Raw genomic sequence first — 115,343 nt, forward strand, 5'->3', positions numbered from 1 at the left:
GATCCATCATACCGGTAACGCCGCCATGTTTTAAAGCTTCAGTAATCACTTCCACGCCGTATTGAACAAGTTTAGATGCATAGGCCGGATCGATTCCTTTCTCTATCATTTTGTCAAAAGACAGGATAGAACCGGTTTGTAACAGACCACAAAGAATGGTTTGTTCGCCCATCAGATCGGACTTTACTTCTGCTACGAACGAGGACCTTAAAACACCTGCACGGTGTCCACCGGTACCTACGCAATAAGCTTTTGCCTGATCGAAGCCTTTTCCTTCAGGATCATTCTCAGGGTGCACCGCGATCAGTGTAGGAACGCCAAAGCCGCGAACATACTCGGCGCGCACCTCGCTACCCGGACATTTGGGCGCCACCATGATCACGGTAATATCTTTACGGATCTGCATACCCTCTTCAACGATGTTAAACCCATGGGAGTAGGAAAGGGTAGAGCCTTGCTTCATCAGTGGCATTACAGCATTCACTACGCTGGTATGTTGTTTATCAGGAGTCAGGTTGATCACCAGGTCTGCTGTCGGGATCAACTCTTCGTAAGTGCCAACGGTGAAGTTGTTATCTGTAGCGTTTTTCCAGCTATCTCTTTTGGCTTCGATGGCTTCCTTGCGCAACGCATAAGAAATATCGAGGCCGCTGTCTCTCAAATTTAAACCCTGGTTCAGGCCCTGTGCGCCGCAACCAACGATTACTATTTTTTTACCTTTCAGAGCATCCACTCCGTCTGCGAACTCATCGTTACTCATAAATTCACAAACGCCTAATTGATTCAGCTTTTCTCTCAACGGTAGTGTGTTAAAATAATTTCCCATTGTTTTTTATTCTTGTTTAAATTGTTTTGTTGTTATGTAAGGGGTTAAAAAATCAGGTGGTTTGGACCAATCTTCTTTGCGCCATGGCGTAGCCATAATGCAAGGCGTCATGAGACTGGACCAACGCGATAGCATCTTCAATATTATTCAGCGTCACATTGAAACTGGTGGTGTAGCTGGTAAATGAGACGTTACTAAAAACGCCATTATTGAAATCGGTCTCAAGTTGATCGATATGGGGCTGAGCGATCTCCTTGAAGAAATCGATCTCAGATTGCGGGATGAACGCTTCAGGCTTGGATCCTTTTTTATACCGGTCGACAATGGGCGCATCGATATTCAGTTCCAGGCCGGACAAACGATAACAAAGCCCTTGTGTAGCCACAATGATATGTCCAAAGTTCCAGGCAATATTATTATTGAAACCTTCAGGTATTTTATTCAGCTGTTCAATGGTTAAGCCATTTACGAGCCCGATAAAATTGCTTCGTGTGATGTGTATTATGTCAAAATATTTTTTCATGCTCATCTGTCATCTTACATGGTGAATATTTTTTCACCTTTTTCTAAAAATTCATTTTCTATCACTTCTTCACCCGGTTCTTTATACTCAAACTCTTTCAGTCTTTTGTGGAAGCCCTCGCTTTCTTTCATGATCGCAACGCGACCACCGCGAACAAATTCTACCAAGCCGTATTCGCCTAACTTCTTAATCAATTCGTCGGTATCTTCTTTATGTCCGGTCGATTCAAAAACCGTAAAATCAGGTCTTACACAAACCACGCGGGCTCCGTACTTCCGGAGTATGCGCTCTACCACCATTTTTTCCGCCACTTCTTTTGTAGGTACTTTAAATAGGGCAAGTTCCTGCCAAACAATTTCCTCGTTGGTGTTGTAGAAAGCTCTTAATACTTCTACTTGTTTTTCGATTTGTTTGCAAAGCTTCTTCACCACCTCTTCCGTTTCGTCGATCAGGATATTGAAACGATGGATACCTTCTACTTCTGATGAGGAAGTGTTGAGGGAATCAATATTGATTTTTCTCCTTGAAAAAATGATGCAGATACGGGAAAGCAGACCGATATGGTCTTCTGCGTAAACGGTGATAGTATATTGCTGTTTCATTTGCCCTAACCCCTAAGGGGATTTTTTAATGATGAATTTTGTTTTGATAATGTTCTACAGTTGGAAATGGCTCATAAAAGTGGTGCAATAATTTTTTCCACTCCTGATATGGCTCACTTTGCTTAAAACCGATAGTATGATCTTCCAGTGATTCCCAGCGCACCAATAAAATATATTTATTCACTTCTTCCATGCACTTCAACAGTTCATGTTGTATATAACCTTTCATCGAACGGATGATGCTTTCAGCAATTGCGAAAGATTTTTCAAAGGCTTCCGACTGATTATTTTTAATATTTAATATGGCTATTTCTGTTATCACTGTGCTTATAACGTTATATCAACGATGTTTCGACCTATTATTTTTGTAAAATTTAATACACGTTCGGGGTGCATTGCAAAGTTGAGCGCTTTACCTGAACCTAAAGAACTTCCTTTTTAACTGCTATGATAATGCCTGTTGACCAGTTCATTTTCGTTAATGTCATATCAGGTCTTTTGTCTAACATACTGACAAAGTCGCTGACTCGCTCTGCGTGACCGTCGGGCCAGTTTGGCTGAGGCAACATATCGTCGATGAAATAGATGCCTCCCGGACGTAGCAATTCCAAAGTTTCCTCGAACAGGTCATATTTACCGGGCATGGCGTCGGCAAATATCAGGTCAAACAAGTCGCCGGAATAATCTTTCAACCATTGATATCCATCTGCTAAAACAAATGCCACCCGCTCGTCGACCAGGTTGTTTTTGGCAATGTTGAGCAGTAGCTGGTTGTTCTCGATGGTGACTAACCGAGACCTGTTGTCCATTCCTGCCAAAATCCATGAGGTGGACAAGCCGCTGCCTGTGCCGAGCTCAAGGATCTTTGCTCCTGGTCTGGACGCAGCAAGCGTACTTAGTAAGCTTCCGGTTTGCAAATCAGAAGCCATATCAAAGGCCAATGCTTTAGTGGCCTCTAATATAGCGTCGTACTGACCTGGAATTTTATGAAATATATTGTCTTGCAAAATGCGATTCAGAAGTGGGAAATTATTTTAACCTGATTTCGCTCACGCTGCAACCCTGCGGTACCATAGGAAATACGTTGTTTTCTTTTCCTACCATTACCTCCAGCAAATAGCTGCCATCATGATCTAGCATGGTTTTTAATGCTGATTTCAGATCTTCTCTTTTGTCGATCTTATTGCCTGCAATGCCGTAAGATTGTGCCAGCATCACGTAGTTTGGACTGGTAATATTTACAAAAGAATAGCGACGGTCATGGAACAGTTGCTGCCACTGACGTACCATTCCTAAAAACTCGTTGTTGAGAATCAGGATTTTTACCGCTGCGCCAAACTGCATGATGGTCCCCAGCTCCTGCAAGGTCATCTGGAAGCCGCCATCACCGATAATGGCTACCACTGTTCTGTCGGGTGCGCCGTATTTCGCACCGATAGCGGCGGGTAGACCAAAGCCCATGGTGCCCAACCCGCCGGAGGTTATGTTGGAACGGGTCTGGTTGAATTTGGCATAACGGCAGGCCACCATCTGGTGTTGTCCTACATCTGTTACAATAACAGCGTCGCCATTTGTTAATTCATTTAATGCCTTCATCACTTCAGCCATGCTCATCACGTCGCCTTCGGGGTTCATTTCTGGCTCAATGCACTGTTTGATCTCTTCTTCAGTATATTGTCTGAATTGATTGAGCCATTTAGTATGGTCCTTTTTTTCCAGCAATGCGGTAAGCATAGGAAGGGTTTCTTTACAATCTCCCCAAACGGCAACCGTTGTTTTCACGTTTTTATCAATCTCTGCGGGGTCAATATCCAGGTGAATTACCTGCGCCTGCTTAGCGTATTTGTCCAAACGACCCGTTACGCGGTCGTCGAAGCGCATGCCCACGGCGATCAATACGTCGCACTCATTGGTCAGAACGTTGGGGCCATAGTTTCCATGCATGCCCAACATGCCTACGCCCAGCGGATGATCGGAAGGTATAGCGCTGTCTCCCATGATGGTCCAGGCCGCGGGGAGATTCCCTTTTTCAATGAAAGCCGCAAATTCTTTTTCTGCTCCGCCGAGTATTACGCCCTGCCCAAAAACAACAAAAGGTTTTTCAGCTTTATTGATCAGTTCTGCTGCCTGATCGATGTATTCCTGGCGCACGATAGGCTTTGGCCGGTAGCTGCGCACATGCGTACATTTTTCATATCCGGGAAATTCAAATTGCTGCAGTTGCGCGTTCTTGGTGATGTCGATCAACACCGGACCGGGACGGCCGCTGCCGGCGATATAAAACGCCTTAGCCAATACGCTGGGTATTTCATTGGCATCCGTAATCTGGTAGTTCCATTTAGTAACCGGCGTTGTGATGTTGATCACGTCTGTTTCCTGGAAAGCGTCAGTTCCCAGGAGATGCGCAAACACTTGTCCGGTTATACACACCAGGGGTGTGGAGTCTATCTGGGCATCTGCCAGGCCCGTTACGAGGTTGGTGGCGCCAGGACCGCTGGTAGCGAATACCACACCGGTTTTACCGCTGGTGCGCGCATACCCTTGTCCGGCGTGGATACCGCCTTGTTCGTGACGAACTAAAATATGTTCTACTTTGTCTTTATAATCGTATAAGGCATCATAAATGGGCATGATCGCGCCGCCGGGGTAACCGAAAATCACTTCTGTGTTTTCAGCAAGCAGGCATTCGATCACTGCCTGGCTGCCCGAAATAGTTGTAGCCTTTGTTATCGGAGGGGGTGTTGTCTCTTTTTCTGCTTCTTTTTGTATTTCAAGAGTGTTCATAACTCGTATTTTTAGTTTGTCCGTGTATTATTTTTTGAAACCGATTCTTTCTCTTTCTTCCCATTTTCGCGCTGCGGCTTTTTCGTCTAACAAATTTTCCAGCGCGTCATAAATCTGATTGAGTTGTACATCATGCCCACTGACTCGTTCTTTCAATTCTTTCAACTGCTCTTTCAGGTCGGTTTGTTGTATCAGGATCCTTCGGGTTTCAACAAAAGCGCGCATGATAGCGATATTCATTTGAATGGCCCTGTCACTGTTGAGCACGCCACTTAGCATGGCTACACCCTGTTCAGTAAATGCGTAAGGGATGGCGGTTAAAGGCCTTTTGGATGTCGTCACCATTTGTGATGACATGCCTGTATTTGATTGATTTTCAGTGTCTTCTATGTATGTCGTCACAGATTGTGACCTCAAATCGGCCCATTCCTGGCGGGTAAGCCGAAACATAAAGTCTTTAGGAAAACGTTTAATGTTTCTTTTTACAGCCTGATTAAAAACCCGTGTTTCGACTTCGTACAAGGCGGCCAGATCAAAGTCCAATATCACGCGTTCTCCTCTGAATTCGTAAATACGATTTTGTATGGATTGAATTACTTGCATTTGAAGTAGGTCTGTTATTGATCTGTCACACAACCTTCGGAAGCGTCTTTAACCAGCTTGGCGTATTTATACAACACCCCGTTTTTTACTTTCAGCTCAGGCTGTGCCCAGCCGGCGCGGCGTTTAGCGATCTCTTCGTCCGATACTTTGAGTGTCAATGTATTGTTTACCGCGTCAATTTCGATGATATCATCATCCTGAACAAAGCCGATCAGCCCGCCTTCATACGCTTCGGGTGTAATGTGTCCCACTACGAAACCGTGCGTCCCTCCGCTGAATCTTCCGTCGGTGATCAGGGCTACACTTTTACCTAAACCCGCACCGATAATGGCGCCGGTAGGTTTCAGCATTTCGGGCATACCGGGCGCCCCTTTGGGCCCTTCGTTTTTAATGACTACGACATCTCCGGCTTTTACCTTGCCCTCGGCCAGACCGGCAATCAATTTTTTCTCTCCGTCAAATACGCGGGCAGTGCCTTCAAAACGTTCCCCTTCCTTTCCACTAATCTTTGCCACGCTGCCTTTCTCGGCCAGGTTCCCGTATAAGATTTGCAGGTGACCGGTCTTCTTAATAGGCTGTTCCAATGGATATACAATGTCCTGCGTTTCGAAATCCAGATCAGGCACTGCTTCCAGGTTTTCCGCGATGGTCTTACCCGTTACCGTCAGGCAACTGCCGTCGATCAGGCCATTCTTCAGCAGGTATTTCATCACCGCAGGGACGCCGCCCTTCTTATGCAGATCTTCCATCAGGTATTTACCGCTTGGTTTAAAATCCGCTAATACCGGTACTTTATTACTGATCGTCTGAAAATCATCCTGGGTTAGCGGAATGCCCGCTGTACGAGCCATTGCAAGCAGGTGCAGTACCGCATTGGTGCTACCCCCCAACACCATAATAACTGTAATAGCATTTTCAAAAGCCTGGCGCGTCATGATATCGCTGGGCTTAATATCTTTTTCCATCAGCAGGCGAATCGCCTGGCCTGCGGCTTTACATTCGTTTATTTTTTCTTCACTGAGCGCCGGATTACTGCTTGAATAGGGGAGGCTCATGCCCATAGCTTCGATAGCTGCGGCCATGGTATTGGCCGTGTACATACCCCCGCACGCACCTGCTCCGGGACAACTGTTTTTTACTACGCCTTTAAAATCAGCCTCGTCTAACTGACCTGCTATTTTTTTTCCTAATGCTTCAAATGCTGAAACGATATTGAGATCTTCACCTTTGTAGTGGCCGGGGGCAATGGTGCCGCCGTATACCATGATGGAAGGGCGGTTCAAACGAGCCATAGCCATAATGGACCCGGGCATATTTTTATCACAACCGGGAACAGTGATCAGTGCATCGTAGTATTGTGCACCGCAAACGGTTTCGATAGAATCAGCGATCACGTCGCGGCTTACCAGTGAATAACGCATACCGTCGGTACCGTTGCTCATCCCGTCGCTAACCCCGATGGTATTGAATATAAAACCGACCAGATCATTTTCCCATACCGAACTTTTTACATGTGCTGCCAATCCATTCAGGTGCATATTGCACGGATTTCCATCGTAACCCATGCTGGCGATGCCGACCTGGGCTTTATCAAGGTCGGCCTCTGTCAGCCCCAATGCATACAATTGTGCCTGGGCAGCGGGCTGTGTTGGATCCTGAGTTAAAGTCTTCGAGTATTTGTTTAATTCGGTCATAAAAAATATAGTTATTCGAGTGGTTATTTACATTCAATTATTCGAGCGTAGCAAATATTATTTTATTATTTTCATTAGTAACAGGCGGGCTTTAAAAAATAATTGTAAAAAATCTTCATTATTCGCCTCTTACCCTCTCATCTATTTCAAGCATACTGTGTATCGTTCGACGGATCCTCATTTGTGACGAAGTCGTTTCCAGATGCTGCAGTCGGCACTCCTGCATCAGGTAGTGCAGGGGACTCAGCCGCAACGAGTTAATCATTTCGCATGTAATTTCCTTGAGAAGCATCAACAACATCTTTAGTCCCTGATGAAAACTCAATGCGTTGATCTCTGGAATTATTGTTGAGCTTAATGAACTTTTTCCGCCATCTCCTTCAGATCGCTGTCCTGCACCTCTTTCTTTGCATCTGCTACATTCAGGAACTGCTGGTATAATACATCCACCTGATTGCGGTCAAACTCATAACCCAGGTTTTTAAAACGGTAAGCCAATGCGCTGCGGCCACTGCGCGCGGTAAGTACGATCCGGGAAGTGTCGGCGCCTACTTCTTCAGGGGCAATGATTTCGTAGGTGGTGGCCTCTTTCAAAAAGCCGTCCTGGTGGATTCCCGAAGAATGAGAAAACGCATTGTCACCGACGACGGCCTTGTTCGGCTGCACCACCATGCGCATCGTATCTGAGACCAGTCGACTGATGGGCAATAATTTACTCGTGTCGATATTAGTAAACAGATTGAGCTCCGGATGCTTTTTAATGATCATCGCTACTTCTTCCAGAGAAGTATTTCCTGCGCGCTCGCCAATACCATTGATGGTGCACTCAATTTGTCTGGCACCACCCATCGCGCCTGCAATAGAATTAGCAGTGGCAAGACCTAAGTCGTTATGGCAATGGCAAGATAGAATCGCCTTGTCTATGTTGGGAACATTGTTGATCAGGTATTGCATCTTCTCCTGGTATTGATGAGGCAGGCAGAAGCCGGTAGTGTCCGGAACGTTTACTACGGTAGCGCCCGCATTGATCACCGCTTCCGTAAGCTGTGCCAGGAATTGCAGATCCGCACGCCCGGCATCTTCGGCATAGAACTCCACGTCCGGAACCAGGTTGCGCGCCAGCTTCACTGCTGCCACGGCCCGCTCTATAATATTCTCTCTTGTGGTGTTGAACTTATACTTGATGTGATTGTCGGAAGAGCCGATACCTGTATGGATCCGCGGTTTAACTGCTGGTTTAAGCGCTTCGGCCGCCACCTCGATATCTTTCTGTACCGCCCGGGTCAATCCGGTAACAGTGGCATTTTTAATTACTTTGGAAATTTCATTAACAGACGCGAAGTCGCCGGGACTCGAAACAGGGAAGCCCGCCTCGATAATATCTACGCCCAAAGCCTCCAGCTCAAGAGCGAGTTTTATTTTTTCTTCGGTATTGAGTTTACAACCGGGTACCTGCTCTCCGTCTCTCAGAGTAGTGTCAAAAATGAAAACTTTGTCTTGTGCCATAATATGAATCGTTGTATTGAAAAATAATCAGTAAAATCCGTTAATAAAAATAAACATTACTATCTTGTGTACGAAACTATATTGCAAGCCGTTTTACAGCATATAAATTTTGAAATCACTTTACATAATATTGAAAATCAATATATAGTATATACTTAAATTACAATGCCCAGTAGAAGTACAGATGCGCTTTTTCAATTGATCAAATCGCTCGAGAAGTCGGAGAAGAGAAATCTGAAGCTGTTTGTGAACCGTAATTCGGGGTCCGAAAGTCTCAAAAGCCTCAAGTTGTTTGATGCTTTGGACAAAATGAACGAGTACGATGAAGTGGTTTTGCTGAAAAAAGTGCCGAGTGTCAGTAAACAACAACTGTCCAACACCAAGGCTCTATTGTACCGGCAAATACTCAGCAGCCTGCGTGTGTTGAAGGATGAAAAGAACACAGATCTGCATTTACATGAGATGCTGGATAATGCCCGTATACTCTACAACAAAGGCCTTTATCATCAAACCCTGAAGATCCTGGAACGGATCAAGGAATATGCTCGGACGCACCACCAGCTCACCTATTTGCAGCAGGCGCTCTTCTTTGAAAAAAAGATCGAAGCGCTGTATATAACCCGGAGCTTGCAGACCCGCGCAGTGGAGCTGGCAGCGGAGGCACGGGAGGTAAATAATAGCATCAACAATATCAACGAACTCTCCAATCTCAACTTGTTACTGTACGGCTGGTACATTCAGAACGGGCATGCGCGCAATCAAAATGACGTGAAGACTGTTCAGGTGTTTTTAGATCAGCATCTGCCCAAAAGTATCGGTGATAGCTTTTATGAAAAAGTGTACCTGTACCAGTGTAACGTTTGGCATGCCTATATCAAGCTGGATTTCCTGATGTACTACCGGTATTGCCAGAAATGGGTCGATATTTTCGAGCAACACCCAAAGATGATCGAGACAGAGACCGCTATGTACGTCAAAGGAATGCACAATTTGATGAGCGCTCATTTTAATCTGCTGAACCACGATAAACTGGCGCAGAGTATCAAGAAGTTCAAGCACTTCGCGCAATCGGATCTGGTGCAGGGTACAGACAATAATCGTATTGTAACCTATGTTTACCTGTATACCGCAGTGATCAATCTTCACTTCCTGGAAGGTACTTTTCATAAAGGCCTGAAGATGGTGCCCTACCTCGAGGAAATGCTGGTGAAATACGGTAAGTACCTGGACCGGCACCGGGTGATGGTGTTCTATTACAAAATAGCCTGCCTGTATTTCGGAAGTGGAGATAATGACCGGGCCATTGACTACCTCAACCGGATCATTCATCAGAAAGACGACCTGCGTACGGACCTGCAATGCTATTCCCGGCTGCTGCACCTGATCGCTCATTATGAGCTTGGCAATTATAACCTCCTGGAATACCTGATCAAATCCGTGTATCGATACATGGCGAAAATGGACAACCTGAGCAAGGTGGAAGAAGCGATGTTCCAGTTTTTACGGCGCGCTTTCAAGTTCAATGAAAAAACCATCAAACCGGAATTTGAAAAGCTCCTTCATAAGCTGAAAAAATACCAGGACAATCGCTTCGAGGCCAGGGCCTTTGCCTATCTTGATGTGATCAGCTGGCTGGAAAGCAAGATCAGCGGAATCAACGTGCAGGATGTGATCAGGCAGAAATATTTGAGGGAAAAAAGGGGAAAATGATAATTAATGTAACTTTATTTTATGGAAAACTTACAAAAATATATTTCAATTGATCCGGAAATTCGTTTCGGTAAACCTTGTATCACCGGCACAAGAATTACTGTTTCAGACATTTTACAATGGCTGGCTGATGGAATGACGATCAACCAAATTATCGAGGATTTTCCGGTGCTTGATGAAATGCAAATCCGAGCTGCATTAGCGTTTGCAGCTCGTAGAGAGTCCATTACTAAAATGGTAGCAGCATAATTATGACTCTACTTTTTGATGAAAATGTTTCATGGAGATTATGTGATAGACTTAAAAACGATTTTCCGGACTGTAGACATGTGAGGGATGTTGCGTTGCCTAAACCGGCAAAAGACAAAGATATCTGGGAGTATGCATTGCAGCAGAATTACATCATTGTAACGAACGATGAAGACTTTTTAAATCTTTCCAATGTAAAAGGTTTCCCACCTAAGGTTGTGCTTTTGAGAACAGGGAACCAATCCACCTCTTACTTAGAAAGTATATTAATTGCTCATAAAGGCGATATTTTGGCATTACTGGGTTCAAATGAATATGGCATACTTGAGCTGTTTTAAAGTCGGCTAAATCAAACTGTAAATCCTATCTTTGTAACCTAACATGAAATTTGCTATTTCAAATATATCTGTTCTGAGCTGGCGTTGGCGCGGCTAATTCTTTGCCATGTTCATGGCGTTCCGTTTTCTTATCTTTACACCCCTAAAATTTATTGAATACAATGCAGGCGACTTATAAAGAGCCCGATGAGTTGGGTTACTATGGTGAATTTGGTGGCGCATACATCCCGGAAATGTTATACCGCAATGTCGAAGAGTTGCGCTCCAGCTACCTGGATATCATCAACAGCGAATCATTTCAGAAAGAGTACCGGTTTCTGCTGAAAGATTACGCAGGGCGCGAAACACCGCTCTATTACGCAGCACGCTTATCCGATAAATACCAGACCAATATTTACCTGAAGCGGGAAGATCTTTGTCATACCGGAGCTCATAAAGTGAACAACACGATCGGGCAGATACTGGTTGCAGAGCGGTTGGGCAAAAAGCGCATCATTGCCGAAACTGGCGCTGGCCAGCATGGGGTAGCTACCGCTACCGTGTGTGCTTTGAAAGGACTGCAATGTATTGTGTACATGGGTGAAAAAGATATTGAGCGACAGGCACCCAACGTGGCCAGGATGAAAATGCTGGGCGCAACGGTGGTGCCGGCAACAAGCGGCAGCAAAACGCTGAAAGACGCTACCAATGAGGCTATCCGCGATTGGATCAACCATCCGGAGAATACCTTCTACATTATAGGAAGTGTGGTGGGGCCGCATCCTTACCCGGATATGGTTACCCGTTTTCAGAGCGTCATCAGCAAAGAGATCCGCTCGCAATTAAAAGAAAAAACCGGGTCGGAGCTGCCGAAAGCCGTGATTGCCTGCGTGGGTGGTGGCAGTAATGCTGCCGGAACATTTTATCATTTTCTCGACGAGCCATCTGTAGATATCATTGCTGTTGAAGCAGCGGGATGTGGTGTCTCATCGGGCATGAGTGCTGCTACTACACAACTAGGTAAACCGGGTATTCTGCATGGTAGCAAGAGCTATGTGATGCAGACTGCAGACGGCCAGGTTGTAGAGCCACACAGCATTTCAGCCGGGTTGGATTACCCGGGCATCGGACCGATTCATGCGAACCTGTTTGCCACCGGCCGCGGTACTTTTTTAAGCGCGACCGACAAGGAAGCCTTAGAAGCTTCGTTCGAGCTGGCCAAGCTGGAAGGCATTATCCCGGCATTAGAAAGTGCGCATGCATTGGCCGCCCTGAAGCAGATGAAGTTTGCGAAAGAGGATAACGTTGTGATCTGCCTGAGCGGCCGCGGTGATAAAGACATGGAAACGTATATGAAAGAATTGAATAAAAAATAAGGATGAGCAGACTAAGCGATATTTTTAGTCCGGCAGCTACCGGATCCGGAAAAAAAATACTTAACATTTATTGTACGGCGGGTTATCCAAAGCTAGACAGCACATTGCCTGTCATGAAAGCCCTTGAGGAAAGCGGTGCGGATATCATCGAGCTCGGGATGCCTTACAGCGATCCTTTGGCCGATGGCGAAACGATCCAGAAAAGCAGCTCCATCGCGCTGGAGAACGGCATGAATATGCACGTGCTTTTTGAGCAATTGAAAGACATGCGCAAAAGCCCTTCCCTCGGAGGGGTGGGGGAGGCGATTCCTGTTGTGTTGATGGGCTATATGAACCCGGTGCTTCAATATGGTTTTGAAAAATTTTGTGAAGATGCCGCCAGTGTGGGTATCGATGGTTTAATACTTCCCGACCTTCCGCAGCATGAATTTGAGCAAAAGTATCGATCGGTATTAGAAAAATACCAGCTGGACTTTATCTTCCTGGTAACCCCTGAAACTTCGGAAGAGCGGATCAGGAAGCTGGATGAATTAAGCAGTGGTTTTCTCTACGCGGTTTCTTCTTCTTCCACAACCGGTGGTGAGAAAGATTTTGACGCGGTGGAGCGGTATCTTCAGCGATTGCAGGGGTATCAACTCAAAAATCCCGTATTGGTCGGTTTTGGCATTAAAGATAAAAAAACGTTCAACGATGCGTGTAAGTATGCCGATGGCGCTATTATCGGATCGGCCTACATCAAGATTATCCAGCATGCGCAATCACCCGAGGTGATTACCAAAAGTTTTATACAAAATATTCTTAATTAACAAATCACTGCCTGCGCCGGCGTTTATTTTTGCAACCGGCCGGCTGCGGACTTCGTCTTAGTGGCCCACCCGAATCAATCTGCCTTTGTAAAGTGGCTTTTCAGGATTGTTGGGGTGGCTCCTGTACGGCAATACAAGGAGCGTCTGTTTTTAATTCGTAAATATCCTTAATGAATCGTATTATTTTTTCAGCAGCCGTATTGCTGCTTTCTTTATCCGCCGCAGCTCAAAAGTTAACACTTACGGGGAGTATAACAGGGTTGCCCGACGGTACTGATGTCGTTCTTACCGATCTCGAAAATCCGGGTGCTCCTTTAGCTTCCGCAAAGTCCAGTTCTGGTAATTTTAAATTGTCTACACAACTGGAGGCGGCGTCATTGCTGGGTTTGGGCGTGGGTGACAGTATCAAAACGGCGGTTTTTTTGGGCAACGAAACAGTATCTGTAAAAGGTGCGATCGATCAAAAAGCTGATGACTGGAAATATACGGGGTCGGCGATACAGGATCATTTCACTACGTTTCAAAACACTTTTGTGCCCAAGTTTGCGCAGTTGAACCAATTGGTACAACAGTTACAAGCGGGTAACGGTAGCGAGGAGCTAAGAAATAAGCTAAACGAAAAGGTCGCCGATATCCAGCAATCTGTAGATGATTTTATTGCTGCAAACCCTGCTTCGCCGGTCAGCACTTTAGCGGTTCTCTCCACTATCAGTCTCACAGAAGATGTTGATGTGTTGGAGAAAAGAGCCAATAGTCTGAAGCCTGCTGCGTTGAGCAATGTGTTTGGCGGGCAATTAAAACAGGCGATCGTCAATGCGAAATTTAATTCGGTCGGAAGTGTGGCGCTCGATTTTTCTCAGGCGGATACCTCAGGTAAGCAAGTGTCGCTTACGCAGTTTCGCGGAAAATATGTGCTGGTTGATTTTTGGGCCAGCTGGTGCGGACCCTGCCGCAAAGAGAACCACTTTTTAGTAAAGACCTACAATAAATATAAAGACCAGAACTTCACCGTTCTCGGCGTTTCCCTGGATGAAGACAAAGAAGATTGGTTGCGGGCCATTGCCAAAGATGAATTGACATGGACGCAGGTTAGCGACTTGAAAGGATGGGAAAACGAAGTGGCCATGAAATACAAGATCACTTCTATTCCCCGCAATCTTTTAATCGGTCCCGACGGAACCATTATCGCAAAGGATCTCCGCGGTGATGACCTGGACAACAAGCTCGCCGAACTGCTCGGTGCCAAGTAATTACTTCAGTTTTTATCAGCTTAGACTTCTTCGATAATAGAAGCGCCTTTTGACCGGTCGCCAGACGTCCATTCCCAGGTTTCGTGCAGGCGGATCTTCCCGTTGGGCAATAATTCGGGGATGGATTGACAGATGCCGGTCATCAAAACCCCTTTGGTATTTACCTGGTGATAGCGCATATCAATCACGCCTTTTTCGTCCACCAACCCGATAAGGTGTCCTGATTGTATTGCTCCGCCGCTATAAGTAGAGGTCAGAATGTTCCCCGTTTGCTGGTATTCAAACACCGTATCCGCGGAGATTTCGCCGTTTTCTGTATTGCTTACCGGCCTGAATGTTTTACCGTTGTAGTTGATCATGATCCAAATTTAGCACCGATATGCCTCAGGTTCATGAAATTTATTTAGATTCGTGAATACTGATCGGGAACATCGGTTTAAGACCGGCTATTAATTTATCCTGCGAGGCAATAACTATGTCAATAAAACTCAGGCTTACCCTTTTAAGCTTTTTTCAGTTTTTTATCTGGGGTTCGTGGCTCATCACTATCGGTGCTTACTGGTTCCAAACGCGACAGTGGAGCGGTACCGAGTTTGGTGCCATTTTTTCCACCATGGGCTTTTCCGCCATTTTTATGCCGACGGTCATGGGACTGATCGCAGACCGGTTCGTCAATGCAGAGCGGCTGTTAGGGTTTTGTCATTTAATGGGTGCTTTAGTGTTATTCTTAATACCGGCCGTCAATAGCCCCGGCACTATGTTCGTGGTCATGTTCATCAACATGATCTTTTATATGCCCAGTATTTCACTGGCCAACACGGTGTCCTACTCGGCTCTCAAAGGCTCAGGCCGCGACGTGATCAAAGATTTCCCCCCGATCAGGGTATGGGGCACTATTGGATTTATCGCAGCAATGTGGACGGTCAGTCTCCTGCAATTAGAAAAATCAGCCGGGCAGTTCTATGTTGCGGCAGTGGCATCGTTGGTATTAGGCCTTTATGCTTTCACACTGCCCAGGTGCACGCCGCCACTGAAAGGCGCCGGTAATAAAGAAGCCGGTCTGCGTATGGGTAGTGCTGCTTTTTCCCTGTTCCGGAACCGCAAGATGGCTTTATTCTTCGTTTTTTCCATGTTATTGGGCGCTGCCCTGCAATTGACGAATGCCTACGGCGATACCTTTCTCCACGATTTTGCCAAAATACCCGCCTATAAAGACACCATTGCCGTTAAGTATCCGGCCATCATCATGTCCATTTCCCAGATTTCAGAGACGCTTTTTATATTGGCCATTCCTTTTATGTTGCGCCGTTTTGGCATTAAGAAAGTTATGCTGTTCAGCATGATCGCCTGGGTGTTGCGCTTTGGCCTTTTCGCTTACGGTAATCCTGCCGACGGTCTTTGGATGATCATCCTGTCCTGTATTATTTACGGGATGGCCTTCGACTTTTTCAATATTTCAGGTTCGCTGTTTGTCGAGACGGAAAGCAGCGAGTCTATCCGCGCGAGCGCCCAGGGAATTTTTATGATGATGACAAACGGCATTGGTGCCGTATTGGGCAGCATGATCAGCGGAGTTGTGATCGATCAATTTTTTACAGGAGAGGGCGGTGCCAAGAACTGGGAAGGCATCTGGCTGGCCTTTGCAGGATACGCTTTGGTCGTAGCTATTGCTTTCGCTTTGTTTTTCAGGCATAAGCATCAGCCGGAGCGTCTCAGGTCTATCGCGCATTAAGCCATTTCATATAGCTGTTTTGGCAGGAGCCACGTTGTATTGACATTTTCTTCACAACAAAATGTCACAATTGCTGTTATTTAGTTCTAGGACCTAAATTTGTTGTTCACTTAGCAAATAATTATAAACTTTTTAAACTATCTAATAATGGCAAAAGAATTTAACGACGCGAACTTCCAGGCCGAAGTTTTGGATTCCGACAAATTAACTGTAGTAGACTTCTGGGCGGAGTGGTGTGGTCCTTGCCGTGCTATAGGTCCGGTAATCGAAGAGCTTTCCAAAGAATACGAAGGAAAGGTGAATATCGGAAAAGTGAATGTAGATGTAAATCCCCAGGTGTCTATGGACTACGGTATTACTTCTATCCCTGCGATTTTATTCATCAAAGGTGGTCAGGTAGTTGATAAATTAGTGGGTGCGCAGCCTAAAGGCAATTTTGTGAAAAAGATCGAATCACACCTGAACTAAGTTTTTGGTTTTGTTTTATTGTTTTTAGGAACCCCGCTTGTGCGGGGTTTTTAATTGACTTGTTTTCTTGCAGATTCTTATGGGTTTCGATCCTGCTTTTCCATATAGGGTGCATAACATTTTTTATTTTTATGTGATTTTTTACCGCAGAGTGAGAAGTTGTTGAACCTTTTGAATATTATTCAGCAGAACATTTCAAAATAATATCCTCATTGAAAGCGAACCGAAGCGCCCGCCCGTGCCGGGACGGACGGGAAGAAATCCAACCTAACCCGGTCTGACGGTCTCCGTCTGACCGTTTCTGTACGCAAGCACCAATCCAATCATCGGATCAGAAAGCGCTACCAGCGCCAGGAATTAGTGCGGGACTGCTGAAGCCATAAAGACCGCCATGAAATATCGCTCTTATTGTCACACATGATCCGGCTCCATCCCTTTCCCATCATGAAAAAAGTTGAAACAACGCCCAGGATAAAAATGTTATGCACCCTCCATATAGTCAGATGTAATTTTTGACTAAATTTCATGTAAGTGTGAGAAGCGAAGTTGTAAGATCAAAGTGGAAAGACGCATCAACTTTAAAAAAGTATCACGATGAGGACAGATGAAACTACTACGAGTATTATCGATGGGTATGTTGAACTATTAGATCATCTCAGCACAGATAACAAGCTCAATTTGATTGCAAGGTTGACCGATTTGGTAAAGGCTGATCTAACGAGCAAAGGGTCGTCCTTCAAAAAATCTTTTGGAGCTTTTGAATCAGGAAAAACGGCGGAAGAAATTAGCGGTGAAATCCGCAATAGCAGAGTATCCAACCGAGAAACTGAGGCGTTTTGAGCAGCTACTTGATCGATACCAATATTGCCATTTATTATATGAAAGGCAAATTCAATCTGAAAGAAAAGTTTGCCCGGGTCACGTCTGCCAGTTGTTTTATATCTGAGATAACTTTAGACGAGCTAAAACTGGGAGTGGCAAAAAGTGAGAAGTCGGAAAAAAACAAAACAGTGCTCGATAACTTTTTATCCGGTGTTCAAATACTACCTGTTTTTCATGCATTAGACCTATACGCAAAGGAAAAGGCCAGGTTACAAAAGGCAGGTACGCCCATTGATGATTTTCAATCTATTAATCGGCGTGACCGCTATAACGCATGGATTGACAATGGTTACCAATAATGTCAGTCATTTTCGACGTATCGAGGGACTTCAACCGGAAGATTGGACAGTATCTTAACAAAGCTTGACAATAAAAATAATTAACCTCATCTCCACAACAAACTGCCATCGCCGTAGCTCAAAAAGCGAAAATCATTTTCCAGCGCATAGCCATAGATGGTCCGCCAGTCTTCGCCCACCAGGGCCGCCACTAACAACAACAGGGTAGAGGAGGGTTGATGAAAATTCGTCACCAGTCCATCGATCATCTGAAACTCATAGCCCGGCGCGATAATGATTTGTGTTTTAGCAACGAGTCTGTGAACCTGCTGGTGCGCAAGAAAGTCGAGAACCGCTTGTAATGCTTGTTGTTTCGAAGGAAGCGATGTCTGTTCGTAGATCTCCCACTGGTCCAACACGGGTAGCCGGCCTTCGAAAACAGCAGGGTTGTCTACCAGCTTTACGCCCAGCCAGTAAAGGCTCTCCAGCGTACGCAGCGAAGTCGTGCCGACCGCCACCAAGGGGCCTTCATGCTGCATCAGCTGATCGATCAGCGCGCTGTCCACCTCAATAAATTCCGAATGCATTTCATGATCCTGCATCGTTTCCGCCTTAACCGGCTTAAACGTCCCAGCTCCGACATGCAAGGTCACAAAACCTGTATTCACGCCCTTTTTATCAAGCGATGACAAGACTTCTTTAGTAAAATGAAGGCCCGCAGTCGGCGCAGCCACTGAGCCATCGAATGCTGCAAACACCGTCTGGTAGCGGTCTTTGTCTGCAGCGTCATCCGCGCGTTTGATATAAGGCGGCAACGGTACATGCCCGGCGCTGTGCAACACTTCAGCAAAGCTGCCGCCGCCATCCCAGGTAAACTCCACTACGAAGGCGTCTGCTCTTTTTTCAATCAGTCGCGCCCGGAGTGTGCAGGAAGTTTCGTTCATTTGAAACGGCAGGCTGAGCACCAGGCCGTCCTTCCATTTCGACGCACCACCTATGAGGCACAACCACTCCACCGAACCGGTCGAGTGCATTGCAGCCGTGATGTCAGCATAACGCTCATGAGGCTGGAGACAAAAGATCTCGATGACACCGCCTGTTTCTTTTTTAAACAAGAGCCGGGCTTCCACCACTTTGGTGTTATTGAAAATCATCAGCGCGTCGGCAGGAATATGATCCGTAATATTCCGGTAAATATCTGTCTGTATTAGCCTTTCCTTAAAAACCAATAGCCTGGCATCGTCGCGGTGATCCAGCGGCCTGAAAGCGATCCTCGATTCAGGCAGGTCATAAGTGAAATGTTTTATTGAGAGTTCCCTGGGGTGCATTTAAACTGATTAAATAACGACTCGGGCCCGAAAGGCCAGGAGATTTACAAAGGCAGCAAAATTCAGCATTTTTAACAGCTTATACAAGCATTCGCTTGCAAATTCACGCTTTTTAAGGAATATTCACGTTTTACGCACAGTAATTCACATTAAATCCACATTAATACTTGGGGTTAGACCATGAAAAATCGACAGAATCCAATGTGGTAAAGGGTTTCAGCGGTTTTTAATTTGTGGATAAATCAAAAACAGCAAAATTTGGTATTAAAGTGGGAAAAAGTGTTACTTTGTGTTAGTTTAGTGCATTAAATAATATTTTACGGATTATGACAGGTTTCCTCGGAGAGTTTGAGGCCACGGTTGACGCCAAAGGCCGCTTTCTTTTACCGGCTGGTTTTAAAAAGCAGCTGGCAGAGGGAGATGGGGAAAAGTTTGTCATAAATCGCGGTTTTGAAAAGTGTTTGAGTTTGTACCCGTTGAGCTCCTGGGAGCCCATCGCCGAGAAAATAAATGCATTAAATGATTTTGATCCAAAGGTACGGCAGTTTAAGCGCTACTTTTTAAATGGCGCCACGCTGGTGGAGCCGGATAGTGCAGGCCGTCTCTTGCTGCCCCCAACACTGAAAGAATATGCTTCGCTTCAAAAAGACATCGTGTTGGTGCCGGCAGGCAATAAGATGGAGATCTGGGATAGCGGTAAATACAAAGAGTTCTTTGAAGCATTCTCCCCCGAATCGTTTAGCGACCTCGCCAGCCTGGTGATGGGCGCCGGTTAGTTGAAAGTTTAAATGTAAAAGTTGAAAGGGTATGGCCAAGAAAAAGAAGGAAATACAACATCACGATTCCTTGTCCACTCATCAGCAGGATCATTTATCCACCGAAACCGGGTATCATGTCCCTGTGCTGCTCAACGAGACCATCGAGGCGCTACACATCAAACCCGATGGTATATATGTCGATTGCACATTCGGAGGGGGAGGCCATTCAGCAGCTATTTTAAGCCGGTTGAATGAAAAAGGTCGCTTATATGCATTTGATCAGGACGGTGACGCCAGGAATAATGTACCGGATGATGCTCGGGTGGTCTTTATCCAGCAAAACTTCCGGCATCTACAGCGCTTTCTGCGGCTGGAGCAGGTGGCAAAAGTAGATGGTATTCTGGCCGATCTGGGGGTGAGCAGTCACCAGTTCGACGAAGCCGACCGCGGTTTCAGTACCCGGTTCAACGCCGATATGGACATGCGGATGGATCAGCGACAGCCGGTAACCGCGTTCGATGTCGTGCGGCAATATTCAGAAGCTCAGTTACACAAGTTATTTGAACAGTATGGAGAAGTGACCAATTCAAAAACGCTCGCTAAGACGATTGTTTCGATCCGGAATTCCGTATCGCTCAAAACGATCGACGGATTTAAAAATGGTCTGCGGGACGTAGTAAAGGGCAACCCCAATAAGTATTTCGCCCAGGTTTTCCAGGCCTTAAGAATGGAGGTGAATGAAGAGATGACGGTGCTGAAAGAAATGTTAGAGCAGTCAGTGAATTTGCTTCAGCCCGGCGGAAGATTAGCGGTCATTACGTTTCATTCTATAGAAGACCGGCTGGTAAAGCATTTTCTTAAAGAAGGCACTTTTGAAGAGCAGGTTGATAATCCCTTTACCACTGATAAAAGAGAAGCGGTGTTCAGGGTGATCACCAAAAAGCCAATAGTAGCGGGCGCTGAAGAGTTAAAAAAGAACACAAGATCGCGAAGCGCCAAGCTGAGAGTAGCAGAAAAGATATAACAAGCAATAATAAACCATATATCCGCAATGACGCAGGAAAAACAAGTAAAAGTGAATTGGAAAAAATGGCTGAACTACCAGTCCATTGTAAGACAGGTGCCATTCCTGTTCTTCCTGGCTTTTCTTGCTGTGATATACATCTACAATGGTCACACCGCTGACAAGACCGTCAGGAAAATCAACGCGATGGCAAAAGAAGTGAAAGAATTGCAGTGGGAATACAAAAGCCTCAAAAGCGAAGTCATGTTTCGCAGTAAACCGAGCGAATTGTCCAGAGCGTTACAACCGCTGGGTCTGAGCGAACTGAATGAAACACCTTATGTACTGAAGGATTCGCTCGAGGATTACATAGCAAACGTGCAGTAAATACGATTAGTTAATTGAAATTTTTAAATAACCTTCCCCTCATCAGATGAGTGGGTGGCGTGTATAATGGAAATTAAGAAAGACATATTATGGCGGGTGTATCTATGCTTTATCGGCATAGTGGTGCTCTCTGTGATGATCCTTGGCAAAGCCATCGTCATCCAGAAGTTCCAGGGTGAGCATTGGCGGAGTATGGGCGATAGTATGCACCAGAAGATCGTGGAGATCAACGCAGATCGCGGAACGATCTTCAGCGAAGATGGTCAGATGCTCAGCACGTCGCTGCCTCAATTTGATATTTATATGGACTTCAAAGCGGATGGGCTGATCGACAAAAACGGAAAGGTATACCACAGTTATATAGATTCATTTGCTCACAGAATGGCCGAATACTTTGGAGATAAGACAGCAAAAGAATACAAGGCAGAGTTTGATAAAGCATTCAAAAAAGGCAACCGGTATTACTCGCTGAAAAAGAAATTGTCTTTTGAAGATTATAAGGCGCTGCGTGATTTTCCTTTGATCAAGCTGGGAAAGAATAAGAGCGGCATCATTGTAGAACAAAGCAGCAAGCGGATCGCTCCTTTCGGTTTGCTGGCCAACAGAACGATCGGGCTGAGCCGCGAGTACATCAACAGTGATGGCAAGGTGAAAAAGATGAACGTAGGCCTCGAGATGAGCTATGATAGTTTGCTCGAAGGCCAGAATGGTCAGCGCCTGGTACGATACATCTCAGGAGGCGCCGTACCCGTGCAGGGTTTCCAGGTGGAGCCGGAAGATGGCAGAGACATTTACACCACACTCGATGTGAACATGCAGGATATTGCTGAAACGGCTTTACTGCGCATGTTACAATCCATACATGCTGAATATGGAACCGCCATCCTGATGGAAACGAAAACAGGGAAGATCAAAGCGATCGCTAACCTGGGACGTAATCCTGATGATACCACTTACTGGGAAAATGATAACTACGCATTACGCGTTACCGAACCGGGCTCAACGATCAAGATCGTGAGTTACCTGGCTTCGATAGATAAGGGCGCCGTAAAGCCCGGTGATCTGTTTGAAGTGGGTAGTACAGGCCGCATGCAGGTGGGGCCGCGTCCTATCACCGATGCACACCGGATGCCTAAAAGTGTTTTGACGGTCGAAGAGTGTATAGCGCATAGCTCCAATGTGGGTATGGGTAGGGTAGCGCTCAAAGCTTTTGGTCAGAAGCCTACCGAATTTACAGAATACCTCGAAAAATATCATCTTACCAAAAGATCTCCGATCGATCTTTCCGCGGTGCCCAGACCACGTGTAGCACCGTTGGAGCCAAGCCATGGCGGCCAGATGAACCTGGTGACAATGGCATTCGGATATGCCATCCAGGTAAGCCCCATGCAGCTGCTGACCTTGTACAATGCAATCGCCAACGACGGTAAAATGGTGAGCCCTTACCTGGTGAACAGCATTCGCAGCAACGGCGTGTTAGTAAAAGAAATGGCGCCGGTGGTGTTAGAGCAACAAATCGCTAAACCCACGACGATCACAGCCGCGCAGAAGGCATTGGAATTAGTAGTTACTGAAGGTTCCGGTAAAAATATATTTAAGGACATGCCCTTTTTAGTAGCCGGTAAAACAGGTACTGCGCAGGTTGCAGACCGCGGCATCGGGTATGCCAACAGGATTTACCAGGCGTCTTTTGCCGGATACTTTCCCGCAAAAAATCCGCAGTATTCCTGCATCGTAGTGATCAGGACCAAAGCGGGCGCGGGCTTGTACTACGGCGGTCAGCTGGCAGCTCCTGTATTCCGGGAGATTGCCACTAAAGTGTACTCCATGTATGTTGACCGCAAAACACCGAAGGAATATGAAGGAGCGGTAGACAGCACCAGCTATTTCTATGCGGGCAGATCTAACCGGATAAAGAATATCCTCGGATTTTTAGACATGCCATATGTGGATTCTATCCAGCAAAACAATTGGGCATCCATGTACGCTACCAATTACAAAAGAATTTTAAAGACCAATATCGTCAGGGACAACCTGATGCCCAATGTAAAAGGCATGGGCTTGAGAGATGCAATCCGGTTGTTAGAAGATATGGGCTTGCGGGTCAGAGCGAAAGGAAGCGGAAAAGTGGCCGTGCAATCTATCCAGCCAGGGGCGCCGTTTAGAAAAGGGCAGGCGATATTATTAAATCTCACATAAAACAAGAATCAGAACGTGTTACTGCAGGAAGTTTTATACAAGGTCAGTTTATTGTCGGTATCCGGAAGTACGGATAGGGACGTGACAGGCGTATGTATAGATTCCCGCAAAGTGCGACCCGGTAATGTATTCATTGCAGTGAGAGGAACAGCCACAGACGGCCACCAGTTCATTGAAAAAGCTATAACAGACGGCGCTGCCGCCATCGTCTGCGAAGTGTTGCCAGAGGCGACATCCACCGATGCCGTATACATCACCGTAGACAATAGCGCCACCGCAGCCGGTATCATCGCTCATAATTTTTATGGCGCTCCATCCCGCAGGCTAAAGCTGGTTGGCGTTACAGGTACCAATGGTAAAACTACCGTAGCTACTTTGCTATACCAGTTGTATACCGGGCTGGGTTATAAGTGTGGCCTCATCAGCACGGTGCAAAATCATATCGGCGATAAGGTGATGCCATCTACACACACTACGCCGGATGCGGTGCGCCTCAACGAGTTGTTGAATGACATGGCCAATGCGGGTTGCTCGCATGTCTTTATGGAAGTGAGTTCTCACGCCATAGACCAGCAACGTATCGCCGGGCTTGAGTTTGAAGCAGGGATCTTTACCAATATCTCTCACGATCATCTGGACTATCATAAAACTTTTGAAGAGTATATCCGGGTGAAAAAAGCCTTCTTCGATCAGTTGCCTAAGAAAGCCTACGCGATCACCAACGTTGACGACAGGAGGGGTATGGTAATGGTGCAGAATACCGGCGCCACGGTCAAGACCTACTCTTTAAAAACGGTCAGTGATTTCAAAGGCAAGATACTCGACAACGGAATGACCGGATTGCATATGATCATCGACGAGCAGGAAGTGCATTTCCGGTTGATCGGTGAATTCAATGCCCACAACCTGTTGGCCGTGTATGCCACAGCGGTTTGCCTCGGAAGCGACAAGCAGGAAGTGTTGCAGACTTTAAGTGTATTGAGCGGCGCCGAGGGCAGGTTTGAATATATTATCTCTCCGGTAGAAAAGATCATCGCGATCGTAGACTACGCGCATACACCTGATGCTTTATTGAATGTGTTAGCAACCATCAAAAAGTTGAAGAAGGGTTTTGAGCAGGTGATCACAGTCGCGGGATGCGGAGGCAATCGCGATAAGTCCAAGCGACCTGTAATGGCTGAAGTGGCTTGCGAGCATAGTGATAAAGTGATTTTCACCAGCGATAATCCGCGGTTTGAAGATGCAGCCGAAATTATCAAAGACATGGAGGCCGGTGTGCCGGCCGCTGCTAAAAGAAAGTGCATTTCTATAGCAGACCGCAAAGAGGCCATCAAGACCGCTATCAGCCTGGCCAATAAAGAAGGCATCGTGCTGGTAGCGGGCAAGGGTCACGAAAAATATCAGGAAATAAATGGTGTAAAGCATCATTTTGATGATAAAGAGGTAGTAAGAGAAGTATTTGAATTGTTGAGTAAATAAGTTAACAGGTTGAAAAGGTGACAAGTTAATAAGGAGTCGAACGACCTTGTCAACATATAAACTTTTCAACTTTTCAACTAAACTAAAAAAATGTTATATCATCTATTTGAATGGTTTAAGCTGCAGGGCATCAATTTCCCTGGAAGGCAGTTGATGGAGTTTCAGACCTTCCGGATCATGATGGCTGTGCTGCTCGCTTTAACCATCACGCTTATCTACGGCAAAAAGCTGATCAACATGCTGCGCGCGCGATTGGTAGGCGAGACGGTTCGGGATCTGGGTCTGGCAGGAGAGCAGGCTAAGAAGGGGACGCCGACCATGGGTGGTATCATCATTATTCTCGGCATCATCATTCCTACACTTTTATTTGCACGCCTGAATACGGTATATGTAATACTGATGCTGGTAGCTACCGTTTGGCTGGGGACGATCGGTTTTATAGATGATTACCTAAAGCTTCGCGCGAAACGACTGGCGCAGCTGCAAGGCGTGGCTTACAAGAAGGGAGATAAGGACGGCCTGGCCGGATGGTTCAAGATCCTGGGTCAGGTAGGTATCGGGATACTGGTGGGTTCAGTGTTGTATTTCAACAGCAATGTAAAGATCTGGAGAGAGTATACCGGCAATCCGTCAAAACCGGGTGTGATCACTAAAATGGTCAACGGGCAGGAGAAATATTTTGTAGAATCGAAGGAGCCGATCACTACGATTCCTTTTATCAAAAGCCATGAGTTCAACTATTCCGCCTTGTTACCCGCGGCACTGAAAGATTACACCTGGGTGCTGTATATACTGATCGTTACGTTCATCATCATTGCAGTCTCCAACGGCTCCAATATCACTGATGGCCTGGACGGATTGGCTTCCGGTACATCGGCACTGATTGGTGTGCTGCTCGGCATCTTCGCTTATGCCAGCGGTAACTTCCTGTTCGCCGACTATTTGAATATTATGTATATCCCCAATCTTGGTGAGCTGTCCATATTCCTCGCTGCCATGATCGGTGCTTGTGTAGGATTTATGTGGTACAACTCTTATCCGGCGCAGGTTTTCATGGGGGACACGGGAAGCCTGACATTAGGAGGAATTATAGCCGCTATTGCGATCATTGTACATAAGGAATTATTGATACCGATCTTTTGTGGCGTATTTCTGGTAGAAAACCTCAGCGTGATGCTGCAGGTCGCCTACTTCAAGTATACCAAAAGAAAGTATGGTGAAGGCCGGCGGATCTTTTTAATGAGTCCACTGCACCACCATTATCAGAAGAAAGGATATCACGAGGCGAAAATTGTAACCCGGTTCTGGATTGTGCAGGTGCTGCTGGTAGTGGTATGTATTGTCACATTGAAACTGAGATAATATGGAGAAAAGCATCGTGATTCTGGGTGGTGGTGAAAGCGGTGTGGGAGCGGCTTTGCTGGCCAAGCAAAAAGGATACAATGTTTTTGTGTCAGATGGTAGTTCTTTGAAAGAAGTATATCGTAACGAGCTCAATGCCGCTGGCATTGAGTGGGAAGAAGGCCGGCATAGTATTGACCGGATCCTCCAGGCCTCGGAAGTGGTCAAAAGCCCCGGCATACCGGAAAAGAATGAAGTCGTAAAGAAGATTCGTGAAAAAGGAATTCCGGTGATCAGCGAGATTGAACTGGGATACCGGTTCAAAGGCGACAGCAGGATAGTGGCTATAACAGGCAGTAACGGTAAGACCACCACTACCTCGCTCATCTATCACATTCTCAGGACAGGCGGCCTTGATGCCGCGCTGGTAGGGAACATCGGTGAGTCCTTCGCAAAGCAGGTGGCGTTAGATCCCAAGCCGGTATATGTAGTCGAGGTGAGTAGCTTCCAGTTGGATGATATTATTGAGTTCAGGCCGGATATAGCTGTTTTGACCAACATTACCGAAGACCATTTGGACCGTTACGATTACAATTTCGAAAATTATATAAAGAGTAAATTCAGAATAACAGAGAATCAACAGGCAGGCGATTACTTCATTTACAATATGGATGATGAAGTAACAATGAAATATATCGATCAATTTAAAATTAACTCAAAACAATTACCAATTAGTATGGCACACGAAAACAGCGGAGCATTTATTAAGGATGGCGATATGTACGTTAGAACAGGCGACGATTTTATGTCGATGAGCGTGTACGACTTTACGTTAAAGGGTAAACATAATCAATATAATACTATGGCAGGTTGCCTGGCTGGAACAACAATGGAGATTCGCAAGGAAAAAATTCGCGAAGCGGTTCAGACCTTCCAAAATCTGGAACACCGCATGGAGCATGTAGCGGTGATCCGGGGTGTCGAGTTTATCAACGACAGCAAGGCCACCAATATCAACTCTACCTGGTATGCTTTGGAAAGCATGGACAAGCCTACTGTACTGATCCTGGGTGGTGTTGATAAAGGAAATGATTACAGCCTGCTGATGGATATGGTAAAGGAAAAAGTAAAAGCGATCGTATGTCTGGGCCTGGATAATAAAAAGATCCACGAAGCTTTTGAGGGTGCGGTGCCGGTGATCATTGACACGGCCAGCGCGGAAGAAGCGGTGGTAGCGGCATTCAGCTATTCTGAAAAAGGTGATGTGGTATTGCTGAGCCCCGGCTGTGCAAGTTTTGACCTGTTTAAAAATTATGAAGACAGGGGACAGCAGTTCAAACGCGCCGTGATCGATCTGTAAACCTGAAACATTTTGGTGTTTAGTATGGACGTAAACGAAAAGCATAAAAACAATTTCCATACTAAGTACCATACATCTAAGTAACTATTAAATGTCTGCAACAACTGAAATATCAAAGACGCTACAGTCAACGGATTGGCGGGACAATCTCAACCGGCATACCCGTGGCGATAAGGTGATCTGGGCTTTAGTGGTATTGTTAACGCTGGTGTCGCTTCTCGCGGTATATAGCGCTACAGGGTCGCTGGCATATAAGAACTATAAAGGCAATACCGAGATCTATCTTTTCAAGCAGGTGATGTTTATCCTCCTTGGTTTTGCAGTAGTGTACTTTGCGCACCGCGTGAATTATACGATCTACTCCAAGCTCGCGTGGATACTCTTTCTTCTCAGTATTCCGCTGCTGTTCTATACGCTGTTCTTTGGTGTGAAAATGAACGAAGGAAGCCGGTGGATCAGGTTGCCATTGATCAACATGACGATGCAGACATCGGACCTGGCGAAACTGGCGCTGTTCATGTATCTAGCCAGATTACTAAGCCGTAAGCAACAGGTGATCAAGGATTTCAGAAAAGGCTTTCTGCCGGTGATCATTCCTATTGGCATCACCTGTATGTTCATTGCGCCGGCCAACTTATCAACCGCGCTGCTGCTCGGCGCCAGTTGCATGATCCTGCTTTTCATCGGGCGTGTCAATACCAAACACTTGTTACTGGTCATCGGTGTCGCATTGATCCCGATTACCATGTTGATCATTGCGGCCGTAGCGAAGCACGCTTCTGACAAAGGCGCGGAAGCCCCGGCAACAGAAGAAGTCGTTACGACCGAGAATAAAAAGACAGGCCGACTCGGTGCCCGTGTCGGAACCTGGGTCAATCGGGTAGAAAACTTTATCTACGGCGGGAAAGAAGCGGATAACGATGAGATGTACCAGGTGAACCAGGCAAAGATCGCGATTGCCAAAGGGGGCATTCTTGGTGTAGGTCCCGGCAACAGTACAACGCGCGATTATTTGCCGCAGGCATATAACGATTTCATATTCGCCATCATCATCGAAGAATACGGCATTATAGGCGGTGCATTCCTGGTATTTGTGTATCTCGTTTTCCTATACCGATGCATCCGGATATTTAAAAAATGTCCCTTCGCGTTTGGGGCGTTCCTGGCATTGGGTTTAAGTTTTACACTGGCCATCCAGGCGCTCGCTAATATGGCGGTTACGGTGAACCTGTTCCCCGTGACCGGTGTGACATTACCGCTGGTAAGTATGGGAGGATCGAGCTTCCTGTTTACCTGTCTGGCCATCGGAATTATCCTGAGCGTTTCCAGGAATGTAGAAAGCCTGGAGCCAGCGACGGTGGCAAACGCAAAAGAAACAAACAACGACGACCAGAGTGAGTAAAAAAATAATCATAGCAGGCGGAGGTACGGGGGGACATATATTTCCCGCTATTGCGATTGCCAATGCCATCCGGCAGCTGCATCCTGACACGGAGTTTCTGTTTGTGGGAGCAAAAGGCAAGATGGAAATGGATCGCGTGCCGCAAGCAGGTTATAATATCATTGGGATCGATATCGCTGGTTTAAACAGAAGTTCTTTAATTAAAAATATAGGTCTGCCTCTGAAGATCATCAAGAGTTTTTTACAGGTGAGGAAGATCTTCAGGCAGTTCCCGCCGGATGCAGTGATTGGTGTAGGCGGATACTCCACTTTCCCCGTGTTGAAACATGCACAGGCAAAAGGGATTCCAACGTTCATTCACGAATCCAATTCTTTTGCAGGGAAAGCCAATAAAATGCTGGGCAAAGGTGCTACCAGGATCTTCACAGGCACGGATGGCATGGAGTCTTTTTTCCCGGCTAACAAGATCATCGTAACCGGCAACCCGGTTCGTGAATCTATTGCCGCGACATCCATCGGCAAAAAAGAAGCATTGGAATTCTTTGGCCTGCAGGAAGATAAAACAACGCTCTTGGTAGTAGGTGGTTCGCTGGGTGCCCGGTCGATCAACCAGGCAATACTCGATGGCATCGATCGGTTGGTGGAACATGGTTTACAGGTGATCTGGCAGACGGGCAAGAGCCTGGCTGCGGAAGCCGAACATAAAGCAGTGGAGCATCAAGAGGTTTGGGCCGGAGCTTTCATAGCCAACATGGAACACGCTTATGCCGCAGCCGACCTGGTAGTTGCAAGAGCAGGGGCGATGACTGTTGCGGAAATATGCGTGACCAGGAAGCCAGCCATCTTTGTGCCATACCCTTTTGCTGCAGAAGACCACCAGACTGTCAATGCGCAGCAGTTGGTAAAAAAGGACGCTGCATGGATGGTAAAAGACGCAGAGGCAGGCAGCCGCATTGTGGACGTCGCCATCGAGCTGGCGGCAAACGCCACTAAAAGAAATGAAATGAGCCATAACCTGGCCGGGCTCGCTATTACAGACGCGGCCAGCCGGGTGGCCAGAGAAATATGGAATCATATTCAATAACAATAAAAAGAATCGTCTTAACAGAGCAATGAGCAACGCGCGCAAACATATAAATGACATTCAAGCCATCTACTTTATCGGTATAGGCGGTATTGGCATGAGCGCGATTGCCCGGTACTTCTTGTCTCTCGGTAAAAAAGTGAGTGGGTACGACAGGACTGAAACGGTGATCACCCGTCAGCTGGCAAAAGAAGGGGCGTCGATCCACTTTGAAGAGGATGTGGAGCAGTTAGATAAAGGTGCGGATTACGTCGTGTACACGCCCGCTGTTCCGAAGGATCATAAAGAATTACTTTATTACCAGGATCATGGATATGCGGTGGTGAAGAGAAGTGACATGCTCCAGGTTATTAGCGAAAGCTCTTTCAATATTTGCGTGGCAGGTACGCACGGCAAGACGACCACCTCCACCATGATCGCGCATTTACTTCGGGCCAGCGGGTATGGATGCAATGCATTCCTGGGAGGCATTTCGGCCAATTACCAAACCAATTTCTGGAGCAGCGATAATAATGTATGTGTGATTGAGGCAGATGAGTATGATCGCAGTTTTCTGAAGTTAAGTCCTGATGTGGCTGTCATCACAGCGATGGACGCCGATCATCTGGACATCTACGGGACCGAGGAGAATGTTAAAGATGCTTTCAGGCAGTTCGCAGGAAAAGTAAAAAAGGGTGGGTTACTTCTGAAGCAAGTCCGCCTCGAAGAAAGCCTGCAGGCAGACCGGACGCAGACCTACAGTCTGAAAGATGAAGCCGCTACTGTCCACGCATCTAACGTGGTACTGAAAGATGGAGGATATGATTTTGATGCGATACTCGGCGATCATACTATCCGCGGGATTCGCTTAAACATGGGCGGGATGCACAATGTTGAGAACATGATGGCCGCCATCGCGGTGGCCCACAGCCTGGATATAGCGGACGAAGCGATCAAAGACGCTGTGGCTGGTTTCAAAGGCGTGAAAAGAAGATTCGAGTATATCATCAACCAGGAAGACCTGGTATTTATTGACGACTATGCTCATCACCCTGAAGAGCTGAAAGCGTTGATAAGTAGTGCAAAATCACTGTTCCCCGGCAGAAAATGTACATTAATTTTTCAACCACATTTATTTAGTCGGACCCGTGATTTTGCAACAGCATTTGCCCAGGTGCTCAGTGAGGTGGATCATATCATTTTACTACCGGTATATCCTGCGCGCGAACTTCCGATTGAAGGAGTTACCAGTCATATAATATTGGATCAGATCGAAGGAGCAGAGAAAACAATGTTCACTAAGGAAGCCTTATTGCAATGGGTGAGTGATTTTGCGGCCAATAGAAACAGGACATCCGGAGATGTGCTGATCATCGCCGGTGCGGGAGACATTGATCAGCTGGTAACACCGGTACAACAGCTTTTAATGAATTAATGTGAAAAGACAAAGAGCCATAAAGAGATTCTTTCTGACCCTGATGTGGTTAGGTGTAGCAGCGGGCATGGTGACCGTGGTCACGGCCGCCATGCGTGTGCAGGAGGCCGGCGTCTGCAAAGGATACGAGATCGAGATAGAAGGTTTCAAACAGGATATGCTGTTCACGTCCAAAGAGCATATTGTCGATTTGCTGAAGAGCGCCATGAAGGGCGATATCAAAGGACAAAAGAAGTCTGATTTTCATTTGCCGCTGATCGAAGATTTGCTGGAACAGAGCTCGTGGGTGTACAATGCGGATCTGTATTTCGATAACAATGATATCCTTCACGCGAATGTTACCGAACGCAAGCCGCTGGCCCGCGTGTTCACCGACCAAGGGGCGTCCTTCTATATCGACGAAGCAGCCAAGCAGATTCCATTGTCCGAAAAGGTAAGTCTCGATCTTCCGGTGTTTACAGGCTATCCTTCTAAAAAGGTCTTGAACGGTTCCGACAGCGCGCTGATACAGAATGTAATTGCAACGGCCTCTTTCATCAACAGTGATCCGTTTTGGAACGCGCAGGTAGCGCAGGTCGATATCAATCATTGCGGACAAGATTGCTGGAACATGGAGATGGTGCCGGTAGTGGGAAATCACAAAGTGGATCTTGGCGACGGATCAGATATCACGTCCAAGTTTCACCGGCTCTACCTGTTCTACGATCAGGTGCTGAAGCGTACCGGGTTTGATAAGTATCAAAAGATCGATGTGCAATACAATGGCCAGGTGATCGGTATCAAAGAAAAGTATACGAAGGTCGATTCGCTGCAGTTAAGAAAAAATATAGAGAACCTGTTGCAGCAGTCAAGGCAGTATAATGAAATGGTGCAGGTGGCGCCATCGCTGGATTATGCGGCTCCGATGGCTGCGGATTCTTCAGCTGATGTGGATGGGTATCTCCAGGCCGGCGATTCTGTGGAAGACTCCCTGTTTTATTTGCAGAACAACGAAAAGATACCGGGTGAACAAGATGAAACGCTTGCTGCTGCTGCATTAGCGGCAACAGTGGCTGCAAAAAAAGAGAATAGTGCTACAGCTTCAAAGGCTACAGAGACAAAAGCAGCTGATAAAAAAAGCAGTCCCGCTAAAAAAGAGATTAAGAAGGATAGCAAAAAAGAAACAACAAAAAAAGACGTAAAAAAAACAGATACAAAAAAGAAAGCAACCTCAAAAAGTGGATCAAAAGTTGATACTAAAAAGCCCGTTGTAAAAAAGGCAGATTCAAAAAAGACAACGAGCAAGACGACGACGAAAAAGAAGGGATGATCCGCGAATAAAGAGCCCTGCTGGACGACATAAAAATTGAAACAACTAAAAAACGATATACTATGAATTCCGAACAACCCATTATTGTAGGCCTTGATATTGGTACCACCAAGATCGCGGTTATTGCCGGGCGAAAGAACGAGTTTGGCAAGCTGGAGATCCTTGGGTTTGGTAAAGCCAATAGCAATGGTGTAAAGCATGGACAGGTACTGAATATTGACGAAACCATTAAGGCGATCCGGCAGGCACTCGACAATTGTATTTCTTTAAACCCCAATCTCAACATCAACGATGTATATGTGGGTATTGCCGGTCATCACATCAAGAGCCTTCAGACAAGAGGTGACATCGTGCGCGAAAGTGAGGAAGAAGAAATCACGCAGGCTGAAGTAGACCTGCTCATCAGCAAGCAATACAAAACGTATATACCTGCAGGCGATCAGATCATTGATGTGATTCCCCAGGAGTACACGGTCGATAATATGCCCAACATTGTGAGGCCCATCGGTTACAGTGGTGTGAAACTGGGCGCCAACTTCCATATTATCACAGGTGATAAAAACGCCATCCGCAATATCAACCGGAGCGTGGAGAAATCAGGATTGCGTACCAAGGACCTGGTATTACAACCCTTAGCATCTGCCGCGGCGGTGATGGCGCAGGAAGATCTGGAGGCAGGCGTTGCTATTGTTGATATTGGCGGTGGTACTACCGATATCGCAGTGTTTGCAGAAGGTGTATTGCGCCATACAGCCGTGATTCCTTTTGCCGGAGAAAATATCACCAACGATATTAAGACCGGTTTGGGTGTGTTAAAGAGCCAGGCCGAACAAATGAAAACGCAGTTTGGCAGCGCGCTCGCCAACGAAGCTAAAGCCAATGCGTATATTACTATTCCCGGTCTGCGAGGCATGCCTGCCAAAGAGATCAGCGTTAAAAACCTGGCCAATATCATACAAGCCCGCATGAGCGAAATTCTTGATTTTGTTACCTACCATTTAAAACAAATCGGGATGGACAATCGCCAGTTAAATGGTGGTATCGTTTTGACAGGGGGCGGTTCGCAATTGAGACATTTGATCCAGCTGACAGAATATGTAACGGGCATGCCGGCACGTATCGGGCTGCCGAATGAGCATCTGGCTGCAGGGCATATTGAAGAACTGGCCAAACCAACCTATTCCACTTGTCTGGGTCTGATCTTAAAAGGTTGCGACGATTATGAGAATAATAGAAAAGTATTTGAGAAGAGCTTTATCAGTGTAGAAGTGCCGGAAGGATTGAAAGGCGCTACAGCCGAAACTGAGACCGAAGAAGCGGAAGAAGAAACTGCAGTAGAAGTGGCCACAAAGCCGAAGAGAACTTTGAACGATGGCTTCTGGCGTAAGTTCAAAGATGGTCTGATCAAGATCTTCGCAGAAGAAGGAGACGAGCAGTTGCATTAATTCTTTTGCTCCGTTCTCATCAAACAGTTCTTTAAAATTTTTTCAATAACCACCTTAAACCTTGTTTTCCTTCTCCGGCAGCTGTTATCAACAGAGGCGGGAGAGGGAAAACCGGAGTAAGGATTCTTACCAACCCATTTGTAAACTAGGCTCCGGCAGCCTCAAATTTTAAGTTATGATACAATTCGATTTACCAAGCGAACAATCATCTATTCTGAAAGTGATAGGTGTAGGCGGTGGCGGCGGAAATGCTGTCAACCACATGTTCAGTCAGGATATAGACGGCGTGAATTTTATTATTTGTAATACGGATGCGCAAGCGATCGCTAACAGCAAAATACCTAACAAAATACAATTAGGCCCCCAGTTAACATCCGGGCTCGGTGCGGGCGCCAATCCCGAGATCGGTCGCCAGGCGACAGTAGAATCTTTGGAAGAGATCCGGAAAATACTGGAAGTAAATACCAAAATGGCTTTCATCACAGCGGGCATGGGCGGCGGAACCGGAACGGGCGGAGCGCCGATCATTGCGAAGATCTGTAAAGATCTGGGCGTGTTGACAGTCGGTATCGTTACGACTCCTTTTGCTTATGAAGGCAAGAAGCGTCAGCAGCAGGCGGAAGAAGGTATCAGCCAGTTAAAGCAATATGTAGATACTTTGCTGGTGATCAGCAACGACAAGCTGCGTCATCAGTATGGCAATCTGAAAATGCGCGAAGCGTTTGAAAAAGCAGACAACGTGTTGGCGACCGCAGCGAAATGTATCACTGACGTGATCAACAGTACCGGGCAGATCAATGTTGACTTTGCCGATGTATGCACCGTAATGAAAAATGGCGGAAGAGCTATCTTAGGCAATGCGGCTGCAAGAGGTGAAGACAGGGCGCAGCAAGCTATTGAAGAAGCATTAAGCTCGCCGTTACTGAATGATAATGATATTAAAGGGGCAAAATGGATCCTGATCAATATCAACTCAGCCGAAGGAGAACATGAGTTCACTATGGATGAGGTGGAAGTGATCCAGTCTTACCTGCTCAGCCATGCCGGTGACAATACAGATGTGATCCTGGGCTTGGGTTATGACAGTACTTTAGGCGACCAGATTGGTATTACTTTGATCGCTACCGGTTTTGAGAACAAAGACCCTTTCGTTAAGCCTGTGCTGAAAAAAGAGGAAGCGGCAGAAGGTAAAATTGTAATGAAATTACATTCAGAATCTTCAAAACAGCAGGCAGCAGTAGTTCCTCCACCAGCAGAGCCCGTGGCAGAAGCGCCGCAGGTCGTGCAGGAAGTTCAGGCTCCCATCGAACTGAAGCCTGATCCTATGGCGCCAAAGCTGGTTGAAGATTTTTCTTTCATGGATGCTCCCATGCCCACGGTTGAAGATGTAGTGGAAGATACCGAAGAAGATAATGAAGTACATTCTTACCTGCTCAGCCCGGAAAATGAAGACCTGAAGTTTGTGAAAGACGTGGAAAAGTTTGAGCAAGAAGTTGTAGTGGAAGATAAAGCTGCAGATGTGTTCTATTCGCCGGCAGTTCCGGGAGAGCGCATTTTGGAAACTTCTAGAGAAGCTGAAAAAGAAGAGCCCGGGGAAATGCCGGAAAAAGAGGAGCCAGTTAGAAGTTACCTCTCGAAGCCGGCAAATATTTATGCAGAGGCGAAAGAAGAGCAGCCTGTTGTTCAGAAAAGAGAAGCATACAAAGAAGCGAAGGAGCCTGCGAAAGATGAGATAAAAGTATACGAAAAAACAGAGGTGACTGAAGAGGTGCAGAAAACGACTATCAACCTCGTAAAAGAAGCAGAGCCTACGATCGACGCGCTGAACGAAGCATATGAAGAAGAAGAGATGCAGCGCCGCAGACAGTTGGAGAGAATTCAGAAATTGAGAAACCTTTCATTCAATGTAAACTCTAACGATCCCACGGACGAATTTGAAAATGTACCTGCCTACATCAGGCGCAATATGGAATTAAAGAACAATACCTCGCATATCGAAAGCTATTACAGCAAATTTGAAGTGTCTTCAGATGACCAGAACCACGGACAGATCAATACCATTAATACCTTTCTGGACGGTAAAAAGCCAGATTAATCCTTTGAACTTTCACGTGGAGTTTGGTTTAGTTTTATAGTTGTTGCCCCCGCTTTGCGGGGGTTTTTTTTAATGGAGCGGTTTTGTTGCATGGTATTTGACTTATTCCCGATAATCGGCAGATCATTACTCAATCTTAAGATAAATCAAAACATATGGGTACCGTTTTAATCACTGGCGGCACAGGGCTCATTGGTAAAAAGCTGGCCAATAAGCTCGTTGGAATGGGCTATGAAGTGACTATACTTACCAGAGGTAAAGCCCGGGTAAAGGAAGGCATAACCTATGCTCATTGGGATGTGGACAGCCAGACCATCGATAAAGAAGCAGTGGCGGAGGCCGACTACATTATTCATCTTGCGGGAGCCAATGTGGGCGAAAAGCGATGGACCGAAAAGCGCAAACAGGAAATCGTGGACAGCCGCGTCAAAAGCGGACGCCTGCTTGCAACGGCTTTGCAGACCACCGATCATAAGGTCAAAGCCGTCATCAGCGCTTCGGCTATCGGATGGTACAAGGCTGATCCTGTCGTTCCCAATCCTGAACCTTTTGAAGAATCATCGCCTGCCGCCAAAGATTTCCTGGGCGAAACTTGTTATAAATGGGAACAGTCTATTCAACCGGTGACTGATTCAGATATCCGCCTCGTGATCTTGCGCACGGGCATTGTGTTAAGCAACGAAGGCGGGGCGCTCAAAGAGTTCAAGCGTCCTTTGAAATTCGGCATTGCAGGTGTTCTGGGATCTGGCAAGCAGATCGTAAGCTGGATCCATATCGATGATATGGTGGACCTGTATGTCAAGGCGCTGACAGATGCCTCTTTGGAAGGTGTTTATAATGCGGTAGCACCGGATCCGGTGTCTAACCGAACGCTAGTACAGGAGCTGGCAAGGGCGGTCCGCGGCAGCTCTTATATCACACTGCCTGTGCCGGAAGTGGCGCTCAGACTGGCTTTAGGCGAAATGAGCGTAGAGGTGTTGAAAAGCTCCACGGTTAGCAGTAGTAAGGTTCAGGAAGCAGGATTCCAGTTTTCCTATCCGACCATTCATTCAGCTATGGAGCAGCTGGCCGGCGAACGGTAGACATGGTTACGCAAAACCAATGTCTTTATGATCGGGATGCCATACGCTGCTAAAATCGCCGATGACCGCTTGCTGATGAATAAAGCCGGGAGGCTGTATCTTTAATAAAGCAATATCACTTTCGAGAACTTTTCGATACATCGGATGAAGCGTGCCGCCCCTGGTGCCTGCGGGCACCGACGGATCGTACTGAAATTCCGGGTTCACCAAAGTGCCCCTTGGATACATAATGCCCGGTGCACCTTTGCCGCGAAGATCCAGGTCCGACGGGTGTTCCAGCCCGAGCGTATGACCATATTCATGAGCGGCCGTCGTAGAACCCTTATACAAATTCTCCAGTTTGAAATAGCCAGTGTTACATCCAATGCCATCCACAAACGATATATTGCCGTGTGCGAAGGCTTCTATCCTGAAATAATTGTTGCGCGGATCATCGTTTCCCATGATCTCCTCAGGACTGAGCATCGGTTGACAGGCTGCTGTTATTGTAAACCGAACGGAGTAAAGCTTGTCATTAAACCGGACCTTTCCTTTCGGCTCGTTCCACATCGTCTCGATCTCATCCCGAATTTGTTCGGTTATATCGTTGTCAGCGCCATTACCATAAGTGATAAGATGCGAGTAAACAATTATTGTCTGATTATTTACTATTTCAACAGTGCCCATGCACTGAAATTAGTAAATTAAAGCTTTGCGCAGCCCATCAGGGTCAAACTTCCGAAAATGCAGCGCGGCAAAGCTTGTGGGCAAGTGGTAGCGCTATCGACGTGTACCCGACACTCATCCAATATTTCAGAAAAGATCAACCTGCCATCGAACTGTATGATCATTCATGCCAGATACTTTTCAATTCATACACTTCAAGCCCGGACACCTTTGCAGTCCCGCCTTTAGCAGACAAAGACAAACTTCTGTTACTATTCGCAATGTTAATGTTAACTGGCATAAACACCTGTCCGTCGTTAGCAAAGATCTCTACACCTGTCCGGTCTGCGTAGATCACGAGCGATAGTTTCCCGTTTTGCAATGCTACCGGCGCCGTTACGCCATCTACTGTTAATTGTTGCTCTTTCACTTTATACTTTACAGGAACGCCGCGTACATCAATGACCACTTCCGACGCTTTGCCGGGATCAATCTTCATGCGCATTTCAGCCAGCTCAATGAGGATATTTTTTAAAAGGTTCTCACCGTTTTCTTTGATTGTGCCGGATCCCAGCCGGTAGGCTTTACCTCGCAATTGTTCCACCTCTTTCACTGGCATTCTTGTCAGCCGGATGCCTTTGGCCGTTTTGATGAGTTTATGCTCGAGAGGTAAGCTCATAGATTGATTGAATGGGAGGTCGCCCTTCGCGGTATTGGTGCGCCACCAACCTACTTCAATGCGGCGTCCTTTCGGTTCATTGCTGAATGTCTGCGATGCATAAAAGTCGCGCCCATATTGATTTTGGAGCCTTTTCTCCTCTCCCTTAAAATGTATGCCGTCAAATGTGCCAATGGCATATTCGGAGTTGGCGCCTGTCAATACCCATTTTTTCACACCGTTCATTCCCTCCACCGGTAATTCATAAAATTCGGGACATTCGAAAAGATAGCGGTCATTGCCGACTCCTCCGTAGGTGATGCTTACCGGTGTCCAGTTTTTAAGATCGGGTGATGTCAGAAATTGTATACTGTGCTGCTCGTTATTACCACGTTCTACCCATAAAACCATAACCCACTTTTTGGTCGGCTCGTGCCAGATCACTTTAGGATCGCGGTTGTCTTTATGAATTCTCGGAACGACGGCTTTACCATACTGCCGGAAAGTCCGTCCATCCGTACTCCAGCTCATATACTGGCCCCAACCCCGTGCGCCCGTATGAAACAGTACCATGGCAGGTTGACCCGGTATTCCCAATCCGCTTGTGTTGTTTTCATCCACCACCGCGCCACCGCTGAATACCGGTCCACCCTGGTCGGGGTGAATGGCGTCGTCCAATTCTTTCCAGTGGATCAGATCAGTGCTCACGGCATGGCCCCAGGTCATATTGCCCCAATTCCGGCCATAGGGATTATGCTGAAAGAATAAGTGATATTCGCCACCAAAGAAGACCAGGCCGTTCGGGTCATTGGTCCAGCCGCGCTTTGGTGAAAAGTGAAACTGTGCGCGCAGGTCTTCCCGGTATTCATTAGCGTTGGTGTCTTTATCGCTTTGTATCACTGGATTAAAGACATTTGAACTGGCGGCCACCTTATCGACCCTCAGCTCAACAGGTTTTCCTTTCCAATGATCGATACGCATATATGCATACCAATCGGGATCATTTTCGGCTAATTCCATATCCCAGAACCGGGTGTTGATCCCGTCTACCCATAATTCCAGGTTGCGCTTGGGCGCGCCGTTTTTAACCGGGAGCACGAGGTATTTTTTATCAGCCGTAAAGTAAGTACTGATATTTTTTGTTGAAGGTGGATCCTGGGCAAAGCCAGGAAGACATAGTAAAAGAAAAAAAAGAACGTTTAGAGTTGCTTTAGTCATAGTGATACATGCATAGTTTAAGAAGAAATCCGTGACAGGCTAAAAATACAAATAGTTTAAGCATCCAGCAATCAGGTGATAAGCGGATCGGCCATTGCATGGCTGGCAGCTGCTTAGATGCAATGAGAGCAGATAAGGCAAGCTTGGGGCTTTATCTCGAACCGTGAATGGGCCGGTCAGGCTGAGTGGCTGTACCTATTCTTTTTTGAAATACTTTTTCAAGAATGAGTATGAGAATAAAACCTACGGTATAAGCTGCTATATCCATCCAGGCGAATGACGTGCCGATCACCGTTCTTGCAAACGCAGAGTCTGCAAGCCCTACCTTTTCGACAATGTTCATGAATTGAAGTGCTTCAATTAAAAAAGAAAATAGCAACACCGCAACTGCCGCATTAAGAACCGGTATTCTTACAAAGGATTTAAGGAAGCAGTAGATCATTATGACCACGAGTACATCGCCCATATAGGGCCTTATGATCCGGTCGTGGACATAGAGCGCTATCAAAATCTCTATTACGAACAGCAGTATAAAGAACAAGAAGTATCTCGTATGGAACCTGAACATCATGATATTACGATAAGCTGCCAAAGTTATCGGTTTGACGGGTGCCCGTAACCTTTTAGTTTCTGATCGGTTTGCCCGTTTTAATGACAGCTTGCAGGCGCTCCAGCGTTTTTCTTTCACCACAAAGTGATAAGAACGCTTCTCTCTCCAGGTTTAACAGGTATTGTTCTGATACAAGCGTTGGCTCACTCAGATCACCACCACACATTACGTAAGCCAGTTTTCGTGCTACTTTGGCGTCGTGCTCGGTAGCATAGTTTCCCTGCTGCATTCCATGGATACCTGCCAGCAAGGCGCCCAGCGCGCTGCGTCCCAACACCTTGATGTCACTGCGCTGTACCGGCATCACGTAGCCGCTGTCAAAAAGATCTATCACGCTTCTTTTAGCTTCAGCAATACGCCGGTCCTCGTTGATCACCACTTCGTCGAGGCCTCTCCTGTAGATCCCCAGGTCAAATGCTTCCTGCGCCGATGTGGCTACCTTAGCCGTGGCGATCGTCAAAAAGCGGTTTTGCAACGTGATATTCTCCGGTTCGCCCTGGTGCATTTCATCTGCGGCGCGCAGGGCAAACTCTTTAGTGCCGCCGCCGCCGGGGATGACGCCTACGCCTAACTCGACAAGCCCCGTGTAGGTCTCAGCCGCCGCACATATCTTGTCACTATGGAGGCTTAACTCACAACCGCCACCCAGCGCTAAACCATGGGGGGCTACCACAACAGGGACGCTTGAATAACGTACCCGCATCATTGCATTCTGAAAAGCACGGATGGCAAAGTCCAGCTCGTCATACTCCTGTTCCACGGCCAGCATGAAGATCATGCCGATATTGGCCCCGGCCGAAAAATTGGTACCATCATTGGCAATTACCAGCCCTTTAAAATCTTTCTCTGCTTTTTCTATGGACGTTTGTATGCCGCTCAACACGTCGCCGCCAATGGTGCCCATTTTGGTTTGCCATTGCAACGCGACTACATCATCGCCAATGTCATACAACTTGCAGCTGCCGTTTTTCCAGACCAACTGATCGCTGTAGTTCTTTAATATGATAAACGCATCACCGCCCGGTACAGGCACATAGTTTCTTGTGGTGATATCGTAGAATAGCGTTTTGCCGTTTTCAACTTTATAAAAGCTTTTATGTCCCGCGGTTAACATCTCCTCGACCCAGGGTGCAGCGCTGTAGCCAGCTTCTTTCATCGCTTCAATGGTGCGCCCCACCCCCAGTACGTCCCAGGTTTCAAAGGCTCCGACCTCCCAGCCAAATCCGGCCTTCATAGCATCGTCTATCCGGTATAGCTCATCGCTTATTTCGGGTATGCGATGACTGATATAGGAAAACAATCCATAATGAAAATGCCTGAAAAAGTCGCCGGCCTTGTCTTTCGCCTGAACCAGTGTTTTCAGCTTTGCAGGCAGATCTTCTATCAGCCTGGCGGCTTCAACACTCTGGAACTTTGGTTTGACGCGGGGTTTATATTCAAGCGTCTTCAGATCAAGTACATGAATTTGCTTATCGCCTTCCGGAGTTGGTGGTAGTTTCTTGAAAAAGCCTTGCCCTGTTTTGTCGCCGAGCCATTTATTGTCAACCATCTGATTGAGCCAATCCGGGATCTTGAAGATGTGCCTGGCTTCGTCGGTCGGGCAATTATCATACACTCCGTTGGCGACCTTCACCAAAGTGTCGATGCCCACTACATCCGCGGTCCTGAAAGTAGCAGACTTCGGCCGGCCAATCAGCGGACCTGTCAGCGCTTCTACTTCATCGATCGTCAGGTCCATTTTGTCCACCAAAGCGAAAATAGACATGATGCTATAGACGCCGATCCTGTTGGCGATAAATGCGGGCGTGTCTTTACAAAGGACTGTGGTCTTTCCTAATACCACGTCGCCATAGTGCATCAAAAAGCGAACGACGTCAACGGATGTGTCTTTGGTGGGAATGATCTCCAGGAGGCGCAGGTATCGTGGCGGATTGAAAAAATGGGTGCCGCAAAAATGGGCTTTGAAGTCATCGCTCCGGCCTTGGGTCATAAGGTGAATGGGAATCCCGGAAGTGTTGCTGGTAACCAGCGTTCCCGGTTTACGATACTGTTCCACTTTATCAAAGACCTGTTGCTTGACGTCGAGCCTTTCTACAACCACTTCTATGATCCAGTCGCAACCGGCAATGTCTTTCATATTGTCGTCAAAGTTTCCCGTGCTAATCCTTTTAATAACATCCGGGGTATACACGGGCGACGGCTTGCTTTTAACAGCAGCGGCCAGTGCGTCATTGACGATCTTATTCTTATTATTTCCTTCAGCGGGGATATCCAACAGCAATACGGGCACTCCGGCTCCGGCAAAATGACAGGCAATACGGGAGCCCATGACGCCGCTTCCCAATACCGCTACTTTTTTAATGATTCTTTTCATATTGGTTTTTTACTGCTTGCAGGTTCGAAATTGTTTGGCTTTCCTGGAGCCTGAGATGTGTAAGCAACTGCTTTTCATTCATATCTCGCAGTGCTTCAATCGATTTTATTTTAATAATGACTGCATATGCTCTCTAAACGATCTGTCCTGAATCCCGATCCCTTTTACATTCCCTTATCCTGGCCGCCTACGCTGTACTTTAAACCTGGGCCGCGTATGTCGAACTATTCAGTCCAACCTCAGTGTGATCCTTGCAGCGGCCCGTTTTTCCACACGTTGGTCATCGGTCCCGCTCACTGTGAGGATCCATTTAGTTAGCTAAACAACTATCTTGTATGAAGATAAGATTTTATGAGAAGAATGGTATAGATCCGGAATTGATCTCAGGCAATTTATGAACGCATATTGATTGTACGTACAGATTTTTTATCTTTGTCGTATAAAAGAAGTTTATGGATGCAAAAGTAACCTTGAGCTTTAATGCTACTGTAATCGAGAAGGCCAAAACCTATGCAGCATCAAAGGGATTAAGTCTTTCCCGGCTTACCGAAATTTTATTAAAAAAAGCCATGTCTACCGGCCTGCAGGGCGATATTGAACATATTCCCATTGAAGACTGGGTGAGCGCTGTCGCCGAGGGCCCCGCCGAATACAAGCATTCAGGGCTAAGCGAAAAAGAGCGCGCCGAGTTTTTTAAGAGCCGCAAATAATGGAAGCTTGAACATCTTTATTGACGCTAACATATTGATCGCCGTGGTAAATAAGGAATATCCCTTGTTTACTTATGCTTCCCGTGTGTTGAGCTGGGCTACCAGTCACAGCCACCAACTAAAAACCACGGCGGTTTGCCTTGCGATCACTTACTATTTTGCTGAAAAAAAGCATGGCACGGCGGCAGCTAAGGAAAAGATCTTATTACTGGCAAAGCATTTTACAATAGCAGACTGCGGCAACAAAGAGGTTGAAATGGCGGCCGCTGATACAAAAGTTAAGGACTTTGAAGATGGTCTGCAATATTATGCAGCGGTAAATGCCAACTGCAACTGTATTGTTACTGAAAACACCAAAGACTTTTATTTTTCAGGCGTACAGGTATTTACAGCACATCAGTTTCTCATGAACTTTTACGTCAAGTGACTTGAATGTCATTTGACGGACCACCGAGTACCTGACCGGGGCCGAAAGAGCATAGAAGTTTTTAGTCCGCGCCTCACATCAATATCCCGTTCACCGGTTTCAATCTTTCCTGAACCTCCTGCTCGTCCATCATTTCCTGCAGGTCGATCGCAATGCTGCGGCACATAGCCGACATAGGTACGTCCGTCACTGCATTTTCGAAAGGGTTCTCACTAAAGTCTCCCACCTGTTCCATCCAGTTGAATATCCAGGCAACTATAAGGCAGGCAGGAAACAGCAACCAAGGGGCTTCCGGCGTCACTTTCAAAATTTCGGAGATCAGACCAAACGGCAGAATGAACATGAAGATGTCGACAAACAGCCGGCTGAACACCGCATACTGCCTGGGGAATGGATAATTTTTGATGCGCTCGCAACCACCCTGATGATTATACAGTTCCTGCACAATATTACAAATGGTCATGTACTCCATAGCGTCGATCGTGCCGTCTTCTTTCATCGCCTTCAGATCAGTATTCTGGAGGTGCAATAAGTAGCTGGCGATATTTCCCTTTTTTTGAACGAGTGTATAATCTTCGCGCGAGACGTACTTGCTCAATATCCGCTCCGCCTTTTGCTCAAAGCTGTCTGTCTGATCTCTCTGCAATGGCGCTGTGTATCGCTGATAATATTTTTCGGACCAGACTTTATTCTTTCTCAGCTGCAGGCGAAGCAGGTTGCACCAGGCGATATGCCTGTGGATGAGGGCGCGGCTCTTTTCTTTGTCTTTCACCAGTTGTATCACCATGGTGCCCCACATCCGGCTGGCGTTCACGATCCCGCCCCAGATGCGCCTGGCTTCCCACATGCGATCGTAGGAAGAGTTGTTTTTAAAACCGACATAAAAAGATACTGCCGTACCGATAAGCGTTATAGGAAGGAGCGGTAGCGTAAGGTGTGTGTATCCCAATGTCACATGGAGGATATACACCAGGACACTGGATATCATAGGGATGAACACCGGGTAAAAAGTGCTGGGCACTAAATATTTCAATCGGATAAAGCGGGTAGTATACATGGTTAATTATTATAAGTGAGGTATTTAAAGAAGTGGGCCAATGCCATTGGTTGGTTGTTGTTTACTGCGCAGTCATTCTTATTCCTGTTTCAGCGGCATTACCATATTCCAGGTTTTATCTACCTGGTAGGGTTTTGAACCAGATCCGGTGGCGGCAAACAGATGCGTAGGCTTGCCGTTTTCGAACAGTAAGAAGGGACGTTCAAAATTTGCCTGTTTTGTGACAGTGCCATCATCCCATTTAATAATGCGCGAATATGCTTTTACAGGATCGGACAATTTCCACTGCACGCCATCTTTTGATGTGGCGTGGATGCCTCCGCCTTCTTCACCACATATATGCCCGAACCGGTCTTTCATGATCAATTCGTAATGGTCGCCCGCCCACCAGACAAAAGGATCTTCTACGTCATTTTCTTTTTGGGCACTGCTGTTAAAATCAAATACCGGTTTTTCTGAAAGCCGCTGTTACGGGCCCTTATAACCCTGTTTGGAAAGGGCAGCGCCTAATAATAAAGGCGGTGTGAGGTCTTTTGAGGACGACTTGTACATTAAATAAACACTTCCGTCGGGCCTTATGACGGGCGAGGGGTTCGAAGTGATGGTGGCATCCCATTTTCCGGGCCTGGGTGTGATAACGGGCTTGTCGACACGTTTCCACGGGCCGGTAATGCTGGGCGCTACAGCCAGTCCCACTCTTTTATTCATCCATGCTTTTTGTGCTCTTCCGTCGGCCCATGTATCAGAATTGTCATCAGGCACCGGGAAGTCGTAGGTGGTTCCCATATAATACAGCAGGTATTCGTTCTTGTATTTTGTGATCCGCGGATTATGCGTTGTCAGTCCGTCAAACCATTCTTTGCCACGCGGCGCCAGCACTACTTCCGCAAAGACATAAGGCCCTTCCGGTTTGTTGGAAACGGCTCTTACGATTTCTGAATTGGTGACCCATTTACCAAAACCGATCTCTTTAGGCCAGCGCGAAGCAAACATGTGATACTGTCCGTCTTCGCCCTTTATCACTGATGGATCCCACACCCAATAATCGTCCATCATGAAGCCACCGCCTTTAATGGCCGGTAGCAGCTTATCAGCGAAGCTGCTGTTAAGCGATGTTTTAGTCAGTGATGGCGGGTTGTAAAAGGCAGGCAATAAGATTCCGGCTGATAACTGTTTGATAAATGACCGTCTTTCCATGGAATAAAAATACATCAAAACATATTTCGTTTTTATTTCGAAATAAATTCAGCGGGCGTATCACTGGCAAAGGGGCGTATAGCTTTCGCATTCAGTCCCCGATAGTGCAATCCGTTGGTGCTCGGTTGTAAATCTGGGTTTTTTAAAATTTGTGCGATTGTAGCGGAACGGCGGAGCAGAACCTCGCCTGACTTTAAGCGCAACGATATCGGCAAGAACAAATGAGATGAATAAAAGCTTATCCTCCTCCGGAAGGGGATTATGTTTTAAATTTTGTATATTATAACGCTAATGATCAATGAAATATAAAAAATGTTGAGCTGGGTTTGGAAGGACGTCTTGAGTGGAGCAATAAGATATAGTAGCTAACTGAAAACGGAAAACAGCGACAAGCGGCCCCACTTGCAAAGCCTGGCTTCACTGGCCCCGCTCGAAACAATGCTCTCATAAAAGTTAGGACAAAAATCCCGGTGGCTATCCCATACGGAAGGCATACTTTTCTTCACACCCTGTGCAAATTTCGGGTCCTGCGGGGTACTGAGTTTTATTATATTTGCGCGTTGTGCAGGGAAATGGCACATTGAAATATAATGAATAAACGGGGGCCATACTGCGTTCGCTTGCGTGAGGGATGCGAAAGGTGGCAGCCGGAGGCTGGCAGCCCGAAGGGCCGCAGCCTGTAGCAGCCCGGCCCGCTTTGATGCGCGGGGAAAACCTCACAGGTTTAAAAAAACCTGCGAGGTTGGAGTGGAGGCGAGCGGGACACGCCCGGAAAATAAATAATAAAAAAAGGAATTGATAAATGGCTAAGGAAAAGGTAACTACGCCCGGAAGCAATTATGATGAAGATAGTATCAAGAGCCTCGATTGGAAAGAACATATCCGGTTGCGGCCGGGTATGTATATCGGAAAATTAGGCGACGGCAGTAGTCCTGATGATGGAATTTATGTCCTCGTGAAAGAGGTGATGGATAACTGTATCGATGAATATACCATGGGATACGGAAAAACCATTGAACTGACGATCGACGGGAAAACCGTGACGGTGCGCGATTATGGCCGCGGGATTCCGTTGGGAAAAGTAGTGGACGTAGTAAGCAAGATCAACACCGGTGCCAAATACGACAGCAGGGCCTTTCAAAAATCAGTGGGATTGAATGGCGTGGGTACGAAAGCCGTAAATGCCTTAAGCAATCACTTCAAGGTAGTGTCTGTGCGGGAAGAGAAAGAAAAAGTGGCCGAGTTTGAAAGAGGCGTGCTTGTTAAGGAGCACAAGGAAAGCAAGACCAGCGAAGGCAACGGCACGATGGTCACTTTTATACCGGACGACACGATATTTAAAAATTTTAAGTTTCATCATGAATTCCTCGAGAATCTTATCTGGAACTATTGTTTCTTAAATGCGGGTCTGAAGATCATTTTTAACGGTAAATCCTACATCAGCCGGAATGGTTTGCTCGACCTGCTGGAAAGAAAGACCAATCCTGATGAGATCCGTTACCCGATCGTGCACCTGAAAGGCGACGACATCGAAGTAGCATTGACGCACGGGAATGATTATGGTGAAGAGTTGTACAGCTTCGTAAACGGCCAGCATACCACACAGGGGGGCACCCACCAGCAGGCGTTCCGCGAGGCTTTCGTGAAGACGGTTCGCGAATTTTATAAAAAAGATTACGAAACTTCGGACATCCGTACAGGTATTGTTGCGGCTATCAGCGTGCGTGTGGTAGAACCGGTGTTCGAAAGCCAGACGAAGACCAAGTTGGGTTCTCAGAATGTAGATATCAACGGTCCGAGTATGCGCCAGTTTGTAGGCGACTTCTTTGCCCGTGAGCTGGATAATTACCTGCATAAAAATCCAACAGTCGCTGATGCGTTGAAGAAACGTATTGAGCAAAGTGAACGCGAAAGAAAGGATCTGGCCGGTATCAAAAAGCTAGCCAATGAGCGGGCTAAAAAAGCCAATCTCCACAATAAAAAATTGCGTGACTGCCGTTTTCATTTGAATGATGATGCGCCTTCCAAAAACAAAGAAGAGTTTGTTGAGAAGCAAAACGAGACGACCATTTTTATTACCGAGGGAGACAGTGCCAGCGGTTCCATTACCAAAGCGCGTAATGTGGAGACCCAGGCTGTGTTTAGCCTGCGTGGTAAACCGCTCAACTGTTTTGGCCTGACCAAAAAGGTGGTGTATGAAAACGAGGAGTTCAACCTGTTGCAGCATGCGTTAAATATTGAAGAAGGAATGGAGGGGCTGCGGTTCAATAATATTGTTATTGCAACCGATGCCGACGTGGACGGCATGCACATCCGCCTGCTGATCATGACCTTTTTCCTTCAGTTCTTTCCCGACCTGGTGAAGCAGGAGAAAGTATATGTGTTGGAAACGCCGTTGTTCCGTGTACGCGATAAAAAAGAAACCATCTATTGCTACAGCGAATCCGAAAAAAAGGCTGCGATCCGGAAGCTCAGCGGTAAGCCGGAAGTAACGCGTTTTAAAGGTTTAGGAGAAATAAGTCCGGAAGAGTTTGCACAGTTTATCGGATCTGATATGCGCAAACAACTGATGCGATTGGAGCATGGTGATCATATTCAGCAATTGCTGGAATATTATATGGGAAAAAATACCATGGAGCGGCAGGAGTTTATTATCAACAACCTGGTGGTAGAGATAGACAAGGAGGAGGCGCATAACGCAGCCACCGACTCGCAGGCGGTGCCTGAACAAGCAGTAGCTTAAGAACAATAAAATATTGCCCTTTGAACAGATTAGATTTGATACGCAAGTCGAAATCCATCTTCATGCGTTGGAACCTGCACCGGATGTCCGGTGCGCTTGAAGCCGGATTGCTCAACATGACCTACATGAGTATGTTGAGCCGGTGGCGAAGCCAGCACGTGGTTAGTGGCTATAACGACTGGTATCAGCGCGATTGGGACTACAGCCGCAGGATCAATCTGTATCAAAGTATACTACAGGGGGAAGGGTTGGCGGACACGCCTATCGACTACCTGGAATTTGGCGTATCCTCGGGATCGTCTTTTCGCTGGTGGCTGGAACATCAGACCCACGAAGATTCCCGGTTCTACGGCTTCGATACGTTTGAGGGGTTACCTGAAGCCTTTGGTCCCTTTGGCAAAGGAGCGATGGCGGCGTCTTTAGAATCGATTGGTGTAACAGATCCGCGCGCGACCTTTTATAAAGGATTGTTCCAGGACACGCTGATTCCCTTTCTTGATCAATATGACGGGAGCCGGCGGAAACTGATCCACATGGACGCCGATATATTTTCGGCAACCTTGTTCACTTTATCGCAGGTGTATCGCTTTTTGAAAGATGGTGATATTATTATGTTTGATGAATTTGCAGTACCGACCCATGAATTCCGGGCATTTCAGATATTTGCGGATAGTTTTTATGTAAAATATGAAGTCGTTGCTGCGGCCAATAACTATTTGTTTTTAGCAATCAAAATTAAAAAGGATTAATTGCGCAATCAGCTGAGCCGTTGTGATCAGCAACCACCATCAGATACTTGTGGGCATCACTGCGCTTTTAAATATTAGGTAAAGAATGATACATATTGTTTTTAACGAGGCAGAAGTTGAGGTAATGAAAAAGGTGCAGGAGCTGGATGAGACCCTCGCCGGTAACTTGATACAGATTAAGGATGACTATGCAGTGGGGCCCATTGCCGACCTGTATGAGACCGAGGGTTATCAGCAACGCCGCGATTGGTGGAAGCAGTTGCTGGAAAATTCCCCTTACAAAGAACAAACCGACCTGGTGGATGATAAGTTAACCGTGCACCAGCTGCTCAAAACGTTGGAAGAAAACGAAGCAGAAGAGGTTTGGATCTGGATGGGACAAAACCAGCATGACGTATGTGGTTACTACTGGCTGATGCCCCAGCTGCGCGAATTCCAGGGCCGGGTCATGGTACTGTATATGAACAATCTTCCCTTCATCAACGAGAAAGGACAGATATTCTATCCCTCCTGGCTCAGCGAAATCATGCCTTCTGAATTTCTGAAAGCCAAAAAGCTCGCGAGACCGATCACGTTAAGCGAGTTTGAAGTGGATCCCGACGAGTGGAGCAAGTTGATGCAGGAAAACGCGATGGTAAGGATGCTCGAAGGCGGCAAAAAGATCGTCAGCAAGGGCAATGACTTTTACGATGCAGAGATCCTGAAGAACATGACGAACGAATGGCAGAAAGCATCCCGCGTATTGCAGAACACATTGCACCGGATGCAGATCAAAACCGGCGACGTGTTTTTAATGTGGCGGATCAGGACGCTGATCGAGAAAGGAACGCTTTTGGCCGAAGGCGAAGTCAACAAGGATTGGAAATCATTCGACATTAAACTTGCAGGAGCGAACGCTGGCAGTTAAGCAGCAATATGACCTGGCGCGCCATGACGATCTTCCTGCGTCAAAGCTTTTTATATGAAATTAATTTTGAAACTGGAAGAATTGGCGATGCTTTTAGTCTGCATCTTCCTTTTATGGAATAGCGATGCCGCCTGGTTTTGGTACTTGTTGCTCTTCATCGGTCCTGACATAAGTATGGTGGGGTATATGGTGAACAATAAAGCAGGGGCGTTTTTATACAATCTTTTTCATCATAAAGGCATTGCCATTAGCGTTTTTTTATGCGGGATTTATTGGGCAAATGGCTGGCTGCAGCAGGTAGGAATTATACTCTTCGGACATTCGTCGTTCGACAGAATAGCCGGTTACGGACTGAAATATGAAAAAGGATTTGCTTTTACGCATCTGGGGTTGATAGGGAAGGAAGCGAAGTTGAAAAGTTGAAGGGTATTGTCTGGTCTGACCCTGCCCGAAGGAGTCATTCAGGCGGGCCTGCCCGAAAGAGTCATTCAGGCGGGCCTGCCCGAAAGCATTCATTCAGGCGGGCATCCCGGTCTGACCAGAGACTTGAAACGGTTCAGAGATTGATGATAACTTATTATAAGTTCCATCCAATGATGGAAAGGGATGAAATGCAGACTGACGATTTAGTAGTAATATTGAACGATTTTTATAAGGAGATAACAGAATAATGAAGGACGAAATTGTAGATAACATTGAACACAGTGACGGAAGCGGATTACAAGGCCAGTTTAAAACCTGGTTCCTGGATTACGCCTCTTATGTAATATTGGAGCGTGCCGTACCGGCAATAGAGGACGGCTTCAAACCCGTACAGCGACGCATCCTGCACTCGATGAAGCAGATGGATGACGGCCGTTTGCATAAGGTCGCCAACATTGTGGGACAAACCATGTCCTATCACCCTCACGGGGATATGAGTATTCGTGATGCCCTGGTGAATATGGGACAAAAGGACCTGCTGATTGATACGCAGGGTAACTGGGGTAACGTAGAGACCGGCGATGATGCGGCAGCGTCGAGGTATATCGAAGCCCGCCTGAGCAAATTCGCGCTGGAAGTGGCTTTCAACGCAAAGACCACCGATTGGCAGCTGAGTTATGACGGGCGTAATAACGAGCCCGTGACCCTGCCGGTAAAGTTCCCGCTGCTACTGGCTCAAGGCGCTGAAGGTATCGCTGTGGGTTTATCCACCAAGATACTGCCCCACAATTTCTGCGAGCTGATCGACGCCTCCATCAAATACCTGAAGGGAAGAAAGTTTGAGCTATATCCCGATTTTCAGACGGGCGGCATGATCGACGTGGCAGACTATAACCAGGGAAAGCGCGGAGGAAAAGTAAAAGTGCGCGCTCATATTGAAGAAGCGGATAAAAAGACACTCTTGATCAAGAGCGTTCCGTACGGCGTGACCACCGATCAGATGATTGAATCGATCGTTAAAGCCAATGACCAGGGTAAGATCAAGATCAAAAAAGTGACGGACAACACGGCGGCCAACGTGGAGATCCAGGTAGACCTCGCAGCGGGCATCTCTTCTGATATCACGATCGATGCTTTATACAAATTCACCAATTGTGAGATATCTATATCGCCGAATGCCTGCGTGATCGTTGACATGAAGCCGAAGTTTTTAACGGTGCATGACCTGTTAAAGATTTCGGTTGACAATACGAAAGACCTGCTTCAAAAGGAACTGGAGATCAAGCTGGGCGAGCTGAACGAAAAATGGCATTATACCTCACTGGAAAAGATCTTCTTTGAAGAAAAGATCTACAAGGAGCTGGAAAAGAAACATGACACCTGGGATAAAGTGATCTCAGCGATTGATAAAGCCTTTGATCCTTTCAAAAAGAAACTGAAGCGGGAAGTAACGAGAGAAGATATCCTGAAACTGACCGAGAAGCCGGTGCGCCGGATCTATCGTTTAGATATTGATGAGCTGAATGCTCAGATCAAAGACCTGGAAAGTGAGATCAAAAATGTGAAACATGACCTGGCTCACCTGGTGGAATATGCCATAGCCTATTTCGAAAACCTGCTGAAAAAATTTGGGAAGGGCCGCGAGCGTAAAACCGAGATCAAGCAGTTTGAGATCATTGAGGCTAAACATGTGGTGATCGCTAATACCAAGTTATATGCAGATCGCTCGGGAGGCTTCATCGGTACGAGTCTGAAAAAAGATGAGCTGTTGTTTGAGTGCTCCGACCTGGATGATATCATCGTCTTTACCAAACGGGGTATCATGAAAGTGATCAAGATCGCGGAGAAGACCTTTGTGGGCAAAGACATCATTCATGTGGCGGTATTTTTAAAAGGAGACGATCGCACCACGTACAACATGATATATGCGGATGGAAAGACGGGGGTCAGTTATGCAAAACGCTTCAATGTGACGGGCGTGACACGTGATAAGGAATATGACCTGACCAAAGGCGACCCTAAAAGTAAAGTACATTACTTTACCGTCAATCCCAACGGAGAGGCGGAAGTGGTGAAAATATTGTTGAGTCCCAACAGCCCGGCGCGTGTCAAAGAGCTGGATTTCTATTTTGAAGAACTGGCGATCAAGGGCCGTAGCAGTATGGGAAACCAGGTGACGAAATATGCCATCAAATCGGTGAAGTTCAAGGAAGCCGGCCGCGCGACGCTGAGCGGGAAAAAGCTCTGGTTTGACGATAAGTTCGGACGCCTCAACACCGACGAAAAAGGGGCTTACCTGGGAATGTTCGAGCCGGCTGATCAGTTGCTGGTCATTTATACCGATGGTCATTATGAGGTAACCGACCAGGAAATGACCCAGAAATTCGATCCGGAAAAAGTGTTGCTGATCGAGCGTTACGATCCTGAAAAGATCATTACCGCTGTCTACGTAGACATGAAGCAGCTGCAATACAACGTAAAGCGCTTCAAGATTGAAACCAGCACGCTCAAAAATAAGTTTCTCTTTATCAAAGAAGGAGATGGAAATTACCTGGAATGTGCCACCACAGCCGCAGAGCCGGTGTTACAGGTACAGAGCGGACGCGGCGACCAGGTGCGCAATGCCAAGTTCAAGCTGGCAAAAGTGACGGATGTGATGGGCTGGAAAGCCGTAGGAGCGAAGCTCACCGACTACAACAAAAGTGTCTCCATGGAGTGGGTGGAGACAAAAGAAACCGGACCGCAACAGGAGCTGTTTGAGGAATAAAATTCCGGTTGCCCGCTAAAATCTGGCATGAAATTTCCGCTGCGTTTATGCGGATGATCAGGCCGGAGGCCGGCGTGTGAGCCGTTTCTGGTAGTGTAAGAAAAAGCTGTCCAGACGCGAGGCCGGGTGAGCCTCGCCTTGTTGACTAACGATTTTTAGCTCGTAAATAAGCGTTCATGTTTGAATACTGGGAAATAACGGATCTGTACAAAGCCCTGATCTCACTTGGGGCGGGTATTGTCCTGGGGCTTGAAAGAGAATTGAAAGATAAGGCTGCGGGGCTTAAAACGATAACACTAATTTGTATAGGCTCCTGCCTGTTCTCCATCTTATCAGTAAAGATTGGCAATGAATACACCGACGCAGCCCGGATTGCTTCGTATATCGTAAGTGGTATCGGTTTTTTAGGGGCGGGTGTTATTTTTAAAGACGGCATTACCGTTTCGGGGCTTACGACTGCCAGCGTTATATGGGTTGCTGCTGCTGTAGGGATGGCAGTGGGTTTTGGGGAAGTGTGGCTGGCGTTGACATTTTTATCTCTTGCTTTGTTGATGACCTATTTTGGCGGTTGGTTCAATAAGATTTTTCCAAGTGCCAAATTGAGTCGGCTGTTAATGATTTGCATTGATAAAAAGCATGCGTCAATGAGAGCGGACATCATTGAGCCTATTAGCGGGTTTGCTACCAGATATGAGGAGCGTAAGTTTAAAGTGCAGGATGATAAAGTATATATTTACCTTGATGTCACCGTACGCACAAAAAAACTAAGCAGTCTCGAAAATTACCTAATCAGCAGGTCCGAAATCCTTGATTTTGAGCTATAAGATTTAAAAATACCTTTCGTATCCCAATCCGTAAGTAAAGATCAAATTCTCTTTTTCGGTGCGGCTGTTCTTATTATATGATAGCCTGGTATTCAGGTTAAGCCCCTTCCACAACTGGTAGGTAAATTCTGAATCACTGGATAAGATGTGATCGCTGATATATTCCAGCGACGGCTGGAAAAAGTTCTCGGTTCTGAAGGTAAAGCGTTCTCCCAGTTTAAACATAAATTGAGCCCGCAATGAATTCCGGATTGTCTGGTAATTGATTACCGCCGTGTCTCCTTGTATAATGCGGCTAAGCTCGCCAATAAAACCATTGCTGACATTGAGCCACAGGTTAGGCCTGTTCAGAAAGTTATAAGCGATACCGATACCCACCTGTCCCTGGCTTTTGATGTCTAACGAATAGCTGGTCGTATAATTGACCAGGCCCCAATAATAAAATTCCGGGAAGTGCCTGTACAGGTTCACATTACTCGAAAGGTTGAAGTCGTTGTTCGTGAGGCGGTCAGGCGCCATGCCATAGATCCATTTCGCGGAGGAATTCAGGACGGTTCTTTTTTTCCTGATGTTGTACTGAATGTTATTATTCAGAAGGTAGTTAGCTCCGTCAGCCGTCTTGTTGATTGAGCCTCCGGAGGCCAGCTTGAGATACCGGGTAGTACTATCGTTAAATTGCGCCAAAAGCGCTATGGGACTTATAAAAAAAGTTAGAGCAAGTAGTAAAGCCTTCATGATTCTGTATCGGGCTGCAGCAAAGGAACATTAACAACAAGCAGCGCTAATTATTTGAGAAAGCGTTTCATTTCGCGCTCCACATCTTTCTGCTTGATACTTTCACGTTTGTCGTACAGTTTTTTTCCTTTGCCCAGACCTATTTCAATTTTAATAAAATTCCGGTCGTTCATGAAAATTTTGAGCGGCACCAACGTGTAGCCTTTTTCTTTCAGCTTGGCTTGTATTTTTTTTATCTCTCTTTTCTGCAGCAGCAATTTTTTGTCCCGGTCTGCATCGTGGTTGTTAACAGTGCCATGCGAGTAAGGAGAAATATGTAGACTCTTGATCCACAATTCGCCCTTGTGTAGGATGCAGTAGCTATCATTAAAGCTGGCTTTTCCTTCGCGCAAAGACTTCACCTCCGTGCCGAGCAATACCATGCCGGCTACATAAGTATCGTCAATAAAATACTCATGAAACGCAGAACGGTTCTTTATGAATATAGGTGAAGCCAGTGTGGATGAGTTAATAAGATGAAAAGTTATTAGGTTGAGAAGTGGTAACGCTCATCAACCTTTACAAATATGAACTGCTAAAAATTTAATTTCTAAACAGACGAATAACCGTACCGATTCTTTCTTTAAGATCTCTTCGGTTAACGATGAAATCCAGGAAGCCGTGCTCCAGTAAAAATTCGCTGCGCTGGAAACCTTCAGGAAGATCTTTCTTAATGGTTTCTTTGATCACACGCGGACCGGCAAAACCAATCAGGGCGCCGGGTTCAGCAATGTTTAAATCACCCAGCATTGCGAAGGATGCCGATACGCCGCCGAAGGTAGGATCGGTAAGCAAGGAAATATAAGGAAGTTTGGCATCGCTCAGTTGAGAAAGCTTGCCGCTTGTTTTTGCCATTTGCATTAACGAAAAAGCACTTTCCATCATGCGCGCGCCGCCACTCTTGTTGATCATCATGTAAGGCAGCTTATGCTTGATGCAATAATCAACTGCCCTCGCAAATTTTTCACCCATCACACTGCCCAGCGAACCTCCGATAAATTCGAAGTCCATACACGCGATAACGATCGGTTCTCCGTCTACCTTTCCGACTGCCACACGCACTGAATCATTCAGGCTGCTGTTGGACCAGATGTCTTCCAGCCGCTTCTTGTAAGGCTTCAGGTCAGTGAATCCTAACAGGTCCTTACTTCTGATATTGGTGAAAAGCTCTTCGTATTCGTTATTATCAAACAGTACTTCATAATACTGAAAGCTGTTCAAGCGATGATGGTAGCCACATTTGGGACACACGTATAATTGTTCCCGCAACTCGGCAAAAGTCGAAATATAATTACACTCCGGGCATTTGGTCCACAAGCCTTCCTGCGTTTCCTTTTTTTCCGAAGTCTTCGTTAAGATGCCTTTTTTAATGCGGCGAAACCAACCTGCTTTCTGATCCTTCCCTTGTTCACCAGCCAGGTCGGCATCAAAATCTTCTATCTGCTCAGCCATAAGTAGATAAATATATTTTAGATAAGGTACAAATATAAGGATTGTTTAGGGGAAGTTGACAGATGACAATTGGCAGATGACAGATGTGACTTGTAATTTTTAATTTGAGCCTGTCAACTGTCCTCTGTCAACCGCCAACTCAAAAATTACTCGTACCTTAACGCTTCTATCGGGTTTAATTTTCCTGCTTTTACGGCAGGATAAAGGCCCGCGAGCAACCCTACTGCACTGCAAATGATAATACCATACGCCACCCAAGCCCAGGGTACCACAAATCCTGTACCTAAGATAATCGCGAAGCTGTTGCCGATTAATATGCCTAAGATAATACCGAAAATAGCGCCCAATACGCTGATTATGAACGCCTCCAGCAGAAATTGCTTTTTAACAACGGTGCTTTTTCCGCCGATGGCTTTGATCAATCCCACTTCTTTTGTACGTTCGGCCACGCTTACCAGCATGATATTCATGAGCCCGATTGCCGCGCCGATCAGGGTGATCAGACCGATGACGGTGGCCGATATTGTGAGAAAGCCCAGGCTATTCATGGCCTGCTCAACAATGCTGTCACTTTTGTCCAGCACAAAATTGCTTTCTTCGGTGATCATGATTTTTCTGACGCCCCGGAAAAGTGCTTCCGCTTCGCCCATCGCCTCATTCATTTTATTGATATCGTCTACCTTCACGGCAAGCACGTAAGATGAGTTGGCACCTGAAAAGTTTTTGGCCAGGTTGCGGTAGCCAATAATGGTCATATTGTCGCGGCTAAAACCAAAAGTGGAACCGCGGCTCTCCAGAACGCCGAGCACTAGATAGGGGAGGTTGTTGATCCGTACCGTTTTCCCGACCGCTCTCCCCGGCGCTTCGTCAAAGAATTTTGCGGCCACATCATAACCCAAAATACACACATTCTGACCGCTCCGGACCTCCTGCAGCGTCAGGTTGCGTCCGCTTAAAAGCGAATATCCATTCAGGTCCAGGTACTTCTCGTCGCCGCCAAACATCATGACATTGGGACTGGTCTTTTTATCGGAAAAAGAAATGGTATTACTGCGGTTCCCGAACACAGAAACGCCGGTTACAGCGCCCGGAAACTTAAAATTGCTGACAAAATATTCTGCCTCATCGCGGGTAATGGCCTTGCCCAGATTAGACTTCTTCTCTTTTTTACCTTTCTTGGAAACTTTCAATTCGTCGCCCCCACCACCAAAGCGGATATTTCTTTCCTTAAACCGAATGGTAAACGCATTAGCGCCCATGCTGGAGAAGCTTTCGGTAAACTTCTGGTTCATGGCTTTGATGGCTGTGATGATGCCGATCAGGGCCATAATACCAAAGGCGATGATCGCCACGGTAAGTGCCGTGCGCAAAGTATTGCCCCTGACGGTGCGGAAAGCTAAAAGAAAAGTATCGCTGAATTTCATCCGAACATTTATTGTTTGCAGCTTCGCTGCGATTTTAGTTGGTCGGATGGAACTACGCGTATAAATTTCCATACGTAATAAAAATTCATTGTGCTTCGTTTCATTCGTTAATAAGCCTGATACATAAAGCTAAAGGCATAAAATAAGATGAGCAAAAATTTTATTGAAACGATAGGGTGAGTCGTTAGGTAGTGGAAGTGCCTATCGGTATGACATCGAAATTTTGAAGACCCGTTAATTAGGGAGATGCAGTAACCTACGGACTTTTTTGGGCTTAGGCACGTGCATTTGATGCAGGACAGTGCTGACTAAAGTTTTTGAATCGGTCTCTGTTATGTCTTGACTAGTTCAGGTAACTTTAAACGCCTAGACCAAATCGTTAACGACCAGTCGAAGTGGCGGATTGGTCAGGTTTTATTCTTACAATCTTGTTGTCGCGTAATACAACGAGTTCGCTATTCTTTGATCTCTTAAATTCTAATAATTTTTCATAGACCTTTTCAAGCCCTTTTAGAATTTTAGTTTTTTCCTCAATCTGAATCTCAATAGGTGTCATAATAATTTTTTAAAAGGTTGAATTTTTCCTGGTTCACAATAGATAGCCGGTTATACAGTTGTTTATCAGCTAACAGTTGATATTTCCCTTCAGAATTATCAAATAGCAGAGCTCCGTCAACTATTGGCAGATAAATGTCAAATAGGTTTTTAATTCCTTTTACATATCTTCTTTCAATAACATCAGGTTTGATATCATGCCCACCTTCTAATACTCTTGTTCTTACCCGTTCCTTTGCTAGGTCGATGTTCTGGAGCCAAAAGAATAACAAAGTTACGCGATACCCCTTGGCTCTCGCCTCGAGAACTTTGTTTTTGTAACTCTTCGTTGACAATGTGGTTTCAAATGCGAAGTCTTGGTTTTCACGAAGCAATTCGTTAATCCTGTTCAACATTATTCGTCCCGCCTCAAATGAAACTTTTTCAGGTTGAAAAGGAGATAACCCTTTGGCAATCTCATCTGCATTGACAAATTCCTTACAATCTAGGATTTCCGGCAAGATTGTAAACGAAGCAGTAGTTTTCCCTGCACCGTTACAACCTGCGATTATGTAAAGCTTTTTGCCGCCCATGAGCGCAATTTACACATTAATTTTGGTGAACTTTCGTGCTGGAAAATGTGTTCACAACACTATCAAAGCATGGCAAATAAGGCTCCATATATTGAGCTTTTTTGTTAAGACCATTCCTGTAGTTATTGAAATGACCGTTTCCTTTAAGCTTCTTGAATGCCAAAGGGCAAATTTCGTTATAGTTTTATCATTACGCTTCCTGAGACGAGATCGTGAATGGCCCTGCGTTTTGGATTGATGTGGATCGTCAGAAAAGAAAGCCAACCCAAGAGTACTTTCACCGGGTACCGTACAACGGCCTGGAAGAAAGTAATTCTTTGGGCCGAGTTGGAATTTTTTCTAACCCGGATACCTCTTAAATAATTGCCTAATGTCGCGCCAAGTGTCATGGAAAGAGGCTCATAGGCAACAAAAAGTCCGATAAACAATACGATTCGCAGCCAGTCAGGCACCTGCCCAAATCTATCTAAAAGGCTGGCAAATGCAAATGTTAAGGCAACGATCAGCAATAAGTCAATAAAGGTGGATTGCACCCGATCTCTTAGTTCCGGATATTTTTCTTCCATAAGCGTATTGAATGTATAAAATAAAGATCACCGCACACCTTTCCTTAATCGGTGCTGTTGGGCGATCTTATAATTTAGCTTGGTATAACAGGAGCTGCGCTTCAGTTCATGCCGCACTTAGAAGTACAGCCACCCTAAAAACACCTGGGGAAATACACCCAGCAGTATAATGAGGACGCATATAAGCACCAGAGCAGCTCTCTCGAGGCTTGTTGCCGCCACCGATTGTACCGGGCCGTCTTTAAAGTACATCGCTTGGATCACGCGAAAATAATAATACACGCTCACAGCGGCCATCAATACAGCAAAGATTACCAACCAAAGATTTTCGCCTGTGGCAATGGCAGCCTTCAACATATAAAACTTTCCGAGGAAGCCCGCCGTTAAAGGAATCCCTGCCAGTGATAAAAAACAGATCGTCGTGGTAAAGGCCAATACCGGCTGATGTTTAGCCAGACCATTAAACCCTTCGAAGCTGTAATCAGTCATTTTACCTAATACCGCAAAGATGCCGATGGTCGCCAGGCAGTAAGCCGCAGAGTAGATCAACAAACCCTCGCGCCCGGTGTCATTGGTCGCATACACAGCAAAGAGTAAAAAGCCCGCTTGCGCAATGCTCGAATAAGAAAGCATCCGCTTCACGCTTTGTTGAAATACTGCTGTGATATTCCCGACCAACAAGGTAGCGGCAATCATCACTGCTACCCAGATAGACCAGGTATCTTCCAACTTGCCAAAGGCGCCGCTAAACAACCGTACAAATCCCACGAAAATAGCAGCCTTCACAATAGTCGCCATGAAAGACGTGAATACCGTCGGAGCACCATCATATACATCGGGTGTCCAGAAATGGAAGGGCGCTACGGAGGCTTTAAAGCTCATCGCAAACAAGAGGAACAACATGCCCGCTATGTGAAGGTGAGGCGTTTTGCTTTGCACAGCGAAATTCATATTATCGATTGTAAACGTTCCCTGCGCGCCATATATCAGGGCAATACCCATGAGCATGATGCCTGTTGAGAAGGAGCCCATCAGGAAATATTTCAGGGCAGCTTCGTTGCTTTTTAAGTTCTTTTTGTCAGACCCGGTCAGGATATACAAGGGGATCGAGATGATCTCTATACCCAGGAAAAGCGTCAATAATGAAGTAAAACTGGTGGTTAAAGTGATCCCTGCGATGATAAAGAAAATCAGCGCGAAATATTCAGCGAGGTTACGACCCACCTTTTCCATTTGGTTGGACGAAACGACCAGGTATACCAATGTGGCAAAAATGGCTAGCGCATTAAAAAATAAGGCATAGCTGTCAAACCTCATGAAACCGGAAACATCGAATGTAAATAACCTGATATGCTTCATTTCGAGGTAATTCGCCACCAGCAGCACGATCATGGCGATCAGGCCCGTGGTTTTGATAGCTGCGTTTCGTTTGAAGAAAACACCGCTAAACATCATAACAACGCCGAAAATTGCAGAGAGTACTAATGCGTTCATACTTTATTGCTTAATGCTTCGGTTTTAATAATGGAAGCACATCTGATTTATGTAAAATGGAATCTGTTATTTCTTCGAAAGAATGTAATAGGTGTTGTGGGTAGACGCCTGCCACAATTATTATCACAGCGATGACTCCTAATATTGCTTTTTCATGAAAGGCAATATCCGTAGCCGTTTCAGTCAACGCGTTGGTTTCGCCCAGAAACACTTTGCGGCCCATTTTCAGGGTATAAACCGCGCCGAGGATAATACCCATACCCGCCGCCACGGTCAAAGGAATGCCATATTTCGTGATAGGAGAGCTTAAGATGCCGTTGAACATCAGGAATTCACCCACAAAAGCATTCGTCAACGGAAGCGCAATATTAGCAAAAGCGATGATGAAGAAGAAGATCGTCAGGGCGGGCGCCTTTTTAGCGATACCACCCAACTCGCTCATTTTTCTCGTGCCGAACTTTCTTTCAATGATCTCAACGATGATCCACATACCCAGTATATTGATACCGTGGGAGAACATCTGGATCATGGTGCCCTGGATCCCGCTCTTGGTTTCCGCGAAGACAGCAATAGCCATCAGCCCGATGTGAGCGATAGATGAGTAGGCCACAAGGCGCTTCATGTCATCCTGCTGGAAGGCAATCAGTGAAGCGTAGATAATACCGATCACCGCCATCGTAGACACGGTATCGCCCCAGCTGTAGGCGGCGATAGGCAATACCGGCAACAGCCAACGCAACAGACCCAGCACGCCCATCTTTACCATGATGCCGCTCAGCACCATAGTCGCTGCGGTAGGGGATTGTTCGTAAGCGTCCGGCTGCCAGGTATGCAAAGGGAATATAGGCATCTTAACGGCGAATGCTACAAAGAAGAGCCAGAATACCCACATCTGCTCCTTAGGCCCTAAACCTGCATTATAAAAAGCGTCAATCGCAAAAGAATTCGTTTTGGAATAGATATACAGGATGCCGACCAACATCAGTAATGAACCAACAAATGTGTAGATGAAAAATTTAAAAGTGACTTTGATCCTTCTTTCGTTACCCCACTGAGAGCAGATAAAGTAAACGGGGATCAGCGCCAGCTCCCAGAAAAAATAGAACAACAGCGCATCCATCGCCAGGAACACCCCCATAAGGCCGGCCTGTGTCAGCAGCATTAATCCCAGGAAATTGTTAGCCTTTTTATAAGTCGTATTCCAGGTGGAAACAAAGATCAGGGGAAAGGAAAGGGCGGTGAGCATGCACAGCATGGAACCCATTCCGTCCGAACTCAGCGAAAAGCTGCTGTTCAACAGGCCCATCCATGGCGCATTAAACGTTAAAGCTTCCTTGCCCGTTACATAGGTAAAGCCTATGATGGCGACTATAAAAGTTGAAATAGCTGCCAGTAACGACCAGGTTCTCGCACCTGCTTCCTTCTTTATAAAAAAAGTGATAATGCCGCTAAATAATGGTATTAATATCAACAACAATGCGATCATAAAAAAAGGCCTTACCCCGAGCATCTCCCAAAAGAAGAGCAATAAACCGCGGAGTTCGTTTTAAATTTTAAAAATCATTTTATTTTCAAATGCACTTCCTTTCCCGGTCGGGACAGGAACAGGCATTTACTTCCTTAAGAAAAACTGTAATGCAAACACGATCAGCACACTCACCACCATCATCAGGATATATGCGCCGGTTTGTCCACTTTGTAACCAGCGAAACTGCCGGCCACCATAATTCACCAGGCGACCCACTCCGTTTACAATGCCATCCACTATCTTCTTTTCAAAAATGGTGTTGAAGAATGCACCTAATGCGTTCAATGGTTTCACAATAACAGCGTTGTAGATCTCATCTACATACCATTTATCCTGCAGCAGTTTTCCAAACCCTTTTGCTTCTTCGATGTCTGGCCGTTTGCTGTACCTGCTCCACGCTATAACTACTGTTATAATGATCAGCAAGGAGGAAAGGCCGGTCAATATCCATTCCGTGCTGTGCGATACTTCATGTGTCGGCAATATAGCGTAGGACTGGGCGAAGATCGGCTGCAGGTAATCTTTCAGGGCATGCGCTCCGTGCATGATAAATTCAGGCACGCCAATAAAACCGCCAATCACTGAAAGGATAGCCAGTACGATCAGTGGGACCGTGATGGCCGCCGGACTTTCGTGAAGATGATGTTCCTGATCGTGGGTACCACGGAAACCGCCTTTGAAGGTGGTGGCATATAAACGGAACATATAGAACGCCGTGAGCAAAGCTCCCAGCAACCCAAGGGCATACAACACCGGGCTCGTACTGAATGCGCTTGCTAATATTTCATCCTTGGAAAAGAAGCCGGAAAAACCCGGAATACCGGCTATCGCGAGACAGCCTAATAAGAAGGTGATGTTGGTAATCTTCATATACCTGGCCAGGCCGCCCATTTTGCGCATATCCTGTTCTCCGCCCATCGCGTGAATCACGCTACCGCTTCCCAGGAACAACAGGGCTTTGAAGAAAGCATGCGTCATTACATGGAAAACAGCTGCCACATAAGCTCCGGTGCCCAGCGCCAGAAACATGTAACCCAGCTGGCTTACGGTGGAGTAGGCCAATACTTTTTTAATGTCGTTTTGTTTGAGCGCAATGCTGGCCGCCAGCAATGCAGTAGCCACGCCAATGATAGCAATACAATTTAGGGTGCCTGGTGCCATAGAATACATCAGGTTGCTGCGCGCAATCATATAGATACCTGCCGTAACCATCGTAGCGGCGTGTATCAGGGCAGACACCGGGGTAGGACCCGCCATCGCATCGGGAAGCCAGGTGTACAAAGGGATCTGAGCACTTTTACCGGTTGCACCAACGAATAATAAAGTAGTGATGATCGTAATATCGAAGCTGGAAAGTTTGGCCAGCGCTTCAGTAGTAAAGATTTCACTGAAAGTAACCGTATCCAGTTTGTTGATGAGCATGAACAGCGCAATCAGGAAGGCAAGATCACCAATCCGGTTCATGATAAAGGCCTTGGAGGCGGCTTTGGTATAGTCTTCTTTTTTGAACCAGAAACCAATGAGCAGGTAAGAACACAAACCTACACCTTCCCAACCGATGAACATGATCACGAAGTTGGCGCCCATTACGAGTAATAGCATCGAGAAGACGAACAGGTTCAGGTATGCAAAGTACCTGGCAAAGTGATGAGGCTTTTCGTCGTGCATGTAAGACGTGGAGTATACATGGATCAAAAAGCCGACGCCGGTAATGATCAGTAAAAAGATAGAGGTAAGCTGATCGACCTGGAAAGCAAAGGGTATTCTAAGCGTACCTATATTGATGAAATCGAAGTATTCGACAACCGCTATATTTCCCGCACGTACCTGCATAAACGCCATCACGCTCAGGATGAATGAGCCTAAGATAGAGCCGCTGCCGATTATTCCCGTCAACCCTTTAGAGAAATAGTTTCTTAATAAGCCATTCAGTAAAAAACCAATTAACGGCAATAATGGTATTAAGATCAGTTCAATTTTCATCTAACTATATTTAGTCTTTTACGTTTGTTTGTTTCACAGAACACACAAGGTTTTCAGGAAACAATATCAAACATCAAACTTTAACCTGAAATATTTTAATGTTTCAGCCTGTTCAAAAAGTTAATATCCACCGAGTGAATGTTACGATACATCATCACAATGATGGCCAATCCTACACTTACTTCCGCCGCTGCTACAACCATGATAAAAAATACGAAAAGCTGTCCATCCGCGCCGGCGACTGCCACCGCACCCTTAGCCGTCTGCATCTTGGAAAAAGCAACCAGCAAAAGGTTTACGGAATTTAACATCAGCTCGATGCACATAAATACGATAATGGCGTTGCGGCGCGTCAACACACCTACTATTCCGATACTGAATAAGGAGAGTGCCAGAACGATATAATAATTTATAGGCATTGTCTAATTATGATTTCTGATTTGAGATTTCCCGTTATCAATTGCAAGCTGGCTTGCCACCGTTTCTTTTGTGGTATAAAAGATTAATCTTTCTTTCCGATCACTACCGCACCGACCATCGCACTCAAGAATAGAATACTACTTATTTCAAATGGCACTACGAAGGTGGTAAACAGCTCGCGTCCTAAAGTTTTAATCAACCCGGCATCACCTGTGCTCACCTCTGCTATGTTTTGAGACACTTCGGTGTTCCTTAAAGCAGCCACTAATACCAGCAGCAGGCAGCCGCCCGATAAAATGCCGATGATCTGCAACCACCTGTTCTTAACCGGTTCCGTGCTTTTGTTCAGATTCATCAACATGATCACGAAAAGGAACAGTACCATGATAGCGCCTGCGTACACAATGATGTTTACGATCGCCAGGAACTGCGCGTTCAACAGGATATAATGACCCGAAATGGCGAAGAAAGCAGCTACCAGCCATAACACACTGTGCACAGGGTTTTTACTGCTCACTACCATGATGGCGCTGAACAATGCTGCCACTGTAAGAATCCAGAAAAGTATTTGTGTAATTCCCATTGCCCTTAATTAGCTTCCGCGTTTTTAGTTTCTTTATTAATGGTTCCTAAAGCTTTCTGATAAGCTTCCGGTTCGGTAACCGGGTTAGGAATCAGCAAATCGTCTTTTTTATATATGAAACCTTTGCGGTCGTAATTAGATGGGGTGAAAGTTTGAGACAGGTAGATCGCATCTTTCGGACAAGCTTCTTCGCAATATCCGCAGAAGATGCACCGAAGCATGTTGATCTCATATTTGGCAGCATATTTTTCCTCGCGGTACAGGTGCTCTTCGCCCTCCTGTCTTTCTGCTGCTTCCATAGTGATCGCCTCCGCCGGGCAGGCTACTGCACACAACCCGCAGGCGGTGCATCTTTCTCTTCCTTCCTCATCGCGGTTGAGGATGTGTAAGCCACGGAACACTTTACTGAAAGGCCTTGTCTGTTCGGGATATTTAATGGTCGCCTTTTTAGAAAAAAAGTGCTTCAGTGTAATACCCATTCCTTTCAAAATATTCCAAAGGTACATGCGCTCGATGAACGTCATCGGGCTGCGATCTACCGGCTTGGCTCTATTTGTGTATTGAATACCCATTAATTTTCGAGAAGTATTTTAAATTTTCGCAAATATAAGTTTACTTGACAGTTGACGGATGAATGTTGACAGATTTCCCTGTCGCTATTACTATTTTCCTATTTGTTATTCAACCAAAGCACTACCAAGGCTGTGATCAACATATTTACCAATGCCAGCGGTACCAGTCGTTTCCACCCCAGATGCATCAGCTGGTCAAAACGGAAACGCGGGATGGTCCAGCGGATCCACATGAATACGAAGACAAAGAAGAAGGCTTTTGCCAGCAACACCACGAAGCTGATCAGTGCCAGCAAATTGGGCGAAATACCCCAGGTTGCCTCGTTCACAAAAGGAATATCGTATCCGCCAAAATATAAAGTAGCCATAATAACGCCACTGATGAACATATTGATGTACTCTGCAAAGAGATAAAATCCAAGCTTCATACTCGAATACTCCTGGTGGTAACCGAAATTCAGCTCATTCTCCGCCTCGGGCAGGTCAAATGGTGTACGGTTACATTCTGCCAGCGCACAAATAAAAAATATCAGGAATCCCAAAGGCTGGTAGATCACATTCCAACCGTTGTCTAACTGATTTTGAACGATCGTGCTCATTTGCAGCGACCCCGTCAACATTAAAACGGCAATCAGGGACAGGCCCATTGCCAGCTCGTAAGAGATCATTTGGGAAGCGCCACGGATCGCGGCCAGCAGGGAGAACTTGTTATTGGAAGCCCATCCACCGATCATGATGCCGTAAACCCCCAGACTCACGACTCCAAAAACATATAAAATCCCGATGTTAATATCAGCCACCTGAAGGGGTACGGTTCTGCCTGCGATTAAAGCGGGCGAGCCCCAGGGAATAACAGCGCTGGTAAGCAGGGCGGTCACCATGGCGAGTACAGGCCCCAGCACAAACAAAAACTTGGAAGAAGCTAAAGGAATGATCTCTTCTTTAAAAAATAATTTACCACCGTCTGCCAGCGGCTGTAAAAGACCAAAAGGACCCGCACGGTTAGGACCGATGCGGTCCTGCATGAAAGCGGCCACTTTTCTTTCGCCATAAGTGGCATACATCGCCACGATCATGGAAAGCGTCACCACCAGCGCTATCAAAATCAATTTTTCTAAAATAAAAAACCAGTCTATGGCGAGTAATGTAATCATGTTTAATAAAAATATATTTTATTCAGCTTCTTCGAATTGTTCCCAGAGAATATGTAGGTGCTCTTTTGTTTCGTTGAGCAGAGCTTGTACAGATGCTTTATCTAATACCTCGAAATCTCCATAATCGCTTTCATTTCTTTCGGTAAAAAGTTTATCATATAACAGTCCAAAAGCCTTATCCACCTTTCCAGTCTTTACAAAGTGTTGATGAAATTGGGTCTTTGTGCCATTGTGAGTTTTCGTTTCAATTTCATCCTTACCTAAGTAAGCGCATGCCATATAAAAAACTGCGTAATAAAGTCGATTGATAACCGTAAGATAATGTTTCGCAGTAAACATAAGGTCGGCCTCTTCCATTGTTTCCTTTGAACGGAGCACACGAGATGTTATGTAATTTTCACTAAACATTATCTAAATCCTTATCCCTTCTCTTTCAATAGCGATAAACAGAGGATATCCCTTGAACTTCGAAAACCAGTTTTGTTTGTTCACTATGACCGTGCTAATAGCGGTGTTATTATCAAGTCCAACCGGAAACAAGTGTTCTGTAATCTTTCCTTTAAAGGTTCCATTCACCGTTTGATTTGATAATACCAACACATCCCAATCACTCTCCTCATGATAATCGCCCCTTGCACGCGACCCAAACAATATCAGCTCAGCGTCCGGATCAACGGTCAGGACCGCATTTTTAATTTCTTGCAATATTGTTTTTGATTCGGTCATCTATTTTTCACCTTCTTCGATCAGGTTCTTTTTGTTGAATACGGCGCCGGTTGCCGGACCATCTATTTTACTCAGGTCTACTGACGGATCATTGACATCGCTGATCTTGTGGATGTCCAGCAACAACTTGGGTTGTCGCCCGCCCATCACCTTAGCAACGGTTTCCTCCGGTTTGTCCAGCACTTCATAATGATTGGCACCAATCACGGAGTGGCGTGCCACTTTGGTAGGTCCTTCGATCACCCAGTCTTTCACGTCCTTTTTGTCGAAGCGACAGTCGTTGCAGATCCAGCCGGTTTTGCCATCTTCGGCGTCCATGATCTCACCCCACTGATCTTTACGGGCCGTCACCCGCAATACTTCATTACCACGCTTCCAAAGCGTAACTTTCCCGCAACATTTATCGCAATTACGATGAGCATCTTCAGGCTTGGTAAACCACACCCTGTTTTTAAAGCGGAATGTCTTATCGGTTAATGCGCCTACGGGGCAAACATCAATTACGTTTCCGATAAATTCGTTGTCCAGGGATTTCTCGATATACGTTGCGATCTCGGCATGATCTCCTCTGTCCAGAACACCGTGCTGGCGTTTGTTGGTCAGCTGATCGGCAGTAAACACACAGCGGTAGCAGAGTATGCAACGCGTCATGTGCAGCTGTATGTATTTTCCGAGATTGTGTTTTTTGAAAGTTCTTCTTTTAAACTCATATCGCGTGCCTTCACGACCATGTTCATAACTCAGATCCTGCAGGTGACATTCACCGGCCTGATCACAAATAGGACAGTCCAGCGGATGGTTTAACAACAGGAACTCCACCACACCCGCACGAGCATCCAGTACGCGCTGGCTGGTAATGCTTTTTACCTCCATACCGTCCATGACACCGGTGCGGCAACTGGCGACCAGCTTCGGCATGGGGCGCGGATCCTTTTCGGAACCCTTGCTTACTTCAACCAGGCAGGTACGACATTTACCGCCGCTTCCTTTCAGCGGTGTATAAAAGCACATAGCAGGAGGCGTTACATCGCCGCCAACCATTCGTGCCGCCTGTAATATAGTGGTACCGGGCGCCACTTCAACAGAAACATTATCGATAGTTACTCTTATCTTTTCAGACATTGTATGTTGTTTGCTCACAAAGGCACAGTGGCGCAATGTGCATTTCTTTAATTTATTATCCTTTTAATCCCGTTCTTTAAAAGCGCTTCATTGAAGTTGATTAATAAACCTAATCTTAATTCTGTCAATTTCAAATAAGTAAGAACCTGCTTAAAATGAACATCTTCTAATTTCGATATACTTTTCAGTTCTAACAAAACTGCATCTTCAACAATTACATCAGCTCTGAATCCCAATTCCATGTCAATACCATCATGAATCACGTCTACGGGATATTGCCGTGTATAGGCCATATTGTGCTTTCCCAATTCATAACACAGTATCTGCTCATACACGCTTTCAAATAAACCCGGCCCATACTGCTTATGAATGGTAAAGCAAATGTTCAAAACCCTTGTCGCTATTTCATTTTCGAAATCCATAGTCATTATTACCGGGTTCTGAGGACTGTGTTAAAACCGTGTCTTCGTGTCTCCGCGAGAGACAACGCTACGCCGGAACGGCCACCTCCCGTTCATCCGCATAATGCGCCAAACCAAAGTTCCGGATCACCGCCTCTTCGGGGTTTGTAATATGCCATTCAAACTCATCGCGGAAATGACGAATTGCTGCAGCAACAGGCCATGCGGCCGCATCACCCAACGGGCAAATCGTGTTTCCTTCGATTTTGCTTTGAATATCCCACAACAAATCAATATCGCTCATCTTTCCCTGTCCTTTTTCTAATCGGAGCAACAGTTTCTCCATCCAGCCGGTACCTTCACGGCAGGGCGAACATTGTCCGCAGCTCTCATGGCGATAAAATCTAGCCAGGGTGTAAGTATGTTTTACTACGCATTGATCTTCATCAAACACGATAAAACCGCCACTTCCCATCATGGAACCGGTCTGAAAGCCGCCATCAGAGAGGCTTTCATAATTCATCATTCTTTGCTCACCTTTAGCGGTTTTCAGCAAAAGGTTGGCAGGCAAAATGGGAACTGATGAACCCCCGGGAATGCAGGCTTTCAGCCTTTTCCCATTGGCAATACCGCCACACCATTCATCGCTATAGATAAACTCCTCTACGGAGATGGTCATATCTATTTCATACACGCCTGGCTTATTGATGTTACCGCAGGCAGAGATCAACTTTGTTCCTGTCGATTTACCCACCCCGATTTTAGCATATTCTTCAGCGCCTTCGTTAATGATCGGCACTACCGCGGCAATGCTCTCCACATTGTTTACCACGGTTGGCCGGTCCCAAACCCCCTTAACGGCAGGGAAGGGAGGTTTGATGCGCGGATTACCTCTTTTACCTTCCAACGACTCCAGCAACGCGGTCTCTTCGCCGCAAATATAGGCGCCTGCACCGCGCTGTACGTGTATATCACAATCGAAGCCGGTACCTAAAATATTTTTACCCAGGAAACCGTTGTTTTTAGCCTCCTGAATTGCTTGTTCCAGGATGTCAACGATCCACGCGTATTCGCCGCGGATGTAGATAAAAGACACATTGCTACCAAGCGCATAGGATGAAACGATGATCCCTTCTATCAACAGGTGGGGAAGAAATTCCATCAGGTAACGATCCTTAAAGGTACCGGGCTCGCTTTCATCTGCGTTCACCACCAGGTGGCGCGGAATGCCTTCCGGTTTGGCCAGGAAGCTCCATTTCATACCGGTGGGAAACCCTGCGCCTCCGCGTCCGCGCAGCCCTGATTTCTTCACTTCTTCGGTGACGTCGTCCGGAGCCATTGTTTTGAGCGCTTTTTCGACGCTGCGGTAGCCTCCTTCCCGGCGATAGGTATCGAAATACCGGATGCCTTCGACATGCACTTTCTCTAATAATAGTTTTCTACCCATTTTATATTTGGTTCGATAAAAGCTTTATTTAATCGTTCAATTTTGTCTGGTTGTAAATTGTTTTTTAACAATTCCCAATCCTGCATTAACTCATCTTTATGCCGTGAAGCCCGCTCACTACTAATGCTAAAGCCTTTCCCGGCAAAGATCCTCTAATTATTCCGAAACTGTTAATGTCAATCAACGCTTCGATTTCATTTTATTTAGCATGAAAATGCGGCGGATTGTGATCCTTAAAATAGAAATAAATGATTATTCCATAAAAAGAACTAACGACCGGCATACTCTTCAAAAGTTTGACTTGCTATTCGAGATAACAGTTTAACAAGTCGATCTTTATATCTTCACTCCATCCCTTCTACACCATCTTCAAAATGAAGACCCAGCCTGAAATTTTCCAAAGGTGTAACGCGTTGCAGATGTAGCAGGCATTTTTAATTATTCTTCGCCCGGCACTCCTCAATAATAACGTCTACTTTTTCTTTGGTCAGATGCTCTTTGTAAAACTTGCCCATTTGCATCATCGGAGCGTAACCGCAGGCGCCCAGGCATTCTACCGTTTTCAAGGTGAACATCCCGTCTTCTGTGGTTTCCCCGGGTTTGATATTCAGTTTTTCTCCGATATATTCAATGATATCATCACAACCTCTCAACATACAAGGGCCTGTCTGGCAAACCTCAAACATATATTTACCGACAGGCTTCAGGTTGTACATGCTGTAGAAAGAAGCTACTTCGTACACCTCGATCGGCTCGATGCGGAGCAGGGAGGCCACGTAGTCCATCGTTTCCACACTCAACCATCCGAATTGCTCCTGCGCCACATGCAGTACCGGCAATAAGGCACTTTTCTGCCTTCCTTCCGGGTACCGTGCGATTATTTTTTCTACCCTTTCGATATTCTCTTGTGAGAGTTGTACCATTGTTATTCTAAACTTTAAAATTTTGAATCCCTACGCATCCATTTCGCCTGCAATCAGGTTCAGGGAAGACATTACGATGATCGCATCGCTCAGCATGCCACCTTTTACCAGCTCCTCGTAGGCCTGGTAATAAATGAAACAAGGACGTCTGAAGTGAAGCCTGTAAGGCGTTCTGCCACCATCGCTGATGAAATAATAACCTAGCTCACCGTTCCCGGCCTCGATGCTGTGATATACTTCTCCTTTCGGCATGTCTATTTCACCCATGATGATCTTGAAGTGCCAGATCAGCGCTTCCATTTTGGTGTAAACGTCCTTCTTCTTTGGGAGATAATACTCCGGCACATCCGCATGATATACCGTTGCTTCTTCTCCTTTCAGATTGTTGAGCTTCTGCATGGCCTGCTCGATGATCCGGAGGCTTTGCCACATCTCACCGTTTCTTACGAGGTAGCGGTCATAGCAGTCACCGGTAGAACCTACCGGTACATCAAAATCAAACTCTTCATAACTGCTGTATGGCGCTGTTACGCGCACATCATAATCCACACCTGCGGCCCTGAGGTTAGGACCGGTAAAGCCGTAGTTCAAAGCACGTTCCGCATTAATAGGGCCCGCGCCAATCGTGCGTTCCATAAAGATCCGGTTACGGGTAAAGAGGTTTTCAAACTCTTTCAGTACTTCCGGGTATTCTTTCAGGAACCTTTCTATTTTTTCAAATGCAATGTTGTTGAAGTCACGCTCAAAACCACCGATGCGACCAATATTGGTAGTCAGCCGCGATCCGCACACTTCCTCGTAGATCTCATAAATCAACTCGCGGTACTGCATTACGTATAAGAAGCCGGTGTAGGCACCGCTATCCACACCTACGATCGAATTACAGATCAGGTGATCCGCAATACGCGCCAGTTCCATCACAATAATGCGCAGATAATCTACGCGCTTAGGGGTTTTTACACCCAATAATTTTTCGCAGGTGAGGTGCCAGCCCATATTGTTCAGCGGAGCCGAACAATAGTTCAACCGGTCCGTAAGTGGCGTGATCTGATATAAGGGACGGCGCTCAGCGATCTTTTCAAATGCCCGGTGAATATATCCTACAGTGGAATCGGCGGCTACGATCTTTTCACCATCCAACTCGATAATATTCTGGAACACTCCGTGTGTCGCCGGGTGCGTAGGCCCCAGGTTCAGCGTGGTAGTTTGCTTTTCAATGCTACCCGCCGGGAGGTTTATATTTTGATTAAAATCTGACATGTTACTTATCCAAATAATGGCCTTTTGCTAAAAAAACAAAAATTGTATTCTCTTTTATTTTATAAACAAGCCGATGTTCCTGCGTTATTCTTCTACTTCAATATCCTTTTAGATTTCCCTTCAAAGGCTCTGGTTTTCCTATGCCAGAGAAAGGATGATCCTTAATGCTGTCTAACAGTTCAATAACCTTCACCAATAATTTGATGTCGTTTTGCGAGTGCCATAAAATGTCCGGCCAGGCATCACTATCGAAATGAAGTTTGAACATTTAATTCTTTACCATTTGCTTTAACTTATCAATGGTAACAGTTTTAAATTCCGATTTTTCTTCCTCGAATTTTTTTATCCGCTTCAATAACTCAGGATTATATTTTATGGCTTTTTCTTTTTTTATCGAAACTTCCACTTTCAGTGCTTCTGCCAATTGCTTAAACAACGAAGTGGTTTTGTTATCCGCATGTTCAATTATAATCGTGTTCATACTTTACTTTTTTAACTAGTCAGCCTTTTCGTCTTCCGCGATAGTGCCCTGCATCGTCTTTTCTGTCCCGAATCCCAGCATACCGCCGCGGCCAAACATCTCATCGTCTTTATCGGTACGGCTTTGATCTTCCAGCGGGTATTCCTTGCGCATCGGGAAATAATCCATTTCTTCTACGTTCAAGATGCGTATCAGGTTGGGATGTCCTATAAAATTGATACCGTAAAAATCGAAAGTTTCCCGCTCCATCCAGTTAGCGGAAGCGTAAATACCTGTTGCCGTGTAGACATCGGGTTTCAGGACATCGGTGAAAACTTTAAACCGCAGCCGCACATTCTCCCGGATATTATGAAGATGATACACAACAGCCAGTTCACGGGCTTTTTGATCAGGATAGTGAACACCGCAGAGATCGGTCAGGAAGTTGAAAGACAGCTCCTCGTCTTCTTTCAAAAAATTAAGCACTTTCAGGTTGATCTCTTTATCAGCATGAAAACTCAGGATGTTGTACTGCACTTCGAACGCCGATACCTGGTCGCCGAATTTATCAGTAAGTTTTTGCTGTATAAGTTCTGTAGTCAATGCCATATTCAAATCCCCGCGGGGAATTTTTATGTTTATAGTTTTCAAAGCTGCCGCAGGGCGGCATGTAGCAAAGCAAGCTTTATTGTATTCCGTAGCTCTCTAGCAGCGCCTTATATTGCTCGCTGTTCCGTCTGCGCAGGCTTTCTTTCCCGATGAGGTCCTGGATGCGCATAACGCCGTCGAGGATCGCCTCTGGGCGGGGAGGACAGCCAGGCACATATACGTCTACAGGAACCACCTGGTCGATGCCCTGCAACACGCTGTACGTATCAAAAATACCACCGCTGCTGGCGCAGGCGCCGACGGCAATCACCCAACGGGGTTCTGCCATTTGCAGGTATACCTGCTTCACTACCGGTCCCATCTTTTTCGCAATCGTTCCCATAACCATCAAAAGATCGCACTGGCGGGGCGAAAAGCCCACACGCTCGCTTCCAAAACGAGCCAGGTCGTAAGTAGCGCCCATGGTCGCCATGAATTCAATACCGCAGCAGGAAGTGGCAAAGGGTAGGGGCCAGATCGAGTTCTTCCTGGCCAATCCGATGACACTGTCAAGCGTTGTCGCGAAAAATCCCTGCCCCTCGTGACCCGCCGGCATTTCCGCCATGCTGATGTCTGCTTCGAGCGGCTTCTGTTTTATATTGTAAGAAACTGGTCTCATATAACTCAAACCCCATAAGGGGCTATTTTGTTCCATCCCCTACCATGAAACTAACGTTAAAAAATATCAATCCATCTCCCTCCGGGAAAGGGCGATTAATCTTCCCATTTCAAAGCGCCTTTCTTAATAATGTAGGTAAAGCCGCATAAAAAGAAAGCCACAAACATTAATACAGCGTAGAAACCGCTCCAACCCAGGTCTTTGAAGTTTACCGCGTAAGGATAAAAGAAGATCACTTCAACATCAAACAGAACAAACAAAATGGCCGTGAGAAAATACTTAATGGCCATAGGCTGGCGCGCATCTCCGTGAGACTCAATGCCGCTTGCAAAGTTTTCCAGTTTGTCCTTTGTCTTACGCTTGGGTCCCAGAAGGTGAGTGACAATTACGAGAGTGATGATCAGACCGGCAGCGAAGATCAATTGCAATCCGATCGGTAAAAAAGACTGCGCTGTATTATCAGTAACAACGGTTTTAAGCAAGTAAACCATATCTTTTGTTAATGAGCAAAAATAAGGCAGGTGAGTCAATTAACCTTGGAGATTAGAATATTTTAATGATAATATTGTGACAATTAAGGGAAAGAAATAAAAAAAGCACCCCACATTCGTGAGGTGCTTTCCTATGAAAATAAGTAAATGTTTATTTCTGAACTGCCTTGGTGGAGTCTGATGCCGAAGCTTTTGTTGAATCAGCAGCCGGTGGGGCAGCTGTTTTTGTGCTGTCGGTAGCAGTTGCGCCGCCACCTGTAGTGGTATAGCTTTCAGCACCCGGAGTTCCGCCCATGGCCTTAATATATCCTGCCACCTGCTCTTTTGCAGTAGGGTCATCTGCATTATTGTAGGCAATATGTAAATATTTCAGGCCGTTTTCCTTGTCTTCTTTCTTGTTAATGAAGAAGATGGCCATCGCTGTAGCGGTTTTAAATACCTCAGCTCTCTTTGTTGCCAATGCAGATGTGTCATTGGGCGATTGTAAGTAAGCGATGTATTTGTCTCCGTCAGGGATCATGATATTCTGTGCATTGGTAGAGTCGAAAATTTGACTGCTGCCGTAAGCCAGATAATATCCATAATTCCATTTAGGGAATTTAGTACGCGCTGCATCAAAAACTTTCCAGGCTTTTTCATACTGGCCGGATTTGTAATAACCGGTATAGCCAGCGTTGAAGAAGTCGTTGATCGTTAATTTGTCAGCGGGTTTCAGTTCCAGGATCTTCGCATACAGGTCGCCTGCCAAAACGCCTTTTCCGCTGGCGGCAAAATTTTTCGCTCCTTGCTCCAGGATATCCACTTTACCGGCGATAGTGGTATCGGCAGCGGCGGCGTCCATGTACGTCTGTACTACTTCAGCCTCTTTACCAGGCGTGGTAGAGTAAGCCAGCGCTTTAAGTGCATAATCCTTTGGTACTATTTCTTCTTTCACTTCGTTTTTAAAATAATCTTCTACGAAGGGAATAGCGGCCGCTGTATCCTTATTAGCGATCAGTGCATATGCGATCAGTTTATACGTCTTGGGATCTGTCTGAGCACCTGCTTTAGAGATAATATCTTTACCGATATTAATTGCGCCGGTGTAGTCTTTAGCATAATAAGAGCCCACTGCTTTAAAGTACTCATTGTTAGGACTTGGAGGCAATAAAGCGACGATCTTGTCACCATAAGGTTTTGCTTTCGCAGCGTCCTGAGCCGTATACGCATAGTACTCAAACAAATCTCTTAGTGCCTTTACCTCTGCGGGATTAGCGGCTACCGCTTTTTCCAGCGTTTGCAAGTACAGTTCGGTGTTGTTTTGCGACTTAAAGATCATTGATTTGCGCACTTCAGCTCTCGAAAAGCTAGGATCTGCAGTCAATGCTTCCTGATAAAAAGTGAAAGGCGCACTACCTTGACCGGGATATGCTTTCAGATAGGCATCGGCCAGGTTGGTATAAATGTCGGCCACCAATTTTGGATCTCTTTTCTTTTCTTTGATGCCCATTACAACGTTCTTAGCTTCTGTGAGTTTTTCCACTGCAAATTTGATATCACCCACTTTGTCTATGTTGTTATATGACCTGGTAATACCACGTCCCACGGCATTCAGCACTTTTGCTTTATCCTCATCGTCTTTGCCGGCTGCTGCAATCGCTGCGTCAAAACTTTGCTTTGCCTCAGTGCCTTTCTTTTCAAATAATTGCATTTGTCCTTTTGCTGCGAGCAAATAGGGATTGTTGGCATTTGCGCTCAATCCTTTTGTAATCGTTTGATTGGCCAAATCATATTTCCCGTCTTCAAAATAAGACTGGGCCAGCCAGTAAGCACCTTCCGGCTTATCGGCGTTTTTTTCTAATATACTCACCGCTGAAGCATAGTTGCCGTTATAGTAAGCTTTAACACCATCCTCTACGGACTGTGCATACACTCCGGCGTTCAACAATACTCCAAGCGCAAGTAGATGGATTGTTTTCTTCATCATCATTTTTGTTTGTAGTTGTTTAATTAAGTATTTGTAAATATAATTTTTTCTAATCAAATAGAATCTTCTTTGAGTTGAATTGGTCTCACGATAAAATACCGTCTTCCCGGCATCAGATAGGCCCGTTTAAAAATAAGCTGACCTATTTCACCACGCAGGAACTCAGCAAAACCTGTGCCCAACCCGCGATACTTTTCTTTTAATATATACGTTAAATCGCGCGTGATTGGATATCTTTTCCCATATAAATTTGCCTGAACCGGCAATATATACTTTCCTGCGCTATCTGTACTTTTTAAATAAGAAATTTTAACTTTTTTTAAGAAGCTCAATTGCTGATCATCGTCGGGATTCCCGATCCAGCTCACACCGATAAAGCCAACCGCATCAGGGTTTTTGGCCACGTAATTAATTACCGAATCACTGGTGCGGGCCGCTACGGCCTTGCCCGTCAGCCTGGCGCCTTTCATTACGGAATCGACGATAAACCGCACGGTACTGGTTGCTTTCACGCCATCAAAAACCGGTATCAAAGGTCTTTTGTAAGTACCCCCCAGGATCGCGCGTATATCGGTCATGTCAAACAGGGAATCCGGAGACGCCGGGTTCACAATAACCGCGATCGCATCGCGGGCCACGGGCAGCTGGTCCACAATTACTTTTAACGAATCGCTGACAGCTGCCTTTTCTGGATCGGTCAACACCACAGTGGAAATGACCATTCGGACGCTGTCGTTCCAAAGGTCTTTGATACAATCTGCCTCGGGTTTGTACTGCACGTTGATCTTGGTGCCGGGATTATTGGATTCATACACCCTTACCTGTTCGTCTATGATCGGTTTGAACGACTCGTCAACGCTGATCGTAATCGTACCACGCGAAGGAGTGTCCGGCAACTCTTTTGCCTGCTCCTTATCTGATTTGCAGGCTATAAAGCCAGTCATCAGAACAAGTATCCACATATAAACGCTACGCCTTTGCAAAGCCCCTCCTATTTAAAGTAGTTTTTTTTGTAAGCCCGGTACAGTCGCCAGGATCCATAAAGTATGGCGACACCGCCGTAGATATGATCAAAAATGTCGGGCGGGTACAATTTATTCAATTTGATGTCGAGCAGAAACCTGAAAGCGAGAAACAGCCCTATGAGTACGATCAAAGTACCCATGATATAATCCAATACAGATCTCATTTTAGAGACCTGCCGGTTGCGCTGCTGTTCGTATTCTTCGTTTGATTTAAGACTCATTATATAATCTGACTGCGGCAAGATAAAAAACTTTTCTTTTTAGATGCAAAATGTTTCAAAGTCCATATCAGCGCCGCTGTAATAAATGTTAATAATCTGCAACAAAACAAATACTAACTTTGGCGCCCATGTATTTTGTCAAGACACCTGGCTGGGTCAAGTCCATTTTCAGTTCCTATGACTGGCATGTAAAGACCAGGAATAAAGAGCTTTATCTCACGTTTGATGACGGGCCTCACCCCACGGCAACTCCGTTTGTGTTGGAACAGTTGGCGCAGTTCGAGGCAAAAGCCACTTTCTTTTGCCTCGGTAAAAACGTACAGGCCCATCCCGAACTTTTTCAGCGGATCATCCTTGAGGGACATGCCGTCGGCAATCATACCCAGGACCATCTCAACGGCTGGAAAGTGCCCCACGACGAATATATTAACAATGTGGAGCGGGCAGCCCGGCATATCCCGGGTCCATTATTCCGGCCACCGTATGGCCGCATTTCGCGCAAAGCGGGGCGTTCGTTGTTGGGTAAGGGATTTAAAATCATCATGTGGGATGTGTTAAGCGGCGACTTTGATCAACAACTGGCACCGGAAAAGTGTAGTAGTAATGTGATCAAAAAAGCCGGAGCAGGATCTATTATTGTTTTTCATGATAGCCAGAAAGCGTTCAAAAACCTGTCGTATTCACTGCCCAGAGTGCTTTCCTACTTTTCTCAGCGCTCTTTTGTTTTTAAAGAATTATAAGACAATCGGTTAAATAAAAAGGGCCTGGGTGAATACCCGAGCCCGATTTTTAATCCGTACCCTATGAAAACTTGCGATGAAGTTAATTTTTTTTGCACAGACTTGCAAAAAAAAAAATATATTTTAGATTTTATCTAAATAATTGACAATAGTTGTAGAAAATGTTTATCGATACACACGCTCATATTTATTCCAGGGAATTTTCGGAAGAAAACGGCGCGCTGCTGCAAAAAGCGGCAGACGCCCAGGTGAAAACGATCCTGATGCCGGCCATTGACTCCGGCACCCATGACCAGATGCTGGCACTGGAAACGGAACAGCCAACAAAGTGTATGAGCATGATGGGACTACATCCATGTTCGGTTACAGACGGGTTTCGGTCAGAATTGGACATCATTGCCGGGCACCTGAAAAAGCGACCGTTTGTGGCGATAGGGGAGACGGGCCTGGATTTTTACTGGGATCTCACTTTCAAAGATCAGCAATTGGCTGCTTTCAATCAGCAAATGGATTGGGCCATCGAGTACGGCGTGCCTGTGGTCATACACAGCCGGAATTCAACAAGGGAATGTATTGAAGCTGTTTCAAAAAAGGTAGACCGCGGTCTCACCGGCGTTTTTCATTGCTTTGGCGGAACGGTGGAAGAAGCTACAGATATCATGGATCTGGGATTCTACCTGGGCATCGGCGGCGTATTGACCTTTAAAAACTCGACGCTGGGCGAAGTGTTGCAGCAGGTGGGGCTCGAAAAAGTGGTGCTGGAAACGGACGCTCCCTATCTCGCACCGGTTCCCTACCGGGGTAAAAGAAACGAACCGGCTTATATACCCATTATTGCTAACAAGCTGGCAGAAGTGCTTCAGATTTCCGTAGATGAAGTAGCAGCGATCACGACAGATAATGCTAAAAAATTGTTCGCATTGTAGTTTAGAAAACGTATTTTTGCCCCCCTTTACGGAGACGTGTCCGAGTGGTTGAAGGAGCACGCCTGGAAAGTGTGTATACGGGCAACCGTATCGCGAGTTCGAATCTCGCCGTCTCCGCAGAAATTGTGTTTTTAGGATTGGTCATTATTTTTAATAAAAATAAGCGACAGAGTTATAGAATACTCTCAAGTCCTGATGTAAAAAGCATATAATATAACCTACGAATATCCAAACAAGGCATGTTGAGAAATAACGCGGCGTAATGCTGCTGGTGGAGGTAACGAAAATTATTTTATATATAATTTAATTTTTAATTAAAATCTGCATACTTTTGACTTATTGCTAGCTAACTGTAAAACATACATAGAACTATTAAAACACTAACTATTACCATCCACTTTTTTATATTCTCTTATAACAGCTTTAATAAGTAAAGTTTTCTCTCCGAGAGAATACAAAGCTTCCGGATTTTGATGCGGTTTGTCACTGAATATACAGTGCTAACCTGTTATGAAATAATAAATAAACCCAACTAATTCATAAGTAATGAGAAACATCAGGGCTAAGTTTTTTTTGTGCGGAGTCTATTTTCTTTGTGCTGTTTTCGATGGACTCGCTCAACAATTTGATGACGCAATAAAAATTGCCTTACCATCTGTAAATAATACTTTTGGTATCCCGGGATCTAACTTAGTGGATTTATACACCGGATTGATCAAACCAACTGTGCCCCTTTTTAGTATAGAGGAATCACATGGAGAAATTCCAATTAAACTAGAATATGTTAAAGGAAGCGGTGTTAAAGTTCAAGACTATGCTGGTATGGTTGGTTTGGGCTGGACGCTGCATGCCGGCGGTAATATCACTAGAGTCGTTAGGGGCCTTCCCGATGAGGAAAACAAGGGCTATATTGGAAATGAAGCATTCGGAAAGGTAATTAACGATGCTGGCCCAGAAGGAATTTCAAATGATATATTAGCTAAAATTGGTAAAGACGGCTATGATGGAGAGCCGGATCTGTTTCGCGTTGAAACCCCATATTTTTCTTTTCAATTCGTCTTTGATCATTCCGGTAACGTAATTATTACTACCAACCAAGGGTTCAAATGTACTCATACATTATTCAAAAATAGCGGCAGTCAGAATAGTTCTTTTACGATTACTGATAACAAAGGGAATGAATTTTTCTTTGGTTCCTCTGACCTTTCAAGGGAATCTGTCACAACTAAACTTTATGATCATAATAAAACATTTGTAAGTACCTGGTATCTTGATAAAATTAAATTTATTGGAACTACAAATATTGTCACGTTTTCTTATTTGTCAGGAAGCGACTTTTCTGTCGATTATAAAAGATCAAGTGTGACAAAATATACTACGTCGAACAATTGCAGCATTAGTCAACCACAGCAAGGCCCGACGTCCAATACATTAACCGCCACGTTCCACTCTCCAAAGTTTATTTCGAAAGTCAAGACCTCGCAGTGTGAAATTGAATTTGACTATAACAATGAAAGGTTAGATAATGTAGTTTCATTGAAGCTCATTAAAATGTATGTCTATTCTTTAGTCAGGAGTAGCTCAACAACGCGCAGCCTGATAAAATCTTTTGATTTTCATTATGATTATTTCGGGAGCCCGTCAACAGATCCTGATAAGCTAAGATTAAAGTTGGATAATATTTCAATTACAGATGCGAAGCGGTATGCAATGCTATACCGAAAATTTGGTTATAATGTCGCTACTAACCTTCCGGCACGCTCGTCGGTTGAATTTGATTACTGGGGTTTTTACAATACTAATTCTTCTGGCACATCCCTAGTGCCAACAGCAAACAAAGCTCCTGACGATTTACGTGTTAAAGCCAATATTCTTACTTCGATTGAGTCTATCGGAGGCGAGGTAACTCAATATGAGTATGAACCAAACCACTATTATGACAATGCAACGGCTCAAAACATAAGGGGGGCAGGCTTGCGGATAAAAAAAATTACCCAGCGAGCTGGTTTCGGGGCAGATGAGATTAAGGAATTCTTTTACGATAAAGAGAATGGTTTCAGCTCAGGCCAGATCCAATCTAATTTCTATAAAAATTTTAGTAAAAGTGTGATACTATATTTTCCAGTAGTTGTGGCTGGATATTACCAGTTATGTGTAGTTAATGGGCAGGCTACTAATTCAGAGTCGATTTACGAAATGAATAACTTAAACGGACAATCTATAGGTTATTCGCGCGTAAAAATTAAATCGACTAATGGGAGTTACACTGTATCTGAATATACAAACTATGAACAGTTCCCAGATGTTTTTTCGAATTTTACTTCAGATCACAAAACTTACGAATTTCAATATGCACGACAAATAGGCTTTGCGACTTCCCTGGAATATAAAAGAGGGCTTCTACTTAAAAGTACAGATTATAAAGCTGATAATTCCCTGTTTGAATCAACTGCTTATACCTATAGCATCACGCAACCACAATTACGATCTTTGGCAATCTCTGTTACTCCATATGCAATATTAATGGGCAATCCTCAAACTTATTATTGGTTATATGGCATATCGAATTACTGCCAGGACGATAATTTCCACCTTGTAAATATTGAAAAAACTGTTTATCCATAATAACGATTTTATGAACTTAAAACTGATTGCCTTATATTTTTTTCATGTATTTGGTTTACTAATGTTCTTTAACGACATTTCTCTATATCAATCTGTAACCTCCCCGGTATCAAATTTTATATCGAACATGGGACGGCAGTTAACAGGATATATGGTGTCGCAAGATATTTATCGAGGTGAACTCGCTTATAATAAAGTCGGGGTACAGCATGTGGGATACTGGAGGCAAACTCTTGTTAACACGCCACCATCAAAGGCAGATCTTAATCATATCTACAAAAATTATCGGTATACCAAAGCAGATCACTTCTTTCTCAAAGTAGGATTATATTATGGCCCTTATAACCGGTTCAATAGCTCAGCAAATGGACATGTTTACAAGCACGAAAGCTACGATCCATTAAGAGAGAAAGCTAATCTTACAAAATCAACAAACAGCAAATTTGGAGAAAGCGGTAATGATAGTTTAAGTAGTGAAGTTACGTATCAATACATCCCTGGAATGAATTTGGTTCGAAGTAAAACCAGTATTGGAAGTAAGGGTGAAACTTACAGAACAGTTTATTATTATCCATTTGATTATACCTTGCCAAATACTTCAGAAGAGAACAATGCTATTATTCAGTTAAATAATCGGGGTGTGACAGCGCAAGTAATCTCTACGGAAGAATGGGTGGAAAAAAACTCAGTTCGTTCACTAGTTAATCTACAGGTAGAGTCATTTAAAGTTGTTGGAGAAATTATTGTGCCCTCAAAAGAATACCAATTAAAAACCCAGAATCCTATAAGTGAAGCTAATTGCCCGTCTTTTGATGCTACCAAACTGCTAAGAGCCGGATTGAAATATAAAGAGGTTGTAAGTTATGACATTTATGACAATCGTGGAAATGTTACTCAAATAACAAAAGACCAGTTGCGTAAAAGTGTAATATGTTGGGGGTATAATGGCCAATATCCAGTAGTAAAAGTGGAAGGCAGCGATTATAATACAGTCAACGGATTTATCAACCCGGTTATTCTTGAAAACGCCTCCGCGATTAGCGATGAGCAACTAAGATTGGAATTAAATAAAATAAGGGAGGGGCTTGCCAATACCAAGGCTCAAGTTTGGACGTACACATATGCTCCTCTAATAGGACTGACTTCTGAAACCGATCCTAAGGGCAATACTACTTTTTATGAGTACAATGCATTGGGTAGTTTAAGTTCTGTTAAAGACAGGTTAGGAAAAATCGTTAAGAAGATTTGTTACAACTATGCAAATCAGCAAGTGGATTGTGCTACTGTTAGTTATAATCCCAACAGCGGTACAAATCCTGTGACGATATATCAAAATGTAGCAACCAGCTCAACTTTTAAAAAGGACGATTGTGGCATTGGTTACTCAGGCAGCCAGATCGTTTATCCCGTTCCCGCAGGCAGATATAGTTCGGTTGTTAGTCAGTTGGATGCGAACCAGATGGCCTTACAGGATATACAAAGCAATGGGCAAGCATATGCAAACGCGAACGGAACATGCAGTTCTGCAGCACCGGTAAGTATAAGCTTTTATAATACCGGCAGCGATCACAACTCTCCTGTTTATATTACATTAACAAATATGAGTACGAACGAATATTTTGATTTATACTACGAAAGTGTCCCTCCCAGTTATAACATTTCAGGAGCTTTACATGTTCCTCCTGGCAGTTATTTTGTTGAAATTTATTCATCGTCTTCCAACAGCGCCGAGGTAGCTACACCTGATGGGAACTTTTATCCATCGTATACTGATGGCTCGTATATGTCATTTGAAAACATAGCGGTTACAAAACCAGACGGGATGGTTATATACTATAACCGGTATTAAAGTATTTTTAAGTATAATATCAGTGTTAACATACAAACCACGAGAACGGGAATAAATACGTAAATAAAAATTTCTATGGTTATGAGAACTTTATTTTTTATAAGCTTATTTTTTATAATTGGAACTGTATCTGGTCAGGACCGTCGGCAAATGGTGGCAATACGATTAGCGGATGTGGAAACCAGCAATATGCAAATCATGTTAGACATGAGCCCATTGCAAAAAGACTCAATAAACGCTATATTGAAAAGATATTATACTGAATTGTTATCCCCCCCAGATTTTTCAGACAGAAAGCGAAAGAAGGAGTTGGTTCAATTACTTACTGTACAAAAAAATACTGAATTGAAATTATTATTATCACCTTTGAAATGGCTAAAGTATTTAAAATGGCTGGAAGAGAGAGACGTGAATAAAAAGAATGCTGTAGAACTTGAGAAGAAAGGTAAAGTAAAGTGACTTTATAAAGAGCGAAGGAATACTATCGATCATAACTAAACTATACATCATGTCACGTCTGAACACTAAATTGAAAAGATTTTATCCCATTATATTTTTACTTTTCTTTTCTATACTTTATCAAAAGGCTTTTAGTCAGGGGCAATCATCGCAGAATCCTATCGTAATTGGTAATTATACAGCCGGTGGAACATACGTGTATAATGATAGCCGGAATAATAGTGGTTATGGAAACAATTACGGACAGCCATCCGAAGATATTTATTACCAAATTTCTTTCAGCAATACAGCTGACCTGAGCATATCTACTTGCGGTTCGACGTTTGATACCTATATCCATTTATTAAATAGTAATGGAACGTTGCTCGAAAGCAATGATGACAATGGGCCTCTTTGTAGTGGTACCCAGTCTTCAATACAAAGTACTGGATTAGCTGCTGGTACCTATTACATAATTGCGGAAGGGTATGGCAGTAATACGGGTACTGTCAGTTTGAATGTAAGTTCTGTTGTGCAAGGAGCGCCACCATCGTCAAACATTGTATCGATAGCCTCCGCCGACAAAAACTTCATCTACTCTCAAACGATACTTAAGGATAACGTAAAGACGCAATCCGATCTAAATGCACTCTCGGCTGACGATGTAAGAGCTGAGGTGAAATATTTTGATGGTTTAAGCCGGCCTATACAAAATATAGCTGTAAAAGCTGCCCCCGATGGCAGAGATATAATAACTCCAATTGCCTACGACGGATACGGCAGGGAAGACAAAAAGTATCTGCCTTTCGCTGCTGCTGGGAGCGGTGGCATGTACCGCTCAACAGCGGTGAATGATCAGGCATCTTTTTACTCAGTAGACCAAGGCTCAATTCCGATTATACCTAACCCTTTTTCGCATACATTATTTGACGCTTCTCCGATTGACCGACCCTTAGAAATTGGCGCCCCTGGATTAGCATCAAAAATAGGAAGCAACCACTCAGTTAAAATGAGTTATGGTGTTAACGCTGCCAACGAAATACGATTATGGAACATAAGTAATAGCGGTGCCTCTAATATGGGCGCTGTAACTTCAGGTTATTATGGAGCCGGACAGCTGTATAAAAACACTACCTATGATGAAAACAGAAATAGCGTAGTCGAGTATAAAAATAAAGAGGGGCAATTGATCTGCAAAAAGGTACAAGATGGAGGAACCGAAACATCGCCAGTATACATGACTACAGAATACATATATGATGATTTCAATCATCTCGCTTATGTTGTAACGCCAGCCTTAGAGGCAATAACAAAGTTTATAGAAACCGACCAAAACTTTTTAAGTTACATATATGCTTATCACTATGATGAAGAGGGTAGGTTAATCGAAAAGAAAATACCCGGCGCTGGATGGGTATATACGATTTACAATAATCTGGACCAGACAGTATTTTCCCAGGATAGTGAGCAGCGTAATCGAAATGTTTGGAGTTTCTTTAAGTATGATCTGTTAGGAAGGGTAATTCTGAAAGGTGAGCATACCACAGCGGTGGGGACCACCAGGAGCGGCCTGCAAACAGTGGTAAATAGTACCTTAAAACCCGCCGGAACCACTGAATTGTATGAGATATTTACTGGCACTTCTGGTGCCAATAATATGGGTTATAGCAACAATACCTTACCTAAAACAAATTTTAAAATATTTACTGCTAACTATTATGATGACTATACCGTGTTAAATATCGCCAACCCCTACACAGCGTTTTTTAAAATGCCAAACGGCACGGCCAGTGAAAGCCAGCGTACCAAAGGCTTACCAACGGTGACTGCTACAAATATACTAGGGACAACCACATACTTATATACAGCTACTTACTATACAGATGATAAAGCCAGAGTCAGTAAAGTTGTAAAGCAGCACCAATTGAGTGGTGTAGACGTAACGACAAGCACTTATAATTTTATGGGTGACTTGACAGTCAGTACAAGGCAACACTATAGCAATAACAATACATCTAGTCCTGCGCTTACCATAACTCGCACTAATCAATACGACCATCCAGGGAGAATAATCCAGGCTACCGAAACCATTAACAGCCAGACACCCACAAGTATTATATATACCTATAACGCTGTAGGACAGTTAGAAACGAAATCGGTAGGTGGTCAGGTTATCAGCTATAAATATAATTCCAGGGGGTGGCTTAAAGAGCAAGGTTCTACATTATTCACCCAGCAGTTAAAATATGATGACGCGCCTTCTCCTCAATATAATGGTAATATAGGACAGCAATTGTGGAGAACCGGAAGCGCTACTGGCATATTGCACAGTTATAACTACAATTATGACCGAGCCAATCGCCTGACCAGCGGCATCAGCGATGAAGGGTATAATGAAACCGGTATTCAATACGACAAAATGGGGAATATAAAGACCCTCGTGAGGCAGAATGCTGCGTCCCCCATCGGTACAGGAACATTAAGCTATAATTATGGTAGTAAAGGCAACCAACTCCAAAGTGTAAGTGGAGGCTATTCTAGAACCTACACATATAATACCAATGGCAGCATGACAAGTGATGGACAGATAGCGTTGCAATACAATGAGATTAATTTACCAAGACAGGCGAATACGCCTTCTGGACTAGTCAAATACACGTATGACGCGAAGGGAAATAAACTTGCCAAGGAAACGACCAGTGAAACTCGGCATTATATAGACGGTATACAGTATATTAAAAACTCTACGTTTGCCATACCAGCAATAGAAATTATTCGTGCTGAAGAAGGAGTCATCAGAAATAATAGTGGGACTTATAGTTATGAATATTTTTTGAAAGACCATTTAGGAAATACAAGAGTTGTGTTTAATAGTTCTGGTATTATCCAGCAAACTACCTACCTGCCATTTGGTATGGAAGTAATGAACGGTAATCTCTCCAACAAGTATCTTTATAATGGTAAGGAAAAACAGGAGGAGCTGCATCAGTACGACTATGGCGCCCGGTTTTATGATCCCATAATAGGTAGGTGGCATGTAGAAGATCCATTAGCCGAGCAAATGCGCCGGCATAGTGTATATAATTATGCCTTCAACAATCCCATCAGGTTTATCGATCCGGATGGCATGAGTCCTTATTTATCAAGAGGTCAGATTATGAGTGCGGCCTGGTCCTCCTCTGGCGTACATGGAAGTAATTGGGGCATGGGATTTTATCTGGATCGTGGGGCAATAGCGGCAGGTGAGCAAGCTTTGCTAGAAGCAGCGCGGTTTGGTTTACAGACGGCATTACTAGGAGGCTTTAGTGGTTTGGGGAGAAGTGGAATATCTGCTTCGTCTCGGGCTGCTGCAATTCGCAACACTGAGGGTGTATTTGCTGCACGTGCTGCTTCTGTTGAGGCTGCCGAAAGGGCTTTTTATGAACAAACCGCTGCACGTGCTGCTGCTATCAGAACGCAACAGGCTGAATTTAGTGTGGTGTTAAGTAACGTTAGTGCACAGCAGGTTCGGACTGTTGGCGTTGAACTTTCAAAAAATATCGAATATAGTTTTGCTTATGCTAAGAATTATACAAGTTTTGGATCAAATGCTGCTAAAGCGGGAGAAATGACTGTTTATCGTGTTTTTGGTGGTGACGCGAGAGCTGAGGGTTTTTCATGGACTACGACACATCCAAATTCGGTGAGCAATTTCAGAAACTTAGCAGGTCTCCCATCTGGAGGTGCAAGCGGTGCAACTAACACTGCTGAATTTATGCTACAAGGGAAGGTGAATGCTAGTGATATTATTAAGTTTAGAAAAGCCTTGCCATTAGATGGAAATATTGGCGGACTCCCTGAATATATAATTAACCCTGAAAATGTTAGAATTACAAATTTCTCAGTGCTTAAACCATAATTTTTAAAAGATGGATAATCAATATAAAGGCATGACGGTAAATGAGCGACTTTATGTAAGTGGTCTGATGGAAAAATTTGACAAAGCCGTAGGAGAAAAGGATGTTCCTGAAGTGATATTAATTCTTAAGCAAGTTGAAATTACTGATGAGTCTTTAACAACGGCAATTTTAGAAGAATTGGGCTTAGTAGAAAAACTGTGAGAAAATTTTTAGGGTTGTTGTGCTACAAGTGCTGCAAAGGGGGGGTGACGACAGTTGGACGTTGGATGTCTCAAGGGGAATATGCAATACCACTTTAGGGGGTAAAATAGGAAGTGATGGTATTGTAAGTGTCCCTAAAAAACAGACAGTTTAAAGTAAGAGCGATTAATTAATTTTAAACTGTAAAAGATGAAAAAGACAAGATTCACAGAAACGCAAATTGTTTGCGCATTAAAACGCCAGGAAGGCGGTATTCCGACTAAAGAACTCTGTCGTGAGTTGGGTATATCAGAAGCGACATTTTACAATTGGAAGAGTAAATATGGAGGGATGGAAGCTTCTGATGTAAAGCGTATGAAAGAACTGGAAGAGGAGAATGCCCGGTTAAAACGCATGTATGCTAACCTGGCTATGGATAACGAGATATTAAGGGATCTATTCACAAAAAAAGGCTGGGCCCTGCCACCAAAAGGCAACTAAGCGAGGAGCTTGTGAGGGAGCGAAAAATACCGGTGAGCCGGGCCTGCAAAATAGTTTCATTACCCCGTTCTCAGTATTATTATGCGTCTGTAAAGAATGATTCAGACGTAATAGAAGCCTTACAGGAGTTGGCCTTTGCCTACCCATCGTATGGATTTCGAAAGCTCTTTGCTTATTTGCGCCGCTCGGGTAAGGCTTGGAATCATAAGCGAGTGTACCGTGTTTATAAGTTATTAAAGCTTAACAAAAAACGAAAAGGGAAAAGACGTTTAACCGCACGTGTAAAGCAGCCGTTGCAGCAACAGACAGAAGTGAATAAAACATGGAGTATGGATTTTATGAGTGATAGCATGACCGGCAATCGTAGGTTCAGAACATTCAATGTGATGGATGACTGTAGCAGGGAGGTATTAGCGATTGAAGTTGACACTTCCATATCTTCAAAACGGGTAATCCGCATATTGGACAGGGTTATTGAAGTCAATGGAACACCAGAAGTAATTAGGGTGGATAATGGTCCGGAGTTTACTTCAAAAGACTTTCAATTATGGGCTAAAGAAAAGGGAATCCATATTCAATATATCCAGCCCGGAAGGCCTATGCAGAACGGATATATAGAACGTTTTAATCGTCTTTACCGCGAAGCGGTATTGGATGCTTACCTGTTCTTTGATCTTGGCCAGGTAAGGGAGCTAACGCAGCAATGGATGGAAGAATATAATTATAAAAGGCCACATGAATCACTCGGTAATCTTACACCTGTTGAATACAAAATATTGGCTGGTGAAAAGAAAAACGCCCAACCAATAACTGTCTGAAATATGGGGTACTTACAACAAATCTTTCATCCTTTTTTTGTGAGCATTTCACGCAGTTTTTACCAGGGCAAGCGCATCCAATTTTAAAAAAAATCCCACTGGGTTTCTTTTTTAAATGATTTTAGTAATCAAAAATGACCGTCGCTACATACCAAAATATCGTTAGGGCCGAAAAATAGAGCAAGCTTACAGTTGAGCACTTAAAATTATCTTTGAATTTCATCCGAAATCCGTTTCGGTATGTCAAATTTTGGCGTCTGAAGTGCATTTGAGTAAAAAAGAAGGCATTCTTGCCCAATTTAGATGCGTTTGCCCTGAGTTATGCCTCCATTCATTTCGGGTACCGGTCACAAATAATTACATTTGCTAATATGCAAAAGAACTTATCATCCGCTTCGGCGGGGTTGCGATTTCGCGAAGCCATGCAAAAAGAGCACCCCTTGCAGATCGTGGGTGCCATCAATGCCAATCATGCTTTGTTGGCAACGCAGGCCGGATTCAACGCCATTTATTTATCCGGGGGCGGCGTTGCTGCGGGATCATTAGGCGTGCCTGACCTGGGCATTACCACATTAGAGGATGTGTTGACCGATATTTACAGGATCACTAATGTGACCGATACACCGCTGCTGGTCGATGTAGACACAGGGTTTGGAACTTCGGCATTTAATATCGAAAGAACGGTGAAATCGCTGATCAAAGCGGGCGCCGCTGCGCTTCATATTGAGGACCAGGTGGGAGCGAAAAGATGTGGTCACCGGCCGGGCAAAGAAATTGTGTCAAAGGAAGAGATGGTAGACCGGCTGAAAGCCGCGGCTGATGCGCGTTTCGATGAACATTTTGTAATCGGCGCACGTACCGATGCCCTGGCAAACGAAGGACTTGACAAGACGCTGGAACGCGTGGCGGCCTACAAAGAAGCTGGCGCTGATTTCATTTTTGCAGAGGCAGTTACGGATCTGTCTTACTATCAGAAATTCGCGGATGCATCCGGACTTCCCGTTTTGGCAAACATTACAGAGTTTGGCATGACGCCATTATACACGGTTGAGCAGTTGCGCGAGGCAGGTGTGGGCCTGGTATTATATCCCTTATCGGCGTTCCGGGCGGCTAACAAAGCCGCGCAAAATGTATACCATACAATCCGGCAGAAAGGCACACAACAAGACGTCTTGGACACCATGCAGACGCGGCAGGAATTATACGAGAGTATCAATTACTATCAATACGAAAAGAAGTTAGACGAACTCTTCAAAAAATAACAACGATGCAAACCAAAGAAACAAGCACATTCAAACCTAAAAAAAGCGTTGCGCTTTCCGGCGTAGCGGCCGGTAACACGGCGCTTTGTACGGTAGGTAAAAGCGGAAATGATCTGCATTACAGGGGATATGATATCAATGACCTGGCAGAGAAAGCGAGTTTCGAAGAAGTAGCTCATTTGCTGATCCATGAAAAATTACCCACCGCCCCGCAACTGAAAGCCTACCAGGCCAAATTAAAATCACTTCGGGGATTACCGGAGATCATCAAGAAAGTGCTGATGCAGATCCCGGCCGCGGCTCACCCCATGGATGTGCTGCGAACCTACACCTCTGTCCTGGGAACCATTCTTCCTGAAAGGGAAGACCACAACGTGGCGGGCGCCCGGGATATCGCGGACAAGTTGCTGGCTTCATTATCGTCAGCGCTGCTGTTCTGGTACCACTATTCACACAACGGGAAGCAGATAGAAGTTGAAACCGACGATGACACCATCGGCGGTCATTTTCTTCATTTACTGCATGGTTCGAAGCCTTCAGAAAGCTGGATACAGGCGATGCAGATCTCTTTGAACCTTTATGCGGAGCACGAGTTCAATGCTTCCACTTTCACCGGCCGTGTGATCGCGGGTACCGCTTCAGATATATATTCGGCGGTTACAGGAGCGATCGGTGCTTTGCGTGGACCTAAACACGGAGGCGCTAATGAAGTAGCTTTCGATATCCAAAGCCGGTACGTCGATGCAGACGCTGCCGAAGCAGATATCAAAGCAAGATTGGAAAAGAAAGAAGTGATCATCGGTTTTGGTCACCCGGTATATACTATTGCAGATCCGAGGAATGTCATTATTAAGAAGGTCGCGCAGCGACTGTCGGCAGAGGCCGGCGACATGCAACTTTATTCTATTGCGGAAAGATTGGAAAAGGTGATGTGGGATGAGAAAAAAATGTTTCCCAATCTTGATTGGTTTTCTGCGGTGGCCTATCATATCATGGGCGTGCCTACGGCGATGTTCACACCTTTATTTGTAGTGTCGCGGGTAACCGGGTGGAGTGCGCATATCATCGAACAACGGCAGGATGGAAAGATCATTCGTCCCAGTGCCAATTATAACGGACCGGAGCATCTTAATTTTGTGACTATAGACCATAGACAATAGACCATGGTCTCCTTACCAACATATAAATTTTTCAACTACTAATGTCATCACACATCTCCAATGAAAGGCCGCAGCCAGACAAGGTTTTAGCGGATATTGCTGACTATGTTCTTCACTACGAAATCAAAAGTGATCTGGCCTTACAAACAGCTCATTATTGTTTGCTCGATACCCTGGGCTGCGGCTTTGAAGCGTTGACTTATCCGGCTTGTACCAAGTTGCTCGGTCCGATCGTGAAGGGGACAGTAGTTCCTAACGGAGCAAAAGTACCGGGGACGGATTACCAGTTGGATCCCGTTCAGGCGGCTTTTAACATTGGCGCCATCATCCGTTGGTTAGATTTTAACGATACCTGGCTTGCGGCAGAATGGGGACACCCTTCCGATAACCTCGGTGGTATCCTGGCAACGGCCGATTGGTTGTCGCGCACTTATATCGCCGAAGGCAAACAGCCTTTAACGATGTTGCAGGTATTGCATGCCATGGTAATGGCACACGAGATACAAGGCGTGCTGGCTCTGGAGAATTCGTTTAACCGCGTGGGACTGGATCATGTGATTCTGGTAAAAGTGGCGTCCACAGCGGTTGTCGGGAAACTATTGGGATTGAATCGTGATGAATTGATCAATGCGATTTCGCTGGCTTTTGTAGATGGGCAATCGTTACGTACCTATCGTCATGCACCCAACACCGGCAGCCGGAAATCCTGGGCGGCGGGCGATGCTACTTCGAGGGCGGTGCGACTGGCGCTGATTGCGCAAACCGGTGAAATGGGCTATCCATCGGTCCTTACAGCGAAGACCTGGGGTTTTTATGATGTGTCTTTCAAAGGCAACCCCTTTTCCTTCCAGCGCGATTACGGTACTTACGTGATGGAGCATATCCTGTTTAAGATCTCTTTTCCTGCCGAGTTTCACTCCCAAACAGCTGTGGAAGCCGCAATGACTCTTCATGAGCAACTGGGTGCTATGGGAAAAAACAGCGATGATATCCAGCGGATCATCATCAGGACGCATGAAGCGGCGATTCGCATTATTGATAAAAAGGGACCATTGAACAACCCGGCTGACCGCGACCATTGCATTCAATATATGGTCGCTGTTCCTTTGATCTACGGGCGTCTTACGGCGGCTGACTATGAAGATGAGGTGGCGGCAGATCCACGCATCGATCAGCTTCGAGATAAAATATTCTGCGTAGAAGATGCACAGTTTACCTACGACTATCACGATCCGGAAAAGAGATCGATCGCGAATGCGCTTACTATAGAACTCAAAGATGGAACGATCCTTCCGGAGGTAATTGTTGAATACCCGATCGGGCACAAACGGAGACGTGAAGAGGGGATTCCGAAGCTGATCGAAAAATTCAAGATCAATACGGCGAGGATCTTTGATGCAGCACAGCAGCAGCGTATTTTAGAAGCCAGTCTCCACTATGATAAGGTCGCAGGTATGACGGTGAATGAATTTGTGGATCTGATGGTGAAGTAAAATGACGTTTCTCCATGACGGAAGCCTGTTAAGTACTTATAATACCCGATTTTTGCAAACAACAACTGTTTAGGTATTGCATGTTATCCGCACCATATTTTTGGCTGCTTTAAGTTTGCTGTTATTTTCAAAGACCTACGGGCAGCGCCCCGCTCAGAGCAATCTGAGGCAGCATTCTGTTGCCGTTAACAGCGCGTCGCCGACGCGACTGGACAGCCTCAGCATTGTGCCCGGTAGCTTTAGTATTGAAGGCGTCGACAGCAGTCAATATACCATTGATTATGTGAATGCCACGCTACGTTGGAAGCAGGCACCGGCCCTTGAATCCGTGAACGTTACTTACAGGGTGTTCTCCTTCAAGCTGAACGCCTCCGTGCAACGCATGAATTATGATAGCCTGATCTTGTATTCCACGGCGCCCATCAGGGCGCCGGCACCGGAAAATAATCAGCGCAACCTGTTTAATTTCGGTAATATCAACGCGCAGGGAAGCTTTGGCAGGCAGATCGGGTTTGGCAATAACCAGGATGTAGTGCTGAACTCTAACCTGAACATACAACTTAGCGGGATGCTTGCAGACAGCATTGAGCTGCAGGCTGCTATTACCGACAACAACGTACCGATACAGCCCGACGGTAATACCCAGCAATTGAATGAATTTGATGAAGTCTATATCCGCTTCAAAAAGAATAACTGGCAACTGAACATAGGGGATATGGATCTGCGCGAAGGGCGTAATTATTTTTTAAAATTTTATAAGCGGCTGCAAGGTATTTCGTTCCAGACCATCAATAAGCTAACTCCGGGTATACAGTCCAATACATTGGTCAGCGGATCAATTGCTAAAGGTAAATTTACCCGCAACGTGTTCCAGGGACTGGAAGGAAACCAGGGCCCCTACCGGCTTTCGGGCGCTAACGACGAAGTGTTTTTTATTGTGCTCGCCAATACCGAGCGGGTATTCATCGATGGAGAACTGCAAAAAAGGGGGGAAGACCAGGACTATGTGATCAATTACAACACGGCCGAAATTACGTTCACACCGCGCCGAATGATCACCAAAGACAGCCGCATCCAGGTAGAGTTCGAATATGCCGACCGGAATTTTTTAAACACCAATGTTTACGCCAACCAGGAATTTGACTTTAATAAAAAAGTGAAACTGCGCGTAGGATATTTCAGCAATAGTGACGCCAAGAATTCTTCGATCAACCAGGTGTTGGATACGCGGCAAAAGCAATTCCTTTTTGATGTGGGTGATAGTATTCAAAACGCTTTTTATCCTTCTGCCTTGTTAGACACCCTGACGCCGGGCAAGATCCTGTATGAGCGGGTTTATGATACGGTCGATAATGTAGTCGATTCCTTTTACCGGTATTCCACTGATCCGGAAACCGCCAGGTATAACCTGGCTTTCACAGATGTAGGATTTGGCCGCGGGGATTATGTGCCGGACAATGGAAATGCCAACGGGAAAGTGTTCGTCTACAGGGCGCCACTGAACGGTGTGAGGCAGGGGAACTACGACCCGGTGGTGTTGCTGGTAGCGCCAAGGAAGCAACAGGTACTGACACTGGGCGTTGATTACAATATTACTTCCAATACGACTTTGAAAACGGAAGTGGCGACGAGCAAGTATGATGTCAATACATTGTCTTCCCTACATGACGGTGATGATAACGGCTATGCCGCCAAGGTTAACCTCACTAACACTCAATTGCTGCGTGAAAAAAATAAGCTGAGCCTGGTCAGTTCGCTGGATTATGAATATGTTCAACAACGATTTCAACCTCTCGAGCGGTTGCGGGATGTGGAGTTTTCGAGGGATTGGGGACTGCCATTGGTGGCACAAAGGGCGGATGAAAATATTATAAAAGCATCGGTAGGCTTGCTGGGTGACAACGGAAACCAGCTGCAATACCAGTTCACCAACTACAATAGAAGCGACCGCTACCGGGGATTTCAAAATTCTTTAACCCAGTTAACCGCCTGGAAGAACTGGGGTTTCAACAATCAGTTTGTGTTAACCAACTATGAAACGGATACCTACAAAGGATATTTTTTCAGACCCGTTATTGATATCAGTAAAAAATTGCCCTGGCTGGATAACTGGGTAATTGGTGGTAAATACACGCTTGAAGAAAATTTTAATAAAAGAAAAGCGAATGACTCCCTGGACTTCACTTCATTTTCATTCGACACATACACGGCATACCTAAGATCCGATCCGCAGCGGCAGAACCGGTATGGCATCAACTTTTATACGAGGAGCGATAAATACCCCATCGGTAAGCAATTGGTGCGCGGCGATCGAAGTTATAATCTGAATTTGCAGGCCGAACTGTTGTCCAACGCGAACCGGCAATTTTATCTGAACACCACATTCAGGAAGTTAAAAGTGTATGACAACAAGGTAAGCAGCCAGACCGAGGATAATACGGTGCTGGCGCGGGCGGAATACCAGATGAACGAATGGAACGGCTTTTTAAATGGAAATATTTTATACGAGGTAGGTTCCGGGCAGGAGCAGAGGCGGGAATACGCCTATCTTGAAGTGCCCGCGGGTACCGGGCAATACACCTGGATCGATTACAATGAAGACGGGGTGCAGCAGCTGAATGAATTTGAGTTAGCCGTTTTCGTGGATCAGGCGCGCTTCATACGGATTTTTACACCTACCAATGAATATATAAAAGCCAATTACACTACGCTGAATTATAGCTTCAACATTACGCCGCAGCAACTGTGGCGGAACAAGGATTTGTCCGGCTCAAAGAAGTTCATCTCAAAATTCATTTTTACCACTTCCTTGCAGATATCTAAAAAATCGCTGGCAGAGGGAGCATTTGAGTTCAATCCTTTCGAATACGGACTCTCGGATAGCAATCTGATTACTTTGAACACCGTGCTGGCCAATACCGTTTCCTTCAACCGGCAAAGCACCAAATGGGGTGTCGATATCAGCAATCTTCGCAACAATGGTAAAGCATTCCTGACCTATGGCTATGAAACGAGGCAACTGAATGACTGGACGCTGAAGTACCGGCATTTCCTATCCCGATCGTTTACGCTCAACATCAATATGCTTAAAGGCGTTACAGCTTTATACACCGACGATAGATTATTTGATAACCGCAACTATGAAGTAAAGCGCAATAATGCGGAGACGCTGTTATCCTTCATCCGGGGAACGTCTTTCCGCGTTACTACTGGTTATAAATACGAAGTGAAAAACAACGCTCCTTCATACGGTGGACAAGAAGCGGTGTCCAACGCGTTGACCGCCGAAACAAAATACAATATTTTGCAAAGCGCGTCATTGACCGGAAGGTTTACTTACAACGGGCTGAAGTATACAGCCGCAGAAGCCAACGCCGCGCAAAGCACGATTGGCTATGTGATGCTGGACGGTTTGCTGCCGGGCACTAACTTGCTATGGAACCTTCAGCTGACCAAACGATTGCTCAACAACCTGGAGCTTAATTTTCAGTACGATGGGCGGAAGCCGGGCAACACGAGAACAATTCATACAGGCAGGGCGAGTTTAACGGCGATATTTTAATGGAGGTGTTTAAAGAAGAACAATGGGCAATGGACAATAAGCAATAAGCAATAAGCAATATGCGAGGGGTAGGCATTTTGGATAGACGAAGGCGATATTTAACGTAGCGTATGATGTTAAAATCGATTTTTTTAGAAGAAAGTAGTCTGATGTTAAGAATACCTCTAAAATTAAAAGCATGGATTGGACAATACTAAAATCAGAAAAGGATTACACAAGGCTGCAACGCGTATGCGTGAGTTATTTGACACCGAGCCGGGTACAAAAGAATATGATGAGCTGTCCTTATTGATATGGCTGATTGATGATTATGACCGGAAAAAATATCCGGTGCAACAGGTAGATGTATTGGAAATAATTAAGATAAAATGGCCGAGCTGGGTTTGAAGAACAAAGACCTCGAACCAGTCATCGGTAGTAAAAGTTATGTTTTTCTGTTTTATCGGGGCGCAGAGAAATTACACTAAAAATGGCGCGCAAGCTGAAAGATTATTTCAATCTGCCTGCCGAATTATTCTTAGCCTCCTGATCTTTTTAAATAAAAAACCTTCGATCATGATCGAAGGTTTTTTAGAAATATGATGTACTATTTTTGACTATTTTTTCAGCACTTCAGCCATTGTCTTGCCAATATCAGCCGGGCTGCTTACTACGTGAATACCACACTCGCTCATGATCTTCATTTTCGCTTCAGCTGTGTCGTCTGCACCACCTACGATCGCACCTGCATGGCCCATTCTGCGGCCGGGAGGTGCTGTTTGGCCGGCGATAAAGCCCACCACTGGTTTTTTATTGCCGGTTGCTTTGATCCAGTTCGCAGCTTCGGCTTCCATGCCTCCGCCGATCTCACCGATCATCACGATGGCATCTGTTTCAGGATCGTTCATTAATAATTCTACAGCTTCTTTAGTAGGTGTCCCGATGATAGGGTCGCCACCAATTCCAATAGCAGTGCTGATACCGAGGCCCGCTTTCGCCACCTGGTCAGCCGCTTCATAAGTCAATGTTCCGGACTTGCTCACAATACCAATACGTCCCTCTTTAAATACAAACCCTGGCATGATGCCTACTTTACAAGCACCTGCAGTGATCACACCCGGACAGTTAGGTCCGATCAATCTTGTGTTGGTCCCCTGCAAATAGTTTTTCACTTTTACCATATCCTGAACAGGAATGCCTTCGGTGATACATACTACGAGGTTAATGCCTGCGTCAGCCGCTTCCATGATTGCATCTGCAGCAAATGCAGGAGGTACGAAAATGATACTTACGTTAGCATTTGTTTCTTTCACAGCGTCAGCCACGGTGTTGAACACGGGGCGGTCCAGGTGGGTAGTGCCGCCTTTGTTAGGTGTAACTCCTCCAACCACATTGGTCCCGTACTCGATCATTTGTGTAGCATGGAAAGTGCCTTCCGTTCCTGTAAAGCCCTGTACTAAAACTTTAGAATCTTTATTTACTAATACTGCCATTTTATAGTTTTTTCTGATTGGTTACAAAAGTAAGGAAACCAACAGGCTAATAGATCATTTTTTGCTGATTCATGTAGAAAAATGACGGCTGCAACCTGCCGCTCATTGAAAGGAGTAACGGCATTACTGGGAGCCGATCTTCCCGTCACCGTCAAGGTCGATATTCAGCTTATCTTCCAAAGCGTCTCTCACGCCGGCGTGAACATCTTTAGGAAGCGCTCCTGTTTCCTGTATCGTTCTCATGTTTTTAGCGTCCTGTAAAAAGTCCGACGCGAAAATAAATTCGTTCAGCTTTTGATTATCGCTGTAGATAATTTCTTTGTTGGTCCCTTCCCATTCCTTTTCGCCATGATGCATGTACACGATATGATCTCCGATCTCCATCACACTGTTCATGTCGTGTGTATTCATGATCGTGGTTGTATTGTATTCCTCTGTGATCTCGCGGATCAGTTTGTCGATAACTATGGAAGTCTGAGGGTCGAGGCCGGAGTTGGGCTCATCACAAAACAGGTATTTCGGATTTAAAACAATCGCTCTTGCCAGCGCCACACGCTTTTGCATACCACCACTGATTTCCGAAGGGAATTTTTTATAAGCATCTTCATTCAGCTTTACCCGATCGAGCACTTCCTTTACGCGGTCTCTTTTTACGGAATATTTGTCGTTGGTAAACATGTCCAGCGGGAAAATTACATTTTGCTCCACCGTCTGGCTGTCAAACAAAGCCGATCCCTGGAAAAGCATCCCGATTTCCTTTCGGATCCGCTTTTTGTCTTCGAGCGACATGGTAACATAATTGGTTCCGTTGTAGATGACTTCGCCTTCGGTAGGAGGCATCAGACCTACAATACACTTCATCAAAACCGTTTTACCGCTACCGCTCGAACCGATGATCAGATTACATTTGCCCGGCTCCATCACTGCATTCACCTCTTTAAGGACTACTTTATCGCCAAAGCTTTTTTTAAGATTTTTTATTTCAATCATTTGTCAAAGTTGAATGATGGTTGAATGTAGTTAAATGAGTAGAAGAATAGTTGAATGATGGTTGATATAAGTTTCAACATTTTTCAACCAGCTCTCAACGACGTTCAACTAAACTGTTTTTACAACAACAACGCAGACAATATATAATCTGCCAGCAACAGCAGCACGCAGGAAACGACCACCGCTCTGGTACTGGAATGTCCGATCTCCAGGGCACCTCCTTTCACGTGATATCCGTAAAACGAAGGCACGCTGGTGATGATGAAGGCAAATACAAAGCTTTTGGTCAGGGCAAAGAAGACATTGTACCCGTTAAATTCCATCAACAAACCATTATCATAGATTGAAGGATCGATGATGCCTGCAGCTGATCCGGCGAGGCGACCTCCGAGGATACCCAATGCCATCGCGAGAACGATCAGCAGCGGAATAGTCAACACTCCGGCAATGATCTTTGGAAGGATCAGATATGCTTTGGTATTGATACCCATGATCTCCAGCGCATCAATCTGCTCGCTCACCCGCATATTTCCCAGCTCACTGGCTATTTTACTGCCGACAACGCCGGCCAGTACGATACAGCTCAATGTGGGCGCAAACTCCAGGATCACGGTATCCCGGACGATCTGTGCGATAGTTGTTTTAGGGATGATGGGCGATACCAGCTGGTAGGCCGTTTGCACGGTTGACACCGCACCAATAAATACAGAGATGATGCAAATGATGCCCAACGAGCCTACACCTATATCGTTGCATTGAAGCATAAACTGCTTCCAGTACATGCCCTTGTTTTCAGGCATGCGGAACATGCCTCTGAACATCCTGATATACTGCCCGAATTCTTTTAAGATTTTCAAGAATGAGTTTGATTTAGTTGGAAATAGTGATTGTTATTTTTTTGTGGAAGCCTTTTTGCCCTTCGCTTCTTCACGGGCAGACAACGCAGCTGATTTGATCTGAGCGTCCGTAACCGCGATTAAAGCCATGTTCACAATATTGTTAACCGTGCTTCCTAATTGCAACAAATGTACCGGTTTTTTAAGTCCTAAAAGTATCGGTCCGATCACGTCGTGGGAGCCGATTTCCTTCAGGAGGTTATAGGTAATATTGCCCGAAGCTAAATTAGGGAAGATCAAGGTATTGACCTCCTTATCCACGAGCTCGCTAAAAGGGTACATTTCCTTTAACAGGCCGTTATTCAGGGCCACATTGGCCTGCATCTCGCCGTCCACAATGATCGACGGGTCTTTTTGTTTTACCAGCTCCCTGGCTTTAGATACCAGTTCCGCTTCCGGTGTGCTGCTGCTGCCAAAATTGGAGTAGCTCAGCATCGCGATGCGCGGTGTAATATTGAAAGCTGCCACTTCTTTGGCAGTCATCAATACGATCTCTGCCAGTTCTTCCGCGGTGGGGTTAAGGTTCACCGTCGTGTCAGCCAGGAACAGCGGTCCTTTAGAAGTCATGATCAGGTACATGCCCGCCACCTTCTTAACGCCTTCTTCCGTTCCGATGATCTGCAGCGCCGGCCGGATGGCGTCGGAATATCTTTTCGTCAGTCCCGATATCATACAATCCACATCGTTACACTCGACCATCATACAACCAAAATGGTTGCGGTTTTCCATCAGCTTGGCAGCTTCCGGGCGGGTATATCCCTTACGCGCTCTTTTCTTATAAAAAATATTGACATACTCCTCGCGCTTCGCTTTCGCCTCATCACTTCGTGGATCGATCAGCGGCATATCGCTGATGTCTATTTTATGATCTTCCGCCAGGGCCTTGATCTTTTTCACATCTCCCAGCAGGGTCGGGAAGCCGATCCCTTCGTCCAGCACGATCTGTGCGGCTTTCAGGATATTGACGTTGTCGCCTTCGGCAAAAACGATTCGTTTCGGCGCACTTCTTGCCTTGTTGCCCAGCACCCGCAACACGTGGTTGTCTAAGCCCAGCCGTTTGTTCAGGTCATGTTCATATTGCTCCCAATTTTCAATGTTGATCCGGGCTACTCCGCTTTCTATCGCTGCTTTGGCTACTGCAGGCGCTACCGTGGCCAGCAGGCGCGGATCAAGCGGTTTGGGAATAATATATTCGGGGCCAAAGTGCATGTTTTGCTGGTTATAGGCCAGGTTCACGATATCCGGCACCGGGGTTTTGGTCAGCTCTGCCAGGGCTTTCACTGCCGCCAGCTGCATTTCTGTATTGATCTGCGTCGCTCTTACATCCAGGGCGCCGCGGAAGATATAGGGGAATCCCAATACGTTGTTCACCTGGTTGGGGTAGTCGCTGCGGCCTGTGGCCATGATCACGTCTTTGCGCGCATTGGTCGCATCTTCCCAGGATATTTCAGGGTCGGGGTTGGCCATCGCAAAAACGATGGGGTTTTTAGCCATGCTTTTGACCATGTCTCCGTCCAGAACATTGGCCGCGCTCAGGCCGATAAATACATCAGCGCCTTTTAGAGCATCTGCCAGCGAAATATCTTTTTCGGCAATTGCAAAAGGCGCTTTGAATTCGTCCAATCCTGTGCGTCCCTTGTGCAGCGCGCCTTTGCTGTCAAACATGATAAAGTTCTCCGGTTTAGCGCCCATTTGCTGATACAGTAACACACAGGCCATCGCAGCGGCTCCCGCGCCGTTTACGACAAACTTTGCTTTCTCGATCTTTTTCTTCTGTATTTCAAGTGCGTTCAGCAAAGCCGCTGCACTGATGATCGCCGTGCCGTGCTGGTCATCGTGCATCACCGGTATCTTCAGGCGTTTTTTCAATTCGCGTTCAATATAAAAGCACCCGGGCGCTTTGATATCTTCCAGGTTGATCCCCCCAAACGTGGGCTCCAGTGCCTGCACGATCTCGACAAACCTGACCGGATCTTTTTCATTTACTTCAATATCAAAAACATCAATATCGGCAAATATTTTAAACAGCACTCCCTTTCCTTCCATCACCGGCTTGCCGGCTTCCGGGCCGATATCTCCCAATCCCAGCACTGCCGTTCCATTGCTGATCACGGCCACGAGATTGCCCTTAGCCGTATATTTATATACGTTTTCAACATTATCTGCGATCTCCAGGCAAGGCACCGCCACACCCGGCGAATAAGCGAGCGACAGGTCGCGCTGGGTCTTAGCTTCTTTGGTGGGGATCACTTCTATTTTGCCGGGACGTCCTTTGGCATGGTACTCCAAGGCTAACTCTTTCCTAAGTTCATTTTTAGACATAAGCAACGATTAAAAATCGAGCGAAAAGTAAAGTAATTTATTTAACGGGCAAAAGATTAATTTCACTAAATGGTATAAAGTTATAATATTTGCGCAAAGCTTCCAGACGTATTTACAAGCTGAAATAGCTGCTGCTTAAATTACACTTCTTATGAAAAAAGCGTACCCGTTATTGATCGTACTATTGGTAGTACTGACCGCATGTCCGAATAAGCATGACTCGATAGACAGTAATGAGCCACTGGTCTCAAAATTCGTTTTTGACGGCATGTCTACTTATTATTTATGGGCTGACAGTATCATTACAGCACCCAACGCCGCTGATGAAAAAAATCCGGAGGCCTACTTCTATGGGCTACTCAGGGCGGCCGACGCTAAAAAGAGATGGTCCTGGATCACAGACGACGTGAATGCCTTGCTGGCAGATTTTTCCGGTACGCCCAAAGACTTTGGCTGGAGCCTGGCTTTATACAGGGTCAATGGCACTAATAATGTGGAAGGATATGTAAAGTATGTCTTTCCCAATACGCCGGCAGCTTCTGCAGGCATCAAGCGGGGCGAAGTGATTTACCAGGTCAACGGCGCCACCCTGACGACGAGCAATTACACAAAACTTTTCGAGGGCAATACGCTGTCTGTTGGAGTGGGCAACGTGACTACGTCCGCCAGCCGTACTGTTACCCTGACACCGGTTACGATTCAAACGAACCCGGTATTGGTGGACACCGTGTATAAAGACCGCCCGGAATTTGCAGGGAAGAAAATCGGGTATCTTTTTTATACTGATTTTATCGGCGGCTACAACGCCCAGTTGTATAATACCTTTACAGCCTTTAAGCAGGAAGGCATCACCGATTTGGTGATAGACCTGAGATACAATCACGGTGGCGGTATCGATGCGGCTATCTACCTGGCTTCGCTGATTGCTCCGCGCGCCGCAGTAGAAGCAAAAAAGCCATTCACCAAATTACAGTATAATGATTTTTTGAATGGAATATTGGGCGAGGGCGGAAGAACAGATTCTCTCAACGTTGTAGGAGGCATCACGCCTTTGAATGCCAACTTGAATTTAAATAAAGTATACATCATCGCCACAGACGATTCTTATTCGGCATCGGAGTTGCTGACCTTTTGTTTAAGGCCTTACATGAATGTGGTTCACATTGGCAGCAATACCGGCGGGAAGTTCACAGCGTCTATTACGCTGCATGCCTATGACGATCAGGGAGACAAGGCGGCCACTGTATATGATGAAGATGATCTGTCTTCGGCCAAAAAGAATAAGCTGCGCAACTGGGCTATGCAGCCTATCGTGGCTAAGTATGCAAACGCCAGGGATGAGGATTTTGAACAGCCGGGTTACCTGGTGCCGGATGTTGCCGTAGCCAGCATCGAAAATCAACCAGGCGCCTGGAAACCACTGGGAGACCGTAATGATTATTTACTTGCGAAGGCGATCTCACTGATCACGGGCATGCCAGTGCCTGCATCTGCGGCGGTGCCAGCTTCAACGCCATCTACGTCGGCCAGAAGTGTTTATAATAGGAGGAACGCCGAATTGTTTGGCCCCACTGATAAGATCCTGAAAGAGTCCGTGCAAATTGAAATGCCGCAAGGCTTCAGGAGTAAAGTGACCGAAGCCATCAGGCGAAATGCTCAATAAGAAAACTGGTTAGGGTGAAATACCTGAAGGGCGCGGAGTCTTAAGCATTGTGCTACTTTTTCAGGTAGACCGGTGCGTTTTTGATGTCTTCGCTTTCCACAGCATGGAGCCGGAGCAGCTGTTCCTGGTTTAATATCTTTTCGAAGGCTTGTTGCCGTTTGCTTGTAAGCCTTGACAATTGTTGTTCGTAACCCGGATCAGCTTTGTTCAGTTGTTGAGCATGGTGCAAAAAGACGGCTTGTGCCTTAGTCAATCGATTGGCTTGTTCCGGGCTCGCTTTGATCAGCGTCCGGATCTCCTCAATATCGTGTTTGGCTTCCAATGAAGTACTTTTCGACGGTGTTACACAGGAAGTGATCTGCAGTCCCAATACCATCAACAGTGCAAAAGGGTGTTTCATTTTTCAGTCTTTTTATTCAGGACGATTGGTTCGGCTGTACCGTTGTTTGTCCGGTTGGGTAACAATTATCTTGCTATCCACACTTTTCTTCCGGACAAAGCTGTCAGCGAATCTTTAACCTTAGTAGTATCCGATCCGGCAGAAGGTAATCTCATAAACAACGTGTAATTTACCGAGTCGCTGGTTTCCATTTCAACCGGCCATTGAATGGTCTTGAGCTGATTATATCTTTTGGACGCGCGTGGCTCGCGGGTCACTTCAAGCACATATTTAAGCGTGCCATCGGTAGCCGCGGGTGCAGCAGCCGATGTTGCGGGCGTAAGACCAGCAGCTGTGGCATTGCGGGTCGTGTCGGCCTGGGCGGTGGTTTCTTCAATAGCGCCAATGTCTTCGGCATTCTTTATATAAAACCAGATGGTAGCGGCAATGGCCAGCAGACAGAGAACGGCGATAATAGCGGCGGGTTTTGTTTTTCTCGGTTTCCGGGTTTCGTCGATATAGGTTTGGGGAACAGAATTTTTTTCAGTAATGGGAGCGACCTTTCTTCGTTCTGCCTGCGGATATTTTTCCTTGTGAAATTCTATGGTGCCGTCCGATTTCTTGGTGAGCGTTCCGATACCGCTGATGAAATAAGGTTTACCGGTGTTGAGAAAATTGATGGTAGCCTCCAGTTGTGACTTAAGGTCTGATTCAGCAAGGACCTTCATCTTGCCGGTTTCGGCAGCGATAAATAACACAAGCTCATCATCCAGCTTTTCAACCGGCTGTTGTTTAAAGGTGATATTGAGCAGCGAAGCGCCTTTTTTGCTATAATCCACATCAGGGTCATAAGCATTTTCTGCGTTAAAGGTTCCCAGCCCAGGCAGACTTAATACTTTATTTGTGGTCAGGTATTGGGATAAGATAGGCGCTAATTTCACAAACAATTGATTATGATGAATTCGCAATATAAAAGTTTTTACTGTATTACCAAAATCGCAGTAAAGAATGTACATTTGGCGGATGTACACGGAGGAGGAAGAGGCTTTTATCGCTTACTGGGCGGTACATCGCACCAAAAAGAGGCGTCTGTTCAGGCGAATCCTGGTGGGGCTCCCTGCCGGCCTGGTGCTGATGATCGCCATTCTGCTCAACTTCATGAGTGGCTGGTATAAGCGAGCTTCCATGGTCGCCAATGCTGATCCGTCGCTGTTCATAATTTTATTGATCGCTGGAATAATTATTGTTGCGTTCACCGGGATCTTCTCGTCCTACCACAAGTGGGATATCAACGAAACCCGCTACAAAGAATTGATTAATAGAAAACATACCCCTTAAAACCACGTAAAAATGAAAAAAAGCTTTTGGTTGCCCGTACTGGCTGTCGTGACTGCAGTTGTGTTAACAGCTTGTCTGAAAAATGATGATGATGTTGTAAGATGTACGCCGAATTCACTGGAACAAGATCGGGCTGTTATTGATTCATTTATTGAAGATAACGGAATTGCCTATCTCGCCTACAACGCTAACGTCGGAGCCTATACCGGTATCTCCAGCCTCGGAAACCCTGACAGCAGCAGGGCTGCGGGCGATTCACTTATTGCATTAAAAAGAGTGATCAGCACATTCAAAGGAAGTCAAACAGTAGTAGTCGGCACCGACAGCATTTACAGAAATAATAACGGAGCGCTCCTGAGACTTTCTGACTTTCAGTCAGATTCACCGCTCTACAACTTCCTGACCACAGCCCGCAAAGGTGGGAGCTTCAGGATGATCTACCCGTCCTCTGCCAATTTCTTAGGTTATTGGGGATGCGAGCAGCAAAGCCTGAACGACGGTAAAGTGATACCGGCTTATTCCCAGGTGGTTTTTGATTATACATTGACGGCGGTTAAAAAAGGTAATTAAAGGATACATATTATATGGTTTCTATGAAGAGAATAATTTTAATGGCCCTGATAGTGGCTGGAAGTGTTGCAGGTATTGCCGGTTGTCTAAAGAATGACGACGACTACAAACCTTGTGTTCCAAGGACGGTTGAGGATGACATGCCGGCAATGACGAAGTTCGCAACGGATAGTGCGATCACTACTACCCAGGATCCCAGTGGTCTTTTATACCAGATCATTGATCCGGGAACGGGAGCAACGCCTACGGCGACCAGTAGTGTTACGGCAAAATACGTCGGGCGTACTTTGGACGGGCAAGGTTTTGATTCTTCTTACGTAAGGAATCCCGGCGGTACTTCTTTTACACTGAATGGCGTTATACAGGGCTGGACGATTGGAATTCCGAAGATCAAGGAAGGTGGAAAGATCAAGTTGATTATCCCTTCGTCATTGGCATATGGATGTGCCTATCATCCATTGCAGAACAAACCGTTGTATTTCTATGTAGAACTGGTTAAGGTGAATTAAAAGATACAGCATTCATTGAAAGGGCTTGAGCAGATCAAGCCCTTTTTTATTGGCTTTTATTTTGCCGAAGCTTCGGTTTCTGAAGGTATCGATGAGAATTTGATGTAGGTTTGCCGGATAAAAAAGTTGCAATGCAGTACGAGCCGATATCGGTGTTTGATATGTTAAAGATTGGCGTGGGCCCTTCCAGTTCTCACACGCTGGGACCCTGGCGTGCGGCCGAGCGGTTTGTCAACGAGCTGAGGGCCGACGGGAGACTGCAACAGGTGCTCAGCATCAAAGTGTTGCTTTATGGTTCGCTGGCCAAGACAGGCGTCGGGCATGGAACTGATATTGCGGTGCAGCTCGGGCTCTGCGGTTATGACCCCGTGACCTTCGATGTAGAACAGATCACACCTTCTATCAGCCGGATCAGCGAGACATCGATATTGCTGCTCGGCGGTGAACATGAGGTGACATTTTTACCCTCCCGGGATATTGAGTTTTTATTCACCGAAACGCTGCCTTACCATTCCAATGGTTTGACTTTCCTGGCGTCTTTGTCGGATGGAAATGCGATAGCCGCAACCTACTATTCTATTGGCGGTGGTTTTGTAAAAAAAGAGACCGGCCCGGGCCAACCGGACGAGGACATGGTAGCGGATGCATCCGTAAGCTTACCTTTTCCCATCAACGACGCAGACGACCTTTTAAAATGGTGCATCAAAACCGGCTTATCCATTCATGAGATCGTTTACGAAAACGAGCAGGCGTGGCGCAGTGAAGAAGATATAAAAGCGGGTATTCTTGATATATGGAAAGTGATGAAGGAATGTGTGTATCGCGGATGCCACACCACCGGAACGTTGCCAGGTGGCCTGAATGTACGCCGCCGTGCGGCCAGTCTGAGCAAAAAGTTGCTGGGCGGAGCGACTTATAATTCTTATGACGAATGGATCACTGCCATCCGGAAGGGCGGCAACGATTTTAAATATACCCTCGATTGGGTGAGCTGTTTTGCGCTGGCTGTTAATGAAGAAAACGCTTCCTTCGGCCGGGTGGTTACAGCACCTACAAACGGATCGGCAGGGGTGATCCCCGCGGTGCTGCACTATCTGATGATCTTTTGTCAGACCGGAGCCGGCCAGGAAAACGAAGAACGGGTTATCAATTTTCTGATGACAGCCTCCGAGATTGGCAGTATTTTTAAAAAGGAGTCCACCATTTCCGCTGCCATGGGCGGGTGCCAGGCCGAGATCGGAGTGTCCTCATCGATGGCGGCAGCAGCGCTCACCGAAGCCATGGGTGGTACACAAAAACAGGCGTTGATGGCGGCCGAAATAGCCATGGAGCATCACCTCGGGATGACCTGTGATCCGATAGGGGGGCTGGTGCAGGTGCCTTGTATTGAAAGGAACACGATGGGAGCCATCAAGGCCATCACCGCGAGCCAGCTGGCTTTGCAAAGCACGCCTGATTTTGCACGCGTGTCACTGGACGACGTAATAAAGACCATGTGGGATACGGCGCAGGATATGAACTTTAAATACAAGGAAACTGCAGATGGCGGTTTGGCAATCAATGTGCCGCTGAGCCTGCCCGAGTGTTAATTGGCTCCGGTCTGACGGGGACCGTCAGACCGGAGCCTTGAACCTGGCGGGGCGGTCTTCGCTTGACCGGAGCCACACCGGAGCCTTGAACCTGGTCTGACGGTCCCATCTGACCGGCCTTGAACCTAGTCTGCCGGTCTCCGTCTGACCAGACCAACATTTTAATTTAGAATATTTTTACCACCAGGACCTCAAAGAAAAACAGAGAAGAGAAAGAAGAAAAATGTTACGCACCCAAAAAAATCGAAGTTTAAAAGTATAGTTTAATATGACAAGAGCGGAACTAACACAACAAATACAAAATAAAAAGTCCTACTTGTGCGTCGGACTGGACACGGATATTACGAAAATACCCGAGCATCTCCGGTCCGTCCCGGATGCAGCTTTTCAGTTCAACAAGGCGATCATCGATGCCACCAGGGATTTGTGTGTGTCTTATAAGATCAACACCGCATTTTATGAGTCGCAAGGCATAGCGGGGTGGCAGGCGATGGAAGCGACAGTTGCTTATATCGGCGATGAACACTTCAAGATCGCTGACGCCAAACGCGGAGATATTGGCAACACATCCGATCAATATGCCAAAGCATTTTTTGAGCAGCTGCCTTTCGATGCGGTCACTGTGGCACCTTATATGGGGAGTGACAGTGTACAGCCTTTCCTGAAATACGATGGCAAGTGGGCGATTGTATTGGGACTGACCTCCAATAAAGGAGCGGCAGATTTTGAGTTACAAACCTGCGGTGACGAGTTACTGTACGAGAAAGTGTTGAAGACCGTTTCTCAGTGGGGGACCGATGAAAACCTGATGTTTGTAGTGGGTGCTACGCAAGCCGATTCTTTCACGGCGATTCGCAGGATCATCCCTCGAAATTTTTTACTGGTGCCGGGTGTAGGGGCGCAAGGAGGTAGTCTCAAGGATATATCCGAAAAGGCCATGAATGAAGATTGTGGTTTGTTGGTCAATGTCAGCCGGGACATCATTTTCGCATCAGGCGGACCTGATTTTGCTGAAGCTGCGAGAGAAAGAGCTTTGACATATCAAAAAGAAATGGCGTCATATTTAAAATAGATCCAGCCGTATTTTTCCAGCAGCTTCTAAGATGCCGATTAAAAGCATTATCAGTACGGCAAAGTTCATGACAAAATGAAAGTACTGCTGATGTCTGATTCATCAAAAAATAGCTATATTTGCGCCTCGGAAATATTTCCGAGTTGGTCCGGTAGCTCAGCTGGATAGAGCAACTGCCTTCTAAGCAGTAGGTCATTGGTTCGAATCCAATCCGGATCACAATTAAAAGACTTATAGCATTGATTTTTAGTCAGTTCTATAAGTCTTTTTTATTGGGGGGTAAACATAGGGACAACATTTGATAATTGCCTTAATAAAAGGGTTTCTATAAATATATTCTCCTTGCCATATCTTAATCTACAATATCGAAATCAAAGCAGAACTTCATCGGATTATCTCTGGGACCTAAAAAGTAATTACCTGGATTTAATCTTTTCTTGAAAGTGATCTTGTAAAGGTATTCCCCTTCTTTTTCAATTATTGGAAACTGAGCATTTCCTGGCAACTTGTTTGAATTAAAACTTCCATCACCTGTCCACCTGACAATTCGTATGCGTTTATTCTTTCTATTAACGCCTTCAAAAAGGACTAAGTCGGAAGGTTGTAAATCGGAAAAGTTGTCTTCGACTTTTACATAAAAAACAGGCTTGGAATTAGCTATTTTATTTAACGAGGCTACATTATTAAATTGATATTCCATATTCCGCGAAAGGCCTCCAGTCATAATTGTGTGATTGGAAATCATTGATTTTACCGTTTTATTGTTCCTGATAGGAATATATTTACTTTCTTGACTATCGAAATAATAAACACCATCTTTAATGATTTCTGATCCTGAAAAAACTTCAGGGCTTTGAGTCTCATTCGAATACTCCTTAGCTTCACTTTTAGGGCTAATTAATGTCTTATTTTCTTTGTTTGAACCTTCCATCATAGCAAGAACTAAGTTATCTGGAAGCTTATTACTCTTTAAGATTATCAAGGCATCAGAGCTCAAGTCGAAATTTTTTAGAGGGGTAGTCTTAATCTTTTTTAGAATTACTTCTTGTGATAGTCCATTTTGATACATTTTAATTATAGCATCATTTTTCAGCGTGTCTATGTTTTGACTGTGTACAGTTATGAATGACGTTGCAGCCAGTATGGCAAATAGTTTCTTGTTCATATGAATTATAACGATTTCGATAAGAAAATAATGTTTTGATTTATTTCTTGCAATTGATCTATCTGAGTTAACTGTTTCTTTTTCTAAATGCTCTACGAAGAACCCAGATACTCCCAAGGATTACAGCGATCAAGAGTATAATTCCCGCAGTGAATTCGTCCGAATTTGGTGATGATCGAACTGTGTCGATGGCTGCCCAATTAATTATTATTAGTATAATAATGATCGTGATGCGAGCTGGTAAATATTTCATGATTTATGAGTTTTTAAGTGCCTACTCTTTAATATGCAGTTTTCGGCTTCCCTGATTTGGTAAATGCAAAAGTATAGAGAATTCTCTATTGTATAGATTTGTTTTATTCTTTCCTTTTGGGCTGTGAAAAAATTACCCAAAAAAGAGTATTACATCAATAGATCTGCTTTATTGCTGGTGGGTAATAAAATTCGTGAAATTCGAACTGGTAAAAAGATTTCTATAGAGAATTTAGCCAATACCAGTGGTATGGATTATTCTCAATTGGCAAGAATGGAAACAGGGCAAGTGAATTTTACAATATCTTACCTTTTTAGAGTTGCAGAAGCCTTGGGCGTTACTCCTAAAGAATTATTGCCCTAGAGGATAAGGGTAATATTTTGATGCCAGCAATTTATTTTATTTAAAGAAAATACTTTTATGTGCCCTTTAGCCAAATGCTTAGTGACTTGGTTTTAATAGTCCGAAACATAAAAGGCAATGTAAAACTCTGTCAGCTTCAATTTTAGTAAATTGATTAAAATTCATAGTTCCGTGACAAACTCTATTTCGTAAATTCCATCCACATCGGTCAGTTAACAAAGCCTTTAAGTACACAACGAAGTCTTTGGGGAAAACTTCTAATAGAGCCTTATTGTTGAGCAGGGTTCCAAAGGTTTGTAAATCTTGTATTCCAGTATCATTAATCTTTATTACTGGCTGATGCAGGTTCTCTAGAATGTTTCTGATTGACTCTTCCAATTGAGGTATAATAACATGAATCATCGAAACGTAATCTCTTTTGTAATAAAATGCAATTCCTCTTTCGATGACTTTTAATCGACTTTCATTAAATGCCACAGATTCTTTAAGATAATTTATAATCTGTAACTCTGTTAACTCTCCAAACTGAATTGCTCCTAGGAAAGCAAGATGCAAATTGATTGATAATAAATGCATCATTTGGCCCATTTCGAAAATAACATGTGCTTCTTCATTATTTAAACTCAGAGGTTCCATAGTACTTGTAACTCGTCCTCTTTCATCTAAAATTGAGTTACCGAGAAACTTTTTATGAATATATTTCTCCTTGTCCTCGTATAGTTGTTTTAATAGTGCCTTGTAATCAAAAAGAAAAAGTGTAACAAGTTTTAGAATTTTATCGTTTACACTTCCTTTCGAAAACTCTACGATTATTTGCTCGAACTTCTCTTTATCTATTTGCTGATCGCTAGTTATTTCTTGTAAAAAGGGCAGTTGCTTAATGCTCAGTTCTCTTATTTCTATCAATAAATTCTTGGCAAGCTCCTTCATCCCATTTTCTCGACATAAGTGGTGCAACTTTTCCAGTTCTTTGAGAGACGAAAAAATGTCCAAGTGCTGTGTGCATTTTCTTACAAACGCCGCATATACGGTTGTTATCTCCGTAACTTTTGATTTTTCTTTATTTTTTCTATAGTACGTTAATAGATGATTTGCCGCTTCTTCAGCTGCATGGAGATTGTCAACGAAATTACCTTTCTTATGATCGCTCAATCGCAAAAACCTGTTTTCCATATCGCTTATTACAGATGCTTTTTCAATGTCGTTGTAGAGTTTTGAGTTTCTAAGATGGTTAAATGTGTAGCCCCATAGACCAGGTTTAGAATCTTCTGCATTATCAAATTCATATTTTAAAAGAGCCTCCTTACACGTTTGAACTAACTCTCTACTTTGGAATTTCAGACAAAGAAGTAATGCATTATTCAATTTTTTTAAATTCTTTACTATAGATTTTGAGTAGCCCTCACGAACTATTTTAATAACAGAGTTGACATATATGTTTAAATGCTGAATATTAATTGGTTTTTTTGCAACTAGTTGGTCAAATAATATCAGTAGGATACTATATCGAGCTGCCAAAATAGGATTTTGGCAATTGCTCAATCTAACCTCGTAATAAGATGCCATAGTATTGTTTAAATTCTTATACGAGATATTTTCTACTACACTATTACCGCCACCTTTTAATACGTATTTGGGTATGAATAGGCTTCGTAAATCTCCATCAAAAGAATCTAAGTTTTCATAGAAATCGAACGCTGCTTTCTCATTTATTAGTTCCTCAGAACGGTTGTTTCTGTTTTTAAATAAAAGTGTGTTCAAGTCAGCCCAAATGGACATTTCATCGAAGTCTTTTTTCTCAACTATGTCATATTTTTCTACGATGGCTTTTACGTTATTGGGACGAATATTCATTATGAAGTAGATTTGCTCTTTAAATTTAAAATTGCTTTGATTTCCGCTATTGTTTTATTTCCATTATCCGAGTCTCTGAAGTTTTCCAAAACTCTATTTATATACCAATTAAAATCGTCTACATTTTCTTGGTCCTTTAAATCTATTTTAGCCTTTTCTAAAAAGTCAATTACTTTCAATAAATCTGTTTCACTTTTCTCCGCCAAGTTAAAAAGCCATTCTAACGCGATTCCCCCAGCTGTCTCATAAAATCGAACATCGATATTGTCATTTTTTTCAAGAACAAAATGTTTTATTTTATCAATTTCTATCAATGCTGCATCTGTATTTATTCGATTTATTTTATACCCGCTCTGAGTTGTATATGGAGCCCGATTTGTTGTGAGTATAATTGAAACTAAATATTGGAAAGCTGCTAGCGATCCTAATTCGCAAAGAATTCTAACAAATTCAATTTTCTTTTCCTTT

Annotated in this window: 108 protein-coding genes, 2 tRNA genes and 1 pseudogene (2 of these 111 only partly in view); 54 read left to right on the forward strand and 57 right to left on the reverse strand. The window is 45.2% G+C overall.

All coding sequences use genetic code 11. From position 1 onward, the window contains the following. From ilvC to ACU37H_RS14940, 9 genes are all read right to left on the reverse strand, one after another. On the reverse strand, positions 1 to 826 hold the 5' portion of the coding sequence (ilvC, locus tag ACU37H_RS14900) for a ketol-acid reductoisomerase (protein ID WP_472706277.1). Its footprint begins 656 nt before the window's first position; 826 of the gene's 1,482 nt are visible here — the first part of the coding sequence; the start codon lies at positions 824 to 826; its stop codon lies beyond the left edge, outside the window. Between the two features lie 52 nt (positions 827 to 878). Further along, positions 879 to 1,349, reverse strand: a complete 471-nt coding sequence (locus ACU37H_RS14905; RefSeq protein ID WP_472706275.1) for a DinB family protein — start codon at positions 1,347 to 1,349, stop codon at positions 879 to 881. 14 nt (positions 1,350 to 1,363) lie between these two features. Beyond that, the gene (gene ilvN, locus ACU37H_RS14910) at positions 1,364 to 1,951 is read right to left on the reverse strand and encodes an acetolactate synthase small subunit (RefSeq protein WP_472706273.1); all 588 of its coding nucleotides are present in this window, start codon (positions 1,949 to 1,951) and stop codon (positions 1,364 to 1,366) included. Between the two features lie 25 nt (positions 1,952 to 1,976). Further along, positions 1,977 to 2,273, reverse strand: coding sequence for an antibiotic biosynthesis monooxygenase family protein (locus ACU37H_RS14915; RefSeq protein WP_472706271.1), 297 nt, complete (start codon positions 2,271 to 2,273; stop codon positions 1,977 to 1,979). A gap of 100 nt (positions 2,274 to 2,373) precedes the next feature. Further along, the gene (locus tag ACU37H_RS14920; RefSeq protein ID WP_472706269.1) at positions 2,374 to 2,880 is read right to left on the reverse strand and encodes an O-methyltransferase; all 507 of its coding nucleotides are present in this window, start codon (positions 2,878 to 2,880) and stop codon (positions 2,374 to 2,376) included. A gap of 100 nt (positions 2,881 to 2,980) precedes the next feature. Further along, positions 2,981 to 4,735, reverse strand: coding sequence for a biosynthetic-type acetolactate synthase large subunit (gene ilvB, locus ACU37H_RS14925; protein WP_472706268.1), 1,755 nt, complete (start codon positions 4,733 to 4,735; stop codon positions 2,981 to 2,983). A gap of 27 nt (positions 4,736 to 4,762) precedes the next feature. Next, positions 4,763 to 5,338, reverse strand: coding sequence for an ORF6N domain-containing protein (locus ACU37H_RS14930; protein ID WP_472706266.1), 576 nt, complete (start codon positions 5,336 to 5,338; stop codon positions 4,763 to 4,765). A gap of 14 nt (positions 5,339 to 5,352) precedes the next feature. Further along, positions 5,353 to 7,032 (reverse strand): dihydroxy-acid dehydratase, encoded by a 1,680-nt coding sequence (gene ilvD / locus ACU37H_RS14935; protein ID WP_472706264.1) that lies wholly within the window; start codon positions 7,030 to 7,032, stop codon positions 5,353 to 5,355. Positions 7,033 to 7,386: 354 nt separating this feature from the next. Beyond that, positions 7,387 to 8,538: a 2-isopropylmalate synthase gene (locus ACU37H_RS14940; RefSeq protein WP_472706262.1), complete on the reverse strand. Its 1,152-nt coding sequence runs from the start codon at positions 8,536 to 8,538 to the stop codon at positions 7,387 to 7,389. 165 nt (positions 8,539 to 8,703) lie between these two features. Here ACU37H_RS14940 and ACU37H_RS14945 point away from each other — a divergent pair, with 165 nt between their 5' ends. The 6 genes from ACU37H_RS14945 to ACU37H_RS14970 all read left to right on the forward strand — a co-directional run bounded on the left by ACU37H_RS14945 (position 8,704) and on the right by ACU37H_RS14970 (position 14,246). Beyond that, positions 8,704 to 10,248, forward strand: a complete 1,545-nt coding sequence (locus tag ACU37H_RS14945; RefSeq protein WP_472706260.1) for a hypothetical protein — start codon at positions 8,704 to 8,706, stop codon at positions 10,246 to 10,248. Positions 10,249 to 10,269: 21 nt separating this feature from the next. Continuing rightward, complete coding sequence (locus tag ACU37H_RS14950) at positions 10,270 to 10,497, forward strand: DUF433 domain-containing protein (RefSeq protein ID WP_472706258.1); 228 nt, start codon at positions 10,270 to 10,272, stop codon at positions 10,495 to 10,497. Between the two features lie 2 nt (positions 10,498 to 10,499). Further along, the gene (locus ACU37H_RS14955) at positions 10,500 to 10,835 is read left to right on the forward strand and encodes a DUF5615 family PIN-like protein (protein WP_472706256.1); all 336 of its coding nucleotides are present in this window, start codon (positions 10,500 to 10,502) and stop codon (positions 10,833 to 10,835) included. Positions 10,836 to 10,996: 161 nt separating this feature from the next. After that, the gene (trpB, locus tag ACU37H_RS14960) at positions 10,997 to 12,190 is read left to right on the forward strand and encodes a tryptophan synthase subunit beta (RefSeq protein WP_472706254.1); all 1,194 of its coding nucleotides are present in this window, start codon (positions 10,997 to 10,999) and stop codon (positions 12,188 to 12,190) included. A 2-nt stretch (positions 12,191 to 12,192) separates the two neighbouring features. After that, a complete protein-coding gene (gene trpA / locus ACU37H_RS14965; RefSeq protein ID WP_472706252.1) occupies positions 12,193 to 12,996 on the forward strand; it encodes a tryptophan synthase subunit alpha in 804 nt (267 codons plus the stop codon). A 170-nt stretch (positions 12,997 to 13,166) separates the two neighbouring features. Next, positions 13,167 to 14,246 carry a redoxin domain-containing protein gene (locus ACU37H_RS14970; protein ID WP_472706250.1) on the forward strand — a complete coding sequence of 360 codons (1,080 nt, stop codon included), beginning with the start codon at positions 13,167 to 13,169 and terminating at the stop codon, positions 14,244 to 14,246. Between the two features lie 20 nt (positions 14,247 to 14,266). On the opposite strand, the gene ACU37H_RS14975 is transcribed toward ACU37H_RS14970, so the two are convergent. After that, on the reverse strand, positions 14,267 to 14,605 hold the full coding sequence (locus ACU37H_RS14975) for an avidin-fold protein (protein WP_472706248.1): 339 nt from the start codon (positions 14,603 to 14,605) through the stop codon (positions 14,267 to 14,269). Between the two features lie 116 nt (positions 14,606 to 14,721). Here ACU37H_RS14975 and ACU37H_RS14980 point away from each other — a divergent pair, with 116 nt between their 5' ends. The 4 genes from ACU37H_RS14980 (at position 14,722) to ACU37H_RS14995 (ending at position 17,627) form a co-directional block, all read left to right on the forward strand. Beyond that, the gene (locus ACU37H_RS14980; protein WP_472706246.1) at positions 14,722 to 15,978 is read left to right on the forward strand and encodes a nucleoside permease; all 1,257 of its coding nucleotides are present in this window, start codon (positions 14,722 to 14,724) and stop codon (positions 15,976 to 15,978) included. Positions 15,979 to 16,125: 147 nt separating this feature from the next. Next, positions 16,126 to 16,446, forward strand: a complete 321-nt coding sequence (gene trxA, locus ACU37H_RS14985) for a thioredoxin (RefSeq protein ID WP_472706245.1) — start codon at positions 16,126 to 16,128, stop codon at positions 16,444 to 16,446. 594 nt (positions 16,447 to 17,040) lie between these two features. Then, positions 17,041 to 17,286, forward strand: coding sequence for a biotin/lipoyl attachment domain-containing protein (locus tag ACU37H_RS14990; RefSeq protein ID WP_472706243.1), 246 nt, complete (start codon positions 17,041 to 17,043; stop codon positions 17,284 to 17,286). Beyond that, entirely contained in the window at positions 17,283 to 17,627 is a 345-nt protein-coding gene (locus ACU37H_RS14995; protein ID WP_472706242.1) for a PIN domain-containing protein, read from the forward strand. Before ACU37H_RS14990 ends, ACU37H_RS14995 begins: the two co-directional genes overlap by 4 nt. 86 nt (positions 17,628 to 17,713) lie before the next feature. On the opposite strand, the gene ACU37H_RS15000 is transcribed toward ACU37H_RS14995, so the two are convergent. Further along, positions 17,714 to 18,934, reverse strand: a complete 1,221-nt coding sequence (locus tag ACU37H_RS15000) for an S-adenosylmethionine:tRNA ribosyltransferase-isomerase (RefSeq protein WP_472706240.1) — start codon at positions 18,932 to 18,934, stop codon at positions 17,714 to 17,716. A 326-nt stretch (positions 18,935 to 19,260) separates the two neighbouring features. Between ACU37H_RS15000 and mraZ the strand changes: the two genes are divergently transcribed. The 14 genes from mraZ to ACU37H_RS15070 all read left to right on the forward strand — a co-directional run bounded on the left by mraZ (position 19,261) and on the right by ACU37H_RS15070 (position 37,292). Beyond that, entirely contained in the window at positions 19,261 to 19,710 is a 450-nt protein-coding gene (mraZ, locus tag ACU37H_RS15005) for a division/cell wall cluster transcriptional repressor MraZ (protein WP_472706238.1), read from the forward strand. 31 nt (positions 19,711 to 19,741) lie between these two features. Further along, positions 19,742 to 20,716: a 16S rRNA (cytosine(1402)-N(4))-methyltransferase RsmH gene (gene rsmH, locus ACU37H_RS15010; RefSeq protein WP_472706236.1), complete on the forward strand. Its 975-nt coding sequence runs from the start codon at positions 19,742 to 19,744 to the stop codon at positions 20,714 to 20,716. A gap of 51 nt (positions 20,717 to 20,767) precedes the next feature. Continuing rightward, a complete protein-coding gene (locus ACU37H_RS15015; RefSeq protein ID WP_494407559.1) occupies positions 20,768 to 21,082 on the forward strand; it encodes an FtsL-like putative cell division protein in 315 nt (104 codons plus the stop codon). Positions 21,083 to 21,148: 66 nt separating this feature from the next. Continuing rightward, complete coding sequence (locus ACU37H_RS15020) at positions 21,149 to 23,281, forward strand: penicillin-binding protein (RefSeq protein WP_472706232.1); 2,133 nt, start codon at positions 21,149 to 21,151, stop codon at positions 23,279 to 23,281. Between the two features lie 15 nt (positions 23,282 to 23,296). Beyond that, entirely contained in the window at positions 23,297 to 24,760 is a 1,464-nt protein-coding gene (locus tag ACU37H_RS15025; RefSeq protein ID WP_472706230.1) for a UDP-N-acetylmuramoyl-L-alanyl-D-glutamate--2,6-diaminopimelate ligase, read from the forward strand. Positions 24,761 to 24,850: 90 nt separating this feature from the next. Continuing rightward, entirely contained in the window at positions 24,851 to 26,122 is a 1,272-nt protein-coding gene (gene mraY, locus ACU37H_RS15030; RefSeq protein ID WP_472706228.1) for a phospho-N-acetylmuramoyl-pentapeptide-transferase, read from the forward strand. Position 26,123: 1 nt separating this feature from the next. Continuing rightward, positions 26,124 to 27,461: a UDP-N-acetylmuramoyl-L-alanine--D-glutamate ligase gene (murD, locus tag ACU37H_RS15035; RefSeq protein ID WP_472706226.1), complete on the forward strand. Its 1,338-nt coding sequence runs from the start codon at positions 26,124 to 26,126 to the stop codon at positions 27,459 to 27,461. Between the two features lie 91 nt (positions 27,462 to 27,552). After that, positions 27,553 to 28,863: an FtsW/RodA/SpoVE family cell cycle protein gene (locus ACU37H_RS15040; protein ID WP_472706224.1), complete on the forward strand. Its 1,311-nt coding sequence runs from the start codon at positions 27,553 to 27,555 to the stop codon at positions 28,861 to 28,863. Further along, the gene (gene murG, locus ACU37H_RS15045) at positions 28,856 to 29,947 is read left to right on the forward strand and encodes an undecaprenyldiphospho-muramoylpentapeptide beta-N-acetylglucosaminyltransferase (protein ID WP_472706222.1); all 1,092 of its coding nucleotides are present in this window, start codon (positions 28,856 to 28,858) and stop codon (positions 29,945 to 29,947) included. The genes ACU37H_RS15040 and murG overlap by 8 nt, the downstream gene beginning before the upstream one ends. Positions 29,948 to 29,975: 28 nt before the next feature. After that, on the forward strand, positions 29,976 to 31,361 hold the full coding sequence (gene murC, locus ACU37H_RS15050; protein WP_472706220.1) for a UDP-N-acetylmuramate--L-alanine ligase: 1,386 nt from the start codon (positions 29,976 to 29,978) through the stop codon (positions 31,359 to 31,361). Position 31,362: 1 nt separating this feature from the next. Then, positions 31,363 to 32,670, forward strand: coding sequence for a cell division protein FtsQ/DivIB (locus ACU37H_RS15055; RefSeq protein ID WP_472706218.1), 1,308 nt, complete (start codon positions 31,363 to 31,365; stop codon positions 32,668 to 32,670). Positions 32,671 to 32,732: 62 nt separating this feature from the next. Further along, on the forward strand, positions 32,733 to 34,115 hold the full coding sequence (gene ftsA / locus ACU37H_RS15060) for a cell division protein FtsA (protein WP_472706216.1): 1,383 nt from the start codon (positions 32,733 to 32,735) through the stop codon (positions 34,113 to 34,115). Positions 34,116 to 34,290: 175 nt separating this feature from the next. Continuing rightward, positions 34,291 to 36,210, forward strand: a complete 1,920-nt coding sequence (ftsZ, locus tag ACU37H_RS15065) for a cell division protein FtsZ (RefSeq protein ID WP_472706214.1) — start codon at positions 34,291 to 34,293, stop codon at positions 36,208 to 36,210. A gap of 155 nt (positions 36,211 to 36,365) precedes the next feature. Further along, positions 36,366 to 37,292: a TIGR01777 family oxidoreductase gene (locus ACU37H_RS15070; protein WP_472706212.1), complete on the forward strand. Its 927-nt coding sequence runs from the start codon at positions 36,366 to 36,368 to the stop codon at positions 37,290 to 37,292. Positions 37,293 to 37,298: 6 nt separating this feature from the next. Here the strand turns inward: ACU37H_RS15070 and ACU37H_RS15075 are convergent, their stop codons facing one another. The 4 genes from ACU37H_RS15075 to ACU37H_RS15090 all read right to left on the reverse strand — a co-directional run bounded on the left by ACU37H_RS15075 (position 37,299) and on the right by ACU37H_RS15090 (position 42,797). Continuing rightward, the gene (locus tag ACU37H_RS15075) at positions 37,299 to 37,958 is read right to left on the reverse strand and encodes a peptidase M10 (RefSeq protein ID WP_472706210.1); all 660 of its coding nucleotides are present in this window, start codon (positions 37,956 to 37,958) and stop codon (positions 37,299 to 37,301) included. A 160-nt stretch (positions 37,959 to 38,118) separates the two neighbouring features. Then, entirely contained in the window at positions 38,119 to 39,813 is a 1,695-nt protein-coding gene (locus ACU37H_RS15080) for a glycoside hydrolase family 32 protein (RefSeq protein ID WP_472706208.1), read from the reverse strand. 151 nt (positions 39,814 to 39,964) lie between these two features. Next, a complete protein-coding gene (locus tag ACU37H_RS15085) occupies positions 39,965 to 40,405 on the reverse strand; it encodes a ribosomal maturation YjgA family protein (protein ID WP_472706206.1) in 441 nt (146 codons plus the stop codon). 31 nt (positions 40,406 to 40,436) lie between these two features. After that, positions 40,437 to 42,797 (reverse strand): 3-hydroxyacyl-CoA dehydrogenase/enoyl-CoA hydratase family protein, encoded by a 2,361-nt coding sequence (locus ACU37H_RS15090; RefSeq protein WP_472706204.1) that lies wholly within the window; start codon positions 42,795 to 42,797, stop codon positions 40,437 to 40,439. Positions 42,798 to 43,249: 452 nt separating this feature from the next. On the opposite strand from ACU37H_RS15090, the gene ACU37H_RS15095 reads away from it, so the two are divergent. Together ACU37H_RS15095 and ACU37H_RS15100 are read left to right on the forward strand one after the other, a co-directional pair. Then, positions 43,250 to 43,507, forward strand: coding sequence for a DUF6364 family protein (locus tag ACU37H_RS15095; RefSeq protein ID WP_472706202.1), 258 nt, complete (start codon positions 43,250 to 43,252; stop codon positions 43,505 to 43,507). A gap of 7 nt (positions 43,508 to 43,514) precedes the next feature. Further along, complete coding sequence (locus ACU37H_RS15100; protein WP_472706201.1) at positions 43,515 to 43,934, forward strand: type II toxin-antitoxin system VapC family toxin; 420 nt, start codon at positions 43,515 to 43,517, stop codon at positions 43,932 to 43,934. A gap of 73 nt (positions 43,935 to 44,007) precedes the next feature. Here ACU37H_RS15100 and ACU37H_RS15105 read toward each other — a convergent pair whose 3' ends face one another. The 3 genes from ACU37H_RS15105 to ACU37H_RS15115 all read right to left on the reverse strand — a co-directional run bounded on the left by ACU37H_RS15105 (position 44,008) and on the right by ACU37H_RS15115 (position 46,188). After that, entirely contained in the window at positions 44,008 to 44,991 is a 984-nt protein-coding gene (locus tag ACU37H_RS15105; protein WP_472706199.1) for a bestrophin family protein, read from the reverse strand. 78 nt (positions 44,992 to 45,069) lie between these two features. Next, on the reverse strand, positions 45,070 to 45,351 hold the full coding sequence (locus tag ACU37H_RS15110; RefSeq protein ID WP_472706197.1) for a glycoside hydrolase family protein: 282 nt from the start codon (positions 45,349 to 45,351) through the stop codon (positions 45,070 to 45,072). Between the two features lie 108 nt (positions 45,352 to 45,459). Next, positions 45,460 to 46,188, reverse strand: a complete 729-nt coding sequence (locus ACU37H_RS15115; protein WP_494407560.1) for a glycoside hydrolase family protein — start codon at positions 46,186 to 46,188, stop codon at positions 45,460 to 45,462. 802 nt (positions 46,189 to 46,990) lie between these two features. Here ACU37H_RS15115 and ACU37H_RS15120 point away from each other — a divergent pair. The 6 genes from ACU37H_RS15120 to ACU37H_RS15145 all read left to right on the forward strand — a co-directional run bounded on the left by ACU37H_RS15120 (position 46,991) and on the right by ACU37H_RS15145 (position 54,601). Continuing rightward, complete coding sequence (locus tag ACU37H_RS15120; protein WP_472706194.1) at positions 46,991 to 48,931, forward strand: DNA topoisomerase IV subunit B; 1,941 nt, start codon at positions 46,991 to 46,993, stop codon at positions 48,929 to 48,931. A gap of 20 nt (positions 48,932 to 48,951) precedes the next feature. After that, positions 48,952 to 49,680 carry a class I SAM-dependent methyltransferase gene (locus ACU37H_RS15125; RefSeq protein WP_472706193.1) on the forward strand — a complete coding sequence of 243 codons (729 nt, stop codon included), beginning with the start codon at positions 48,952 to 48,954 and terminating at the stop codon, positions 49,678 to 49,680. 85 nt (positions 49,681 to 49,765) lie between these two features. Beyond that, positions 49,766 to 50,587 carry a DUF1835 domain-containing protein gene (locus tag ACU37H_RS15130; RefSeq protein ID WP_472706191.1) on the forward strand — a complete coding sequence of 274 codons (822 nt, stop codon included), beginning with the start codon at positions 49,766 to 49,768 and terminating at the stop codon, positions 50,585 to 50,587. A gap of 54 nt (positions 50,588 to 50,641) precedes the next feature. Then, positions 50,642 to 51,010 carry a DUF4260 domain-containing protein gene (locus ACU37H_RS15135; RefSeq protein WP_472706189.1) on the forward strand — a complete coding sequence of 123 codons (369 nt, stop codon included), beginning with the start codon at positions 50,642 to 50,644 and terminating at the stop codon, positions 51,008 to 51,010. Positions 51,011 to 51,257: 247 nt separating this feature from the next. Then, on the forward strand, positions 51,258 to 53,777 hold the full coding sequence (locus ACU37H_RS15140; RefSeq protein WP_472706187.1) for a DNA gyrase/topoisomerase IV subunit A: 2,520 nt from the start codon (positions 51,258 to 51,260) through the stop codon (positions 53,775 to 53,777). Between the two features lie 176 nt (positions 53,778 to 53,953). Continuing rightward, positions 53,954 to 54,601, forward strand: coding sequence for an MgtC/SapB family protein (locus ACU37H_RS15145; protein ID WP_472706185.1), 648 nt, complete (start codon positions 53,954 to 53,956; stop codon positions 54,599 to 54,601). Between the two features lie 3 nt (positions 54,602 to 54,604). Here ACU37H_RS15145 and ACU37H_RS15150 read toward each other — a convergent pair whose 3' ends face one another. The 30 genes and pseudogenes from ACU37H_RS15150 to ACU37H_RS15295 form a co-directional block, all read right to left on the reverse strand. Further along, positions 54,605 to 55,285: a DUF481 domain-containing protein gene (locus tag ACU37H_RS15150; RefSeq protein WP_472706183.1), complete on the reverse strand. Its 681-nt coding sequence runs from the start codon at positions 55,283 to 55,285 to the stop codon at positions 54,605 to 54,607. 101 nt (positions 55,286 to 55,386) lie between these two features. After that, entirely contained in the window at positions 55,387 to 55,863 is a 477-nt protein-coding gene (gene smpB / locus ACU37H_RS15155; RefSeq protein ID WP_494407613.1) for an SsrA-binding protein SmpB, read from the reverse strand. Between the two features lie 55 nt (positions 55,864 to 55,918). Continuing rightward, positions 55,919 to 56,827: an acetyl-CoA carboxylase, carboxyltransferase subunit beta gene (accD, locus tag ACU37H_RS15160; protein ID WP_472706181.1), complete on the reverse strand. Its 909-nt coding sequence runs from the start codon at positions 56,825 to 56,827 to the stop codon at positions 55,919 to 55,921. Positions 56,828 to 56,973: 146 nt separating this feature from the next. Then, on the reverse strand, positions 56,974 to 58,251 hold the full coding sequence (locus ACU37H_RS15165; RefSeq protein WP_472706179.1) for an ABC transporter permease: 1,278 nt from the start codon (positions 58,249 to 58,251) through the stop codon (positions 56,974 to 56,976). Between the two features lie 379 nt (positions 58,252 to 58,630). Further along, a complete protein-coding gene (locus ACU37H_RS15170) occupies positions 58,631 to 58,807 on the reverse strand; it encodes a hypothetical protein (RefSeq protein WP_472706177.1) in 177 nt (58 codons plus the stop codon). Then, the gene (locus tag ACU37H_RS15175) at positions 58,794 to 59,378 is read right to left on the reverse strand and encodes an ATPase (protein ID WP_472706175.1); all 585 of its coding nucleotides are present in this window, start codon (positions 59,376 to 59,378) and stop codon (positions 58,794 to 58,796) included. The genes ACU37H_RS15170 and ACU37H_RS15175 overlap by 14 nt, the downstream gene beginning before the upstream one ends. Positions 59,379 to 59,554: 176 nt before the next feature. Next, positions 59,555 to 59,944 (reverse strand): RDD family protein, encoded by a 390-nt coding sequence (locus ACU37H_RS15180; RefSeq protein ID WP_472706173.1) that lies wholly within the window; start codon positions 59,942 to 59,944, stop codon positions 59,555 to 59,557. A gap of 117 nt (positions 59,945 to 60,061) precedes the next feature. Then, positions 60,062 to 61,438: an NADH-quinone oxidoreductase subunit N gene (locus tag ACU37H_RS15185; RefSeq protein ID WP_472706171.1), complete on the reverse strand. Its 1,377-nt coding sequence runs from the start codon at positions 61,436 to 61,438 to the stop codon at positions 60,062 to 60,064. A gap of 10 nt (positions 61,439 to 61,448) precedes the next feature. Then, a complete protein-coding gene (locus tag ACU37H_RS15190) occupies positions 61,449 to 62,924 on the reverse strand; it encodes a complex I subunit 4 family protein (protein ID WP_472706169.1) in 1,476 nt (491 codons plus the stop codon). 126 nt (positions 62,925 to 63,050) lie between these two features. Continuing rightward, positions 63,051 to 64,949 carry an NADH-quinone oxidoreductase subunit L gene (gene nuoL, locus ACU37H_RS15195; RefSeq protein WP_472706168.1) on the reverse strand — a complete coding sequence of 633 codons (1,899 nt, stop codon included), beginning with the start codon at positions 64,947 to 64,949 and terminating at the stop codon, positions 63,051 to 63,053. Positions 64,950 to 65,044: 95 nt separating this feature from the next. Next, positions 65,045 to 65,368, reverse strand: a complete 324-nt coding sequence (nuoK, locus tag ACU37H_RS15200) for an NADH-quinone oxidoreductase subunit NuoK (protein ID WP_472706166.1) — start codon at positions 65,366 to 65,368, stop codon at positions 65,045 to 65,047. An 83-nt stretch (positions 65,369 to 65,451) separates the two neighbouring features. Beyond that, complete coding sequence (locus ACU37H_RS15205) at positions 65,452 to 65,952, reverse strand: NADH-quinone oxidoreductase subunit J family protein (protein ID WP_472706164.1); 501 nt, start codon at positions 65,950 to 65,952, stop codon at positions 65,452 to 65,454. 5 nt (positions 65,953 to 65,957) lie between these two features. Next, entirely contained in the window at positions 65,958 to 66,524 is a 567-nt protein-coding gene (nuoI, locus tag ACU37H_RS15210; RefSeq protein WP_472706162.1) for an NADH-quinone oxidoreductase subunit NuoI, read from the reverse strand. 98 nt (positions 66,525 to 66,622) lie between these two features. Next, positions 66,623 to 67,678, reverse strand: a complete 1,056-nt coding sequence (nuoH, locus tag ACU37H_RS15215) for an NADH-quinone oxidoreductase subunit NuoH (RefSeq protein WP_472706160.1) — start codon at positions 67,676 to 67,678, stop codon at positions 66,623 to 66,625. A gap of 18 nt (positions 67,679 to 67,696) precedes the next feature. Further along, complete coding sequence (locus ACU37H_RS15220; protein ID WP_494407561.1) at positions 67,697 to 68,035, reverse strand: HEPN domain-containing protein; 339 nt, start codon at positions 68,033 to 68,035, stop codon at positions 67,697 to 67,699. 54 nt (positions 68,036 to 68,089) lie between these two features. Next, on the reverse strand, positions 68,090 to 68,404 hold the full coding sequence (locus tag ACU37H_RS15225) for a nucleotidyltransferase domain-containing protein (RefSeq protein ID WP_472706156.1): 315 nt from the start codon (positions 68,402 to 68,404) through the stop codon (positions 68,090 to 68,092). Next, positions 68,405 to 69,526 (reverse strand): NADH-quinone oxidoreductase subunit G, encoded by a 1,122-nt coding sequence (locus ACU37H_RS15230; protein ID WP_472706154.1) that lies wholly within the window; start codon positions 69,524 to 69,526, stop codon positions 68,405 to 68,407. It lies immediately after the preceding gene. A 47-nt stretch (positions 69,527 to 69,573) separates the two neighbouring features. Then, positions 69,574 to 69,948 (reverse strand): GxxExxY protein, encoded by a 375-nt coding sequence (locus ACU37H_RS15235; RefSeq protein ID WP_472706152.1) that lies wholly within the window; start codon positions 69,946 to 69,948, stop codon positions 69,574 to 69,576. Between the two features lie 67 nt (positions 69,949 to 70,015). Further along, entirely contained in the window at positions 70,016 to 71,374 is a 1,359-nt protein-coding gene (gene nuoF, locus ACU37H_RS15240; protein WP_472706151.1) for an NADH-quinone oxidoreductase subunit NuoF, read from the reverse strand. A gap of 199 nt (positions 71,375 to 71,573) precedes the next feature. Next, positions 71,574 to 71,657 (reverse strand): DUF4160 domain-containing protein, encoded by an 84-nt coding sequence (locus ACU37H_RS15245; protein ID WP_472706326.1) that lies wholly within the window; start codon positions 71,655 to 71,657, stop codon positions 71,574 to 71,576. A 151-nt stretch (positions 71,658 to 71,808) separates the two neighbouring features. Beyond that, positions 71,809 to 72,297, reverse strand: coding sequence for an NADH-quinone oxidoreductase subunit NuoE family protein (locus ACU37H_RS15250; RefSeq protein ID WP_472706149.1), 489 nt, complete (start codon positions 72,295 to 72,297; stop codon positions 71,809 to 71,811). Between the two features lie 30 nt (positions 72,298 to 72,327). After that, the gene (locus tag ACU37H_RS15255; protein WP_472706148.1) at positions 72,328 to 73,557 is read right to left on the reverse strand and encodes an NADH-quinone oxidoreductase subunit D; all 1,230 of its coding nucleotides are present in this window, start codon (positions 73,555 to 73,557) and stop codon (positions 72,328 to 72,330) included. A 1-nt stretch (position 73,558) separates the two neighbouring features. Continuing rightward, a pseudogene (locus ACU37H_RS15260) lies at positions 73,559 to 73,825 on the reverse strand (Txe/YoeB family addiction module toxin). Beyond that, the gene (locus tag ACU37H_RS15265; RefSeq protein WP_472706147.1) at positions 73,826 to 74,038 is read right to left on the reverse strand and encodes a DUF2683 family protein; all 213 of its coding nucleotides are present in this window, start codon (positions 74,036 to 74,038) and stop codon (positions 73,826 to 73,828) included. Between the two features lie 15 nt (positions 74,039 to 74,053). Then, positions 74,054 to 74,626, reverse strand: a complete 573-nt coding sequence (locus ACU37H_RS15270; RefSeq protein ID WP_472706324.1) for an NADH-quinone oxidoreductase subunit C — start codon at positions 74,624 to 74,626, stop codon at positions 74,054 to 74,056. A gap of 76 nt (positions 74,627 to 74,702) precedes the next feature. Further along, entirely contained in the window at positions 74,703 to 75,284 is a 582-nt protein-coding gene (locus ACU37H_RS15275) for an NADH-quinone oxidoreductase subunit B (protein WP_472706145.1), read from the reverse strand. A gap of 95 nt (positions 75,285 to 75,379) precedes the next feature. Further along, positions 75,380 to 75,775, reverse strand: coding sequence for an NADH-quinone oxidoreductase subunit A (locus tag ACU37H_RS15280; RefSeq protein WP_472706143.1), 396 nt, complete (start codon positions 75,773 to 75,775; stop codon positions 75,380 to 75,382). 151 nt (positions 75,776 to 75,926) lie between these two features. Beyond that, on the reverse strand, positions 75,927 to 77,744 hold the full coding sequence (locus tag ACU37H_RS15285; RefSeq protein WP_494407562.1) for a tetratricopeptide repeat protein: 1,818 nt from the start codon (positions 77,742 to 77,744) through the stop codon (positions 75,927 to 75,929). Between the two features lie 50 nt (positions 77,745 to 77,794). Then, a complete protein-coding gene (locus ACU37H_RS15290; RefSeq protein WP_472706139.1) occupies positions 77,795 to 78,703 on the reverse strand; it encodes a PstS family phosphate ABC transporter substrate-binding protein in 909 nt (302 codons plus the stop codon). 29 nt (positions 78,704 to 78,732) lie between these two features. Then, positions 78,733 to 78,987: a hypothetical protein gene (locus ACU37H_RS15295; protein ID WP_472706137.1), complete on the reverse strand. Its 255-nt coding sequence runs from the start codon at positions 78,985 to 78,987 to the stop codon at positions 78,733 to 78,735. A 128-nt stretch (positions 78,988 to 79,115) separates the two neighbouring features. Here ACU37H_RS15295 and ACU37H_RS15300 point away from each other — a divergent pair, with 128 nt between their 5' ends. From ACU37H_RS15300 to ACU37H_RS15365, 14 genes are all read left to right on the forward strand, one after another. After that, positions 79,116 to 79,727 (forward strand): polysaccharide deacetylase family protein, encoded by a 612-nt coding sequence (locus ACU37H_RS15300; RefSeq protein ID WP_472706135.1) that lies wholly within the window; start codon positions 79,116 to 79,118, stop codon positions 79,725 to 79,727. A gap of 161 nt (positions 79,728 to 79,888) precedes the next feature. Further along, positions 79,889 to 80,653 (forward strand): TatD family hydrolase, encoded by a 765-nt coding sequence (locus ACU37H_RS15305; RefSeq protein WP_472706133.1) that lies wholly within the window; start codon positions 79,889 to 79,891, stop codon positions 80,651 to 80,653. A 30-nt stretch (positions 80,654 to 80,683) separates the two neighbouring features. Next, a tRNA-Ser gene (locus ACU37H_RS15310) sits at positions 80,684 to 80,770 on the forward strand. A 429-nt stretch (positions 80,771 to 81,199) separates the two neighbouring features. After that, positions 81,200 to 83,278, forward strand: a complete 2,079-nt coding sequence (locus ACU37H_RS15315) for a hypothetical protein (RefSeq protein WP_472706131.1) — start codon at positions 81,200 to 81,202, stop codon at positions 83,276 to 83,278. Positions 83,279 to 83,288: 10 nt separating this feature from the next. Beyond that, entirely contained in the window at positions 83,289 to 85,127 is a 1,839-nt protein-coding gene (locus ACU37H_RS15320) for a DUF5977 domain-containing protein (protein WP_472706129.1), read from the forward strand. A gap of 81 nt (positions 85,128 to 85,208) precedes the next feature. Next, entirely contained in the window at positions 85,209 to 85,586 is a 378-nt protein-coding gene (locus ACU37H_RS15325) for a hypothetical protein (RefSeq protein WP_472706127.1), read from the forward strand. Between the two features lie 49 nt (positions 85,587 to 85,635). Further along, on the forward strand, positions 85,636 to 89,463 hold the full coding sequence (locus ACU37H_RS15330) for a DUF6443 domain-containing protein (RefSeq protein WP_472706125.1): 3,828 nt from the start codon (positions 85,636 to 85,638) through the stop codon (positions 89,461 to 89,463). Between the two features lie 10 nt (positions 89,464 to 89,473). Further along, positions 89,474 to 89,665, forward strand: coding sequence for a hypothetical protein (locus tag ACU37H_RS15335; protein ID WP_472706123.1), 192 nt, complete (start codon positions 89,474 to 89,476; stop codon positions 89,663 to 89,665). A 189-nt stretch (positions 89,666 to 89,854) separates the two neighbouring features. Then, positions 89,855 to 90,963, forward strand: a protein-coding gene (locus tag ACU37H_RS15340) for an IS3 family transposase (protein WP_494407563.1) whose coding sequence is annotated in 2 segments (ribosomal slippage) — positions 89,855 to 90,107 and positions 90,107 to 90,963 — 1,110 coding nt in all. Because the reading frame shifts where the segments join, the coding sequence is not laid out codon by codon here. 371 nt (positions 90,964 to 91,334) lie between these two features. After that, complete coding sequence (prpB, locus tag ACU37H_RS15345) at positions 91,335 to 92,225, forward strand: methylisocitrate lyase (protein WP_472705480.1); 891 nt, start codon at positions 91,335 to 91,337, stop codon at positions 92,223 to 92,225. Between the two features lie 5 nt (positions 92,226 to 92,230). After that, positions 92,231 to 93,385, forward strand: coding sequence for a bifunctional 2-methylcitrate synthase/citrate synthase (gene prpC / locus ACU37H_RS15350; protein WP_472705478.1), 1,155 nt, complete (start codon positions 92,231 to 92,233; stop codon positions 93,383 to 93,385). Positions 93,386 to 93,426: 41 nt separating this feature from the next. Continuing rightward, entirely contained in the window at positions 93,427 to 94,878 is a 1,452-nt protein-coding gene (locus ACU37H_RS15355; protein ID WP_472705476.1) for a bifunctional 2-methylcitrate dehydratase/aconitate hydratase, read from the forward strand. Between the two features lie 100 nt (positions 94,879 to 94,978). Continuing rightward, positions 94,979 to 98,440 carry a DUF8818 domain-containing protein gene (locus tag ACU37H_RS15360; RefSeq protein ID WP_472705475.1) on the forward strand — a complete coding sequence of 1,154 codons (3,462 nt, stop codon included), beginning with the start codon at positions 94,979 to 94,981 and terminating at the stop codon, positions 98,438 to 98,440. A 183-nt stretch (positions 98,441 to 98,623) separates the two neighbouring features. Further along, positions 98,624 to 98,827, forward strand: coding sequence for a hypothetical protein (locus ACU37H_RS15365; RefSeq protein WP_472705473.1), 204 nt, complete (start codon positions 98,624 to 98,626; stop codon positions 98,825 to 98,827). A gap of 209 nt (positions 98,828 to 99,036) precedes the next feature. Here the strand turns inward: ACU37H_RS15365 and sucD are convergent, their stop codons facing one another. From sucD to ACU37H_RS15385, 4 genes are all read right to left on the reverse strand, one after another. Continuing rightward, positions 99,037 to 99,912, reverse strand: coding sequence for a succinate--CoA ligase subunit alpha (gene sucD, locus ACU37H_RS15370; protein WP_472705471.1), 876 nt, complete (start codon positions 99,910 to 99,912; stop codon positions 99,037 to 99,039). A gap of 123 nt (positions 99,913 to 100,035) precedes the next feature. Continuing rightward, on the reverse strand, positions 100,036 to 100,902 hold the full coding sequence (locus ACU37H_RS15375) for an ABC transporter ATP-binding protein (RefSeq protein WP_472705469.1): 867 nt from the start codon (positions 100,900 to 100,902) through the stop codon (positions 100,036 to 100,038). Between the two features lie 119 nt (positions 100,903 to 101,021). Then, positions 101,022 to 101,759, reverse strand: a complete 738-nt coding sequence (locus ACU37H_RS15380; protein ID WP_472705467.1) for an MlaE family ABC transporter permease — start codon at positions 101,757 to 101,759, stop codon at positions 101,022 to 101,024. Between the two features lie 33 nt (positions 101,760 to 101,792). Beyond that, positions 101,793 to 104,120 (reverse strand): NADP-dependent malic enzyme, encoded by a 2,328-nt coding sequence (locus tag ACU37H_RS15385; RefSeq protein ID WP_472705465.1) that lies wholly within the window; start codon positions 104,118 to 104,120, stop codon positions 101,793 to 101,795. Positions 104,121 to 104,271: 151 nt separating this feature from the next. Here ACU37H_RS15385 and ACU37H_RS15390 point away from each other — a divergent pair, with 151 nt between their 5' ends. Beyond that, positions 104,272 to 105,783, forward strand: a complete 1,512-nt coding sequence (locus ACU37H_RS15390; protein WP_472705463.1) for a S41 family peptidase — start codon at positions 104,272 to 104,274, stop codon at positions 105,781 to 105,783. Between the two features lie 52 nt (positions 105,784 to 105,835). On the opposite strand, the gene ACU37H_RS15395 is transcribed toward ACU37H_RS15390, so the two are convergent. Together ACU37H_RS15395 and ACU37H_RS15400 are read right to left on the reverse strand one after the other, a co-directional pair. Further along, positions 105,836 to 106,183 (reverse strand): hypothetical protein, encoded by a 348-nt coding sequence (locus tag ACU37H_RS15395; protein WP_472705461.1) that lies wholly within the window; start codon positions 106,181 to 106,183, stop codon positions 105,836 to 105,838. Positions 106,184 to 106,248: 65 nt separating this feature from the next. Then, on the reverse strand, positions 106,249 to 107,103 hold the full coding sequence (locus ACU37H_RS15400; RefSeq protein WP_472705459.1) for a hypothetical protein: 855 nt from the start codon (positions 107,101 to 107,103) through the stop codon (positions 106,249 to 106,251). A gap of 67 nt (positions 107,104 to 107,170) precedes the next feature. Between ACU37H_RS15400 and ACU37H_RS15405 the strand changes: the two genes are divergently transcribed. From ACU37H_RS15405 to ACU37H_RS15430, 6 genes are all read left to right on the forward strand, one after another. After that, on the forward strand, positions 107,171 to 107,500 hold the full coding sequence (locus tag ACU37H_RS15405; protein ID WP_472705457.1) for a hypothetical protein: 330 nt from the start codon (positions 107,171 to 107,173) through the stop codon (positions 107,498 to 107,500). A gap of 12 nt (positions 107,501 to 107,512) precedes the next feature. Further along, positions 107,513 to 108,070 (forward strand): hypothetical protein, encoded by a 558-nt coding sequence (locus tag ACU37H_RS15410; protein WP_472705455.1) that lies wholly within the window; start codon positions 107,513 to 107,515, stop codon positions 108,068 to 108,070. 23 nt (positions 108,071 to 108,093) lie between these two features. Next, the gene (locus ACU37H_RS15415; RefSeq protein ID WP_472705453.1) at positions 108,094 to 108,579 is read left to right on the forward strand and encodes an FKBP-type peptidyl-prolyl cis-trans isomerase; all 486 of its coding nucleotides are present in this window, start codon (positions 108,094 to 108,096) and stop codon (positions 108,577 to 108,579) included. A 131-nt stretch (positions 108,580 to 108,710) separates the two neighbouring features. Continuing rightward, complete coding sequence (locus ACU37H_RS15420; RefSeq protein ID WP_472705451.1) at positions 108,711 to 110,168, forward strand: L-serine ammonia-lyase; 1,458 nt, start codon at positions 108,711 to 108,713, stop codon at positions 110,166 to 110,168. Between the two features lie 268 nt (positions 110,169 to 110,436). After that, a complete protein-coding gene (pyrF, locus tag ACU37H_RS15425; RefSeq protein ID WP_472705449.1) occupies positions 110,437 to 111,240 on the forward strand; it encodes an orotidine-5'-phosphate decarboxylase in 804 nt (267 codons plus the stop codon). A gap of 145 nt (positions 111,241 to 111,385) precedes the next feature. Then, positions 111,386 to 111,459 (forward strand) — tRNA-Arg (locus tag ACU37H_RS15430). Between the two features lie 133 nt (positions 111,460 to 111,592). Here ACU37H_RS15430 and ACU37H_RS15435 read toward each other — a convergent pair. Further along, positions 111,593 to 112,405, reverse strand: a complete 813-nt coding sequence (locus ACU37H_RS15435; protein ID WP_472705447.1) for a hypothetical protein — start codon at positions 112,403 to 112,405, stop codon at positions 111,593 to 111,595. 376 nt (positions 112,406 to 112,781) lie between these two features. Between ACU37H_RS15435 and ACU37H_RS15440 the strand changes: the two genes are divergently transcribed. After that, positions 112,782 to 113,021, forward strand: coding sequence for a helix-turn-helix domain-containing protein (locus tag ACU37H_RS15440; protein WP_472705445.1), 240 nt, complete (start codon positions 112,782 to 112,784; stop codon positions 113,019 to 113,021). A 78-nt stretch (positions 113,022 to 113,099) separates the two neighbouring features. On the opposite strand, the gene ACU37H_RS15445 is transcribed toward ACU37H_RS15440, so the two are convergent. Next, the gene (locus tag ACU37H_RS15445; RefSeq protein ID WP_472705443.1) at positions 113,100 to 114,875 is read right to left on the reverse strand and encodes a DUF4209 domain-containing protein; all 1,776 of its coding nucleotides are present in this window, start codon (positions 114,873 to 114,875) and stop codon (positions 113,100 to 113,102) included. Further along, on the reverse strand, positions 114,875 to 115,343 hold the end of the coding sequence (locus tag ACU37H_RS15450; protein ID WP_472705441.1) for an NACHT domain-containing protein. The gene runs 3,719 nt beyond the window's last position; 469 of the gene's 4,188 nt are visible here — the last part of the coding sequence; its start codon lies beyond the right edge, outside the window — the gene reads right to left on this strand; the stop codon is at positions 114,875 to 114,877. The genes ACU37H_RS15445 and ACU37H_RS15450 overlap by 1 nt, the downstream gene beginning before the upstream one ends.

The organism is Niabella sp. ZPM-14 (assembly GCF_055693045.2).

Coding starts and splice junctions, on each gene's coding strand:
- ACU37H_RS15355 (WP_472705476.1), top strand. CDS start 93,427: ATGTCATCACACATCTCCAATGAAAGGCCGCAGCCAGACAAGGTTTTA.
- ACU37H_RS15385 (WP_472705465.1), bottom strand. CDS start 104,120: ATGTCTAAAAATGAACTTAGGAAAGAGTTAGCCTTGGAGTACCATGCC.
- ACU37H_RS15020 (WP_472706232.1), top strand. CDS start 21,149: ATGGAAATTAAGAAAGACATATTATGGCGGGTGTATCTATGCTTTATC.
- ACU37H_RS15230 (WP_472706154.1), bottom strand. CDS start 69,526: ATGTCTGAAAAGATAAGAGTAACTATCGATAATGTTTCTGTTGAAGTG.
- ACU37H_RS15250 (WP_472706149.1), bottom strand. CDS start 72,297: ATGGTACAACTCTCACAAGAGAATATCGAAAGGGTAGAAAAAATAATC.
- ACU37H_RS15245 (WP_472706326.1), bottom strand. CDS start 71,657: ATGCCGGTCGTTAGTTCTTTTTATGGAATAATCATTTATTTCTATTTT.
- ACU37H_RS15335 (WP_472706123.1), top strand. CDS start 89,474: ATGGATAATCAATATAAAGGCATGACGGTAAATGAGCGACTTTATGTA.
- nuoL (WP_472706168.1), bottom strand. CDS start 64,949: ATGAAAATTGAACTGATCTTAATACCATTATTGCCGTTAATTGGTTTT.
- trxA (WP_472706245.1), top strand. CDS start 16,126: ATGGCAAAAGAATTTAACGACGCGAACTTCCAGGCCGAAGTTTTGGAT.
- ACU37H_RS15110 (WP_472706197.1), bottom strand. CDS start 45,351: ATGAAAGACCGGTTCGGGCATATATGTGGTGAAGAAGGCGGAGGCATC.
- ftsZ (WP_472706214.1), top strand. CDS start 34,291: ATGATACAATTCGATTTACCAAGCGAACAATCATCTATTCTGAAAGTG.
- sucD (WP_472705471.1), bottom strand. CDS start 99,912: ATGGCAGTATTAGTAAATAAAGATTCTAAAGTTTTAGTACAGGGCTTT.
- nuoF (WP_472706151.1), bottom strand. CDS start 71,374: ATGGGTAGAAAACTATTATTAGAGAAAGTGCATGTCGAAGGCATCCGG.
- nuoI (WP_472706162.1), bottom strand. CDS start 66,524: ATGGGTATTCAATACACAAATAGAGCCAAGCCGGTAGATCGCAGCCCG.
- ACU37H_RS14950 (WP_472706258.1), top strand. CDS start 10,270: ATGGAAAACTTACAAAAATATATTTCAATTGATCCGGAAATTCGTTTC.
- ACU37H_RS15220 (WP_494407561.1), bottom strand. CDS start 68,035: ATGGAAGAGGCCGACCTTATGTTTACTGCGAAACATTATCTTACGGTT.
- ACU37H_RS15325 (WP_472706127.1), top strand. CDS start 85,209: ATGAGAACTTTATTTTTTATAAGCTTATTTTTTATAATTGGAACTGTA.
- ACU37H_RS15135 (WP_472706189.1), top strand. CDS start 50,642: ATGAAATTAATTTTGAAACTGGAAGAATTGGCGATGCTTTTAGTCTGC.
- ACU37H_RS15175 (WP_472706175.1), bottom strand. CDS start 59,378: ATGGGCGGCAAAAAGCTTTACATAATCGCAGGTTGTAACGGTGCAGGG.
- ACU37H_RS15090 (WP_472706204.1), bottom strand. CDS start 42,797: ATGAAAAGAATCATTAAAAAAGTAGCGGTATTGGGAAGCGGCGTCATG.
- ACU37H_RS15040 (WP_472706224.1), top strand. CDS start 27,553: ATGTCTGCAACAACTGAAATATCAAAGACGCTACAGTCAACGGATTGG.
- ACU37H_RS15395 (WP_472705461.1), bottom strand. CDS start 106,183: ATGAAACACCCTTTTGCACTGTTGATGGTATTGGGACTGCAGATCACT.
- ACU37H_RS15225 (WP_472706156.1), bottom strand. CDS start 68,404: ATGACCGAATCAAAAACAATATTGCAAGAAATTAAAAATGCGGTCCTG.
- ilvD (WP_472706264.1), bottom strand. CDS start 7,032: ATGACCGAATTAAACAAATACTCGAAGACTTTAACTCAGGATCCAACA.
- prpC (WP_472705478.1), top strand. CDS start 92,231: ATGCAAACCAAAGAAACAAGCACATTCAAACCTAAAAAAAGCGTTGCG.
- ACU37H_RS15070 (WP_472706212.1), top strand. CDS start 36,366: ATGGGTACCGTTTTAATCACTGGCGGCACAGGGCTCATTGGTAAAAAG.
- ACU37H_RS15300 (WP_472706135.1), top strand. CDS start 79,116: ATGTATTTTGTCAAGACACCTGGCTGGGTCAAGTCCATTTTCAGTTCC.
- ACU37H_RS15390 (WP_472705463.1), top strand. CDS start 104,272: ATGAAAAAAGCGTACCCGTTATTGATCGTACTATTGGTAGTACTGACC.
- prpB (WP_472705480.1), top strand. CDS start 91,335: ATGCAAAAGAACTTATCATCCGCTTCGGCGGGGTTGCGATTTCGCGAA.
- ACU37H_RS15405 (WP_472705457.1), top strand. CDS start 107,171: ATGTACATTTGGCGGATGTACACGGAGGAGGAAGAGGCTTTTATCGCT.
- ilvN (WP_472706273.1), bottom strand. CDS start 1,951: ATGAAACAGCAATATACTATCACCGTTTACGCAGAAGACCATATCGGT.
- ACU37H_RS14955 (WP_472706256.1), top strand. CDS start 10,500: ATGACTCTACTTTTTGATGAAAATGTTTCATGGAGATTATGTGATAGA.
- ACU37H_RS15270 (WP_472706324.1), bottom strand. CDS start 74,626: ATGGCATTGACTACAGAACTTATACAGCAAAAACTTACTGATAAATTC.
- ACU37H_RS15145 (WP_472706185.1), top strand. CDS start 53,954: ATGTTTGAATACTGGGAAATAACGGATCTGTACAAAGCCCTGATCTCA.
- ACU37H_RS15185 (WP_472706171.1), bottom strand. CDS start 61,438: ATGAACGCATTAGTACTCTCTGCAATTTTCGGCGTTGTTATGATGTTT.
- ACU37H_RS15435 (WP_472705447.1), bottom strand. CDS start 112,405: ATGAACAAGAAACTATTTGCCATACTGGCTGCAACGTCATTCATAACT.
- ACU37H_RS15315 (WP_472706131.1), top strand. CDS start 81,200: ATGAGAAACATCAGGGCTAAGTTTTTTTTGTGCGGAGTCTATTTTCTT.
- ACU37H_RS15170 (WP_472706177.1), bottom strand. CDS start 58,807: ATGACACCTATTGAGATTCAGATTGAGGAAAAAACTAAAATTCTAAAA.
- trpB (WP_472706254.1), top strand. CDS start 10,997: ATGCAGGCGACTTATAAAGAGCCCGATGAGTTGGGTTACTATGGTGAA.
- murD (WP_472706226.1), top strand. CDS start 26,124: ATGGAGAAAAGCATCGTGATTCTGGGTGGTGGTGAAAGCGGTGTGGGA.
- ACU37H_RS15140 (WP_472706187.1), top strand. CDS start 51,258: ATGAAGGACGAAATTGTAGATAACATTGAACACAGTGACGGAAGCGGA.
- ACU37H_RS15445 (WP_472705443.1), bottom strand. CDS start 114,875: ATGAATATTCGTCCCAATAACGTAAAAGCCATCGTAGAAAAATATGAC.
- ACU37H_RS15410 (WP_472705455.1), top strand. CDS start 107,513: ATGAAAAAAAGCTTTTGGTTGCCCGTACTGGCTGTCGTGACTGCAGTT.
- trpA (WP_472706252.1), top strand. CDS start 12,193: ATGAGCAGACTAAGCGATATTTTTAGTCCGGCAGCTACCGGATCCGGA.
- mraZ (WP_472706238.1), top strand. CDS start 19,261: ATGACAGGTTTCCTCGGAGAGTTTGAGGCCACGGTTGACGCCAAAGGC.
- ACU37H_RS15130 (WP_472706191.1), top strand. CDS start 49,766: ATGATACATATTGTTTTTAACGAGGCAGAAGTTGAGGTAATGAAAAAG.
- ACU37H_RS15095 (WP_472706202.1), top strand. CDS start 43,250: ATGGATGCAAAAGTAACCTTGAGCTTTAATGCTACTGTAATCGAGAAG.
- ACU37H_RS14990 (WP_472706243.1), top strand. CDS start 17,041: ATGAGGACAGATGAAACTACTACGAGTATTATCGATGGGTATGTTGAA.
- rsmH (WP_472706236.1), top strand. CDS start 19,742: ATGGCCAAGAAAAAGAAGGAAATACAACATCACGATTCCTTGTCCACT.
- ACU37H_RS14905 (WP_472706275.1), bottom strand. CDS start 1,349: ATGAAAAAATATTTTGACATAATACACATCACACGAAGCAATTTTATC.
- ACU37H_RS15120 (WP_472706194.1), top strand. CDS start 46,991: ATGGCTAAGGAAAAGGTAACTACGCCCGGAAGCAATTATGATGAAGAT.
- accD (WP_472706181.1), bottom strand. CDS start 56,827: ATGGCTGAGCAGATAGAAGATTTTGATGCCGACCTGGCTGGTGAACAA.
- ACU37H_RS14970 (WP_472706250.1), top strand. CDS start 13,167: ATGAATCGTATTATTTTTTCAGCAGCCGTATTGCTGCTTTCTTTATCC.
- nuoK (WP_472706166.1), bottom strand. CDS start 65,368: ATGCCTATAAATTATTATATCGTTCTGGCACTCTCCTTATTCAGTATC.
- murC (WP_472706220.1), top strand. CDS start 29,976: ATGAGCAACGCGCGCAAACATATAAATGACATTCAAGCCATCTACTTT.
- nuoH (WP_472706160.1), bottom strand. CDS start 67,678: ATGATTACATTACTCGCCATAGACTGGTTTTTTATTTTAGAAAAATTG.
- ACU37H_RS15165 (WP_472706179.1), bottom strand. CDS start 58,251: ATGAAATTCAGCGATACTTTTCTTTTAGCTTTCCGCACCGTCAGGGGC.
- mraY (WP_472706228.1), top strand. CDS start 24,851: ATGTTATATCATCTATTTGAATGGTTTAAGCTGCAGGGCATCAATTTC.
- ACU37H_RS15330 (WP_472706125.1), top strand. CDS start 85,636: ATGTCACGTCTGAACACTAAATTGAAAAGATTTTATCCCATTATATTT.
- ACU37H_RS14945 (WP_472706260.1), top strand. CDS start 8,704: ATGCCCAGTAGAAGTACAGATGCGCTTTTTCAATTGATCAAATCGCTC.
- ACU37H_RS15375 (WP_472705469.1), bottom strand. CDS start 100,902: ATGATTGAAATAAAAAATCTTAAAAAAAGCTTTGGCGATAAAGTAGTC.
- ACU37H_RS15180 (WP_472706173.1), bottom strand. CDS start 59,944: ATGGAAGAAAAATATCCGGAACTAAGAGATCGGGTGCAATCCACCTTT.
- ftsA (WP_472706216.1), top strand. CDS start 32,733: ATGAATTCCGAACAACCCATTATTGTAGGCCTTGATATTGGTACCACC.
- ACU37H_RS15235 (WP_472706152.1), bottom strand. CDS start 69,948: ATGGATTTCGAAAATGAAATAGCGACAAGGGTTTTGAACATTTGCTTT.
- ACU37H_RS15290 (WP_472706139.1), bottom strand. CDS start 78,703: ATGTGGATACTTGTTCTGATGACTGGCTTTATAGCCTGCAAATCAGAT.
- ACU37H_RS15295 (WP_472706137.1), bottom strand. CDS start 78,987: ATGAGTCTTAAATCAAACGAAGAATACGAACAGCAGCGCAACCGGCAG.
- ACU37H_RS14975 (WP_472706248.1), bottom strand. CDS start 14,605: ATGATCAACTACAACGGTAAAACATTCAGGCCGGTAAGCAATACAGAA.
- ACU37H_RS15075 (WP_472706210.1), bottom strand. CDS start 37,958: ATGGGCACTGTTGAAATAGTAAATAATCAGACAATAATTGTTTACTCG.
- ACU37H_RS15265 (WP_472706147.1), bottom strand. CDS start 74,038: ATGAACACGATTATAATTGAACATGCGGATAACAAAACCACTTCGTTG.
- ACU37H_RS15190 (WP_472706169.1), bottom strand. CDS start 62,924: ATGATCGCATTGTTGTTGATATTAATACCATTATTTAGCGGCATTATC.
- ACU37H_RS15255 (WP_472706148.1), bottom strand. CDS start 73,557: ATGTCAGATTTTAATCAAAATATAAACCTCCCGGCGGGTAGCATTGAA.
- ACU37H_RS14980 (WP_472706246.1), top strand. CDS start 14,722: ATGTCAATAAAACTCAGGCTTACCCTTTTAAGCTTTTTTCAGTTTTTT.
- ACU37H_RS15280 (WP_472706143.1), bottom strand. CDS start 75,775: ATGGTTTACTTGCTTAAAACCGTTGTTACTGATAATACAGCGCAGTCT.
- ilvB (WP_472706268.1), bottom strand. CDS start 4,735: ATGAACACTCTTGAAATACAAAAAGAAGCAGAAAAAGAGACAACACCC.
- ACU37H_RS15305 (WP_472706133.1), top strand. CDS start 79,889: ATGTTTATCGATACACACGCTCATATTTATTCCAGGGAATTTTCGGAA.
- ACU37H_RS14940 (WP_472706262.1), bottom strand. CDS start 8,538: ATGGCACAAGACAAAGTTTTCATTTTTGACACTACTCTGAGAGACGGA.
- ACU37H_RS14920 (WP_472706269.1), bottom strand. CDS start 2,880: ATGGCTTCTGATTTGCAAACCGGAAGCTTACTAAGTACGCTTGCTGCG.
- ACU37H_RS15115 (WP_494407560.1), bottom strand. CDS start 46,188: ATGGAAAGACGGTCATTTATCAAACAGTTATCAGCCGGAATCTTATTG.
- ACU37H_RS15415 (WP_472705453.1), top strand. CDS start 108,094: ATGAAGAGAATAATTTTAATGGCCCTGATAGTGGCTGGAAGTGTTGCA.
- ACU37H_RS15275 (WP_472706145.1), bottom strand. CDS start 75,284: ATGAGACCAGTTTCTTACAATATAAAACAGAAGCCGCTCGAAGCAGAC.
- ACU37H_RS15080 (WP_472706208.1), bottom strand. CDS start 39,813: ATGACTAAAGCAACTCTAAACGTTCTTTTTTTTCTTTTACTATGTCTT.
- ACU37H_RS15205 (WP_472706164.1), bottom strand. CDS start 65,952: ATGGGAATTACACAAATACTTTTCTGGATTCTTACAGTGGCAGCATTG.
- ACU37H_RS15000 (WP_472706240.1), bottom strand. CDS start 18,934: ATGCACCCCAGGGAACTCTCAATAAAACATTTCACTTATGACCTGCCT.
- ACU37H_RS15320 (WP_472706129.1), top strand. CDS start 83,289: ATGAACTTAAAACTGATTGCCTTATATTTTTTTCATGTATTTGGTTTA.
- ACU37H_RS15105 (WP_472706199.1), bottom strand. CDS start 44,991: ATGTATACTACCCGCTTTATCCGATTGAAATATTTAGTGCCCAGCACT.
- ACU37H_RS15285 (WP_494407562.1), bottom strand. CDS start 77,744: ATGATGATGAAGAAAACAATCCATCTACTTGCGCTTGGAGTATTGTTG.
- ACU37H_RS14930 (WP_472706266.1), bottom strand. CDS start 5,338: ATGCAAGTAATTCAATCCATACAAAATCGTATTTACGAATTCAGAGGA.
- ACU37H_RS15420 (WP_472705451.1), top strand. CDS start 108,711: ATGCAGTACGAGCCGATATCGGTGTTTGATATGTTAAAGATTGGCGTG.
- pyrF (WP_472705449.1), top strand. CDS start 110,437: ATGACAAGAGCGGAACTAACACAACAAATACAAAATAAAAAGTCCTAC.